Here is a 115,343-nt window from a genome sequence, read left to right as displayed (position 1 = left end):
CCATGCCCTTAAATTGAGGAAAAAAGAGACGGTTTTCGTTGAAATACCCAGTGCAAGCCATGGTATTGCCAATAGACCGAGTAATTTAATCACGAAGATTGCCCATACATTGGCCTGGTTTGATAAATATAAAAGTGCTGATAAAAATTAAATGGCAAAACAAGGAAGTCTTTTTTGGAACCTTATTATCGTACTGACGGTCATAGTCTGTTTTATGGCATTTCTTATGCATTATAAGAATTGGACCAAAATAGAGGACGATCAAATCAAGATCCTATCGGGATTCTATTATAAGAAGTTGAAATATTCCGAAATGGATAGTGTGCTTTGGGTAGATAAGATTCCCCCAATGGAGCGGTTGAATGGCTTTTCGGCCTTTGAAAAAGAAAAGGGTATTTTTAGGGAGTTCAAGGATTCCCTTACCAATGAAAAAGTGAATGTTTATGTCGACAACTTTTCCGACCGGAAAATCAAAATAGTGTATAAGGATTCTGCCAAACTTTATCTTAATTACAAGGACAGCTTAGAAACGATACGATTATTCGATGTATTAAAAAGCAAGGTTCAGTCTGCTGATTTAAACACAAAAAAATAAAAAACCCGAAGAATTTATCTTCAGGTTTTTTTATTGGGATTAATTTAAGAAAAGATCATCGAATTGTGTTAAAAAGAGCTCAAATGGAAATAATAATATAACGATTACGTTAATTATAAATAGTATATTTATGTTATATAGTAAATCGTTGAAAATACTTCAATATGTAATAACCTAGTGTGAATCTAAATTTTGGGCGTATGAAAAATCGTTTATTAAAATTGTTTCTCTGTTTATTTGGAATGGTATATGGGTTGAATGCCCAAAACAGTGTTAATGTTGATGGACGATTACAGCCAATATTGAATGAATTCTTAGAACAGTGTAATTTGTACCATATTGATTACCACTCAAAACTATTTCAGTTGCAAGGAATCGATATTGTAAATAATCTACCCTTGGAAGAACATAATACCGTTTTGGGAATGGTCTCTCGGGATAATTCTGGGAATATCGATAACATTTATATCAGTTGGGCCGCTTTGTTGGATAATGAGATTCTCAAAGTAGTTGCATTCCATGAATTTGCACACCATTTCTTAGATTATAAACACACCTGTAACGATTGCAATGAAATCATGGCAGAAACCAATACCAGTTATTTCAATATTGCCCGTAATTGGGATGAACAGGTGCAGCAACTTTTTATGACCTCGCCGGTTTATATGTCACTTCAGAAAGATGGTTCCATATCCCCGACGCATTCTTTTTAGTAAGAATGTTTGGGAAGAAAACCATCACTTCAATAGGTTTATATATCTTAGGACCAAAATAGGAATAATGGTTCTATTAGCTCAAGTTATTGGTTCTTTGTTAGGTTTGTTAGCGGTTGTTTTTGGTGCTTTTGGTGCCCATGCACTAAAAAAATCATTGAACAACGATCAATTAAAAAGTTTCGAGACAGGTGTAAAATACCAAATGTACCATGCTATTCTATTGTTGGTATTAAGTTTTAACCTGAATCTTGATACGAATGTTCAACGATATATGATCTACTGTTTTATCTTCGGGATCTTATTGTTTTCTTTTAGTATTTATTTGTTGGTCATAGGAAAATCCAAAGGAAAGAACATGGCGTTTATCGGCCCTGTAACTCCCTTGGGAGGTCTGCTTTTGGTTATAGGTTGGGGGCTGTTGTTCTATAACTTCATCGTCAATCTTGTTTAATGGCTATTTGGCAATTTCTTCTTCAGAGGTAAATTCCCTAATAGCCTTGTTGGGTTCAATGATGGAATAACCTTGCCAAAATTCAGGATTATAGTTGGGCATATAGGTAGGTAGAATGTCATTTTTTTCTTTGAATGCCTCGTAAGTGGATTTGCTTATAGGTTTTGAATCGAATACGATCAGTTCTCGTTTATTGGTGCCGATCGTACCCATATCCAATTTTACGAAAAGCTCATTTTGCTTGTTTCGACCCTTTACATGTTTGTTTTTCTCTATGATTTTGAGCGGTCTTCGTATACCTACATTAGTGCCCTCTTCTTGTTCCAGAAACCGTAAATCGTATTTGTCGTTGGTTGATTTTGCGAAAATCATTTTACCCTTGTTTAGATATTGGTTCATACTTATGCCCAATAAATTGAATTTCTTTAATGATTTTACGTTTTCATAATCCAGGCGTACAATGGCAAAATCGTCAGAATTTACGTAAAGTGTTCCTTGGTAATCCGCCGAACCTTTGGGGGTAAATCCCAAGATGTAGACCGCATCTTCACCCATATAGGTAAACTCTTTTAAGGTGTAATCGTATTTTCTTGACTTACTGATGAAGTTCAGCGGTGAGTCGTCCAGATAAAAGAGGTCATTCATCATGTCCACAATACTGTTCTTGCGATATTTTGCGAAATTGGTCTTACGGTCAATCTCCCTTTTTTTCTTTTCTTCCAATTCTTTTTCCAAGGCGACTTGATTGGTTGAATCGATATCCGATTCGAATATTTCGTCAAAATCCTCTCCCTTGATCTTAGTGCCGAACAATCCTGATTTTATCTTGAAATAGGAATCTCTTTTAATGTTCGATTTTATGATCTCGTTGAACTTCTCTTCTAATTTTTCATAATCCAGTTCTTTACTTTTGTCATATAGTTCGGATGCTTTTATGATATCCATTTTCTGGTTATCTTCCTCTGTATTGCCATAAAGGTCACAAAGTATCTCTGTGTAATAGCTAGATTTTTTCGGCACGGTGTTCAAGACACTGTCCAAGAATTTTTTGTTGAGTTCCTTGATCGTGGATTTTACGAAGGTGTAATCAGTCTTATTGAAATTCTGAAAGTACGAATCCCTGAAGAACATCCTTTTTTGACTAAGGTCGGTGTTGTAATTCTTGTCTAGATTCTCTTCTATCAAATCTATGATTTCATCTGTGGAATAGTTTTTATTGGAAACGATTACGGGATTTAGTTCAATGGCTTTCGGACTTAAGTAAACTACGTTCTCCGAGAATTCTTTCAATGGCTTTCCGATTGATGCATAACCGATACATGAAATGAAAAGTGAATCGGTTTCCGAAACAGTACTATCTAAAAGAAAGCTGAATCTACCTTCCTCATTAGTGATTACGCCTTTTTTGTTCAATTGTACCGTGGCGTAGGGGATAGGTTCTTGAGTAACGGAATCCAATACTCGGGAGGTAAGGGTTTGACTTTGTACGGTGCTACAAACAACGGTGAGCAATGCGGCGATTAGCCACAAAATAATTTTGTCCATGGATGATTGTTGATTAGTTGAAAACAAACTAACACATACTTGAATTAATGTGCGTTCATTTTTTATTTTCTTTATGACATATTTAGCTTTTTATTATGAGCTACGGCCCAAGATTGTTTAAAAAAATGTCAATTATTTTTATTTACCTATTTATGGACTATTTCGTCTCATAATATATCATAAGTGACCTATGGGAATTATGATCACATATTTAAAATTGTCCTTATAAAAGCAAGACGACCTTGCAGATAAATAGTTACCGGTTTTGTTAAGAAAATTAAATGGGCAGGATAGAAAAGAGTAGTTCCTATGGTTTAATGGCAACCGCAACCATCTTCCCCACAAACTTTTTTTGGACTTTTTTTAGAAGAAAACAACGAATTTGGCAATAAGAACTTACCCACCATATAAACTATGGCCAATGCAACGATGATATAAACGACTATTTGTTGAAACAGTTCCATGTTATTTCAATATTTGATAGGCGATCAATGCTACAATATAAGCAAATAGAGTCATAAAAACCAATTGTGCCAAAGGCCATTTCCATGAATTGGTTTCGCGTTTTACGATGGCCAATGTACTCATGCACTGCATGGCGAAGGCGTAAAAAAGTAGTAAGGATATTCCCGAGGCCAAATTGAACAACGGTTTATTGGTGTTCGCATTCATTTCAGCTGACATGCGGTTTTTTATAGTGTCTTCCTCATCGCTTCCAACGCTGTAAATGGTGGCCAAGGTGCTAACGAATACCTCCCTCGCAGCGAATGAAGTGATCAAGGCAATGCCTATTTTCCAATCATAACCCAAGGGTTTAACCATGGGCTCAATGGCCTTACCCATGTTTCCGATATAGGAATTCTCCAATTTATAGCTTGCTATTTCCTGATGTTTGGCCTTTTCGAACAATTCTTTCTGATAGCTTTTTATAGAATCGGTAACCTGTGCAGGGCCTATTTTATATACATTTTTTGCAATGCTATCGTTAAGGGCAATTTCGTATACGGCAATATCGTTCGCGATATTTTCTTGATTGAATGCTGACAGGCCTTCGTCCTGTATCCTTTTTTCAATGATCGATTCTGCATTTTCATACTTGTCGGTAAATCCGTTAGAGCCCAAAAACCATAGAATGATAGATATGGCCAGAATAATTTTACCTGCCCCAAATACAAAGCTTTTTGTTTTTTCCCATACCGTATATATTACGTTTTTCAACAAAGGGAGTTTGTAATTGGGCATTTCCATAACGAAAAAAGTGCGGCTTTTGATCTTCAACACTTTATTCAGGAGCATCGCTGAAATTATCGCGCCGCCGAATCCTATTAAATACAAAAGCATTAAGGTCATGGCTTGGTATCCTAACCCTAAAAAGCGACCTTCGGGAATGACCAATGCTATGATGATAAGATAAACAGGAAGCCGTGCAGAACACGTAGTAAAGGGAGTGACCAAGATGGTTATTAGTCGTTCTTTCCAATTTTCGATGGTCCTTGTTGCCATTACGGCAGGTATGGCACATGCCGTACCCGAAATTAATGGGACAACACTCTTACCGCTTAAACCGAATGGTCGCATTACACGGTCCATCAGGAAAACGACCCTACTCATATATCCGGATTCTTCCAGGAGTGAAATGAACAAAAACAGGAATGCGATCTGAGGAATGAATATGACGATTCCACCGATTCCCGAAAGGATGCCTTCAGCTATGAGATCGGTCAGCATTCCAGGGGGTAATGATGTCTTTACCCATTCACTGGCCGCTGCGAAAGATTCATCAATAAAATCCATCGGAATACTGCTCCAGTCATAGATCGCTTGGAAAATCGTCATTAAAATAACCAAGAAAATCAGGTAGCCGAATATTTTATGCGTCAATATTTTATCAAGAGTGGCCTTAATTCCTTTGGCAGCATTGATATCGACTTTATAAGTCTCTTTTAAAATGGAATTGATGAATTGATACCTTTTTATGGTCTCTTTTTGTTGTAGCCTCTTAAGTTCAGATTTTGATTTGGTATTGAATGATGAAGCATCTTTCACCAGATTTTTTTCCAAAGGCATAAAGTTCACGTCTTGCGTGATAACGAGCCAAAGCTTGTATAGGTCTTCCTTGGGGAATGTTTCCTGCAAACTTTTAAAATACTCTGGGGCGATTACCGTTGTATCCACATTTGGTGCAATCGATAGGTTCTTATAGTCGGCTATCAACTCTTTTAACCTTTCTATGCCTATTTTCTTTCGGGTGCTTACCAAGGCAATTTTGGTATCCAACTTTTTTTCCAGTAGTTCAATATCCACTGAAATTCCCTTGCGAGCCATTCTATCTGCCATGTTTATGACCAGAATGGTTGGTATTTTCAGGTCCTTGATTTGTGTAAACAGTAACAGATTCCGTTTTAGGTTTTCAACGTCGGAAATAACAATGGCCAAATCAGGATGGTCCTTGTCATTTTTGTTCAAAAGCAATTCAACGGCAACACTTTCGTCGAGAGAGGTTGTATTAAGACTATACGTTCCCGGAAGGTCTATTATATGGGCTTTTACACCTCGTGGTAGTTTGCAGATCCCTTCTTTTTTCTCAACGGTTATCCCGGGGTAATTGCCTACTTTCTGGTTCAATCCGGTCAATTGGTTGAAAACCGAGGTTTTACCTGTGTTGGGATTGCCGATTAGAGCAACATTTATTTGCTTACTCATATGCTTGGGATATCTTCAATAAGATCCAACTCAATCTTAAGTGCCATGGAACGCCGTATCGCTATATGGGAGCCATTGACATTGATATATAAAGGATCTTTAAATGGTGCCACTTGCACCAATTCAACTTCATTACCCGGCAAGCATCCCAGTTCGAGCAATTTAATGGGCAAAAGATCATCCGGAAATTCCCTGATGACTCCTTTCTGCCCGCGCTTGAGATGTGCAATGCTTGTACTCAATTTTTATTTAGAATGATTATAAGTAAGAGCAAAAGTAAAGGAAAAAAGTGAATTAGAGCGCCAAAGTCGATGTAAATCTTCCAAGATTTTATTTTGAGTAAGAGGCTTTCAATAGCCTAAGATCATCCATTAATCTATCGATGTCCTCTGTTTTCGTACCATCATAAAAACCGCGGATCCTACGTTCCTTGTCGACTAATATGAAGTTTTCGGTATGGATCATATCAAACGGGCCACCATCCCCATCGGTCTTAACGGCCAAATATGATTTTCGTGCCAGTTCATAAATCTGTTTTTTATCACCAGTGACCAAATTCCATTTAGTATCATCAACCCCTTTTTCCATAGCGTATTTCTTTAATTGGGCAACGGAATCGATTACAGGGGTTACCGAGTGCGAAAGAAGAAGAACATCATCGTCTTCTTTGATTAATTCCTGTATACCGGCCATATTCTTTGTCATGATAGGGCAAATGGTGGGACAGGTGGTAAAGAAAAAATCGGCAATATAGATTTTACCTTCATAATCTTTTTGGGTAATGGTCTTTCCATTTTGATTGGTTAACGAGAAGTCCGCCACGGTGTGGTATTTCTTTACATGCTGCAAAGTGCTGTCAACAAGTTCTGGATTAACCATTGTAGGCTGGTAAATGGTCAACGTTTTTTTGGGTTGAAGGGCTTTGTAGAAGAGCACCATAATGATGATCGATATGATCGAAAACACAATGGCAAAGAGTTTGTATTTACCGAAAAAGGAACGCATGATTTTTTTTTCAAAGGTACATTAGTCTACTGCGGTTATCAAATATTGGGGGTGTCGATGCTGCTAAATATTTCACAAAATGGAAGTAGCTCTAACAGTTTCTTTTTGTAAGACCTTGTAAAAGCGTACTTTTGTGCGATCAATTTTAGAAATAATAAATGAGTCCGATAGTAATACAAATTATTCAATTCTTTTTAAGTCTGTCCCTTTTAATAGTGCTCCACGAGCTAGGACATTTTATTCCAGCAAAGATTTTTAAGACCAGGGTTGAAAAATTCTATCTCTTTTTCGATATTAAATTTTCACTTTTCAAGAAAAAAATCGGGGAAACCGTTTACGGTATCGGCTGGTTGCCTCTTGGGGGGTATGTGAAGATTGCCGGTATGATTGATGAGAGTATGGATACCGAAGCTATGAAAGAAGAACCCAAAGAATGGGAGTTTCGAAGCAAACCGGCCTGGCAGCGTTTGATCATTATGTTGGGTGGGGTTACGGTAAACTTTATTTTGGCCGTAATTATCTACGTGGGACTCGCTTTTGCCTATGGCGATGAATATGTACCTGCAGATAGTTTAAAAGATGGGTTTTTAGTGACCGAAAAATCCCTTGGTGATAAATTAGGTGTGCAAACCGGGGATAAGATCATTGCTGTAGATGGTAACAAGATAGAGGCCTTTAGGAATATATTGCCCGAAATCGTTTATGGTGAGACCATGACCGTTGTGCGGGATGGGGATACTTTTGAACAGGAAATACCTGTTGATTTTATCGCTACCCTGTCAGAGGACAAGGAAAAAGTACGTTTTTTAAGTTATAGGTTGCCTTTTATCATTAAGGATGTTGCAGAAGGTTCGTTGAATAAAGATGTTGGTTTCCAGGCTTTCGATGAGGTTATAAAGGTAAACGGTACAGCAGTATCTTATGTAGATCAGGTAAAACCCATTTTAGAGGCTAATAAAGGTAAGGAGGTCGTGGTAACCGTAAAAAGGCAAGGTGGTGATCTTGTTGATTTGAACACAAAGGTGAGCGATGAGGCAACCATTGGGGTTCATATTGGCGGATTGACCATGGAGGACTATGCGGAAAGGGGTTATTTTGATATAAAAACGAGGAAATATTCCTTTTTGGAGTCGATTCCAGCAGGAGTTGACAAAGGTGTCTCAACCTTGAGTACCTATATAAAGGGTATGAAGAAAATATTCAATCCGGATACGGGGGCTTATAAAGAAGTTGGTGGCTTTGCAGCCATTGGTGGTTTGTTCCCCGAAAGTTGGAACTGGCCTGTCTTTTGGAACACAACGGCATTTATTTCCATTATATTGGCCTTTATGAACATTCTACCTATACCTGCATTGGATGGTGGCCATGTAGCCTTTTTACTCTATGAGATGGTTACGGGAAGAAAACCGAGCGACAAATTTTTAGAATATGCCCAGATGATCGGGTTCTTTATATTAATAGCACTATTGCTTTTTGCAAATGGTAACGATGTTTATAAATGGTTATTTAAATAGAATATTTATTTAATAAAAGTATCCATTATTTAGGGGTATACTTTCCATTAAGAAACGGATGTTCAAATTGCCTACAAGGGTTTGGAAAACCAATTAACAATAATTTAAGATTACCCCCTTCTTTTTATTGAGTATTGTTAATAAATGAAGCAATATTATCTATTGTTGAATTAACATTTTCCCACACAACTTATATCGTAAATAATTTAAGAAAAGTTTGATTAATTACTAGCTTAGAGTGTTAATCAAACTAAAATATTTATGAGAAAAAGAACTATTCTATTCTTTCTTGTTTTTTTAAATGCCATTGCATCATTTGTTATGGCGCAGGAAATGATGGTCTCGGGTACTGTAGTTGATGGTGCCGGAAATGTATTGCCTGGGGTAAATATTCAGGTAAAAGGAACACAGCGAGGTGCTTCGGCCGATTTTGACGGCAAATTTCAGATTGCGGCCTCTAAGGGTGAGATTCTGGTTTTTTCCTATTTAGGATTTACCAGCAAGGAAATCGAGGTGACAGGGAATCGATTGGACGTTACGTTGGAAGAGGACACTAATGAACTGGACGAAGTTGTGGTAACGGCTTTTGGTGTAGAAAAAAAGGAAAAGTCCTTGGGCTATTCCGTGACCAAGGTAAATACAGAGGATGTTATTTTAGCTGGTCAGGTAAGTGCCGTTGAGGCTTTGCAAGGCCGTGTTGCGGGTGTGCAGATCAACCGGGCTTCGGGTTCGGCCGGTGGAGGTGTTGATATTTTGGTTAGGGGAATTTCTTCCATTAATCCTGGGAGAAATAACCAGCCGTTGATTATTGTAGATGGTTTAGCAATCAACAACGATAATATATCGGGGAATGTGTTGCCAAGTGCAGGTTCTAATGCACCAAGTAGTTCTGAGCAATTTGCTTTTTCCAGTAGGTCGGGCGACATAAACCCTGAGGATATCGAAAGTTATAATGTGCTTAAAGGTGCAGCGGCAACCGCCCTTTATGGTGTTAGGGCTGCAAACGGCGCAATTATCATTACCACTAAAAAAGGGAAGTTCGGCAAGGCAAGGATTAATGTTACCATGAACACCACCTTTAGAAATGTGACCAAAGTACCGGAATTACAGACAAAATATAGGGAAGGTTATCTTGGTTCACCCAGAGTGCTTTATACACCAGATACGGAAACGGGTTATACCTTAACCGGTAGCAGCACACCATTCTATTCTTTTGGCCCTGAATACTCAGTTGATACTTTTCAATATGATGATGATACCGTATTGGATTTGAGCAATGATAAATTCCATGATATTTTTGATGATTTGTTCTCTACAGGAATCAATACTCAAGTGAACTTTAACATCAGTGGTGCAGATGATAAGTTCGATTACTTCTTTTCAGTAGGAAACAGTAGCGATCAGAGTATTGTACCAAACTCGGATTATGACAAGTTATCCTTCAGGTTTAAGGGAGGATATAAGGTAACCGACAATTTCAAGATAAGTTCATCGGTACAATTCACGAATTCCGGAGGGCGTAGGGCGAATGGTGGTGACAAGTCGATTATAAGTTCTTTGGCTTATTATTCACCAACGTTTGACATGAATGATTATAAAAATGCTGATGGCACTCAACGTAATTACACGCCTTGGATCGATAACCCCCGTTATTTTGCCGAAGTTAGTGCCTTGACAGATGATGTGAATAGATGGATCGGTAATGTTACCTTTAATTGGAGCCCTTTGGAGTGGCTTAATTTTTCCTATCAAGCACAAATAGACAATTACTCTGACCATCGTAATCGTTTTGTTCCACCTGAATTGGATACAGGCTCTCAGGTTGGTGGTTTTATAGTAAATGAAAACATACTTTTTACAGGTATTGAATCTAATTTTTTGGCAACTATGACCAAGGATTGGAGCGAAGATTTCAACACCACATTTTCTTTGGGTAATCAAATCTCGGATACCAAAAGCAACTATGACCGTATGTATGGTGAAAATTTGAATATTGCGCATTATAATGATATTAGTAATGCTACCATTTTGGATAATTCAAATAGTGTCACCCAAGTTCGTAACGTTGGTTTGTTCGGAGAATTGAAGTTAGAGTATTTAGATAAGTTGTTCGTGACATTTACCGGAAGAAATGACTGGGTGTCCACACTTCCCCAAGAAGACCGTTCGTTCTTTTACCCATCGGTAAGTGGTGCCTATTTGTTTTCTGAGGATATAGCTTCGGAAAGTACCATTTTATCCTTTGGTAAATTAAGGGCTTCATGGGCAGAAGTAGGTAAAGGACCTGGTTTTGGTGATAGTGGGCACTATTTCGTAGCCGATGGGGATTTTCCTTTTGATGGTGTAGGGGGGTTTAGGTCAAGTACCAGTACGGGCTTGAACCTTGTTCCTGAACGAACAAGGACATGGGAAGTTGGTACGGATCTCAGGTTTTTCAAAAACAGGTTGCGGTTCGATTATTCTTACTTCACCTCAAAGGTCAATAACCAGATATTCGATGTGAATATGGCCTATTCAACAGGTTTGTCCTCGGTCACAAGAAATGCAGGGGACTATAAAAATTGGGGGCACGAACTTTTAGTAAGTGGTGATGTTGTGAAAACCGATGACCTAAATGTGGAATTGGTCTATAATTTCTCAACAACCGAAGGGGAGGTAATTGATTTACCCGATGATGTAGAAAGTGTGACTTTTGCCAGTGATGGGGCTCCTGAATTGTACCTTAGGGTCAAGGAGGGAGATAAAATGGGATCCCTTTATGGATACAATTGGACCTATGTTGACGGGGAGCTTTTTATTAATTCCGAGGGCTATCCAGAGATAGATGATAGTGAAGGTTATGTTATCGTCGGGAACGCATTACCTGATTTTATAATGTCTCTGGGCACTAATATCAAATGGAAAAATTTAGGACTCAATTTCTTAATTGAATGGAAGGAAGGAGGGGATAAATACAGTTGGGCAAGACGAAACATGATTCGTAACGGCACAAGTAAAGTTACAGAATATAGAAATATAGACGATTATGTATTCGATGGGGTTATGGAAGACCCTAATTCCCCTGGTACCTATGTTCCCAATACAACACCGACCGCATATGGTTTGGATGAAAGTTATTACAGAAGCTGGACATATTTTACAGGTGCTGCGGAAAACTACCTGCAAGATGCGTCATGGGTAAAGTTAAGGAGTATAGGACTTAGTTATGACTTTACACAATTATTTGGGAAAAAGGATCTTTTCGATAATTTGGTGTTTAGTGTCAGTGCCAATAATATATTGTTATGGACCCCTTATGATGGTTACGACCCAGAAGGAAGTGCATATAGCGCAGGAAGTAACATTTATGGATTCTCAGGTAAAGGGATTCCTTTGACCGAAAGCTATTCCATGGGTCTAAAAATTGGTTTTTAATAAAAAATTTGAAGTAATGAGAAATGTAATTAAAAATATATTTATTGGAACCTTGCTTTTTGGTTTTATAGCCTGTAGCGACGATTATTTTGATGTGAACACACCTTCGGCATCGGTTAACGTTGATGATTTGGGTATGAGCGATCTTTTAGGTCCTGTTATACATAGTACCCTTTATACGCAATACTACGCCGAAACCGTGGCAGGAAATTATACACAGTATTTTGGAGGGTATGGTTATGCCGCGGCGGGATTCTCTGAAATGTCCTCTGCATGGAGTGAGATTTATCTTTATATTTTGCCCAACACAGAGGCAATTAAGGAGAAGGCGGAAGAAAGTGGGGCCATACATTATGGAGCCGTAGCGGAGATTCTTGAGGCCATAAATATCAGTTTGGCTGCCGATATGTGGGACAACATACCTTATTCTGAAGCTACGGATGGAACCGAGAATCCATATCCCGATTTTGATACCCAGGAACAAGTATATGCATCTGCTATAACTTTGTTGGATAGCGCCATCTCTTCACTTCAGTCTGAAGATAACTCAAATATCTCTGTCGGTAATGAGGACTTGATTTATGGAGGGGATATTGACCAATGGTTGAAAGCTGCATTTACCATTAAGGCGAGGTTACAATTACATTTGATGGCAAAGGGGATTTATTCAGCAACAGACGTGTTGGGTACTATTGAAAATGGTTTTACTTCCGTAGATGATGATTTTCAGATGGACTTTCCAAGTGAAGAGTTGAACCCATGGTATTCCAATAACGTTCTCACTAGGAACACGGGTAACTACTATAGGGCTCCCAATGATCAAATTGTAAGTATGATGAATGGTACTAGCTACCCTTTTGAAAGTGGTTTGGTAGATATTGACCCGCGTTTGCCCATTATGTTTCAAAATGATGGTGCTGAAGGTGATCCCTGGAGGGGTTTTGTTAATGGTGGAGAAGGGGAATCCTCTGATGGGGAAGATGCCAATACGTTTTTTAAAGATGGCGGGTATTTCACCAATGCTACATCTCCTTTGGCACTTATAACTTATGCAGAGGCCATGTTCATTAAGGCCGAGGCTGCTTTCTTGGCCAATGGGGGTAATGAAACCAGTGTTGGGGCGAATATCACGGCTTATGAGGCATATATTGAGGGAATAACGGCAAGTATGGAGAAATTGAGCGCGGACGGATCAGATTATATGGCGGATAGCGCAGTGGATGTTGGAGTCAATAACTTAATGCTGAACCATATTATGAAAGAAAAGTATATTGCCAATTATTTAAATGTTGAAACGTATAATGATTTTAGACGATATAATTTTTCTAGTGATGTTTTTAAAGATTTAGCATTACGTTTAGAAGGAGAGGGTGATGATTCCGAATATACAGGTCTATGGTATAGAAGGGCCGTTTATCCGGATTCTGAACAGAACTCCAATGAAGATGTTGTAAACGCTAATTGGCAAGAACCTACGGTAGATGTTTGGTGGGCCCAATAATTGGTAAAATATGTGTATTTAAATCGGGGGCCATAATCCCCCGATTTTTTAATTCAGTTTTTTTTTAATCGCAAAACAGTTTTTGTTTGGCGTATTTGAAAAAAGCATTTATATTTGCACCCGCTTTAGGTAATAAAACAATGTAAATTCCTCCTTAGCTCAGTTGGTTAGAGCATCTGACTGTTAATCAGAGGGTCCTTGGTTCGAGCCCAAGAGGAGGAGCATAAAAATAAAAAGCCTTTCGAGAAATCGAAAGGCTTTTTTGTTTTGTATGGATACAACAATTTAATTTTCTTCGGTTTTGGTGAGAACCATTGACAAAAACAATTAATTTTTCTTATTTATTGATTTATAGGCATTTGAATGTTGTGTGTGTTCATTTCCGTTCGCAGAACCTACTCATCAAGAGTTTGCGAGGTATGAAATATTCATGGCTTTTAGATGATAATCACCGGAGTATTTTGAATAGGATAAGTTGCTAATTGAAGAAAACAAGATGTGTTTAAAAGTCTATAAAAACCCTTCCAATGGTTTAACTTTGTTACACTAACCATTCCTATTCATTAACAATATGCAAAATCTATTCGAAGAGCAAAAACGACTAAAAGAACACTATTCAAAAGACAAAGATTGGCTTAAGTGGGGTCCTTATCTAAGTGAACGCCAATGGGGAACTGTGCGGGAAGATTATAGTTCACACGGTGATGCGTGGAATTATCTGCCACACGATCATGCTAGAAGCAGAACCTATCGTTGGGGTGAAGATGGTATTGCCGGAATCTCCGATCGTTATTGCAACATCTGTTTTGGGATAACCCTTTGGAACGGGAATGATCCTATACTAAAAGAACGTTTGTTCGGTCTTTCAGGACCTCGGGGCAACCATGGAGAGGACGTTAAGGAGCTTTATTACTATTTAGAGAACACGCCTTCACATTCGTACATGAAACACCTGTACAAATATCCTCAGAACCGGTTTCCTTATTCAAAACTAGTTGAGGAAAATAGAATACGGGGTAAGGCCGAGCATGAATATGAGCTTCTTGATACAGGTATTTTCGATAACAATGAATATTTTGATGTCGTTACCGAATATGCAAAGGACGATGCGGAAGATTTACTTATTAAAATATCGATTAGCAATAGAGGACCTAAAGAAGCACCGGTGTATCTGCTTCCTACTTTGTGGATACGCAATTTTTGGAGCTTTATTGATATGGAGGAAAAACCGATAATCAAAAAGGTTAAGGGGTCATCTTCCGTTTCCATAAGGCATCCCTATGTAGGGGATTATAGATTATATTTTGAAGAACCTTCAAAACTTTTGTTCACTGAAAATGAAACGAATCGTAAAAGGATTTTTGGTGAGGAAAATGACCATCCTTTTAAAAAAGACCTTTTTCATGATGCGGTAATCAAAAATGATTATTCGCTGGCGGAGAAGCGGCGTGAAGGAACAAAATTTTCACCACTCTATGAACTAAGCCTGAAAGCGGGAGAAACCCGGGTCATAAAACTAAGATTAACAAAGGAGCCCGAATCTGCACCTTTTGACAAAGGTTTTGAAGCTGTTTTCTCGAAAAGGAAAGAAGAATCCCAAGAGTTTTTGAATGAGGTGACCCGAAAATCATCCAAAGAACAGCGGGAAATTCAAAAACAGGCCTTTGCCGGACTTCTTTGGACCAAGCAGTACTATAATTACGAAGTAGAGAAATGGTTAAATACCGATTCGGAAGATAATCCCGTACCTGAACGAACCAATGGGCGCAACAGTAATTGGAAAACTTTAAGAACCCATGATATCCTTTCCATGCCAGACGCTTGGGAATATCCTTGGTTCGCAGCTTGGGATTCGGCCTTTCATTGTGTCTCTTTCGCCATGATAGATCCTGAATTCGCAAAGAAACAGTTGCTACTGTTTACCAAAGAATGGTTTATGGCGCCTAATGGTCAGATACCTGCCTATGAATGGAATTTCAGTGATGTGAATCCGCCGGTACAGGCATGGGCGGCCATTCATATTTACCAAATCGAGGAACGGGACACCGGTAAAGGGGATCTGAAATTCTTAAAGCGAATGTTCAATAAGCTGGCCCTTAATTTTACTTGGTGGATAAACCGTGTGGACAGGTTCGATAAGAATATTTTTGAAGGAGGGTTTTTAGGCTTGGATAATATTGGGGTTTTTGATCGAAGTGGTGGAATCCCGGGAGGCGGTATTTTAGAACAGGTAGATGGCACTTCGTGGATGGCCCTTTATTGTCTTAATATGTTGGAAATTGCCCTGGAAATTGCCATTGAAGATGATACTTTCGAGGATATGGCCATTAAATACTTTGGTCACTTTGTGTTTATCGCAGAGGCTTTGAACAAGTTGCGGGAAGGTTCCTCAGGCTCATGGGATGAGAATGAAGGATTTTTCTATGATACGTTGATTTTGCCCGATGGGCGATCGGTACCCATTAAGGTTCGTTCCATTTCGGGCTTGTTATCCCTAGCGGCAGTACTTAATATTCGAAAAGAAACCTTGGATAAATTACCCCGTTTTCGTGCAAGTATGGAGTGGTTTCGTAAATACCGAAAGGAAAACGCCAAATACCAGGTTATCGAGGATTATGCCAACGATAAAGATGTTTTACTTTCCTTGGTACCCAAAAAGCGTATGGATATTTTGATTAGAAGTATGCTGAACGAATCAGAATTTTTGGGAAGCCATGGTATACGTTCTTTATCCAAAGGGCACGAAAAACCCTATAATATTGAAATTAATGGGACCAATTACGGCATTAGCTATGAACCGGCCGAATCCCAAACGAATCTCTTCGGTGGCAACTCTAACTGGAGAGGGCCTATTTGGATGCCAATGAACTATTTGTTCATTGGTACTTTAAAGGAATATCATAATTATTTTGAAGATGATCTAAAGTTTCAATTTCCATCAGGAAGTGGTAATTATTTGAATTTAAAGGAAATAGGGTTTGAAATTAGCAAAAGGTTGATTGGGATGTTTGAAAAGGATAAAGAAGGTAATCGACCTATTCATGCGTTGGATAAAGAAAAATACAAAGACGAACATTTTAAGGACCTTATTCTTTTTTACGAATATTTTGATGGTAATAATGGCCGTGGCGTCGGTGCTTCCCATCAAACAGGTTGGACCGCATTGGTAGCTAATCTTATCGAAGAGATAAATCGTTCAAAAAAGTGATTTCATCGCTACTTTGTTTTTCATGACAGATATGGAATTTTAAAGGTTTATGTGGAATAATGTATTAATTCATGGTTTCTAGGTAATCGTTTCTCTTTTAAAATGCTTTTAGCTTTATTTTTAGGATTATTCAATCGGAAAGGGAAAAAGAATACAACACATTAAATCGGTTCTAAAAAGGGACGAAGTTTCCTATGTTATTGTATTACTTAAAATTAGTTTATCCTGAAAATCATTTCTGTCCTCAATGTTTAAAATCTTCATTACTTAAGTGATTCTTAACTTAAAAATTAGGGTTATCTTGCACAGTAATTAAAACCAATTTAATCGATTGCACAATGAACAAATCAACCAATTCAACCTATCTATTTGCCATAACCATGGTAGCCACTTTAGGAGGGCTACTTTTTGGTTATGATACAGCCGTAATCTCAGGAACCGTAAGCTCATTAGACCATTTTTTCGTAATGCCGTTCGGCTTGGATGAAATTTCTGCCAATTCCCGATTGGGTATGGTAGTATCAAGCGCCTTGATGGGTTGCGTCATAGGAGGTATTTCAGGGGGGGTCATCAGTAAAACCTTAGGGCGTAAAAAAGGTTTGATCTTGGCAGCCGTTCTTTTTCTTTTTTCAGCCTTGGGCTCTGCAATGCCCGAAATGTTCTTAAAACCTATTGGCGAAGGGGATCATACCTTTATTTATATTTTCGTGGTATATCGTATTATAGGCGGTATTGGCGTGGGCTTGGCATCGATGCTTTCTCCTTTATATATTGCAGAAATAGCCCCGGCCAATATAAGGGGTAAGTTGGTATCCTTGAACCAATTCGCCATTATTTTCGGTATGTTGGTGGTATATTTTGTGAATTACTATATAGCAAGTCAAGGTGATGATTCTTGGTTGAATACTATAGGGTGGCGTTGGATGTTCGCTTCAGAGACCATTCCTGCTACACTCTTTCTTGTATTATTGTTCTTTGTACCTGATACCCCAAGATCATTGGTGCTGAAATCGAAACCAGAAAAAGCATTATCGGTTTTAACCAAAGTAAATGGGGCAGAAACCGCGCAAAAAATTCTTAAAGAGATTCAGGGTACGGTAGAACACCGTTCCGGAAAATTGTTTTCGTTCGGGATAACGGTCATCGTTATCGGAGTGCTACTTTCGGTATTTCAACAATTCGTCGGTATTAATGTCGTATTGTATTATGCGCCCGAAATATTCAAGAATATGGGTTCCGGTACAGATACGGCTTTGTTACAGACCATTATTGTAGGGGCGGTCAATTTATTGTTTACCGTCTTGGCCATTATGACTGTAGATAAATATGGTAGAAAACCTTTGATGATCATCGGGGCATTGGGTATGGCATTATCCATGTTCGGTCTTGGCACCGTATTCTTTTCGGAAACCGTTGGAATAATTGCATTGATCTGTATGTTGGTCTATGTGGCAAGTTTTGCGATGAGCTGGGGTCCTGTTACTTGGGTGTTACTATCAGAGATTTTTCCAAATAAAATTAGGGGTAGGGCATTGGCCGTTGCCGTAGCTGCACAATGGATATCCAACTACTTGGTATCATGGACATTCCCTATGATGGACAAAAACAGTTTTCTTTTAGAAAAATTCAATCATGGCTTTGCATATTGGATTTACGGTGTCATGGGAATCCTTGCGATGATTTTAGTTTGGAAGTTCGTTCCCGAAACCAAAGGAAAAACCCTTGAGGAAATGGAAGGGGTATGGAAAAAATAATAAACGAGAATGTTCTTTCTTGATTATCGAATAAATCATGAATGATTTTCTGTCAAGCGTATTCGCATTTGTTCAGGAATTCATTTTCTAAAGACATAAAATTAAATGGCACAGTGGATTTACACTGTGCCATTTATTCTTTCAATTCATAAGTAACAACTATTTTTTATTCTGTTGCTCTCTGATCGAATCCTTTTCTATATCGAATGTGTTGGTTTCTATATTGATGTTCCCAGTAGGGTTGGTAGGATTACTTTGTTCTACTTTGCGTTTAAATTTTCTTTTATCTTTAAATACTCCCATATATTATTTTATGATTTACTGCAAAATCGGATAAGAATCCTTGTTGCAAAAATGATTGATTCTTGGTTTCGACTATCAGAATTTTAATTGTCGTCGGTTGCATCATCGATTTCATCTCCGATTTCCTCCGCACCCTCTTCAATTCCGTCTCCCACTTCTTCAATGCCTTCTTCAACTTTTTCCTTTGCTGATTTATCTTCCCTACAACCAACAAAAGTTGATAACGATAGTGTAAAAAAAGAGGCTACTATAAAATAAACTAATGATTTTCTCATGTTTTTTGAGTTTTTAATGTTAATCTGAATGTTTTGATTGTTTATGAAAAGGTCAAATAGGCCAATTGATTATGACTACACCTTTTTTCTTCCGGTCAGTAATGAGATTACTAGTAGTACTAGAAAAATAAAGAAAAGCACCTTTGCTATTCCTGCAGCACCGGCTGCTATTCCACCAAATCCGAATATTGCGGCGATAATCGCCAAAATTATAAAAGTAACTGTCCAACGTAACATAGAGTTTGTTTTAAGGGTTGTTGTTATGTTGATGCTTTATCAACTTAATAATGTAAAGGTCTTTAAATACGTTGATTTCTTTTGATGTAATCCATTTGATTTTTAACGCATTACGTTTTAGGTTAAAAATTTAGTCAGCTCGCTTTTATATGTTTATGGATGACCGAATCTATTTTATTTAACTTATGAAAAACATTTAAGGCTATACTTATTTCCCGGTACTGCTCTAAGCCTCATTTAAAATTTTGTTAATGCGTAATAAAGGGATGCAGTTCTAGCAATAAAATATTATTTAAGTAAAAAAGGTGGTTAAAGTACTGTAAAATAGTTGTTTGGGTAAAAAATTATCAATTATGTCATATCATGAATGCAACAACTTTTATATCAATTGCTTCAATATTTCTATTCATGAGAGTAGTATATATTTACATTTGATAGAATATTTTAACATAAAATTAATAATCTGATTATTCAAGTAGTAGGGAATTCGGATTTTGATAAATTCAGGCTTGCATCAGGTTATCGATTTTATGTTGATTTCATATTGTTCTAGAAAAATTAAATTAACTTAAATTATTGATTATTATGAACAACCAACTAAGTTACAGATGGTTTTTTAAACGAAAAAAACCACTGTTTTTTTTACTGACCTTCTTATTTACATTTACCGTTTCCGCTCAGGAAATCTCAGTTTCAGGATCAGTCACAGATCTAAACGGACCTTTACCTGGTGTTAGTATTGTGGTTCAGGGTACATCTATTGGTGTGGCTACCGATTTTGATGGTAATTACTCTTTAGGGAATGTACCATCGAACGGGACTTTGGTATTTAGTTATATCGGTTACCTTACCAAAAATGTACCAGTAAATGGTAACAGCTCGATTAATGTACAATTAGAAGAAGATCTACAGGCCTTGGATGAAGTAGTTGTCGTAGGTTATGGTACCCAAAGTAGAGCAGAAGTTACCGGGGCGATTACAACAATTGATTCTGATGAGATCACAGCTGTCCCTGTTGCAACAGCCGACCAAGCCCTTCAGGGTAGGGCAGCCGGTGTATCGGTTATTAATACAGGTTCTCCAGGAGCGGCACCGGTAGTGCGAATCAGAGGTTTGGGAACCATGAATGACAACAATCCACTATTTGTTATCGATGGTGTCATATCAAGTGGCTTGGGAAATTTAAATCCAAATGACATTGAGTCGATAAACGTTCTTAAAGATGCCTCCACAACTGCCATTTATGGTTCGTTAGGTTCCAATGGTGTTGTTATGGTGACTACCAAAAAAGGAAAGAAATCAGAAAAGGTAAATATTACCTTGGATGCTTATACAGGGGTACAATACACCAATAGTAGATATGACGTTCTAAATACTGAACAATATTTGCAATATCTTGATGAGGCGTTTGATTTTGTGCCAACCTCTCCATTATCTTCTTCAGCAAATGACACCGATTGGCAAGATGCAATTTTTAGGACTGGTGTAATGCAAAATGTCGATTTAGGTTTTTCCGGAGGTGGTGAAAATAGTGACTATAGGTTTTCAGCTGGATATTTGGAACAGGAAGGAGCTATAATCGAAACCGGTTATGAAAGGTTTTCTTTTAGGGCCAATAGTAATTTCACCTTAGGTAAGTTCAAGTTCGGTGAGACAATGTCAATCACGTTTAGCGAACAAAATCCTGAAAGGAATTTAGGAGACCGATCTTTATTGGAGCATGCAATTAAAAGTGCGCCGTATTTACCAATTTACAATGCAAATAATCTAGGAGGTTTTCAAGGTCCGAATAGCGATGCCGATGGCCAAGATGCGGAGAACCCTGTTCGCCTTCAAACATTGGGTTATGCTGAAAATCTTTCAACTAACATTCTAGGTAGTTTATATGGAGAGTTAGAGCTTATGAAAGGGTTGAAATTCAAATCTCAAGTAGGTCTGGAATATATAGTTTCAAATTATAACGAATTTACGCCATCCTACAATGATGATAGTATTGGTGCTACCAACAGTTCAGGTTTTGCCAGTATTACCAAGAATACGGGTAAAAGAAAGAATATTACCTTAACTAATAGTTTAAATTATAGTACAACTTTCAATGATTTGCATAATTTGGAAGTATTGGTACTAGCCGAAAAACAGGATACCGATACTGATTATCTAAATACCAGTAGTCAAAATGATATATCAGATGAAGTTGATCAGGTTTCAAACTCAAGTGCAAGTTTAGCTTCAACCACATATGAGTATAAACGAATCGGCTATTTGGGTAGGGTAAACTATAATTATGACCAAAGGTACATATTAGCTGTCTCTCTAAGACAGGATGCTTCTTCTAGGTTTGGAGAGGATAATAGATGGGGTACTTTCCCTTCAGTTGCAGCAGGTTGGAATGTCGCAAGAGAGAATTTCATGAAAAACACCAATTTCAATACTTTTAAATTAAGAGGAAGTTGGGGTGTGACAGGTAATGATAGAATCGGTGATTATGAATACAGTGCAACGCTTTTATCGGATTTTTATTATCCAATAAATGGGTCTTTGGCCGTCGGGACTACGGCTAGTGGTTTGGCAAATTCAGATTTAAAATGGGAGGAGACGACCATGCTAAATATAGGATTGGATCTTGCAATGTTCGAGAATAAGTTTACCGCTTCTTTAGAGTATTTTAATAATAAGAGTGATGATCTTTTGATGAGTAGAACATTACCACCTTCTTTAGGTATTCACTCTGGAACCATTACTGAGAATGTTGGTTCAGTTGAAACCAATGGTTTTGAATTGAGTTTGGGATATAATGATTTTGAAGGAGACTTTACATGGTCAGCCAATGTGAATTTAGGTATCAGTAGTAACGAAGTTAAATCACTTGGGTCCACAGAATCTTTGGAAGGTGCCGTTTTTGAAGGTAATAATATATCAAGGGTCTCAGTTGGGGAGCCTTTATTCTATTTTTATGGTTTAGAGTCTGACGGTATTTATCAAACCCAGGCAGAAGTTGATGCGGTGTTTACGGCGGATCCCTCCCAAACAACGGTTCAACCTGGGGATATTCGCTATATAGATCAAAATGGTGATGGTACAATTACATCAGATGATAGGGTGAAAATAGGAACTCCATACCCAGATATAACTTACGGTGTGAATTTAAGTGCTGGGTATAAAAATTGGGATTTAAATGCTTTTATTACCGGTGTTGCTGGAGGTGACCTTTATAATACCAATATTTATGATTTGGAAGGAATGCCAAGACCTTTTAATGCGGGAACTGGAGTTTTAGATAGATGGACAGGAGCTGGAACATCCAACTCAGTTCCTAGAGCTGGAGGAGCACCACAGAACTTATCTATTTCAGATCGTTTTGTTGAGGATGGTTCCTACACACGTTTAAAGAATATTACGCTCGGGTATACTCTTAATTCAGAAGCTATAAGTGATTATATTTCTAAACTTAGGATTTATATAAGTGGACAAAATTTAATTACCATAACGGACTATTCCGGATTGGATCCTGAAGTTGGGAATCCGTTGACCACTCAAAACGGTGATAGTTTTGAATTAGGTGTTGACAGGGGAAATTATCCTCAACCTAAATCTGTTTTATTAGGAGTAAACGTAACATTTTAAAAAAATAACATGAAAAAGTTTAATATTATCATAGTATTGATTGCTTCATTTGTCTTCACTTTATCGTGTAATGAGGATGAATTGGAATTAGTCAACCCAAATGAATTGTCCCCAGAGACATATTTCAAGAACGAAGCACAAGTTCAATCTGCAGTAAATGCTGTGTATTCGAATATGCAGACCAGAGGTCTTTGGAGTCGCCATATGTTCTTTATGATGGATAATATGGCCCAGGAAAATGGCGGTAACACGCAATTGGAGGCAGATAAGAAACAATACCTTGACTTCTCTTTTGACTCTAGTCATGGAGGTATAAAGGCTTACTGGGACAGTTGTTTTAGAGGTATTAACAAAGCCAATTTCGTAATTGGCAATGAAGAGGCCATTAACGAGATTTCAGAATCTTTATTAAGTTCTACAAGGAAAGCGAAGTTTATAGGAGAAGCCAAATTTATGAGGGGTTTCTTTTATTTCTTATTGGTCACTAGATTTGGTGATGTACCATTAATCACTGTTATACCGGAAGATGGAACAGGTTTTCCTAAAAGTTCAAAAGAAGATGTTTATCAACAGATAATAACCGATTTGACCGAAGCATCAGCTGTTTTACTTGATAAAGGAACTGAAGATGCCGGTAGGGCTACCAAAGGAGCAGCTTATGCATTATTAGGTAAGGTGTATTTGTTTCTTGAAGAATATGACTTGGCCCTGGCAGAATTCAATAAACTAAGTGGTTATTCATTGGAGGATAATTATTTTGACAATTTCAAAGAAGAGACTGAACATGGGAATGAATCTATTTTTGAGATAGAATATGATGACGATTTAGGCTTTAGTGCGCAATGGAACTCAGATGTATCTGGTCAAGGGCTTAATGAGGCAACATTTAGAGGTCAAGAATATGGATTTAACGATTGGTTCAATGTATTTCCATCAGATGATCTATTGAATGAATATGAGTCCGGTGATATTAGGTATGAGCAGTCGTTCTATGTCAACGGAGATACTTTCGGCCCTGATGGTTCCATGGTAGTAGACGCATTTCCTAGTAACGGCGGTGGTAATGCAGGTTGGTCAAAATATCAAAACTATTACAAAGACGCTAATGAAGACCAAACTTCAGGAATCAATTTTAAATATTTAAGATATGCAGATGTATTGCTGATGATGGCCGAGTGCGAGAGTTTGAGACCTGGAGGTAGCCAAGATGTTGCCGCTGGTTATATTGATCAAGTTCGCGTAAGGGCTGGTTTGGGTAGTATTGGAACAGGACTTTCCCAAGATGAGTTGTTCGATGCTTTAGTACACGAACGTAAAGTTGAACTTGCAGGTGAGCAAGTACGGTTCAATGATATTATTCGATGGGGAAATGCTGCCACCGAATTGTCTGGTTCAAATTTCCAATCTGGTAAACATGAGCTATTGCCTATTCCTATCATTGAGATTACGACCAATGAAAATTTGACCGAGGCGGATCAGAATCCAGGTTATTAAGACAGTAAGTTTTTAAAAATTTGTTGAGTTAGTTTAATTTAAAGACAGCGTGTTTTATACACGCTGTCTTTTTGTGTTATTAAGGCATGTTAAAGCCTATATGCTAAACTTATAATATAATTTGAAACATCATCAGAACCATCATGCTTTTACCTTTAGGTGGTGTTTAAAATACCGGGATACGGTACTACATGAATTAATTGGGTCTTACTTCTGTGGGGAGAATGCCGAAATGGGCTTTAAAGCATTTCGTAAAATAAGAAGGTGAGGAGAAGCCTACTTTAAAGCCTACCTCACTAATAGACTCACTACCACTCTCGAGCATATGTTTGGCTTTTTCCAGACGTATTTCCCGAATGAATTCATTTGCAGTAATGCCCGTCATGGCTTTTATTTTACGATATAATTGACTTCGACTTAGGTGCATATCCTCCGCTAATTGTTCAACATTCAAATGTGAATCTTCCAAGTTCTCATTGATATAATTCAGTACCTTATTAATAAATGATCTGTCTATGGATGTTGTTTTTTCAGGGAGTTGAATATTCTCAATGTCATTAAAGAACCGACTCATGAAATTTTGGCGGTTTTCGATCAATCTGTTTAGGTATGATTTTAAAACTTTCATTTCAAACGGTTTGTTCAGATATACGTCGGCCCCGGAATCGATTCCTTTTACCCTATCATCACCCATTGCTTTGGCAGAAAGTATCAAAACCGGGATATGACTTGTTTTAATGTCTTGTTTTATGGTAGAGCAGAATGCTATTCCGTCCATTTCAGGCATAATTATATCAGTAACTATTATATCGGGAATTATATTCGTGGCAAGTTCAACTCCTTTTTTGCCATTTTCCGCTTCAATTACCGTGTATTCTGAATTGAGTTCCTCTTTTATGTAGTTTCTAAGTTCCGGATTGTCCTCTACCAAAAGTATGGTTCTTTTAGGTTGTACGGATTCAACCCTATTACCCATAGACTGTATTGCTTTCTTTGGCCTTATACCTAATTCATTGTCCAGATGTGTAATATCTTTAGGGCTATATTTGCCGTTTACCGTCATTAATTCAGATGGATTAAAATGATCTTTACCAAAAGGCAGGTAAATTTTAAATTTGGTTCCTTGCCCTTCTTCACTTTCAACTTCAATTTTACCTTTGTGTAGATGTATAAAACTTTGCACAACTTCAAGGCCTATGCCAGTTCCAGACCCTCCGTAATATTTTTGTCCCATTTTTTTGGATCGATAAAAACGTTCAAATATTCGGTTGATTTCCTCTTTTTTTATGCCCAAACCTGTATCTTCTATGATTATTTCCAAAGCTGTAAATTTTTTGGTTTCATGCAATAGGGGTAAGGAAACAGGGGTTTTACTACAATGGACACCAATGGTAATTACACCATTCTCATGAGTGGCCTTGAATGCATTTGACAATAGATTGAAAATTATTTTTTCCAACATTTCAGGATCCCCCCATATTCTATTGTTCATGCCATCTGTTTCCAAATCGAATAAAATATTCTTTGTGGCAATTTCATCTTGGAAGTGACTTGCCACTTCCTTTATAAACGGAAGCATTTCAATTTCTGAAGCTTTGGGCTCTATATTGGTCAAATGTATTTTTCTGAAGTCCATTAGTTCATCGATCAGGCGAATAAGCCTATTGGTGTTTTTCAGCATTATTCTATGCTTTTCCTTAATAGTATCGTCAAATTGGTACTTATTGTTTTCCACAATGTCCCTAAGAGGGTTCAGTATAAGGGTCAAAGGGGTTCTGAACTCATGAGATATGTTGGTGAAAAATTGAATTTTCTTCTCGTTAAGAATTTCCTCTTGTTGTCTCTTATCCCTTTCAAATTTTATGAGTCTTTTGGTTTGGAGTCTTTGGTCTATGAATCTCGTAATCATATACCCGGATAAAAGAATTAAAATGAGATAGGATAACATAGCAGTATTGGATTTCCACCAAGGTGGAAGAACGGTTATTCCCATGGTTAGCGGGGTTTCATTCCATAAACCATCATTATTTGAACCTTTTAACTTGAAAGTATATTCTCCTGGTGAAAGATTGGTATAAGTGGCACTTCGGGAATTACCTACATAATTCCAATCGGTTTCCAAGCCCTCAAGATAATAAGCATATTGATTGTTCTGTGGTCGGGTATAATTGATTCCCGCAAATTCCAAGGTAAATACAGATGCTTTATGGTCTAATATAAGATGGTCTGTTTCTGAAACGATTTTTTTCAAAGGGGAGTTTACACTGCTTGGGGTTACCGATTTGTTGAAAATCTTTAGGTCGGTAAAGCATAACTTTGGCGGGTTTGTATTTATTAAGATGTTATTGGGGTCAAAGTAATTTATACCTTCGTAACTACCAAAAAACAGGTAGCCATCGGCATTCTTGTAAACCGAATTATAATTAAAATCATTTGCCAACAAGCCATCATCAACGGTGAAATTCGTGAAGATTCCCGTAGACCTATCCAATTTTGTAAGCCCATTTGCCCCCCCAAGCCATATATTTCCATTGTTATCCTCAATTATAGAGGCTACGGTTTCTTGTGTTAACCCTTTTGATTCATCAAACCGTACAAATATTTCCGATATAGGGTCGTATTTGTATAAACCACCCCCATCGGTCCCTATCCAAATGTTGTTCTTGCTATCTTCAAATATTGATAAAATAATAGGGGAGTTCATGCTTCCTACCTTGTTGAACATCTTTTGGGTCATTGATTCTACCGAATAGCCGTTTATTTGGTCTCCTATTACCTTGTAAAGTCCACTTGTTGTGCCTAACCAGATAGTATCACTGTTGTCAACCAATACGATACGGATATTACTTTCTCCGATCATAACTTCGTTAAAAGGCTTGTCGCTTATTGGACTGAATTTTCTTGTTTTGGTGTTGTATAGATGTAAGCCTCTGAAAAATGTTCCTATATAAATGTCGCCTTTATCGCTCTCACTAAAACTCATGATTCTATTGGAGGTCAACCCTCCATCTGTATTGTCGATGTTGTAATTAACAAAAGACTTACTGTTTTTGGGCAGAAAATAGATTCCTGAACTCCATGTCCCTACCCATATATTGTTTTTACTATCCCTAAAAATGGTTTGGACATCTGAACTGCCTAGTCCGGTTATATGGCCGTTATTTTTATCGGAAAGATGAATGAAATTCTTTTCAATAGGGTCGTAAATATCCACACCGCCCCCATCCATGGCCACCCATATCTTGTTATGGTCACCTTCGACGATACCTGTAACCGAAGTGGATTTTAAAGAATTAGTAAGGTTTGTTGAACTTTCAATGTCCATGAATTTGTCATCATACTTATCATATACCCCTACACCCTTATTGTAATACCCTATCCAAATTCGATCTTGATTATCAACGAAAAGAGACCATATTGAATTGGATTTTATAGAGCTTTTGTTGAATTTATCATATCTATAATTGTAGATTACCTCTCCGTTTGATTTTAATGCGAAAAGGCCGTCATTTTCCGTGCCACATAAAACGTTGCCATCTGGAGCTTGGATCAGGGTCAATATTCTTTTGTCTGTAATCTTGAATTTTTCAAAAATCGTTTTGCCATCAGATCCTTTGGAGATTTTTATGAGGCCATTGGAAAAGGTTCCGACCCATAAGTTCCCGGAACTGTCCTTGAATAAAGATTCGATACTTTGTGTAATTTGGGTTAGGCCATTCAATGTTTCAAAATTCGCCAATTCAATGTAATTATTTTGGTCTTTGTAGGAGAAAAGCCCTCTACTGGTTGCTATGAGCATTTTATCTTTCGAGTAGGAAATAATACTGTTGATGACTAAATCAGATGCTTTATAACCACCCTTGATCGGTAGTTCTTGGGTCTCTGAGGTTTTAATGTTCAATCTAAGGAAACCATGTTCATTGGTGCCGATCAACAATTCTCCTTTGCTGTTTTCGTTGATTGCATAAATGGGGATATTCGCGAAAGCATGTTGATCTTGATTTAGGCCTACTTCTTTAAACCTGTCGAGTATGGGGTCATATAAGTTCAATCCGTGTAATGTTCCTACCCATAAATTATCTGATGTGTCCTTATACATTGAATAAACCAAAGAACTATTTAAGGTATTGGGATTGGTTGCAACATGTTTATAGGTCTTGTATTCCATGCCGTTATATTTGTAAAGACCTACACCATTGGTTCCCATCCATATAATACCTTGGTTGTCTTGAAGAATGCTTGTTACGGCCCTTTGCGTTGCTCCTTTATCAAAGTTCACAAAAGTGTATTGGCCTTCGGTCGATTGGGAATACGAAATCATTGATGATAACGTCAGAATAATGACTTTTAATAAAGAATGGGAAAACTTCATAAACTAGCAGTGGTTTTTCACATTGGTACTTTGCCTTTAAAATTCGGGCATTATAAGTCAATATAGAATCTTTTTGCTAAATAGTTCCCATGAATATGGGTCTTTTTATTTTAAAACCTATACTAAAGGATAAGATGTGTTTTTATTAAGATCACACCTTGAACATTACTTGTAAAAAGAAGAGGTTGTTCAGATAACTTACGCTTGAAATTTTTGATTAATGGGTTTTTCCTAAAAAGACGTATAGGGCAAGTACATGTTCTACGTTCATATTATAAACCATTACAATGCAACATAAACTTAACCTAAGGTTTAACGTAAGCTAACCCTGCCATGGCTGTTATTCGGTATTTTTGTTTGGCCTCTTTTCGGAGGAGACGTTCTTTGTATGAGTTAGTTTAGTTTAAAGCTGGTGGCAACATTGGCTTTTTTTATGTTCATATTTTTCATTTATTTAGTCTCATTGATCGACCAAAAAACCGGAATACCATATGCCGGAGTTCTTAATGGTCCTTTTTTGGGTTTCAAAATCGATATGGACAAGTCCAAATCGGGGATAATACCCTTCTGCCCACTCAAAATTATCGGTAAAGGTCCATACAAAGTATCCATCAATGGCCAATCCTTCTTTCTTGGCCCTATATACTTCTTTAAGGTATTCTTTAAGGTAAGATTGTCTACGCTTATCATCTACGGTATTATTTATAAGGGTATCTTCAAATGCCGCACCATTTTCTGTGACGATCAATTTTTTTATGCCTTTGTACGCATTGAATTGTGCTATCATAGCGTGTATGCTTTTGGGGTACACCTCCCAATCCATTAGGGTGGTGTGGACATTCCGTTTGGGGGCACTTACAAGTTTTGACCTAATATAGGGCACGGTAAAACTGTGTTTTACGACTTCACGGGTATAGTTTTGAATACCGATAAAGTCATAATCGAATATTAGGTTTTTGCAATCCTCTGGTTTATGGTACTTTTCCAAACGACGTAGTATTTTCAGATCTTTGACAGGATAACCCATTCCCAAACTAGGTTCTATGAACAAACGATTCAATAGAGCATCTGCTTTCTTAGCCGCTTTTATGTCTCTTCTTTTTGTGGAATAAGGAGTAATTTGGGAGCATGAGAAGGTAGTGCCTATAATTGCATTTTCTACGGTTTCACGTAGAATCTTGCCTCCCAGGGCTTGGCATAAAGCCGCATGGTGAACGGCAGGCAAGAAATTCTTTAAGCCCTTTTTCCCTGGCGCATGGGCACCAAGAAAATATCCGGCTCCCGTGAATACCATGGGTTCGTTCAATACGATCCAGTTTTTTACCCGATCCCCGAATAACCGGCCGCAATGCCTTACATAGGTTTCGAACCAATTTAGGATTTCCCTGTTGGTCCATCCGCCTTTTTCTTCCAAGGCTTGGGGAAGATCCCAATGATAAAGGGTTACCCATGGTGTAATGCCACATTCTAGACAAAGATCTATGACACGGTTGTAAAAATCGATTCCAGCGGTATTTAATTTGCCTTGACCTTTCGGTATCAATCTTGACCATGCCAGCGAAAATCTAAAATGGGGAATGTTCATGGACTTCATCAAAAGAATGTCCGTTTTATATCTATTGTAGAAGTCGCAAGCGATTTGGCCGTTTTGGCCTTCATGAATATTTTTATAGTCCATAGTGAAGCGATCCCAGATAGACTCACCCTTATCGTCACTATTGTACGCACCTTCAATTTGATAGGCAGCTGTAGATACCCCCCAAATAAAATCGGGACCGAAATCGGACGATTTTAACCCAAAACCCGACTCAGATGAAAAAGATGGTCCCAAATCTAATAATTCATTTGGCCTACAGAAGCTTCTTGAAGGATCTGGTCAACAATATCCGCTGTCATATCTGGATAGTATATGTGGGTTCTATGGTCTGTTTCTATCCAATTGGCCAACGTTTCCAGATGTTTCGTTTTTAAGGATTTCAAAACCGGGACCTGCATTTCTTTAAGTGCCGATGCGTTGCATTTCTGTTCATATTGTCCTTTCATCGGAATTACCATCAATTTCTTTTCCAAGTGTAAGGCCTCGGCTGGAGTTTCAAATCCGGCACCGCATAAAACCCCCTTGCAATTGGCCATACTGTTTATGAATGCTTCGTTTTTTATTTTACGTACCGATATGTTCTTGTAAAAGAAGTCGATATCGGTATGTTTGGAAAAAACCTCCCATTTAACCCTTTTCAATTTAGAAAGTACCTTTAATATTTTATCATCGCTATAAGAGGGGAGGTATACCGTGTAATGGTCACCTACAGATCTTGTTGAATTCCTAACCTCCTGCCTAACGATCGGGGTGAAGATATTATCCGCATAGGACTTAAAATGTAAACCGTAAGATTGGGTCGTAGGGGCATATTTTTTCAAGATCATTTTGCCTAAAAGGTCGTTTTTTTCCGGTTTCGGTGCATTTGGCGATATAACACCTGCTTGATGGCTAAAGCCTACACACTTTTTATTTTTTAATTTACAGGCCCATGCCGATATGGGTTCAAAATCATTAATGATCAAATCGTAATCGGCAACCGGAATACTTTTGATTTCTTTTTGAAGGTTGGAAGAGTTTGTTTTGAGATAGGTTCGCCACATATCAACACCCCCCTTTTTGCCAAATATGAAACTTAAACCCTTTAGTCGATATTTTATAGGGTAAGGTATTTGAACATCAGCTTGGGTACCACTGACCAAAATATCCAGGTCACGGGTTTTTTTATGCAGTAGGGGTATAATGTCCCTGGCCCGGCTTAAATGTCCATTACCGGTGCCTTGTATGGCGTATAATATCTTCATTAAGGTCTTACTTCTTTGATTTTAGGTTGCTACTAGACACTGTAATGGTTTGGAACTCTTGCATCAAACGTTCGAAAAGTTCGTTTTTCTCCAATAATTCGGTAGGATCAAAAACCTCCATATCCCGGGAATGTATGGCAATATCATCATCGTATTTGTATAAATTCCAACTGCCGTTAGTGAATTCAAGTGCTGTTAGGTTTTCTATCCAGTCCCCTGAATTTAAGTACATCACAGAACCTTTGGTAGATGTGACCTTTCGGATTACCGGTTGGTGTATATGGCCGCATATGACGTAATCGAATTCTTTCTCTATCGCAATATCGGCCGCGGTCTGCTCAAAGTCACTGATGAACTTGATGGCCGATTTTACCCCGTTTTTTATTTTTTTGGACATGGAAACAGGACCTTTGCCCAATTTTTTGGAGATGAAATTAAACGCACTGTTCAGAAGGATCAAAAAGTCATAACCCATGGCCCCCAATTTGGCTATCCATTTGGAATGTTGCATGGTAACATCGAACACATCACCATGAAATATCCAAGCTTTTTTGCCATCAACGTTGAGCAGTTCCTTATTTGAAATGCTGAAAGATCCCATTTTAAAACCTGCGAATTTCCGAAGCATTTCATCATGGTTTCCGGTAATGTATTGTACTTTTATTCCCTTGGCAACCCATTCTAAAAGCAATTTGATGATTTTCATATGCGACTTGGGCCAGTACCTCTTGCTAAACTGCCAAATGTCAACAATATCCCCGTTTAATATGACTCGTTTGGGTTTGATCGACTTTAAATATTTCAGGAGTTCTTTGGCATGGCAGCCATAGGTGCCAAGATGAACATCGGAAATGACCACAATATCAACAGGTCTTTTTTTCATGCTTATAGGGTCTGATTGGTTTGTTGGTATTTTTCACCTTTAGGGGTGAACCATATGTGACTAAACGATCAAGAAGAACATCGATTAGTAAAGATGTAAGTGAAACTGAAATAATTTTCATAACCAGGGCTTCAGCTATACCAAAGGTTTCGAATAATTTTCGATACTTCTGTAAAGCCCTTTTTAAAGTTAGGTTAAGCAAAGTTTAACAATATATTTTTTACGTCTTTTTTTATAACCTTCCCTTAACCTGAAAAAATTCGTTTTCAATGTAATATTCATGAATATTATAAAAGAAAATATTTTGGGGTTATACCAGATGAAATTGATATACAATTTATAAATATATGAGGATACGACCACAGTATGATCTTATTGTAGTAGGAGGTGGGATTCTGGGGACATTTCATGCTTATCACGCGCTCGAAAAAGGTTTGAAAGTGGCCTTGGTTGAAAAAGATGATACTCCGCAAGGGGCAACGGTATGTAATTATGGCCAAGTGTTACCTTCGGGAATGAACAGCAAGTGGCAACTTTTTGGAAGGGAGAGTTTAAGGATATACAAAGAGATACAACAACAGTTCAATATTACAGTACGGAAAGAAGGAAGCGTGTATTTTGCATCTACCCCTGAAGAGGAACAACTACTTGTAGAGCTGAACAGGATAAATAGGAATAACGATTACCCTTCTGTTTTGTTGACTAAATCGGAATGTCTGGATAATTATCCTGGATTGTGCAAGGAATATGTTACATCCGGACTTTTTTTCCCTGAGGAGATAATGGTTGAGCCCCGATTAATGGTAAATAGGTTACATGATTATCTAAAGGCCGCCGGATTGGTCATTTTTGCCAATTGCAATGTGATAGACTGCGATATCTTGTCTAACGGAATTGAAATACAATGTTCAAACAATAAATCCTTGTCAGCGGCCAAGGTTGTCATTTGTAATGGCACGGATTTTAAGACCTTATACCCGACTTTGTTCAATGAAAGTGATCTTGTGGTTTCAAAGCTACAGATGATGCAGACCAAACCACAACCAAACTATAAATTACAGGGTTCAGTTCTTACCGGTCAATCGATACGTACATATGCAGCATTTCATGAATGTCCTTCGTATGCTGCTATAAAAGCCAAAGAGAAAGAAAATTCCATTAAGGACAAATGGGGGGTACAAATCAGTTTTAAACAAGGTTCGGACGGTTCTGTTATCCTTGGTAATTCTCACGAATCCGCAGATATATCCAAGGTCAATAGATTGGGAATGGATTTGAATGTGGATATTGATAATTTTATTATTGAGGAAGCTAAAAAAATACTTGACCTTCCAACCTATGAAATACAGCGACGGTGGTACGGACTTTATTCCCATTGTAAAACGGCTGATGTTTACAGGGAAACGATAGGCGAAAACATACACATTGTTACTGGGATCGGGAAAAAAGGCTTAACCGGTAGTCCAGGTTTTGCAAAGGTGAATATTCACCAAATATTCAATCTTTAGCTGCATTCAAGGCCGCAAAAGCAAGGTTTTTTTCGATTAAATATGGCTTTGTTTCCAAAAGTGCCGACTTCTTGGCATGCATGTTGTATACAATTTCCCAAAGGAAACAACCTGAAAATGTCCCAAAAAACGGCTATTTTCTTAATAGTAGCGGTACTTTACGGCCATTAATGGTTTGCTTTTGATATATGTGAATTAGAAACCTAAAATATTATATCTTTGAAAACTTGCTCGAAATCACTATATTTCATTGACTTGGGATTAATTACCCCACTTTGGAGTGAAGTTGAATGAACTCGGGTAGAAAGTAAATTCAATTGCCAATAAAAACATCAAAACCTTCTAAATAAAACCTAAATGTCAAAGAATCAAAAGGCTGTAATTAAATTACACGGAAACCAAGACCCAGACTCAAAGATCGAGGCAATCAAAAATCTTATATTCGGTGAGAGTATTGAAGCTTATGATGCTGAATTCGAAGCTTTAAAAGAAGATATACTCAATAAGAAAAAGGTGTTAGAGGATTTAATCGAGGAAGTTGGGTCCGATTTGAGAAAATCAATCGACGATGTTTCGACAGATGTTAATATCAGGATTACCGACTTGGAAAAAAGTTTGGAAACCAAGATGGAAGATTTGGAGGAAAAAAGTATAGCCAAGGACACACTTGGTAAATTGCTCATAGAATTGGGTGAAAAAGTCAGTAGTAAATAATACGCCCCAACGGCAATTCGAATGAGCGAAAAAGATAGGCTGGAAATTCTTAAGGATATTTTATTCACCGAGGATCGGGAAGATATTGATAAAATCGCCGACCGTATCGAATTGTTGGAGCAAACCTATAACAACAGGGAAAAATTCGCGTCCAGGGTCAATCCCATTGTGGAAAGGCAAATAGATGATTTCGCAAAGAACATACCCAACACCCTTGGCCCTGTAATTACCGAAACCTTAAAGAGGGAAATCCACAACCATAAAGATGAGGTTGTCGATGCGTTGTACCCTATTTTAGGTAAAATGGTCAAAAAATATGTTGCTCAAGAAATAAAGGTGCTATCGGAAAAGATAGATAACCAGTTGAGCTTTATATCCGCATGGAAAAGAAGGTTACGATCATTTTTCGGGGGAAGTAAAGAGAAAGAATTACTATTAAATGACTTATCTTCAGAAAAGGTAGAACAGGTTTTGTTGATAGAAAGGGATTCGGGACTGTTAAAAGCAGGTTACTCCAAGACCGAAACTATTGACGAAGAGATGATCTCCGGAATGCTGACTGCGATTAAATCTTTTGTTGAGGATGCTTTTAACCAGAAAAACCAGGAACTGGAACTTATCGAATACGAGTTATATAATATTCACATACAAAGTTTCGTGAACTATTACGTTGCCGTAGTAATTTCCGGCTCTTATAGTTTAAAGACAAAAGACAAAGTGCAGGATATCATTTTTGATTTTTACCATAATTTCATGGAAATGAACCTCGATTTGATTTATACGAGTCGTCATCTTGAACATCCTGCAGATACAATAAGTACAAAACTCATAGAAAAAAAGCTCGCAGAATATTTTGGCAATGCAAAAATCTAAGAAAATAGTAATACTGGGTCATTTCGGTGTTGGTAAAACATCATTGATCCGCAGATTTGTAGAAGATAGTTTTTCAGATAAATACAAGGTAACAATAGGTGTTCATATCACTAAAAAAGTTGTTGAGGTAAATGCTGATGAATCGGTTTCATTGATAATTTGGGACCTTGAAGGTACAGATGAGGTACAGATGATCAGGCAGGCCTATTTATTGGGCACGCACGGGGTAGTCTTCGTTTTTGATGTTAGTAGACCATCTACCTTCCAAAATTTAAATAGGGATTTAGAAATTGTTGCCCAGAAAACCCCCGACACACCTTTGATCGTCGTGGGCAACAAAAAAGATCTGGTAATCAATGATGAACTGCAAATTCTCCTTAAGGACAATGGTATAAAAGCGGATTATCTCACCAGTGCAAAAACAGGGGACAGTGTAAATGAAATGTTCACCCATTTAGCAACGTTATTGAATGACCTCTCTTAAGCAGTACAAAGAACAATACATTAATCAGAACATACAATTTGTCCTTATCGATCAAGAAGGGACGATCCTTGAAAGTGATCAGACATTCTTAAAACTGAACTTAGGGGATTATATCTATGAATTACATCCTTTTTTCGCTACATATTCGGCTTTTTTAGATATTTCTGACGAAACGATGACCTATAATTGCGTTCATCTGGAGTTTAATGAAAAAGAGTTCATTACCGATGTAAAAATGATGAAGAAGGGGAAGCTGGTCCTTCTCGTTATTTATAACCTTACCGGGCATTATAACTCGTATCAACAGATTGCACAGGCAAGGAACGAATCTATAATCAATTCGGAATTGGTTGTTCTAAAGAATTTGGAACTGGAAGAAAGGGAACGGTTTAAAAATGCTTTTATCCGTAATTTCAGTCACGAATTAAGAAATCCGTTAACGAGTATAATTTCAATTACCAAACTACTTGAAGGTAGTAAATTGAATAACGAGCAAAGCCAAATGGTCGATTTTCTGAAAGAATCGAATACCAATCTAAAATTATTGCTCGATGACATCATGAGTATAAGCATGATCGCTTCCGGTAAATTACAGTTACGGAACAAGATATTCAGTCTTATTAGTTTGCTAGAGCTAATCGATTTTACCTACCGGTCAAAAACCAATGGGGGTGCCATTCGTTTTAAAATGGATTATGATAAGAAAATCCCTGAATTTATAGAAGGTGATCGTTTAAGGGTATTCCAGGTTCTTACGAATTTACTTGACAATGCCCTGAAATTTACCGAAGAAGGTACGATAACCCTGAATGTATCGCTTAACCAAAAAAGGGCGAATAAAGTTAGCTTGCGGTTCGAGGTTTCCGATACCGGTGTGGGGATACCTTCAGAAAAGACAAATGCCATATTTGAGAGCTTTATCCAATTAGAATCCGAGGGTAAAAAGGAAGGGGCAGGTTTGGGACTTTCAATCGTAAAGGGGTTGGTCGGTTTAATGGGAAGTGAGGTCCATGTAAAATCCGAACTGGGCAAAGGCACCACTTTTTATTTTGATATTACACTTACATATGCTTTAGATCTTGCATCAAAACCGATAGATAGGGCCAAAAAGAAGAATTCGGACATAAGTAAGTTGAAGGCAGATAAAAAATATAAGGTTTTACTGGTTGAGGATGATGAACGAACACAAATGGTATTGTTCAAAACACTTATGGACACCAATTTCTTTTATATTGATTTGGTCAATGACGGGGCGCTGGTTTTCGAGACCGTGATCAACAATTCCTATGACATCATTCTTATGGATGTTGACCTTCCCAATGTTTCTGGGGATCAAATAACCAAATTAATACGTGAATTCCCTTTTAAGAACATTAAAAAAATCCCGATTATCGGGGTTACAGCCAATGTTTTCGAGGAAAGCATTGAGGATTATTTATCATTGGGAATGAATGCCGTTGTAACAAAACCATTCGATTTTGATGAACTCCTTAACACCATGGTCAAGTTTCTTAAGTAAGAAGCACCATACTAGATCAATCAGGGGTATTTTTCTTTGCTGATTCTACTTATATTAAGTAAAAAAGTAAGAAAATACCTATAAAAGTGTATTACGTCGAATAAAACATACTGTTTATCGACAAATAATTCTCTTCACTCTTTTCTTCAATTTAAGATTAAACACTTGTTTAGATTTGTGTGTAATTAGAATTCAAGGAGAACGATTCTACAGTTATCGAACACATATGAACACATCTATTTTAGTAGAACTATTTTTTGGAATCAGTGTAATTGTCTTTTTAACGACACTATACATTATTCTACCGACTAAATTGCTGAAACGCAAAATAATGATAAAATCTAAAGTTGGTCAGAACAATCTGAATAGGATTATCAGAATGGAAAAGTGAAAATCTAAGGATGGCCGAAAGGTAAAACCTAAAAGACCATCCCAAAAATATTAAGGGATAGAATGCTATACTAACACTAACCGTTTTATCCGTTTAAATCCATTGGAATTTTAATTGGTTTTTCCAATGGACTGAAAAAACCAACCAGGGTTTTGATAGTAATTAAAGTAATTTAGGTTTTAATTAGTTGGTTGGTTTAAAAGACCCTGCTTGCAGGGTCTTTTTTTAATAGAATAAAAGACCCGTAGGGTCAACAACGTTGAATGGACAAAATACAATGCACAATGCCTAATCAGGGAAAATGGAACGATCTTTTAACGTTAAGGAATAATTATTTAAAGGATTCGGGAATTAAGAAGAGCACAAATAGGGGTCAAGAAATAAAACGCGCTGGGCATGATGAGGAATTGTTTGTTGGATCGGCTTTTATTGGCGATGTGCTAAAATTTGAATTGCAAGAAATGCGTAACGAGAATCAGTTGAAAAGAATGGGCTTTGCAATTGAGGAAGAGTAAAATTGCTATGAAAAGAAAAGAGAATGGTTATGGGTTATTAATTCTGTTCAGTATAATGATCATGCTACAGATTCTTAACAACATATTGTAAACGGTTAAAAGTCAATGAAAAAGAAAAAAGGACTGACAAGGACAAAAATTATAATCATAGGATATATCATATAGGCTAAATCCAATTTTTGGACAAGCGTGGTTCAAATCCATGATGTAAGATAATGAGGGTTGTGTTTGTTACGTTCCCCCAGGGATAATTCGAAAGTGATTTCGGTTATCCCTTTTTTTATATACTGTATTCTAATTTAGTATTTTTGGTTTAAAGAACCTTATCCATGAAATATCTAACCTTGCTGGCAGTGTTGATCATAGCCTCCTCCTGCACATCCGGAAATAAAGATAACCTAGAAGTAAAAGCCCCGGAAATTTCGAAACATAAATCACCCGAGGGGTACGATCCCGAAAAACGGCTTGAAGAATTAGGTCTGCAATTGCAGGAGATTTCAGCACCTTTGGCTAATTATGTCCATGCCGTTCGTGCTGGGAACCTTGTTTTTTTAGCCGGTAAAGGGCCAAAAAATGAAGTAGGGGAGACAATCATTGGTAAATTGGGAGATGAGTATAATGTAGATCAGGGTTACGCTGCGGCAAAATCCGTAGGTATACAGCAATTATCCGTACTTAAATCTGAATTGGGGAACCTGAATAAGATAAAACGTATTGTACAGGTCACGGGTATGGTCAATGCAGTACCTGAATTTAAAGATCATTCAAAAGTGATCAATGGGTATTCGGATCTAATGGTAGATGTTTTTGGTGATAGGGGTAAGCACGCAAGAGCTGCCGTTGGTATGGGTTCATTACCAAATAATATGGCTGTTGAAATTGAAATGGTCGTTGAAGTATTTGAAGATTGATCGTCATGGCCAAAACAAAACTTGTTTTAATTGGGTTTCTTTTAAGTTCATATTTCGTATTGGCCCAAAAAGGATATCAACTTATTGAGGATTTACCCTATTATAGTATGTCAACGCAGGCAACCGATGCCTATTTAAAAGAGCGCTGTAAGTTAGACGTTTATTTTCCTAAGGACACCACGAACGTCCCTACAATAGTTTGGTTTCATGGTGGTGGACTTGAATTTGGCTCCAAACATATACCAGAAGGTTTATTAAAGAAAGGGGTAATTGTCGTAGCTGTCAACTACAGGTTGCACCCCAAGGTTAAAAACCCCGTTTATATTGAAGATGCGGCGGCGGCTGTCGCATGGGTGGTAAAGAACATAAAGAGATATAATGGCGATGCTTCCAAGGTATTCGTAAGCGGACATTCGGCTGGGGGATATTTGGCGAGTATGATTGCCTTGGACAAACATTATTTAGCAAAATATCAAGTTGATGCCGATAGTTTGGCCGGGATAATCCCTTTCAGCGGTCATACCATAACCCACTTTACGATTCGTAAAGAAAGGGGAATAGAAGGCACACAACCCATTGTTGATGCTTTCGCTCCGCTGTACCATGTACGTAAAGATGCCCCTCCTTTTTTGTTGATAACAGGAAACCGGGAGTTGGAACTATTGGGAAGATACGAGGAAAATGCCTATTTCTATAGAATGATGAAGATTGTAGAACATCCTGATATTGAGTTGATGGAGTTGGATGGGTATGCCCATGATATGGTTTATCCGGCAATACCATTATTACTGAATTTTGTAGAAAAACAAAGGAATTGAAAAGGGAGGTAAAGTGTATTTATTTTAAGTAGCCTCGGCAAGAATCGAACTTGCATCTAAAGTTTAGGAAACTTCTATTCTATCCATTGAACTACGAGGCCCTTGAAATAAGAAGGCAAAAATAAAGTATTTTGGAATAATTAGGTACTTCAAACAAGATTTTTTGAGAAGCATTCAACTGAAAGATAGCTAGGATTATTTTTTCCTCCTCATCCATATTTCATACATAGGCTCCCCTTTGCTATTATTTCCTTGGTGATGCCAGTCATCTCCCATGATTTTATACCCAAAGGAAAGTTCTGCCCCGACCCGAGAATCATCTTTGGAGAAAAAGGCTATATTTTCTTGATAAACCCCGTCTTTAGAGGAGAAAGAGCCACCACCGGTTCCGTGGAATTTCATGGTGTCGGTATTGTATGCAATCCATTGGAACCTTCCGTCCAATAAGAATTTCAATGTTTTTCGGGCTTTGCTGTCCCCTCTTCGCTCTTGTCCCTGGTCTGGCCCACGAATACCGAACAACCATTGCCCATCTAAATCCTGGTTTATTTTTGCAGCATGTTTAAATTGCAATTTGGATTTCATTTCAAGAATCAATTTATTGCCATTTTTTTCAAAAGGAATACTCAGTTGTTTAATCGAATCTTGTGCATAATTAGAATTAAATTCAAGAAGTACCACTAATTGTTTATCCTCGACCTGATAGAATCCCCCAAGGGTCTTTATAAATTTTGCCGGAGAGTTTTCGTAGATCGAATAGGTAAAATAGTTATCGGATAGTTTTACCTCATGGGAGGTGTTTTTGGCTGTTGAAAAATACACTCCTGATGCGATTTGCGCATAAATAGGAAGTGTAACTGAGCTGACTAAAAAAAATAATAAGCAAAATATCGTATTTATTGTTTTCATGCCACTGGTTTTAATTCTAAATATAAGGATTAATTAGCTATGAGTGAATTGGTTAGGTGTAATTGTGGTTATTAAAATATTTTTTGAAGTATTTTTTTGTAAAAAGCTTGTTTTATATATTTTTTGATTTTATTTGTACCATCAAACTAGGAACGTATTAGTTTGGTATATGGCTTTTAGCTGAACATAATGAATAGTGTTTGTATGTTCGGGACTATGGGAATTAGGAAGTCAAACCCATTGTCAGCCCAGGGATTGGGTAACCGGAATTTAAAGCTTACTTCTGATAAGAACTCTACTATCGTCTGCAGCCAGCACGATTATTTTTTCATTCCTACCACGGCGGAACAATTCGTTATTTGATTTTAAAACATAGGACCGGATTTAAAAGGTTTCGATCTTTTACCAAAATTTTATTGTTTTAATTTTAAATATTCATCTGTTCAATGAACACAAAATATATTGATCTAATCGATCAAACATTTGATTTTCCGCAAGAGGAGTTTTCACTTGATAACGACAACTTGCAATTTCACGGTATTCCTCTGAACCAACTTGTTCAGAAATATGGAAGTCCATTGAAATTCACCTATTTACCCAAAATTTCTGAAAATATAATGCGGGCCAAGAATTGGTTTTCAAAGGCTATCGAAAAGAACGGGTATAAGGGAAAGTACAATTATTGTTATTGTACGAAAAGTTCCCATTTTCAGCACGTGATGCATGAGGCGTTAAAAAATGATATCCATATAGAGACTTCATCGGCCTTTGATATCAATATCATTGAAAACCTAAAGGAAAAGGGTAAAATAAAAGACGATGCATATATTCTTTGTAACGGTTTTAAACGCGAGCAGTACATTGATAATATTGGTCGACTCATAAATTCCGGCCATCGAAATTGCATTCCTATCATAGATAATTATGAAGAGATAGATCTATTGTCAGATGTTGTGGAAGATAATTTCAAGGTAGGTATCCGTATTGCGTCTGAAGAAGAGCCTAAGTTCGAGTTTTATACCTCACGATTGGGAATCGGATATAAGAACATAGTGCCCTTTTATGAAAACCAAATCAAGGACAATGACAAGGTAGAACTTAAAATGCTCCACTTTTTCATTAACACGGGAATCCGTGACAATGCCTATTATTGGAACGAATTGGCCAAGTGCCTAAAGGTGTATGTAAGATTGAAGAAGATTTGCCCTTCTCTTGATAGTCTTAATATTGGCGGTGGGTTCCCAATAAAGAATTCATTGGCCTTCGAGTATGATTATGAGTATATGGTCGATGAGATCATAAACCAGATCAATATTGCCTGTAACGAGGCAGAAGTTGCCGTACCACATATTTTTACGGAATTCGGTAGTTTCACCGTTGGTGAGAGTGGAGGAGCCATTTATGAGATCTTATACCAAAAACAACAGAATGACCGGGAAAAATGGAACATGATAGATTCATCTTTCATTACTACCCTTCCAGATACTTGGGCCATAAATAAAAGATTCATAATGTTACCCATCAATAGATGGAACGATGAATATGAGCGTGTACTTTTGGGCGGACTCACGTGCGATAGTGATGATTATTACAATAGCGAACAGAACAGGAACGCTATTTATTTGCCAAAATACAGTAAAAGCAAACCACTTTATATTGGATTCTTCAATACTGGGGCCTATCAAGATTCTATTGGGGGTGTAGGTGGTTTACAGCATTGCCTTATTCCACAACCCAAACATATCATAATTGATAGGGATGAAAATGGGGAATTGACGACTACCCTTTTCAAACCCCAGCAAAAAGCAGAGCAGATGTTAAGGATACTGGGCTATGATAGTAATAACGAGCCCACATTCTCCCATAACGGCGCACTAAATGAACAAACAATTCCATCTAACGGATAATATAAAAACAAATTAATTTTAAAGAGATGAGTACAACAAAGAATTACGCTGGTATTGCCGACGAATTCGCACAATTGGAAACTTCGAAGGTAGTTTTGATTCCTGTGCCCTATGACGGTACAAGCACTTGGGGAAAAGGGGCCGATAAAGGTCCGGAAGCATTCTTGGATGCTGCTGAAAATATGGAATTGTATGATATTGAAACCGATTCCGAAGTGTATAAACAAGGTGTTCACTTAACAAAACCGGTAACCGAAGACGATTCTCCCGAATCAATGGTAGATGCTGTACACAAAGTGACCAAGGAATATATTAAACGAAATAAATTCGTTACACTTTTTGGAGGGGAACATTCAATTTCAATAGGAAGTATTAGGGCGTTCAATGAATGTTTCGACAATCTGACCGTATTACATATTGATGCCCATGCCGATTTAAGGGAGTCTTATGATGGTTCCCGTTGCAACCATGCATGTGCGGTGCACGAGGCCAGTCAAACAACAAATCTTATCCAGATCGGAATTCGTTCCATGGATGCTATTGAAAAGACCTTCGTGGATGAGGAAAAAACATTTTTCGCACATGATATGGTCAATGATGAATACTGGATGGATAAGGTCATAGACCTAATGACAGAGAATGTGTTCATTACCTTTGATTTGGATGCCTTAGACCCCTCCATTCTTCCATCAACAGGAACACCGGAGCCGGGAGGTTTATTCTGGTACGAGACCTTGGAGTTCTTAAAGCAAGTGTTCGAGGAGAAGAACGTGGTAGGCTTTGATATCGTAGAATTATGCCCCAATGTCCATGATAAATCATCCGATTTTTTGGCCGCTAAGTTGTATTATAAAATGTTAAGCTATAAATTCATGGGCGAAGATGTTGATGATGACTATGATAACACCTATGATGTAAATTATAAATCGGGGAACACCCAATCAAAATTTGAGGATGATGAAGACTAAAGGAGCTATCTCCGATTTTATAGAGAAATATTATTTGCATTTCAATGCTGCGGCTTTGGTCGATGCGGCCAAAGGTTATGAAGCACAATTGCAAAAGGGTTCTAAAATGTTGGTGTCCTTGGCTGGGGCAATGAGTACTGCGGAGTTGGGTAAGATTTTTGCCGAAATGATCCGTCAGGATAAAGTTCAGATCGTTTCTTGCACTGGGGCCAATCTGGAAGAGGATATCATGAACCTGGTTGCACATTCCCATTATAAACGTGTGCCTAACTATAGGGATTTAACACCCCAGGAAGAATGGGATCTGTTGGAAAAAGGACTCAATAGGGTAACCGATACCTGTATTCCGGAGGAAGAGGCGTTTCGACGCTTACAAGAACATATATTTAAGATTTGGAAAGAAGCCGAGGAAAAAGGTGAACGTTATTTGCCTCATGAGTATATGTATAAAATGTTGCTTTCCGGAGTTTTGGAAGAATATTATGAAATAGACCTAAAAGATTCTTGGATGTATGCGGCAGCGGAGAAAAACCTGCCCATTGTTTGTCCGGGATGGGAAGATAGCACCATGGGAAATATTTTTGCTTCCTATGTTTTAAAAGGGGAACTTAAGGCCAGTACCATGAAATCAGGAATAGAATATATGACCTTCTTGGCAGATTGGTATACCGATAATTCAAAGAACGGTATCGGATTCTTCCAGATAGGAGGGGGTATTGCAGGCGATTTCCCAATTTGTGTGGTACCGATGTTGTACCAAGATATGGAGCGCACAGATACGCCGTTCTGGAGTTATTTTTGTCAGATCAGCGATTCGACCACCAGTTATGGGTCATATTCCGGAGCTGTTCCCAATGAGAAGATTACTTGGGGTAAGTTGGATATCGATACCCCTAAATTTATAATAGAAAGTGATGCGACCATAGTGGCGCCTTTAATTTTTGCTTACCTTTTAGACATGTAATTATGGACAAGCACGCACATTTAAAACGAGTAATAGTCGATTTCAAAAAACTTACACCAGAGGTGCTTAAACTTTTGGTAGAAAGGTATCCCGATGGTTATGATGATCGTAATATCATTTCATTTAGAAATGCCAATGGGGAAAGGGTCGAGGCCGTTGAGGTATTGACTGAGGATACCAAGTATTTGGTAAAGATCAGTGCCAAGCTGGAGTATACCATGGAAAATTACGATGAGGATGATTACGATGACTTTGACGATGACGATCCAGAAGGAGTTCCAGATCCGGATTTACCGGAAGATGGTAATGATGATGATTAGGTTCTAAGAATTCATTGAACGGCTAACTTTCGTTTTGTACAACCTATCTTATGATTAAAAGTCTTTATCCCATGCGGATTAAAGGCTAACCCAATCACCTATCCAAAAATGAAAATAAAAGAAATTGAAAATATCGAATTAAAGTTCCTGGATCTTGATGATTACAAGGAACTTAAGGAAGCTATGTTGTCTTCCTATACCAATATGCCCGGGTCCTATTGGAAAGAGGAACAACTTCGGTTATTGATCGACAAGTTTCCTGAAGGCCAGGTTGTCATAAAAATCAACGGCCATTTGGCCGGTTGTGCCTTATCGATTATTGTTGATTATGACAAGTACGAAGATGACCACACTTATAAGGAGATTACGGGCAACTATACTTTCAATACCCATACTGATGATGGAGATGTATTATATGGTATCGATGTTTTCATAAAACCTGAGTTCCGTGGTTTACGATTAGGTCGAAGATTATATGACTACCGCAAGGAACTTTGTGAGAAATTGAATTTGAAGAGCATTGTTTTTGGGGGAAGAATGCCCAATTTCCATAAATATGCCGAGAAACTTACCCCCAAGGAATATATTGCAAAGGTCAGATTGAAAGAAATTCAGGATCCCGTTCTTAATTTTCAGATCAGTAATGATTTTCACCCTGCAAAAGTGATGAAGGGTTATTTAGAAGGGGATGAAGCATCCAATGAGTTTGCCATTTTAATGGAGTGGGACAATATCTATTACCATAAACCTTCAAAGAAAGCAGCAACGAAGAAAACCATTATTCGGTTGGGCTTGATCCAATGGCAAATGAGACCCTATAAAGATTTGGAGGCTTTGTTGCAACAGGCAGAATACTTTATTGATGCCGTATCGGGATACCGTTCCGATTTTGCTATGATGCCCGAATTTTTCAATGCACCGCTTATGGCCGATCATAACCATTTGTCCACACCGGATGCCATCCGGGAATTGGCCAAACATACAGAGGCCATAGTTCAAAAATTTTCCGAATTTTCTATTTCATATAACATCAATATCATTTCGGGTAGTATGCCAGAAATCGTAGATGGCCGTTTATTGAATGTGGGGTATTTGTGTAGAAGGGATGGCAGTGTGGAGCGCTATGAAAAGATACATGTAACCCCCGATGAGGCAAAGGTATGGGGAATGCAAGGAGGTAATCAGATAAAGGCATTTGATACCGATTGTGGCAAAATCGGTATTTTAATATGCTATGATGTCGAGTTTCCTGAATTGGGCCGTATTTTGGCCGATGAAGGTATGAATATACTGTTCGTTCCATTTTTGACCGATACCCAAAACGGTTATTCAAGGGTTCGTAATTGTGCGCAGGCAAGAGCCATAGAAAATGAGTGTTATGTAGCGATTGCAGGTAGTGTGGGTAATTTACCCAATGTACAGAACATGGATATCCAATTTGCACAATCAATGGTTTTTACACCCTGTGATTTCTCATTTCCTACCAATGGTATAAAGGCGGAAGCTACCCCAAATACCGAAATGATACTTATCGCGGATGTGGACATTGATCTACTAAGGGAACTTAACCAGTTCGGGGCAGTACATAATCTAAAGGATAGAAGAACAGATCTTTATGAATTGAAGAAAAAGTAAACTTTAACCCGTAATAAAGTTCTGGGTTTTGCTTTTTGACATAAAGGTAAAAGACGGGTGTGCATCAAAGTAAATACTTCTAAAAAGTATATCGAATACGAAAAGTTAATAATAAAATAAATTTATGGCGCAGAACGAATTGCGTATTATCGGTAGTGAGGAATGGTGTGTTTTTGATCAATTGGGCATACCGAGTATCAAGGCTAGGGTAGACTCAGGCGCAAAAACCTCATCGCTACAAGCAACCAATATTAAGGTAATCAATAAAGGCGCTCAGGAATGGGTGAAATTTGAGGTAAATCCATTGCAGGAAAACAGGAGTATAACCCTACAATGCGAAGCTAGGTTGGTCGACAGGAGAATGGTCAAAAGTTCCAGTGGAATATCCGAAGAACGTTTGGTCGTGAAGACTCCGGTTACATTGGGGGACGATACCTTTGACATTGAATTGACGCTGGCGAATAGGGATACCATGGAGTTTCGCATGCTTTTGGGTAGGGAGGCTTTAATGGACAGGTATATGGTAAATCCTGCTGAAAGTTATAAAGTGCAGTACTTTACCGATGAAGAAATTGACCTAAAATATCGACCATTTTATAAGCAGAAAACCGGATTGAAAATCGCCCTTCTGGCGAGTAATCCCCAACTTTATAGTAACAAACGTATTATAGAGGCGGCAGAGGCTAGGGGTCATGAAATCGTTTTCCTCAATGTTGAATTGGCCTATATGAAGTTAGATGCGCATTCGCCTGAAATTCGATATAGGGGAGGTAATATTCTAAATGAGTTTGATGCGGTCATTCCACGGATCAAACCATCGGTGACTTTTTATGCGTGTGCTTTAATTCGACAATTCGATAATTTAGGGGTGTATTGCCAGAATACGGCTGAAGCTATTACCCAGTCTAGGGACAAACTTTTCGCATCCCAGTTATTTTCGAAAAATGACATCCATATTCCGATAACGGGTTTTGCAAAATCCCCCATGGATACCAAGGACCTTATTAAAATGGTCAATGGCGCACCGCTCATCATAAAATTATTGGAAAGTACCCAAGGAAAGGGTGTTGTTCTGGCCGAGACCAATAAGGCCGCTGAGAGTGTTATAAATGCCTTTAAAAGCGTGAACACCAATATTTTGGTACAAGAGTTCATCAAGGAGGCCAATGGGCAGGATATCCGTTGTTTCGTTGTTAACGGTAAGGTAGTCGCATCAATGCAGAGACAGGCCGAAAAAGGGGAATTTAGGGCCAATATACATCAAGGCGGAAAAGCATCGATTATCAAAATTACGTCCGAGGAGAAAAAATTGGCCATAAAAGCAGCCAAAGTGCTGAACTTGGCCGTTGCCGGTGTTGATATAATCCGATCGAACAAAGGACCTCTTTTACTAGAGGTGAATTCCTCCCCCGGCCTTGAGGGTATCGAAAATGCCACAGGAAAAGATATCGCCAATGAAATGATCATGGCCATTGAACGAAAGTTGAAATTCAGTATTTAGAATCAAAAAATCGGCTTCTTAGGATTCAGGTAGCCCTAAGAAGCTTTCTATTGTTTGTTTTCTTTCAGATTATAGAGCATTTCCCGGGTAGTTCTTTCCAAGTCGAATTCCGATTGCCAACCCCAATGCATACGAGCCATTGAGTCATCGATGCTGTTAGGCCAGGAATCGGCGATTTCTTGTCTAAAATCGGGCTTGTAATCGATTGTGAATCCAGGAATCTCACGCTTTATGCTTTCTGCTATTTCTTCTGGGCAAAAACTCATTCCGGCAAGATTGTACGAGGATCGTATTTTAATAGAATTAGGATGGCTTTCCATCAACATAAGTGTTGCCCTTATGGCATCATCCATGAACATCATGGGTAGTTTGGTGTCCTTTTTTAAAAAGCAAGTATATGTTTGGGAAGAAAGTGCCTTATGGTATATTTCCACGGCATAATCAGTGGTTCCCCCACCTGGCATCGTTTTATAGCTGATAAGGCCGGGATAACGGATACTACGTACGTCTACCCCGAATTTTTGATGATAATAATTACACCAACGTTCTCCGGATTGCTTACTTATGCCATAAACGGTACTAGGTTCCATAATAGTGTTCTGGGGCGTATCGTCCACAGGGGTATTTGGGCCGAATACCGCAATACTCGATGGCCAAAAAATCTTATCTATTTTTTTCTCCTTTGCCAGGTTCAAGACATTGAAAAGAGAGTTCATGTTCAGGTTCCAGGCGCGCATCGGAAATTTTTCAGCAGTGGCACTCAACATCGCGGCCATTAAATATACCTCGCTGATTTCATAATAGGCAATTACTTCTTCAAGCGCATTATAATCCGTAGCATCCAAAAGTTCAAAAGGTCCCGAATTCATCAAGCTTTCATTGCCTTCACGAATATCACTTGCTATAACGGTGGTCGCTCCGTGTTTTTTCCGAAGTACATAAGTAAGTTCTGTTCCTATTTGTCCACAAGCCCCTAATATTAAGATGGATTTTTGCATTAAAATGTAGTTAAATGAATACTTGGTAAATATAGCTTTTATTAAAATTTGTACATTCGCTCCATGCATAAATTCTTTATTACCCTATTGGTGTTTTTTGTAGCCGTTTCCTGTAAGGAAACCCAAAAAGAGGAAGTGGATCAAGATGCTTCGGGATACGTAATCAGTACCGAAAAATGGCCAAAAAAACGTTCTTTGGATTCCAAGGCCAGTGCCATATTACAAGAATGGCCAGAGTTCATGGCCATGGATGTCAGTTTTGATGCTTTGTACAATGCCGGAAATAGGGATGACCTAAGCCTTACTATCGATAATATTATAGAAGAGCAAAAATTGCTCGAGAAATCTACTTACCCGGAACAGTTCGATACACCGCAGATAAAAAGTAGACAGAAAGTATTCAAAACCTATCTACTAAAGGTAAAGGGTGATCTATATTATTATTTGGACCCAGAGGCATCGGTCAATGAAATGATCGATTCTTATAACATTATGCGCCAACAGTTCAACGCAGTGGTCAACCATACTTTCGATGCCCAATTGATATTGGATGATGAATAGGCCGGTATTGCACTTTGCCTAGATAGAACAAATTAAAAAAGTAACAGCACTACCCACTTATTTTTCAAGCAGCAAAAAATAAGGTGAGAATAAAAGGGTTATTTTTTCTCCTCAGTGGGTTCTGCTTTTCTTGCTTCCAAAGCTTGTTTGCTTAAACTCGCCAAGTTAAAGTTAGGTTCTATTTTCAAGGCTTCATCTATTAAGGCAATGGCCTCATCGATTTTAGCTTTATCCTGATTATAGCTTACAAGTGCCTTTAAATGCAGAAATGCGGCCTTCAATGGAACTTCATAAGGCTGTTGTCTTTCGTAAAAAGCGTATTTCATATCGTCCTTGGCGTTGGCCAATCCGTATTCGATATTGGTGCTTGCCCCGATATTGTCCCCGGTCTGTATTTTAAGATCGGCCAGTTCATAAGCCAGATAAGCATTAGGGGTTCGTTTGTTCAGGATTTCCATTTGTTCCAAAGCCCTTTTAGGCTGGTTGATCGCTTTTAAGGAAATGGCCTTTACTTGTACGGCCAAGTCAGAATCGGAATCGTTTTTTTCGTAACCAATAGTATTAAGCGCTTGCATATGCTGATTGTTATTGGCATAGATATACGCCAGCGTATCTTTTCTTGCTTTTGAAGGGGAAAGAACGTTCAAATGTGTCAACGCATTGGTCATTCCGTTTATATCGGCCTGCATTCTCATTTCTTTGTAAAATGCCTCATAATGTTTTAGAAGTTCGTTATTGGTTTGCGCACTTATCGTAAAACTGATGGCAAATAGGATTACAAAAGCAATCTTTTTCATGGTATTCTATTTTGATAATTAAAGTGTGCTAAGCTATTAAAATTATTGATAGAAATCTGTTAATGAAACCTTTAATTGGGCACAAAAAAAAGCGCCTAAAGGCGCTAGTTCTTTAATCAGTGCTTCATTCTTTCAAGCAGCTGTAAGTTTTACCTCCTTATTGGTAAAAGTACGGAGTAATCCTGCATAAAAACCCATACTTTCGGTGTCTGTGACAATACATGATTTTAGAAAATCCTTTAGATTTTTAAAAAATAGGTTTGCATGTAGAATAGGAAGGGTCATGTTCACTTTTGAAGGTTCATAAAAGGTGTCATCCATTACAATATCCAGGACTATTCGTTTTCTGTGATAGTCGATGGATACATCTGCTGCATTATAATGTTTTTTTAGAAGTGCAACATGTAAGGTTTCGAATTTTTTGGTCGATTGGGGGTTGGCGCAACTTTCGGAAATCAATTTTTCAATCTCCGATTTAATTTTGAGTTTCAATGTTGAATTTTCCATGTCAATCGAATTTTATGGTTTACTTAAAGTTATGCATTTTATCGATAAAACCCCTGTTTAACGAAGGTGTATTAACAAAATATGCCCATAATTGTTGTGAAATGTGTAATTTTTGTGGTGTATTAATTGTAAATTGAAGTAAGAAAAACGTACTTTTTAACAAGAATTAGCCTACTTGAATCTATAATTTTACCTGAAAAACTTGAATTTGGATCATATTTTGGTGAAATAAGTCCTTTTTGATCGGCTAATTGTTGATAGTATTCTTTTTTAGGAGGGTGCAAAGGGTATGCAGCGTTGAAGGTTTCGCCCCACCATTGTTTATTTACAATAGATGTTATGATGCCGATACAATCATTTAAATGAATTAAATTGACAGGGTAATTGCCATTGCGTAAACCTTCTTTACCAGAAAGCATGTTGATAGGATGCCTGTTTTTATCGATTAGGCCCCCAAAACGGATAATGGTGGTTACAATACCAGGTATTCGTCTAAATAAATACTCTGATACCAACAATTGTGCACCAGCCTCCGTAGTTGGATATGGAGGAGTGCACTCCGTAATTTTTCCTTGGTCTTCCCCATAGACCGATGTACTACTGATAAAAATGATTTTCTTGATTTTTGAACTCTCTATGGCAGTTTTAAGATATTTCATTTTATGCACATAGTTTTCGGCATTGGCACCACGTAATTTTGGGGGGATGTTGATAATGAGGATTTCAGTGTTTTCCAATACTTCCCCAATAGGTCCTTCTAGGCCATTTTCGGACAGCTTTATGGTATATGGTACGATCCCTACCTTTTCTAAGTCATTAATTTTATCTTCAGAGGTTGTGGTTCCGTAGACCTTGTAACCTTGCTCAATAAATGTGATGGCCAATGGCAGTCCTAACCATCCACATCCCATAATGGCAACAGACCTATTCATAATAAAGGGTTTTTGTCCATAAAATGGCATCGTTCAATATAAATGGCATAGGGATGTTATTCGTGGGCCGCTCGGGTATCGTGAATTGTGGATTCGTAAGCAAATCGTTAGAGGCTTCATATAAAGTCAATTCCAATGGGGTGTCCTTTGGTAATGTCAATCGAATTTCGGTGTATTCATTATTGCTAATATAATGTGTGACCAATTTGCCATTTTTTCTATGGGTCAAGTAATGTTCGCTTAATTCTATACCATTGACCACGGCTTTTTTAATCTCTACGGTATTCGTAAAGACTTCTAGCCGGTTCACGTTACGTTGTGGTGTTATGCAGAGTTCCAAAACACGTTCGTTCCCAATAAGGGTATCCAAGGTTGTTTCTATCTTGGGTGCGATTATTTCCTTTATCGGCGCATCGGTAACATAGGTAAACCCAGATGAATATTTGCTACTAATGGTTTTGTCGGCTAGTTTTTCGGGAACCTTTTTTGTATCACCTATGTATTGGGATGTCCAATCGGATATCACTTGTTCATAAGTCGCCCATTTTGCATTGTTGCTGTTGGCATCATAAACATATAAAAGGCTGGTCGGTTTGGCATTTTCTTCATTAAAGCCGGAATTTATATGGGCAGATACCATGAAACCCATAAAAAGTAGAAGACCCAATATGCCCAATCGATGCTTGTTCTTGTAAAATCCGAATACCGGTAGAAGCAGATAAAAGGTTAGAGTGGTCAATAGGGTAGTGGCAACCATCATTTTCAATCCCAGTCCAATAGGGAACATTTTTATAAAGGGAGCATAAATGAAGAGGGCGGGTAAGGCTAAGAATACCAGTAAATATGCACTGGGGTTCTTTTGGTTGATAATTACCATGAACGAAACCAATAGGGCATATAGGGGAATAATGAAAAAGCTTGCCCCTGGTAAATATGTACCTACCAATCCACAAATGACCAACCAAATTATAATAGGGGCAACCAAGAGGTTGGGGGTGTTAATATGTTTGAACTTATGATACACCCAAAAACAAATGGCCAAGGAGAAAAGTACAAATGCAGCGATATATGTATGGCCGTTATAGGTGAATCCATGTAAAATATCCGCATACGCCGGATACAACCACTTAAGGACCTTAAAACTGAAATAGCCTACGATGCCATTGATGGTCAAAGTGATCAACATGGGGACAAAGCCTAGTAATGATTGACGCGCATCCAATGTTTTTTTTCGGAAACCATTTACTAATAATACCCCAAAAAACAATAAGGCCAAGGCGAACATGGGCCAAATCCATTCAAAGGGATAGGAAACCATTTTAAAAAAGGGCACGTTGAAATAGACGAGATCGTTCAGGCTCTTTAAGTTATTTAAATCGGCGTCCGCAAAATGATATAACAAAGGCATTAGATAGCTGCCTTGGTGGGCAAGGGTATTCCGGTTCAATCGTTCATAAGAATCACGAACGGTATGATAATCGTAATGATCATCGATAAATGCGAAATTTAATCCTTCGATATCCCCATCTTCCCTAAAAACGGTCAGATCGGTATCATTGGGGAGCATTTTATAAATACTGTAGACCAGGGAATTAGCTACGGGAAATTCTGGATTGGCTTTTATGAATTCACTAATTAATTTTCCATTTCCCCGATTGGTCTCGACCAACATATAACTGGGTCCGCCACTGCCACGTGCCTCAAAATTCAAGGTAAGTCCTACTTCCTTGGCCCAAGGATGCCCGTTTACGAACAGATCGGCACCGTTAAGTCCCAATTCCTCGGCATCTGAGATCAATATAATAATGTCGTTTTTTGGTTGCTTATTGCTGGCCAGAAAGGCGCGTACACCTTCTAATATGGTTGCGACCCCACTACCGGCATCACTGGCTCCCAAAGAGGAATGTGGATTGCTGTCATAGTGGGAAAGTAGTAGAAGGGCCTTTCCTTTCCCGGAACCTTTAATACGGGCCAGTATATTGGTCGCCTTACTTAAATTACCCCAATCCCCTGCTGTATGGCCTTCTTGAATGGTGGTTTCCAAGCCCATTGACTTTAATTCGGAAATAATATAATTGCGTACTGTGGTATGGGCGGGGAAACCCACGGCATGCGGTTCTTTGGACATTTTTTCAACATAGGTCAAGGCCCGGTCGGTAGAGAACTCGGTCAAAGGGGCAGTGGCATCTTCATGATAGGATGGCATGGCCGATTTAAAACTCCAATAAACAGCAAATAGAATGAGTAAAAGGGTAATTACTTTTGTAAATCGCTTCATAATAAATACTTGGACTTTAAAAGTATGAAATAATCGAAAGTTCTTCAGTCATATCGATCACTTTATCCTTTCCGATATTTTTTTCTATCTTTAAAAGGAACCTAAATGACAAGAATATGGCTATCAAAAGTTTTCAAGGAATTAGAAAGACAATAAAAAAAGAGTTTGATGCCCCTATTTTGGTATCGGATTATATGAGCACCAAGTTGGTTACTTTTTCACCGGAGCAATCTATCTTAGAGGTTATGGAACAGTTTGCGTCCCATCATATTTCCGGTGGACCGGTATTGGACGATAATGGTTTTTTGGTTGGAATAATCTCGGAAGCGGATTGTATGAAGCAAATTTCAGAAAGTCGGTATTTTAATCAACCGATTCTCGATAAAAGCGTTGAGAAATATATGTCTAAAGAGGTAGAGACCATACCTCATGATATTTCCATTTTTGATGCAGCGGGTATTTTTGATAAGCATAACCGCAGAAGGTTGCCCGTAATGAAAGACGGACTGGTAGTTGGGCAAATAAGCCGTAAAGATGTGGTTATTGCCGCATTAAAACTTAGCGGACATAATTGGAAGTGATCTATTCCCGTTTAACGATCATATAATAATCGTTATCCAACGGCAAATATCCTAAGTCGTATACAAAGTAGTAAGTAGTGCCTTTTTTGGTGGTATAAAGGTTAGTGATGAATTCGAAATCGAAACCTTTGTTCATCAACCGGGTTCTGGTGGTTTTCGTTTTGCCGTCTTTTAACGGAAAGCTATCCAAAATACGGTAATTCTTACGCAGTCGGTTATTTATATTCCGGATGAGGTTTTTGCTGACTTTGTTGATCTTGTTGTTATAGGCGTTTCTGCAATGGTCAGAGCAGAATTTTTTGTCTATACGCCCCTTGACCTCGGTACCACATTCCAAACATTTTCTCTGCATCTTATTGCTCCCTTTTATAATTGAACTTTACTTCTTTTGAAGATCCATCCTCATCACCAACGACGACATACATGTTTATTTCGTTTTCGCTTATTCTTTCTATGGTGAAATCATCGAAATAAATTTTGTCACCTTCTAACTTAACCAGTTTAAAATCTACGGTTTCATCTTTTTCTTCCCATCCTTTCAACGAACCATGAAAATGTTTCAGTTGTAATATCAAGGTTTCATCGCGCTGTTGAATATGGCCCACTTCGTAGAATTGTACCTTACCCTCGGTTACCAGTTTAAATACGAACATCATGGAATCTCCCAAGGGCGGACTCCATATTTCTTCGGCAATGCCACCAAAGGCTTCTCCTTTCCAATGGCCTGTAACCCAAGAAACATCTTCCAAGGTAGCTTTAGGTGGTATGTCGTTATCAGAAAAAGACATTGTGTTTTGGGCAAAGCAACTTACCGAAAAGCATAGTAAAAGTATAGTGGATAATTTCATACAATAACACTTTAGTTCATAGCAATATACGAAATATCGGTTTACGAACGATTGGTATATTAATCGTCGATTTGAATGTCGTACTTGAACAACAGGCCCTCTAACCCTTCCTTGGAAAAACGTGCCTTTTTTATTTTGTTCTGTTCAGGGTCTATTTTATAATTGTAAGCAGTACTGAAATCGGCCTTTTCCAATATGGTATTGTTAAATACCGCTTTTCCCAAATCACAGGATTGGAATATGGCTTGGGTAAGGTCGGCTTCGGTAAAATCAACATCGATCAATTTGCAATGGTCAAATCTGAATTTGGGCAATTTCATGGTATAGAAAGAGGAGAAATTCAATATACAGTCAGAAAAACTGAAGGACATTATGAATTTGTTGCATTGATTGAATTTGACCCCTAGTATTTTACATTGTGTAAACAGAACATCATTGAAGACCGTTTCGACAACATTGGTGTTGCTCAAATTACATTCGATGAATTCGCATTCAGTAAAATTCTGGTTGTCGAGATAACCATCTGCGAAATTGCAATTACTGAAAATACAGTTTTCGTACTCCCCGGTTTGAAGGCGGTTTTTACTGAAATCCTGCCCTTTGAAAGTTTTATCGGCTATAAAAGGTTTTATCATTGCTTGGCCTTTGATCTGGTTCTAAGTTCAATTTTTATTTTCGGGTTCCTTTTTTTGAGGTCATCAATGAAATCATATTTAAGTTTTGGGGATATGATGACATTTTTACCGTTGTCCAGATTTATTTCCAATCGATCCAACGATGCGGCTGGGGCACTAATAGGATTATGGGTTTCGGTAATCCTTGTTATTTGGCTTATTTCGTAGGATTGTTTCAAAAGAAACCCCGATTTCACTTTCAGTATATTACCGTCAATGGTGTAATAGGTCTGATGGAAAAGGTGGGCAATAAAGGCAGCGGTAAGGGTCATGAATAAAAGTCCGCCCCAACTTTTATCCAATATCAGGTTGTAGGAACTAATAATAAAAACCAAGACAATAACGAGCACTAGGCCTATTCCTATTTTTGATTTATAAACTTTCAACAGTCATCTTTTTTTATTCATTTAGGATTATGGCTGGCAATCCTAAGTCATTATATAATTTGTTATATGCTTCCATTTCATCGTTTACGATGGCATTTCTTTCATTTTCATAAGTCTTCCATTCGGCCATAAGGTCTTTAAGTCGCTCTTTAGCCCCTTGGGTCACTTTAGGTTCCGCAACATCCACATAACTCTTTAGCTCCATAAATTCCGCATTGAGTCGGTTATTGAAATTGATTACATCCTGAAAAGTTTTTTGTTTGGGTTGTATTAATTTCCCTTCCCAGGTTTCAATACGCTCAATTAATGATTTGCCCTTTTCCAATAGTTTTTCGGCCTTATCATTGCCTTTCAGCAACTCGGCGTAACTTTTCAATTGTGCTTTTGCCGATAGCATGGATGTAACCGATTCGTGAATACTTTTTATACCACTTTCAATGTGTCCCAAAACAGTTTGTTGTTCCTCGTAGTTGGCTGTTGTACCTTCTACCTTTGGATTCTTCATTACCGTAACTTCTGTTTCGGATGTCAATCCGTCTACGGTCAGTTTTAATTGGTAGGTGCCTGGACCCACTCGTGATCCTGCATAACTACCGTATACGAAAACCTTGTCTACAGCAGGTAGATTTTCTTTTCTGAAATCCCATGTGAATCTATTGAATCCTTTTTTGGATGGAAGTGTTTCTGGTTTGGATGGGCCACCGGGCCATGATTTAAAATCTTTCGGTTTTTTGTTCGTATAGGTTCTTATGGTTTTGCCTTTGTGCAAAACCTCTAATTTCAAATCCAAACTATCGGCATCGGTATCTAAATAGTAATCGAACGTTACTCCGGATTTAGGGTTTTGTCCAAGTCCAGGAACGGGTTTATCGGTATGCCCACCAAATATCAGGTAAGTATCTTTGGGTTTGAAAATACTGATTTGTTTTTTTGGAGAATCCATATTCTGAATGGGCGCAAGGTCATCTAGAATCCAAAAAGAACGACCGGCTGTGGCGGCTACCAAATCATTATCCTGAATGATCAAATCATTGATTGGAACAATAGGCAAATTCAACTGGAAAGGTTGCCAATTTTGTCCGTCATCCAATGAAATGAACAAACCGGTTTCCGTACCGGCATAGAGCAAACCTTTCTTGCGTTTATCTTCCCGAACCACCCGTACGAACGTATGTTCACCAGTTATACCATTTGTTATATTATACCAAGTGGTTCCGTAATCCGAGGTCTTAAAAATATAAGGTTTAAGGTCCATTTGCTTGTAACGCATCACTACCACGTAGGCTGTACCTGGATCATGTGGTGATACCTCAATACTGTTCACGATTCCCTCTTTTAAATTCGGAGGGGTTACATTGGTCCAATTCAGGCCTCCATCTTTTGTAAGATGTATAAGTCCGTCATCACTACCAGCCCATAGTACCCCTTTTTCATGGGGAGATTCAACCAAGTACATAATGGTATTATAATTTTCACCGCCAGCGGCTTCATTGGTATACGGACCTGAACCAGGCCCTTGTTTAGATTTATCGTTTCGGGTAAGGTCTGGACTGATAATGTCCCAGCTATTTCCGTTATCCATAGATTTGAAAACCACATTTCCCGCATGGTAAATGGTGCTTCTTTTATGTGGGGAACTTATAATAGGGGCATTCCAGTTGTATCGGAATTTAAAATCTTCAGGAGCGTTTCCGAGGGCTAATTCGGGATATTCCTTAATGGGTTTTCCTTCACGAGAAGCCCGAACCCATTTCTCGATGATTCCTTGATAGCAACCTCCGAAAACCACTTCAGGATTATCGGGATCAAAGGCCAAATAGGCACTTTCACAACCAGCGACGGAGTACCAGTCTTTCCAATCGATTCCTTGGTCGTTGGTTCTACTGGCAATCGCAATGGCCGAATTGTCTTGTTGGCCGCCATAAATATTGTAGGGCACTAAATTGTCAGTTATTACGCGGTAGAACTGTGAGGTAGGTTGATATTGCTGGGAACTCCAGGTCTTTCCCCCATTATTCGAAACATTGGCACCGCCATCATTCGAATTGATTATTTTATTGTTATCGGTCGGGTTGATCCAAAGGTCATGGTTGTCCCCGTGAGGTGTTGGTAAAGGTTTAAAACTCTTTCCCCCATCGATGGATTTTGTTACTGGGGCATTGAGTACATATACCAAGTTTTCATCCTGTGGATCCGCAAAAATTTCCATGTAATACCATGATCGGGCAATATTGATTCGATCTTTGTTTACTTGCGTCCATTTTTTACCGGCATCATCAGAGCGATAAACGCCTCCTTTCTCACCTTCGGCCTCAAGGACGGCAAATACGCGTTCAGGATTGGCCCTTGAAACAGAAATTCCTGCTTTACCGAATTCTTTGGGCAATCCTTCTTTCATTTTTTTCCAAGTATCCCCTCCATCGGTTGATTTGTACAAGCCGGAATCTTTTCCTCCAGAGGTTATGGTCCAAGGAAAGCGTTGGTGCTGCCACATGGCCGCATATAGGATCAAAGGGTTCTTCATGTCCATAGATAGAGAAGAAGCTCCTGTGATGTCATTTACGAATAAGATCTTTTCCCAAGTAGTGCCACCATCCATTGAACGGTAAATACCACGATCCGGAGTTGGGCCGTACTGGGCTCCTTGTGCCGCAACAAATAAGATTTCTGGATTGGTCGGGTGAATAATGATGTCGGAGATATGTCGCGTATGGTCTAAACCCATATGTTGCCAAGTTTTACCGGCATCATTAGATTTGTACACGCCATCACCCATAGAGGTCATGACCCCACGGGCGGCATGTTCGCCCATACCGACAACGACTATATTCGGGTTACTTTCGGAAACGGCTATATCGCCAACCGTTCCCGTTTTAAAAAATCCGTCAGAAACGTTCTTCCAAGTAATACCGTCATCAACGGTTTTCCAGACCCCACCACCGGTACTTCCCATGTAATAGGTCATCGGTTGTTTTACAACTCCGGTCGAGGCTACACTTCTGCCCCCACGAAACGGACCTATATTACGCCATTTGAGTCCATGGAACATGGAATCCTGCACGGTGATTACAGGAATCGCTGACTTCTTTTTACGTTTTTGGGATTGTACGGATAATGGAATGATGAGTAAGGCAAGGAGAATTAACTGCAAGGATTTCATACGGTTGGTCTTTAGGTTTTTACTAGTGCCCGGGAGCTACTTCTGAAAGGTAAGAAACCTATAAGAAAAATGCAGGGTTGAAAAAGTGTTTTCTGTTGATTAAACGTAATTATGTTAAGGATATGGCGAAAAAAAACCTTGATCATTGCTAAAACGGATAGCAATCACCAAGGTTCAATGCGATAAATAAGCTTAATTATTTTCTTTGAGATAGTAATCGCGAAGAATATAAAAAGCCTGTTTTTTCATGCCTTGTTCAGAGATTAGGCCTTTTCTATTGAAATCTTCTTGAATTCGTTTTAAAGGTCTTCTTGAGGAGCGGAAATCCATTAAGATCCAAGGGGATAATCCTGACAAAAATTCAATGTTCCGCATCATTTCAATATTGGTCTTATACACATCGGCTTGGTATTCTTCGGTCCACCGTTCATTTTTATTTCCATGTAAGCCATAGAGCGCACCACCGCCAACTTCGCTCATGATCATGGGCTTGTCGTAAGCACTTGCCCATTTTACCGAAGAACATTTTTGCGGTTCGTCAACGTACCAGCCACAATAATGGTTTATCCCGATAACATCCACAGCTTCACCTAATGGATCTTCGATCATTTTGCCGCCTTCTCCCTCACTCTGGGTGTCCAAGGCGGCGGTTATCAATCGTGTATTGTCCAATTTTCTGGCCTCATTGGCAAGGTTACTTAAGAACGAAAGTCGGGCCTCACCCTCAGGGGTTTCATTGGCCACTGACCACATAAGGATCGCTGCCCTGTTCTTGTCACGGGAAATCATTTCCGTTAGTTGGTTTTTTGCATTGGCATACGTATCCATATTGTCGAATAAGATGGTCCAATACACAGGTATTTCCGACCAGATCATAAAGCCCATTTTTTCAGCCTCACGAACCATGGTCTCACTATGGGGATAGTGGGCCAAACGAATATAATTGCACCCTAGTTCCTTGGCCCATTGCAACAATATCCTGCATTCTTCTTTAGAGGTTACCCGACCAGTTTTAAATGGGGCTTCTTCGTGAATACTTATGCCCTTAAGGAAAATTTCCTTCCCGTTTAGTAATATCTTGGATCCTTGGGTAGATACGGTTCTAAAACCGATGGCATCGGTAAGTTTATCGGCCCCTGTTTTTATGGTTACTTCGTAAAGCTTTGGATTTTTCGGCTCCCATAGGGTGGGTTTTGCTTTTATCGAAAAATTCGCCCTTCCGTTTTTAATAACGGATTTCACATTTTTACGTAGTTCGGGAATACTGATTTCCACGTTATCGTCATCCGTGCTATTTTCGACGGTTACCCAACCTTCAATGTTGTTGGTACTGCCTTTTGCCAATTGAATGGAATAATCGCTTATGTGGGTTTTAGGTGTTGAGATCAAATGAACGGATCGGGTAATGCCACCGTAGTTCCACCAATCTTGGTTGACCGTGGGTACATTTTCACGTTTACGTTTATTGTCCACTTTCACGACTACAAAATTATTCCCCTCTTTCAGCTTATCAGTAACCTCAAACTGAAAAGGGGTATAGCCACCTGTATGGGCACCTATTCGTTCTCCATTTAGGTAAACGATTGCTTCGTAATTAACGGCTTCAAAGTAGAGATAGACCAATTCGTTGGTTTTGGCGGTGTAGTCAAAATCTTTTTTATACCATACGGTACCTTCGTAATAATACAGTTTTTCCATTTGGGTGTTCCAGTCTCCTGGTACCATAATCTGGTAACTGGTGTCAAAATCGTATTCTATTAAATCGGAAGGCGATTGCATTTTGGCATTTTTGAAGTACCCATTATCCATGGGTTGTAACCTGTGGTTGTAATAGCCATTCTCCAACGGGTCAATTATGATATCCCACAAGCCGTTCAAAGAAACTTTTTCCCTTGAATCAATATTTTGAAGTAGATCGGCAAATACCTTTTCCTGTGCAAAAAGGGTCGTAAATGAGGAGATAAACAATAGGATGATTAAGCTTTTAATTGGTTTCATGTGCATTTTCAATTTCATTTTTCGGGTTGAATGGAACTTTATCGTGACTGATTTAACTAAATATCCGTTTCATAAGTATCTACCAAGGTTATCACCTTAAGATTGTTTTTAAATGAATCTAAATCGTCGTTTTCATTCTTTTCGATGGAGACGGTTTTTTTGGTGTTCGGTAGCATATCAAAATAATTATCCGAGAAATTGGCATCGGATCCAGTAGATAGAAATACATTCTTGGCCAATTTTCGGGTACTCAAAGTTACTTCAAAACTATCGGTATTTTCCTTTATCGAGAAAGAAAGTTCCGGATTGGGAAAATCGAGGGATTTGTAAGGGGAGAAATAATGTACATTCTCCATTTTCACCTTCTCATCAACGATCAATTCACCCTGTAAAAGTACATTTTTCGAAACTGTTCTGTTGACCAAATCCCTTTTTGGAATTGTAAAATAGGACTGGGACCGGTTGGGTGCCACAACAACCTCTTTTTCCCATTGGTTGATTTCATTACCTTCGAAATCGAGCAGGCGAAGCTTCAATTTTGCATTAAGTGGTTGCAGGGAATCGGACACGATGTGTACCTTTAGACTGTCTGTCTGCTCTTCGAAAGTGACCAAGAAATTTTCAAAAGATTTTTTTGCTTCGTAATGAAGGGCCTTCCATTTACCATAATAATCGATGCTGGACCAAGAGGCTACTGGCCAACAGTCGTTGATCTGCCAGTATAAACTTCCCATACAGCGATCCCTGTTTCTTCTGTGGGCCTCAATGCCAACTTTAATCCCATGGGCCTGTAAAAGATGGCTAACGTATAGGAAACTTTCAAAATCTTTTGGTCGTTTGTAGTGGCGTAGCATATATTCCTCAATGGTCTCATTACCAATGCTTGATCTTTGGTGCGATTTCATAACCTCTGAATAAATGTCATAATCTTCTGGAATGGTGTATTTTTTAACGCTTGACATTTCTGGGAAGGACTGAAATCCGTATTCAGACATAAATCTGGGAATTTCAGTGGTGTATTTTTCGAACGGTTCTTTGCCCCACCACACCATCCAATAATGGGCATCCCCTTTATCCAAGGATTCCGGTTCCCCGAAATCACTTTCAGGGGATGATGGCCAGTAGGCGCGGTTACCATCGAAATTTTGAACCACTTCCGGAAGTATTTTGTGAAAGATATCATCATAGGCCTTCCAAATGGTATCCGAAATTTCGGGAGATTGATTTTCTGCGACCTGATTTTTCCAGCCCCAATTTTCCCAAGCCGAAAGAATCTCGTTATTGCCGCACCAAAGGGCAATTGATGTATGGTTGCGCAGCCTTTTCACATTGTCAATGGCTTCTTGCCTAACATTGTCAAGAAAGTCTTGGTCGCCAGGGAACATGGCACAGGCGAACATAAAATCTTGCCAAACGAGAAGCCCCATTTCGTCGCACATTTGATAAAACTCGTCGTTTTCATAAATACCACCGCCCCAAACGCGGAGCATATTCATATTGGCCTCCTTGGCGGAGGTTAGGATGTGTTCGTAGTTGGATTTTTTTGCACGGGGTAAAAAGGCATCTTGGGGAATGTAATTGGCCCCCTTCATAAATACGGGATGCCCATTTACCTTGAAATAGAATGATGTTCCGTAGGCATCGGGTTCCCTGACCAGTTCTACCGTTCTAAGGCCTATTTGATGTGATTTTCGGTCGATATAGGAGTCAGATATAACTTTAACTTCGATATTGTACAATACTTGGTCACCCATGCCATTGGGCCACCATAATTCCGGATTTTCTATTTTGAAAGGAATATTGAACTTGTTTTTTCCTACCGCTAACGCAACTTCTTGTTTTTTGATTATGGAATCATTGACAAGGATTTCAATTTCCGATTTTTCGTTGATTTCATTGGCACTCAATTCAATTTGAGCCGTTAGGCTGGCACTTTGGGCCAAGGTGTCTTGTTTAATATAAAGGTCATCGATCTTATGGTGGTTCCAACTACGCAGTTTTATAGGTCTCCAAATACCGGAACTGACCAAACGTGGTCCCCAGTCCCAGCCAAAATGGTAACCTGCCTTTCGGGTAAAAATGCTCACTTGTTTATCACCTTCTACCTTACCGATATTTGCAAGGTCATTGTCCGATACGGGAATTTTATAGCCCAAGGCATCGTATTTCTCCAATCCTTTTTTAATTGGCGATTCGAATACGATTCGTAAAACATTATTACCCTCTTTCAATTTCGATTTTACCCCGGCCGAATAGGTACGGAACATATTATCGGTCTTTAAGATCAGTGTGTCGTTCAGGTAAACGGTACTGTAGGTGTCCAAACCTGAAAAATCAAGTTCTATTTCCTGTTTTTCTAGGTTTTCTTTGGTAAGGTTGAAATTTGTTTTGTACTCCCAGTCCTTTTTATCTATCCATTGCAGGTCGTGTTCGTTCAACCGATAATAGGGATCGGGAATTTCCCCGATTTCCATTAGGTCGGTGTGAACGGTTCCTGGAACGGTAGCGCGGTTCCAAAGCGTGTCTTGGGTATTTTTGAAGGTCCAGTTTTGCGCAATTTCAATCTCGGAAACCGATGGATCATTGTCACAACTAGATAGAAAAACAGTTGCCATAATAAAAAATAAAGTTTGAAGTAATCGAGTGGTTTTTAGCATGGTTTTATTTTTTCATAATGTTAAAGGCACGGCCTATTAATCTATAGTTCATCAGAAGGTTCGGCCAAGGAACCTTTCTTAATGGTAGAGCCGTTTTTATTCTGTTTCCCCCAATCTTTAAAGGATAGGTGCCTTTATATCGGAAATTTATTGGGGAACAAAATTTCCTTTGAATTTAAGTCAAACGGGTAGGGCTTTCGTATGCGCTTTAAAGTCTATCAAATTTAAAGGTTGATCGCTTTTAAAACAAGTGTTGTGTATTTACAAATAGGTATTTGACAATATTGTACCAGTGTTTGATTATTGATGCCATATTCACCAATGATAAACGGATTTTTTAAATGAATGGGCAGGATTTTGGATTGGAAACCGAGGCACGGTTTCCTCGATTTATAGAGAAGATGCTTCTGAATATTTGAACCTTATGGATTATACCAAAAGGTTTATAATATAAGGATAATAGATAAGAATGATAGTGACCAAGCAGGAAAGGGCCGCAAAGGTTACCGCTCCGGCCGAAATATCCTTAATGAAGCCTATTTTCGGGTGGTTTTCCAAATGAACGAAATCGGCCAATTTTTCCGCCGTAGTATTCAGGCCTTCTACGCTTAGGACAAGGCCAATTGCCAAAATCTGATTGATCCAATCCTGTTTGGAAATATCGCATACGAATCCCAAGATGATCAATACCACGAAAATAATTAATTGGGCAATGATACTATGTTCTGTTTTTATTAAAAGCAGGGCTCCTTTAAGGGCATAACCGATACTTTTGATTCTTCCATTGATAAATTTCCTCATTGGATGTAGTCCTCACCCAGTAGCTAAGGTTTACTAGGTTATTGTTTTCGCCAAAAATAGGATAAAATGTATTACCCTGTAATTGGGTAAAAGGGATACGGTGTTAAGAGTTCATTAATTTTTTATTTGGCATTACGCTGGTTATGGCCGGTTTTCAATTGCATACTGTATTGTGGTTATAAGAATTAATGAAATCATTTTAAGAATGTTTTTAAGATTAATTAGATTAAAGACGTCTGATTTTGACAATAACAAAGGAAATGTTTTAAAAGTTTTGAAGATTGATCAAAACTTAAAAGCTGTTAAAACCAAGTTTATTATTGAAGTATCTTTGACAATGGATTTAATTGGGTTGTCGACTGCACGCGTAACACTTTTCTAATCAAAAGAATATACCTTTGAATAAGGTCGTTTGGTTTTGATGTTGGGCTTTGGAAACCTAATTTTTTATAATACTTTCTGTTAATAATTCTAACTAAATCATCAATTATGAAGCAATTAATTACAGTAATCGCAGCTGTCTTGGTAAGCACCTTTTCTTATGGGCAGTGGCAATTTTCAGCAAGTTCTGGATATGCCATAGGAAGCGCTGGCATGAAATTGGGAGAACGAGTGAATGCCTCAGAAACAGAAAACTCTTATGGTAGTTACGGTGAAGGGGCCAACGTTCAAGTACGGGGAACCTATTTCTTTAACGAATCGTTTGGAGTGGATTTAGGAGTTGGTTACTTACATGGTACGGATCAAGATGTATCAGTTGTTGATTTACCTAGCACAGAGGTAAATGCAGTGGCCAGGGCCCGTGCTTTCGGAGCTTCAACTTCCATTGTTTATAGATTTACCAATAACATTTATGGTCGTTTTGGGGCTTTATTGAAATTAGGAGGTAAAACCGAAGCCGTGGTGTATCAAAAATCTGTTTTCTCTGAAGAAGAGGCGGCGGCTTTTGGTGTGCCGGAAGGGTCATATTCCGAAACAAATTATAAAGAGGATTATCACGGACATTTTCCTTTAGGCCTCGTAGCCGCACTTGGTTATAAATATGATTTGAATACGAATTGGAGTCTTTTTGTAGAGGCTGAATACTACGGTATCAGTTTAAAAAGAAAAGATTCCGAACTATCTGAATTCAATACTGATATTGTTTTGCCCGATGGTTCTGTTGCCGTGAGCGGTTATTATAATATGGATAATTTACCCGAAGGCGTTAATAGAAAAACGACTTATGAGGATAGTTTGTCGAATACCAATACAGATACCTCTAAAACACTATCACAAAAAGTACCATATTCCTCTTTCGGACTCAATATAGGTATAACCTATAAATTAGGACGTTCTAAAAAAGAATAGAGGGCCTAGGGATTTTCTTTTGATCCTTTAAATAAACGACCCCATCAAAACGTTGGTTTTGATGGGGTTTCTTTTTTAAGGGCTGCGCTGTTCCCTTATTCGTACATAGTGGGTTTTTGGTTATTCTATTTCATGCTCAATTAACTCCAAAATAGCGTTCAGATCTTCCATCAAAGGAGCGTAATGTGCTTTTTCCATAGCACTACTGGTAAGAACGAACATTAAAATATTATTCTCGAACGCCCTGGAATCCAATAACCCGAGATTGCTGACATCCTGCCCGGTTTTTTCGATACCTATTGCTTGGTTTACACCTGTTAGGTCGAATATGACCCGTAAACTGTTGTCATTTGTCCTAAAAATATCAAGTACTTTTTCCCGTTGGATACCGAGTTCGTTTTCTTGTTTGGTTACATCCTCTAAAGTAGATATCCAATTGGTTAATTGTATTCTTAAATCTGGGTTTGAAATGTCTTTTAAACTTCCTGAGCTTATGATTTCGCTTAAAAGGGAGTTGTTGGGGTTAAAGGAAATATCGGAAGAAAAAGTATTGAACAATAATTGTGAAAACTGTGTTTCGGTTGGGGGATGGTTTTTATCGGAGATATATTGCAATAGTTTTTTAGCTCCCTGGAAATTTTCCTTGTTTACCTCGATCAACGCATTTAACTTGAACTTACTGGTCTTGAACTCCTCTTTTAAGCCATTTAAGTACGTCTGTTCTTTTTCCTTGATTACCCGATTTTGATTGCTATTATCTATGGCAAGGGCTATGAGTATCCCAATCACCACAAGAACAATCTCTCCTATTGCATACAACAGATATTTGCTGAATTTGTTTTCAGAAATCAAATTTTGTCTAATTTTCCTAAAGAATTTTATCATTGGTTAGTGGTTTTCGATAATGACTTATCCTAAAATACGGCACAAGTTAATACTTGTTTTAAGTGGTATAATGATGAACCTAATTAGATGTTTTGTACTTTAAAGATAAATGTAATCTAATTTCATTGTATAGATTGATTACATTTTTTGTAGCCCTTTTTGCGTGTTGTAGGCTAACAAAGGGTTTGGTAGAGATAAAATTTATCGTTTAAAATACCGATTACACGCTCAGACAACGCCGTTTTCATAGTAATTGCTCTGCCTGGCCATACTGATTTCAATCTTGTTTCTCTTCAGTGTTTATGTATAGATGTTATGTTGTATTATGCTTTCGGAATAATGAACAAGTGGTTCAATCTCATTTTGTAGCTTTTATTCAGGAAGGGCCATAATTTACAAACAAGGTGGTAGTGCTTGGAAAGTTGCAAGCAAAAAGACACAACCTCCTAGGAAAGCCGGTATTAACTGTATTTTGAAATCGCTGTTGGTAGAATTTATTTTTTAAACAAGAATCCTAAAGGAATATGGAGCCTTTTACTCCAGGCATTTTCACTATGGTTTTCTCCAGGGAAATATTTAGTGATCCAATTATCTTCGTTGTATCCTTTTTCGACCATCAACTGGTCTACTTTTTTTTGGATTTCCGGATATAACTTATCCAATGTTTCATCTCCACAATCAAAATAAATCTTATGGCTTTTAGGATTTGGAAGGTTTTTGTTCAAATACGTAATAAATGCATCTGGTATAGGGTTGTTGTCAAGGGTAAAAGTACCTGGCCAATGCGTTGATAAACAAGCAGCCCCTCCAAATACCTTTGGGTATTCACAAATAGCATACATAGAAATTAAACCTCCCATACTGCTACCCATCACATAGGTGTTTTCTTTGTTAGAATAAACCGAATAGGTTTTGTCAATATACGGTTTTAGCTCTTTAACAATAAACTTAAGATAGTTGTCAGATTGAGGACGGAATGTATTTGTTATTGGAACATGAGAGCTTTTAAGTTGGGCATTTACAGTATCTCTTTGACTATTTGATAATAATTCAAATGGTTTTTGCGGAAAATAATCAGAGTGCCTCGTTTCTCCTCCATTCCAAATGCCAACAACAATAAATTTTTCAATCTTATGTGATTCAAATAATTTGGAAGCCACATCATCTACATTCCATGCTTGTTTGTTCCACGAGCTTTCAGGGTCGAATAGCATTTGTCCATCATGCATGTATAACACAGAATATTTTTTCGATGGTGAATAACCCTCAGGCATCCAAATATCAACATTCCTGGGGGTTATATATTTTGACTCGAAATTCTCAATACGTTCAATCTTACCATGAACGACTTTTGGAAGCGAACTTTGTGCTTTTACAGAAAGAATAAATGACAAGACTATAGTGGTAATTATTAATTTTTTCATCTGTTAGTTGTGTTAAATATGTCTCTTTTTTTTTGATTTATTATTTCCTATTCAGGGCAAAATACCAAAGATTTTGCGGACTTGCTTAAAAGCTTTAAACTTTGGGTGAAGTACCAAAAACCGTATAAACTATCTCCATTTTTGTAACCAGTTTTTATTCGTATACGTGATTCATATAATCTTGATAACGTTTTCCATTTTTTTTATCATTAAGCCGTTTTGTCCATTTTATTAAATTTTCTTTAGGCTCGTTTGTATCTGAAATATTAAATTGTACCAATAGGTTTTTTCCTAATTCTTTTTGAAAGAAACCTTCAGTACGCAGTTTCTCCAAAACTTGAACGCAAGTTTCGAATACTATGTTTCTAAAATTTTCAAAGTCTAATTCTTCTTTGTCGGTTTCTACTGAAAGAGTTTGGCATAGGTCATGGAATTCAGCTTTGGCCCCATTAGAGGTAAACCATTCAACAGGTTCAAATTCATAAAAATCCTTGTATTTAGGATCTTGAGATTGCATTTTCTCTAAATGACTTTTAGTATTTGTAAAAGGGACCAAGGTCATTGCCCCATCATCACTTATTAATGAAAAAGAACAAATATCGGAACCATATTTTTGAATATTTTCTTTAAAACTTTTTTTAACGGCAAATTCAATTTTGCTTTTCAATTCTTCGAAATTAAAATCAGTATTCATAGTTCTTATTAATTGGTTATAACACAGCGTTATTTGCGGTCCACGTTATTTTAAGGAAATATAGTGAAAACGATAAAAAGTTTTAGATGATATTGGCAATAAAACCATGGGTGCCACCGAGTATAGGGGCCAATGAACACCCGTATATTGAGCAACGAACAGGGAATAAATACCTTAAAAACGGTTTTTATGAATCAACTTTTCCAGATTAAAGGCTTTTGCAACGGTTACTATTGATTTACTTTCAGGAATTTCTTTGAGATCTACTAAAAGGATTCCTAGTTCGGAGAGACTATAGTGGTTGTTCAGATCTCAGTTCTGCTTTTCTAAAAATAAAGATACTTCCTTTACTTTTTTATTTCTTGTTCTGAAGCCCCTAAACTATTCAACAGGTTTTCATTCCCGAAGATCTTCTTATTAAAAACCATGCTATGTTTTTTGCTTACGGTAATTTATAAAATCCTTCTTGCGAATAGAGGGGAAATGAGAGCCATAAGACGATAAGGAAGGTAAAGGGTTTCCGCATTTCAAAGTTGTAAATAACGATTGGTATTTGTGATCACACTCACGGAATAGGAATTTATTCCTTCCTGATCCAATATTGGGTCCTACCAAAAAGGGAAACTCCAAGGAAGCCCCTTACTTTCAATTTATTTTTGTTTACCAACTCTAAATAACACTTGTAAATTTTTCCGTTTTCCGGATCTAAAATAGTACCACCATTAAACTCATCATCATCTTTTTTTATGTTTTCAATAATGACCAGGCCACTAATTGGTTTACCTTTTTTTGCTCCTTTACAATTGTCACAAACAGCATTTTTATCGCTCTTGAAACTTTTGACTATTTTGGCGAAGTAGAGATTATCTGTTTTATAAATTTCAATAATCGCTTTTTTCTCCTTGGTTTCATCATCGTAGGTTTCCCATTGTCCAGTAATTGACTGTCCATAGCTTACAAAGCTTAAGGTCATTATACATAGTGTAAATAAATATTTCATGATTATATGAGGGTTTTTTTATTTAGCTTCTTAAGAATTTCAATTTTTACCTAGAACTATTAGGTCCTAAAAATAGAAAAATTAATGTTAGTAATTTGAAAAATACTTTTCGACCATGTCAAATATTACAAAGTTTTAATTGGTATTTGAAGCTATATTCTATTCAATATAGTAGCTTTTTATATAAGGGTTAGGGCCCTAGTGCCCCGAGATCATTGTTATCCTTTAGGGCTGCATAAAAAACAAGTAAAAGACTCCTGTTCATAGTTTTTTTGGCTAATAAATGGCTTTCACAACGATTACCTTTGTTAACTATAGTTCTTTTTCATCCGGTTGGATCCAGTCTGCATTTCGAACAAAAAATAAATATTGGGCATAGTCAGTAGTTGATGTGCCATCTATAATATCATAAGCATCCCAAATAGTTATCAGTTTCTTAACCTTGGTTCCTCTTGTTGAATTTAAATAAGGAGAACCTTTGGCGTCTAATTTAATTAAACTTATGCTGTTTGGGTCAGATACCTTTTTATAGTCTGCTATGCCTTTAATGTACATAAACAATCTACTGTCTTGTGAGTATTTGAATCTTGTAAACTTTTTGCCCTTGTCTTGCATGAACTTTGGCAGTGACCTGCTATCCACTGTTAATTTAGAATCTACATATAAGGCGTTAAGACTAACCATTTTGTTGGCATATGATAATGTGGTGTCTTTTTTTAGTTGTCCAGCAAAAGTATAACTGTATGCTTGTAGTGTATGGGAAAAACCAAATCCGCCATAAACATGCTTATTTCCCCATTGGTTTTGTGCGTATAATCTTTTAAAATTTTGATACATAAATGTATCTCTATTTCTTGTTTTTCGATAATTGGACAAGTTGTAGTTTATATTTTTCAGTAAATCTAAAGTGTTGTTGTCTAAATGGGATTTCTCTTTTTCCAGAATGTTATTAAGTTTGTTCATAGACCAAGAAATCAAAGAGTCCTTATCACTATATATCTCTTCATGGTATTTTCCAGGAAGTTTTTCCTTTAATAATCTTTGAACCAGTTCAAAATCTGCGATTCTGTCAATACCTACAAGGTTAAACTTTTTGTTTTTAGGAAGTTGAGAGTAATATCTCCTCATTTTCACCCATTTAGTTCTATGTTGTTCTGAAATTCTGCCGATATAAACCGGCCATTCTTTTAGAATTTTTGTCAATTCGATTTCATCTGAACCTCTTATATATTGTTGAAGATAATAGCCTTGAGCGATATCCATTTCGGCTAAATAGGTGTCGATATGTATTGTTTCATTAAGCTGGGTGAATAATGCCAGATCAATTCTTGGCGATGTCTCCACCTCGTGTACTTCGCCAACTAAAAAGAGGTTTTTTGCATAAAAATTATCATCAAGTGAATTAAATTGGAGTGAATCCGTCATTTTAATGACTTCCGTATGTTCTTTTAAATAGTTGATATATTTACTGGAAGAGCAACTTGCTATAAATGTTATTGAAATTGCTAGGATAAAAAGTGTACGAGTTTTCATTTGCTTGTTTTTTAAGTTCCCAACAAATAGAGGACATAAAAACAAGTTCAAAAAAAGAGTGTGATTAACTTGAGGTTTTTGGGCTAATTCTGAAGTTTTTGGGCTAGTTCCGAAGTTCTTGGGACGAATTTGAAAGCCTTTTATTCAAGGCTTTAAAGTAAACTTGAGAAATTGGAATGGTTTCATCCGTAGTGCTAATTCTTATGAAACGCTTTCTAGCATTCCCTTCTACAGATTCGAGATAATCGAGGTTTACTAAATAAGAACGATGTACTTGCCATGCTTTGGGCAATTGTTTCATGATATTCGATAGTGTATTGCGCAATGTTTCTTGTTGCATTCCATTTTCCGTATTGTAGTACACGTCTACATAGTTTTGCTGTGCTTTTGCGAAAATAAAATCTGCTTCAAAAATTGTTAAGGTTTCAGATTTATTGTTCCCGACAATAGTTATAGTTTTGGCTTTTTCTGTATTTTCTTTTTCATATATGGGAATTTCTATAACACCATATTTAGAACGCAAGTAAAGCCATAAAGGAACTGCAATAGGTGTGAATGGCAATCCGAAAGATATTATAAAACTCTTAATTGATTCGAAAGTGAATGAATGCAGGCCACTAACTACAAAGAAGTGATAAAAAAAAGAAAAAATAAATATCATAAAAAGTGTTGCGATGATATATATGCACTCATTTATGATAAACCAGCGGTTTGTTTGAATTTTGTAAATAAAATTTTCGATAGGGTGAACAAGCATCAGGGGACTTATGATGCAAAGTGCATAACCTGAAAGAATTAAATATTTATATGAAAAATTATTGCTATTATCAAAAGGTTCTAAGGTCATTAACAAAACCGGAACTAATGTACCTAACAATAATGCAATCAAAAAAGTATGTTTCCAATTTTTGGTATATGCAATTGTTTTGTTAAATGAAATCATTGTTTTTTATGTATGAAAAACAAATATAAAATGTTTCTATTCTATACGCATGTAAATTATGCCCAATCGTTGGTGTATGATTTCGTTGCGTGATTCATTAACTAATGCAGGATAAATAGTAAACCATTTTTAGCTAGAGTTTTGTGATTCGCAGGCGACTTACACTACCAGATTGAAGAAATCAGCTTCCTTAAATTCACTCGTAATTATGGCAGATAATTCATCTTTAATTATATTAATAAAACTAAATTTATCAGTTTCAATATTTCGAATAACAACTGGAGAAAAACTTAAATGCTCACAAAAATCAAATCCAGAGGATGGTTTTAACGGTTGTAAGTAATCATTAGATAGTGCTGCTATAAAAAATTCAAATTGAGCATCTTCTTTAGGTTGAACGTCCAATCGCTCTAATTTGACAACATTCTTACTTGACGTCAGGTATTCATCCCCTTGGTAAATTATTTTCACATATTTATAACCTTTACAAGTATCGTCTGATTTATTTCCATTATAATATTGGAGTGACCTTCCGATTGTTTTAATGAAAACACCTGTCTTATTAATCTATACAGGGTTAAGGTCTTTGTCAAAAAGTAGTATAGTGTCTCCAATTAAAATGGCACTTTCGTTTTCTGATTCAAAAATGAAAGAAATTCCCTTCAGGTCAGGGATGGAATCTTTTTGTTGACCAAAAGACATTATTGATATTAAAAAGAGAAAGACTGTAAGTTTGGTATGCATTTTTATCGTTTTTAAAAATTTTCAATCAATTCAAGGATTTTTTCAATTTTTGTTAGTTCTATTTGGTGTTTTTCGTCAAATTTACTTTTGTATTTCCCCACAGCCTTAAATTGACTAAAGAAATTTTTAAATTCATTAATGTTTTCAAAACTATTTTTTTTAATAAAGTCGTCAAAATCATTTTTAGTGATCAATGCTAAATCTTCAAAATGGTCATTTCTAGTATCTTCAAATTCGCTTTCATTAAAAACATTATACACCCAATAATAATTCTTGTTCATTAATATTCTCAAATCATCATAGAAAGAAATCAAATCAGGGTGAAATTCAATTTCCTCTATATCCTCTGGTTTATTCTGGGGAGGAGGAGGTGGTGGTGGGGTTTTAATTCTTTCATGTAGCCATATGTTAATATTTGTACTATCGGTAATCTTAAAATAAACGTCAGTTAGTCTATCTAGGGTTTTAGGTAAATTATCTAGTCCAGTTGAGTCGTAAGAAATGTAAATCAATATTTTATCTGGTCTATCACTTAACATCGGGTTTTCCCCATTGTTTTCTATTTCTCTCCTTAAAATACTTGTTAAACTGTCTAAAGGATATAAATCATCGTAATACTTGCCAATTGAGTCGTTATGTATTTTAATTGTATTTTTTTGCTTAATTAGAATACATAAATATTGCTCCCAACAAGGATTTTGGAAGTATATTGTTTTTATTATTTTGTCAGTTTTAAGGGTTATTTTAGGTAAGCTGTCCTTACAGGCGATTTCTTCAGTTTTATTTAAAAGATCTCGAAAACTTCCAAATTCGCTCAGCTCCATTGCCAATCCCAAGCTATCATTTTGGCCTTTTAATTTTCCGAAATCTATTGCGGTTAACTGCTCTTTGTTTTCAGCCTGTTCAAAATCCCGACAACTTAGAGTCACCAAAATAAATGAAACAACAAATGATATTTTGAGATTAACTTTCATTTTTCCAAAATGTTCTACAACTTTTTTTGTTCTTAGTAACTAAAATTCTTACAAAAAATTGAGAAAAGCAAGTATTCCGGTAACTATATACTTGTTTACACTTAAAAGGAAAGTTTTGTTTCGGATATTATGATTTCTGGAATAATTAACAATTAATCAACAAAATTTTAGAATAGTGTAAGAGTTTTCTACTTTTACTTTTATGAAAAATTTCTTGCTACTATTTATACTTATTTCAACAACTATTAACTCACAATCTCTTAGCAGAAAGAAAATCAATAAAATTAAAGAAACAGTAGTAAAAATAAATATAAATGGTACAACATGGGGAACTGGTTTTTTAGTTTCAGAAGATGGTGTGATTGCTAGTTGTTTTCATGTCATTGAAAACGGAGGAGCATTATATAGAAATGAAAATACTAAAGAAATCGATTCAATTAGTAATGAAATTTACATAGAATTTGAGAATAAAGACACTTTAAAAGTTTCTGTAGTAGAGGATTTTTTATATGACGATTACTGGACAGAACGTGGCATATCCGAAGATTTTATACTACTCGCCCCTGTTGAAAAACAAAATAAAAAATATGACTATTTAAGAATAGGTGATTGGAAAGACATTAATGAAGGTGATATTGTCTATACATCAGGATATCCATTAAGTGTTGAGGAAAGAATAACAGCAATCGGCACTTTTTCAACAAAATACAAAAGAAAAGTGAAAAGGGATAATACTGGGAATGATTCCATTTATAGAATAGATGCTGGACATCTAGATTTAACAATAAACAATGGTAATTCAGGAGGCCCGTTAATTAAATTGAATAAATGGCCTAAAAAAGATATGGTTGTAGGTCTCATAAGTTTTAAACTTCTTCCAAAGACAGCTAAAACCTATTCGGATAACGCCTCGTATTATGACAAAAGACTTAAAACGTTGGATTATTCAAAAAACAATGATCTAAAAAATATAGAGATTTCTCTTAGGGCGTTGTATAATAATGCAAATACAACTTCGTATGGCGTGAGTGGAGCTGTTTCTATTGACGGTTTGAAAGAGAGACTATTCCAGTCGAATCCTGAGAAATAATTATTTTAGACTTCGGAGATAATTTTTCTTTTTTAAAATTATCCTTAGTTACGACTTTCATATTTTTTGTCTGGTTCGTTGTAGCGCAACCAACAAAAATAGACAACATAAATAAAATTATTAAAACCCTCATAAGTCATCAATTAATTATAGGCGAATATAACAAACAAGCTAATTAATATACGAAAAATGTTGCATAGATCGATCAAATGCGTGTTAAATCGCTTAAAGTTGATGTTTTAACTAATTAGAAAAATTAAAAAATAATTAAATAGAATTTAATTACACTAAATATTAGGTTTAGTGTAATTAAAGTATTATATTAGCTGTATAATAATACAGTTATGATCAACCAAGACTTTAATTCAATTTTAGAACTTATACAAGCCTTTCCTGACCAACAATCTTGTATTGACCATTTAGAGCAATTAAGATGGAATGGTAACGTCGTAAGTCCATTTGATGCCGATTCTAAGGTTTATAATTGCAAGGGGAACAAATATAAATGTAAGAACACTGGAAAATATTTCAACGTAAAAACCAACACTATTTTTGATAACACTAAAATTGACCTCCAAAAGTGGTTTTTGGCTATATGGTTGGTTACTTCTCATAAAAAAGGGATTTCATCTTTACAATTAGGTAGAGATTTGAATATTACACAAAAATCAGCTTGGTTTATGTTGTCTCGAATCCGTCAATGCTTTGGATTAGATAAAGACACTAAACTTGATAACGAGGTTGAAGCTGATGAAACTTTCGTAGGGGGTAAAAACAAGAATAGACATTCTAACAAGAAGATACATGGAACTACAGATGATAAAGCACCTGTTTTAGGCATAGTAGAGCGTAATGGGAAGGTAATCGCTAAAAAAATACCTAATACTACTTACGAAACATTATCTACTGAAATTCTTAAGAATGTAAATGAAACAGCTAAATTATATACTGATGAATATACTTCTTACGCTAGATTAAAAAGAGTTTACGACCACCACACTGTTAAGCATCATCAACACCAATACGTTAATGGAAGGGTTCACACGAATACCATAGAGGGCTTTTGGTCACTTCTAAAAAGAGGTATCTTTGGTATATATCATTTTACTTCCAAAAAACATTTGCAACTTTATGTTGACGAGTTTGTATTCCGCTACAATTCAAGAACTTCTAGCGAATCAATGAGATTTAATTTACTTTTAACTAACATTGAAAATAGAATCACTTATAACAAATTAATCAATGGCTAAAAAATTGAAAGCAACACACGAGGGCGTTTTAAATATCGGTGAATCTACCCTTGATGTGGCAGTATTAGACAACGGACAACGGATAATTACTCAAAGTGCGGTTTTTAAAGCATTAGACCGTCCCGTTAGAGGAAACCCAAGGTTGATCGGTATCCCTGTTTTTATGGATGCAAAGAACCTTCAACCCTTTATAAATAAGGACTTAGAGGGTGTGATCAGTAAGGTTGAATATTTAGATAAGAAGGGAAAGATTCAAGAGGGTTATGATGCTAATATTTTACCTCTTGTAAGTGATCTATATCTAAGAGCGAGGGAAGCGGGAGTTATAATACAACCAAACCAACAAGCTACAGCGCAAAGAGCAGAAATACTTGTCAGGTCGTTGGCTAAGATTGGTATCATGGCCCTTGTTGATGAAGCCACAGGATATCAATATGATAGGGAAAGGCAGGAACTACAAAAAATACTTAAGCTATATATTTCGGAAGAGTTATTGCCATGGCAAAAAACTTTTCCTGATGAATTTTATATTCAAATATTTAGACTTAATGGATGGGAGTATAGTTCAGAAATGATAAAAAAACGACCAGGTGTTGTAGGTCATTGGACTAATCAATTAATTTACAATCAACTACCTAATGATGTTTTAAAAAATCTAAAAGGGAAAACCCCAAAAAGTGAAGCAGGAAACTATACGGCAAGATTCTTTCAAAGTCTAACGCCAGACATAGGTAATGCTCATTTACAAAATCAATTGGTATCTGTTGTTACGCTAATGAAAATATCCAAGAACTGGAATGATTTTATGGAAAAGTTTAATCAATTATACGGTCAAACACAAATTGATTTCCCAGATGGAAATGCAGAAGAAGAATTATCAGATTTTAACCAAAAACTAAAAAGAGGATTAGATTGGAATCCGAAAGATAATAAATAGCATCGGTTTCAGCCGTTTAGTCAGGGTATTTCCTTAAGAAAGCGAACATTGACAATGCGTTACGCTCATTGAAATTACAAACATATCTTGAGAGGTTTTAAACCAGTAGCTCTGCATATCCGTGTCGGTGGGTATGTAACCTAGAAGAGATTAATAGTTGTAAAAAAATACAGGATATAATATCTGAAACAAAACTTTCCTTTTAAGTGTAAACAAGTATATAGTTACCAGTATTCCAGTAGAAAAGCGCGATGTAAACAATTACAAACGACAACAAACGAATACAAACGAAAGTAAGTGGTTCATAACCGAATATTAAGGGTTGGCCATCCTAGGTTTGCAGTGTCGGGTCAAAGTGGCTCGATAGTATTAACTGTTTAACACGTAAAATCAGAAATTATGAACGCACTTAGAAACAAAGTACAGTTGATTGGAAACCTAGGGAATGATCCCGAAATCGTAAACTTGGATGGGGGTAGCAAATTGGCGAAATTCTCAATCGCTACCAATGAGACCTACAAAAATGCAAAAGGGGAAAAGGTAACCGATACCCAATGGCACAATGTGGTCGCCTGGGGAAAAACCGCCGAAATCGTAGAGAATTTTTTAATGAAAGGCAATGAAGTGGCCGTGGAAGGGAAATTGACACATCGCTCCTATGAAACCAAAGAAGGGGAAAAACGATACATCACCGAAATACGATGTAACGAATTACTTATGTTGGGCAATAAATAACCGATAATAAGAAAAGCCCCGCAATTGAGCGGGGCTTTTATATATCTTTTTTTATGGTGAGTTTCGTTAAGCTACTTTTTGCAAGAGATCAAAACACGGACACTTTTTACAGCGTTTCGATGCCTTCTTTTTGTATTTGTCGCAACACTTGGTCTTTAAGGCAACGGAAGAATGTGCAAAAGCAAATTTCTTTTGTTTCTTCTTGAGTTTTTTCAACTCCTTTTTTTTCGCTTTTTTCTTTTTGCCCATGTATATGCATATAGCAGACAAGGCAAATGTACTATTTTAATTAAATCTAAATAAGGTTTATGTGTTAAATCTTATTCCAGCATATCATTGGCCGCACTATTGGCGGTAATCTGCTGTACATCCCTATCAAAAAGATAAAGTCCGCCCTTATCATTGCCGATGAGGTTTATTTTATCTAAGATGGTCCTCGCCAACGCTTCTTCCTCGATTTGTTCTGCTACATACCATTGTAAAAAGTTATGGGTGGCATAATCCTTTTCTTCAAGGGTTATGTGTACCAGGTCATTAATACTCTTTGATACGAATATCTCATGCTCCAATAGTTCAACGAACATCTTTTGAAAGGTTCCGAATTCCAATTTTGGGGCCTTTAAGGCAGATACCTTGGCATGGCCACCGCGCTCGTTCACGAATTTCACCAATTTAAGCATATGCATGCGTTCTTCGTCTGACTGGGCGTACATAAAAGTGGCGATACCCTCAAGACCTTTGGTCTCGGCCCATGAGGCCATTGATAAATATACTTGGGATGATTCCGCTTCTATCTGTATTTGTTTATTGAGTGCTTTATCTAATTTTTCCGATAACATGATCTTATTTTTTTATAACGAATATAAAATTACATATTTTAAGGGGAAACATGGTACCACTTTAGCGTTTCTATAGGATTAAAACCTTGCGATGACCCCTATTTGTCCCGGGGCAAAAGTCAGGTTCCAACTTACAAGCTTGTTTTGGTCGTTATATTTTTCATCGTATTTGGAGTCCAAATAACGATCTATGGCCTCTACCGTAAATATGCTCATGGCAACACTTAAACCAACATCGCTCAACCAATGCTGACCGTCCCAAACACGGGAAATCCCAGGAATTATTCCTACGGTATATATACCGGCTTTCACCCATGGGTTTTTAAATTGTTTACCGATTACATAGGCATTGGTGAAGGCCATCATTGCATGTCCCGAAGGAAAAGAGTGGTAGTTTCTACTCGCATTGAAGGGGTCGAAAGTGTCTTTTGATTGTCCACTTATGGGCCGCGCCCTGCCGGCCAATGATTTCATGATCTGTTGTAACAACCCTGTTGCCGATGCCGAGGAAATTAAAAGCACCCCGGTTCGTCTCAATTTCTCGTTTTTGGTAAATAGCCCTGTAAAATATACCCCTGCGGTTACCGTATAGTTATTTTCCGGATTTCCTATAAACTCTCCATAATGACGAATAAAACTCGGGACGTTATCCCTGCGATCCCTTAAAAATTTAGAGGTGTGGTCGTCAAAAAGGTATAAAAATCCAGTGCCACCCGCTACGGCCCCCATAGTCTGCCATTGTTTTCCTTTCCAATGTAAGGGTCGGGTGTACGCATAACCGATGCCGGTGAACATATTGCCCGCATCATAGGTCAACATTTGCCAAGTTGTTTTGGCGGGTTGGTCGTTAAGGCCTTGGCCTTTTGAGACCAATGAAACTAATATGAGGGCCAAGGTTATAATATTTTTCATAGACTAAGATTTGGCTGTTTATAAAGTTATGTTATTGATGTAAGGCCAATTGAATACGTTTACGTGGTACATCTACCTCAAGTACTTTTACAATGATCTGTTGGTGTAAATGCACGTGTTCGTTCACATCCTTGACAAAGGAATCAGAAAGGTTGGAAATATGGATGAGACCACTTTCCTTAATTCCGATATCAACAAAACACCCAAAATTGGTAATGTTGTTCACGATACCCGGAAGTAATTGCCCGGCCTGTAGATCGGTAATAGACCTTATGTTTTGGTTAAAGGTGAATACCTTGGCTTTTTCACGGGTATCCAATCCTGGTTTTTCCAATTCCTTAATGATATCCTTTAAGGTAAATAGCCCGATATTTTCCGTACAATAGGCATTCAGGTCAATACTCTGCAGTAGTTGTTTGTTCCCGATCAAGTCCGATACACTTTTGCCCAGGTCCTTGGCCATTTTTTCTACGATGCCATAACTTTCAGGATGAACGGCGGAATCATCCAACGGATTTTTTGCTTGTTTAATGCGAAGGAAGGCGGCACCTTGTTCAAAGGCCTTACCTCCCAAACGGGGTACTTTTTTAATGGCCGTCCTACTTGTGAACGCACCTTGTTCGTTTCTGTAGGCTACGATATTTTCCGCTAGTTTTGGGCCAATGCCCGAAACGTAGCTTAAAAGGGGTACACTCGCGGTATTGATATTTACCCCGACCGAATTCACGCAACTCTCGACAACGGTGTCCAACGAGGTTTTTAATTTGTTCTGGTCCACATCGTGCTGGTATTGCCCAACACCGATCGATTTTGCATCTATTTTCACCAATTCGGCCAAAGGATCGGATAATCTTCTACCTATCGAAACCGCTCCACGTACGGTAACATCATAATTGGGAAATTCGTCCCGGGCGATCTTTGAGGCCGAATAAATGGATGCTCCCGCTTCACTGACCACGAACACCTCGATAGGGTTTCTGAACTGGATCCGTTTTATGAGTTGTTCGGTTTCCCGCGATGCCGTACCGTTACCGATAGCAATGGCTTCTATCTTATAGGCATCGGCCAAGGAACTTATTTTCTTAATAGCCCCTTTACTGTCATTTTGGGGCGCGTGCGGATAAATGGTCTCGTTGTGCTCCAAATCGCCCTGTGCGCTAAGGCAAACCACTTTACAGCCCGTTCTGAAACCTGGGTCTATGGCCAAAATACGTTTTTCGCCCAAGGGAGATCCCAGCAATAACTGTTTCAAATTTTTTGAAAACACCTGAATGGCCGATTCATCGGCTTTTTCTTTTGCCTTTTTTAAGGTTTCGTTGGATAAGGATGGAAACAACAAGCGCTTAAAAGCATCCTGAGCGGCCAATTTTATATGTGACGTGCATGAGTTGTTGCTTTTTAAGATCCGGTCTTCGATTTTTTGAAGGGCACGTTCATTGTCTATCTCGATTTTCACCCGAATGAAACCTTCGTTTTCAGCTCTTAGGATAGCTAAAAGGCGGTGCGACGGACACCGGCTCAGTGATTCGCTCCAGTCAAAATAATCACGGAACTTTTGTGCTTTTTCATCCTCCTTTTTGGTAGCTATCACTTTGGTGGTCAACTGGGCGAACTTTTCCAACTGGTACCGAATCTGGTTTCTGATGTCGGTGCGTTCATTGATCCATTCAGCGATAATGTGCCGGGCACCCTCAAGGGCTTCATCTTCATTTAGTACTGTATCACCCAAAAACCGTGAAGCTTCATATTCAATTTCATCACTTCGCTGGGCCATGATGATCTTGGCCAAAGGTTCCAGACCGTTCTTACGTGCCGTTTCGGCCTTGGTCTTTTTAGATTTTTTAAAGGGCAGGTAAATATCTTCCAAAGTAATCAGGTCACCTGCCGATTTTATTTTAGCGCTAAGGTCGGTCGTCAGTACATCTTGCTCTTCCAAAGCTTTGATGATGGTCGCCTTACGTTTTTCCAAGGCCTCATATTGGGCTTTGTACGTAACGATATCACCAATCTGTACTTCGTCTAAATTGCCCGTTTTTTCTTTTCTGTAGCGCGAAATAAAAGGTACCGTGCAATCTTGGTCTAAAAGCTCAACCGTATTATGGACTCCTTTTTCAGGAAGACCTGTATGCTTTACGATGTAGGGGATAAGTTGCATTTGTCTTTTTGGTATTAGAATATAGATGTCCGGTCAAGGGCAATCGAGATCCAGATCTTAGTCTGTAGGTTTAAAGCCATAATCCGGAATATTTCCGAACACTGCCGAAATTTGTAATAGGTCGTTTTCATCAATGGCATTATAGGGTATGTTTTTGATCAAAGACACTTCGCCCTATCTTAAAAGCATAACCAGAAACCTTTCTTTTTTGAAGGGGTTTAATTAATCGTTAAACCATTCCCGACATTATCCTCATCAGGATTTACAAAGACCAATTTGCCGTCAGCATTCTCGGTCATAAGTATCATGCCCTCACTTTCAACGCCGCGGAGCGCCCTTGGTGCCAGATTCACCAAAACAGTAACCTTTTTACCTACGATTTCCTCAGGGGTAAAACTTTCAGCGATTCCTGAAACGATTGTTCGGGTGTCTAAACCTGTATCAACTTTAAGAACCAATAGTTTTTTGGCCTTCGGCATTTTTTCAGCTTCCACAATGGTGCCCACCCTCATATCCAATTTTGAGAAATCGTCGAAGGTTATGGTGTCTTTCTGTGGTTCAACTTCCTTGTTCATTTGCTCATTTGATTTTTTAGTAGCTTCCAACTTATCCAATTGTGCTTGTATTTCCTGATCTTCTACTTTACGGAACAATAATTCCGCTTTGTTGATTTGATGATCGGCGGGTAAAAGTACCTCCTTGGTTTCCATCTCTGTCCATGAGGTATCTACTCCACTCGATCCAACGGCAAGTATGTTTTTCAATTTTTCCGAAGTAAAAGGTAAGAACGGTTCGCTCAATACTGCCAAACCTGTTGCTATTTGTAGGGCTACGAACATAATGGTCTTTACCCGTTCACCATCTTGTTTTATTACTTTCCATGGCTCTTCATCGGCCAAGTATTTATTACCCAAACGTGCCAAGTTCATCAACTCTTGACTGGCTTCCCTAAATCGGTATCTTTCTATGGAGGTCGAAATGATCTCAGGATATTTTTTCATCGCTTCCAAGGTCTCTTTATCAACCTGTGAAAATTCATTAGGGGTCGGAACTTTTCCATCGTAATACTTATGCGTAAGAACAACAACACGGTTAATGAAGTTTCCTAAGATGGCGACAAGTTCATTGTTGTTTCTGGCCTGAAAGTCTTTCCAAGTAAAATCATTGTCCTTCGTTTCAGGGGCATTGGCCGTTAAGGTGTAGCGTAGCACATCTTGCATATCGGGGAATTCTTCCAAATATTCATGTAACCAAACCGCCCAGTTTTTAGAGGTGGATAGCTTATTGCCCTCCAAATTCAAGAACTCATTGGCAGGTACGTTATCCGGTAGAATATAATCCCCATGTGCTTTAAGGATACTAGGGAATATAATGCAATGGAACACGATATTGTCCTTACCTATAAAGTGTAATAATTTGGTGTTTTCATCTTTCCAGTAGGGTTCCCAATCCTTGCCTTCGCGCTCTGCCCATTCTTTGGTAGATGAAATATACCCGATAGGGGCATCGAACCAAACATAAAGTACTTTGCCTTCACCTCCTTTTACGGGTACGGGAATACCCCAATCCAGATCACGTGTTACGGCCCTAGGTTTCAATCCGTCATCGATCCAAGATTTACACTGCCCGTAAACGTTCGGTTTCCAATCTTTTTTATGTCCTTCAAGAATCCATTCCTTCAGAAAATCCTCATACCTATCCAATGGTAAAAACCAATGTTTGGTTTCCTTCAGGGTAGGCACGGCACCGGTAATGGTAGACTTTGGGTTGATCAAATCGGTTGCGTTCAAGGTAGAGCCGCAATTTTCACATTGGTCGCCATAAGCCTCTTCATGGCCACATTTCGGACATGTGCCCACAACAAAACGGTCGGCCAAGAACTGTTTGGCTTCCTCGTCATATAATTGGGCCGTGGTCTCTTCTATAAAGTCACCTTGCTCGTAGAGTTTAACGAAAAATTCAGATGCGGTTTTGTGGTGCACTTCGGCCGAAGTCCTGGAATAATTGTCAAAGGAGATTCCGAAATCGGCAAATGATTTTTTAATGATAGCGTGGTATTTGTCGATAACATCCTTTGGGGTAATACCTTCTTTCTTCGCCTTCATTGAAATGGCCACCCCATGTTCGTCACTGCCACAAACAAAAGCCACGTCTTTACCCATTAAACGTTGGTACCTGGCGTAAATGTCCGCTGGCACATAAACACCGGCCAAATGACCAATATGTATAGGGCCATTGGTATAAGGCAATGCTGCCGTAATCGTATATCTTGCTGGGGTTTTTGCGTTATCTGTCATCAACTATCGGAATTAAACCGCAAAAATACAGATTTTGGTGGGAGAATTATCTATTCTCACGTAATTGTATGCTTTAACAAGGGTATAGGTGAGGGTGTTTTTTAAATGGAAAAGCATTTAAAAATGAAAAGGCCCTATTCATATAGAAGTAGGGCCCTTTACAAGAAGTGGGGTTTGTTTAAGCTACCATTACGGATTTGCTCATTTTTTGATTCTGCACGTTAATGCGGTAAATATATTTTCCGGTGGATAAATGATTGGGCATTCTTTCCCTGATATTTATTTCCGTGGAACCTTCGAACATCATCTCATTGAAAACGGTGCCTACATTTTGTCCTAGAATATTATATAACTGTATATCTACATGGGCGCTAAAAGGCATTTCCAAGTAAATATGCGGTGTGCTATCCGTGGGGTAATAGGGCTTATGTACTATGGCATCCAATAATACGGGGTCAAAAGGTGTTTCCGAAACAGGGTCGGTGGGTTCCGTTGTTGGTAAAGTAGGATCCTCATCGCTGTATGCGATATCCGGGAAATCAACACCACTACAGTTGAATCCAAGATTTACAGGGGCATAAGGGTGGTTTAATAAATGCTGTTCAACCAAAGGTATGTCAACGCACATCCATTCGGCCAAAACTGTAGCATACAGATCCCTGAAATCCATTGTATATTCCAAGTTGCCCCGTCCATCAGGATTATCAAGGGTCGGGTGGTCCCCAACAAAGGCGCTACCGTTCAACCCTGAACCAAAGAATAGGGTGGGTGCGGCCTTACCGTGGTCGGTACCATTTGAGCCATTTTCGAATATACGTCTTCCGAACTCTGAGAAAGTCATACTCAAAACCTTTTCGTCTTGCTGGGTAAAAGCAATATCATCGTAGAAATTGTCTATGGCCACTGATAAATTGGTCATTAAACGTTCATGGGTCAAAGGCTGGTTACCATGGGTGTCAAAACCGCCCATTGATATCATATATACCTTGGTGCCCAAGTTACCTTTTATCAATCTTGCCAAAATGGCCAATTGTTTGGCGAAAGCGTTGTCCTGGTACTCTACTTGGTTTTGGCCAGCCATATATGCATCATGTATTATTCCTGCATATTCATTGGTTACATTCGAGACACCTCTTAAAAATCTTATTTGATCGGAATACATACATTGATCGAAAAGGGCATCATCAACCGAAAATTGAAGACCGGTTTCCGCTATCTGTTGTAATTGGTCAACGTTATTGGTTACAAAGGCGTAGTTGGTCTCTTCCCCTTCAAAAACAAGACTACCATAGTTTCCTACCTGCAATGCGGCAGGGCCATCGGTTGGTCTACTTCCGGGAAAATCGGATAGATAATCGGGATATAAGTGCTCAAAATGCCTACCCATCCAACCGGTGTCCTCACCAGAGAACCCCGTAGTTGTTATATCTGTATTTCCAAAGATATCAGTCCCGGTAAAGTGGGAAAGACTCTGACCTTGGTAGCCTACTCCGTGTACGGCTTTAAATTGGCCGTCTCCCCACATGGGTTCCAACGATTTCATATAGGAGGGTACTCCGAAATCATCGGTAAGTTTCAATACCTTACTTTCAGGGATATAAATATTGGGTCTTGCGTTGGCGTAAGAATCGTATTGGTTGATCGGTATTACGGTACTAAGTCCGTCATTACCACCGTTCAACCTAATGAGAATAAGGATGTTATCGGTTTCTGCAGCCGCTATGGCTGAGGTTAATGGAGATGGGGCGGAGGCTGTTAACATTTGAGATCCTAACAGCATTGAACCAGATCCGGCTATTCCCAAAGCCTGTAAAAAGGAACGTCTGCTCCAGGCTTTATGTTCTTGGTCATGGCCCTCATGTTCTAAGCCTTTAAAAGGGGTTTTATCGTGAGTGTCACACATAGTCGTAGGTTTATTTTAGTTGAAATTCTGGTTGTCTTGATAGATGGCGTAAAAGCAAATAAACTTGGTTGGGTGCTGCGGCCCACATTGCTAAGGTCCATATCTCTTCATTTCCGCCTTCATAGTATGTTTCATCGATATCACTTCTGAATACGTCGTATGCTATTTGGTAATCAGCTTCGGTAAACAACCCTTTGGGAAGTACATGGTCTATTATTGGCCTTGAAATAGCATCTGGATTGTTACTGGTCATACCTATACTGCCTACAATGGCCATTCCAAATGCCCTGAATTGTTCCGATTCGGCTTGATAAAGACCATCGATGATGGCTTCCATCGTAAGCCAACGACCGATCATAAAATTGGTATTGATCCAAGTTCTATTGCGTTGCCATCCTTCAACCTCAACTGGGTTGAACAATGTTTGTCCCAATAGATCACTATAATTGATCATACTTGCTATAGTAGTATCTGAATATGAAAAACTGGTTTCATTCAGAAAGTTCAGATACACATCGAACGGACTTTTTATGATTACCCCAATGGCTTCATCATCAAAAAAGTGTTGGCTTTTAAAGAGTTGGGATAAGACCGGTGCGATTTCATAATCGTTTGCCATGAACGTTGCGGCCATGCCGTCGATGATAACTTGGGCATTGTTCATTTCATCCCTGGAGTCAGGATGCACGAAGAACTCATAAAGCTTTCGGCAAATGAAATCGGACAATTGGGCGCCGCGTTGTTCAAAAAGGATATCAATTACATCGTCGTAACCCCAATTCCCGGTTTGTCCGAAAATGGTCTTGTTGTCCGTATTGAATTTGGTAGGATCGAAAGTTACGGGTTCACAGCCAATTTCACCACGTTCAACATAGCCGGTAAGTGCTTTGGCCGTTTCGATTATATCTTCCTCCGTATATCCGTTACCATCACCTAATGCGAAAAGTTCGTACAATTCCCTTGCATAGTTCTCATTCGGGTTGTTACCGTTGTTATACACACCATCTAAATAATAGAGCATGGCCTCGGTCAATCCGATTTCACTAACGAAGGTCTTGAAATTCCCGATTGAATTGCGTTGTAAGCAATTTATATAGTAGTATAAAAATGAGCTGCAATCGTATACTGAGAGTTGTGTTACAAAATGGTTGCTCCAAAAGAAACTTAATCGGTCCCTTAGGTTGTTGTTGAGCATGGCATTGGTGTAGGTCAAACTCCATTCATCTATTTGGGCCCTACGTAATTGGCCAGCAGCATCGTCATCAGCGGGGTAGTTGCTGTTGTTCCAATCTGCCCATGTCGGTGCAGGGGTCGGTGCCATGTTAATGGCTTGGTTAACAAGTGAGTCTACCAAAGCACCGGCCGTTTGTCCAACGGCTTGATCAATAGTCTCGACCGAGGCACTAAACCCAAGTCTTCTGTACAAATGCGCTACCCTGAATTTATCCAAGGGAGTTGTGTACGGCGCTAATGTAGAGGTGTTACAATTAACGAAGTATTCCATAGTAATTTTAGGCTTTAAGAACGTTCATGTGCGTAGGGGGCAAATTCTTAACGGCTAAACAAATTGGATATTATGTAAATCCAAGTATTTTCGTTGTTATGCATTTCAAATAACGGTGATAAGTTCCAAAAAGACGACCAAAGACTAATATTTTCGATGAAATGCATATTTTTTAATAAAAACATCAATAAAGTATGGGAAAACACAATGAATTTGGAAAAGAAGGGGAACAGATAGCGGTAGATTTCTTGATAAAAAACGGCTATAGCATCAAATATAGGAACTATAGGTATCTAAAGGCCGAAATTGATATTATAGCCCAAAAGGATGAAATTTTGGCGATAGTTGAGGTCCGTTCCAGAAGTAGCGATTTTATTGAAAATATTGCCGAAACCATTACAAAAAAGAAAATAGACCTACTGGTAATGGCAGCCGACCACTATGTTACAGAACAGGATTCTGATGTTGAAGTCCGTTTTGATGTGATTACGATCTTAAAGAATAAAAAGGTATTCGAGATAGATCATTTGGAAAGTGCTTTTTACCATTTTTAAATTTGTTTTCCCACAATTTGTTTTATATGTAACAATATGTTATATTTGTAGGAATAAATTTGATTATGAAAACAATTTCGTCCGTAGTTGAAGAGTATATTAAGAAGAAGCCATTCTTGCAAAGTGCTTTGGCACAGGGTATTATAAACTTAACATCCCTTTCAAGAATCATTAAGCCGGAAATTGAGGAACAATTGGGAAAAGACGTTCGGAACGGCGCCATTGTAATGGCCTTGAAAAGATTGTCAGACGATTTGGAATTCAGGGCGACGCATAAGATCATCAAGGTATTAAAGAATATCGGGGAAATCACCGTACGTTCATCCTTGACCGATTATACCTTTTTGGCATCTGATACCATTCTTACCCAGCAGGCGAAATTGTTGGAAGAAATTCACTCTAACCAAGATGTATTTTATACGTCTTCCAGAGGGGTGAACGAAATCAATATTGTCATCAGCAATATGATGGATGCCACTGTAGAAACCCTTTTTAAAACAGAAAGATGTACCCAAAAGGCGAACAACCTATCTTCAATAACGGTTAAGCTGCCTGCGGAGAACGTTTCGGTTCCGGGAATCTATTATTTTATTTTTCAACGCTTGGCTTGGGAGGGTATCGTGCTTTATGAGGTAATATCCACAACGAACGAATTTACCATTATCGTAAACGATAATCAGGTAGATATCGCCTTTAAAACCATTAAGGACCTTAAGACCTTATAGGATTTCATTTGTTTTCCAAGAATTCAACAACGTCTTTATCCGTTTCCGGTTTAGCGATGATACGCTTGTCCTTGTCCAATACAAAATAGGTAGGCGTCTGTTGAATATTATAGATTTTGGCATATGCACTTTCCCATTTTCCCAGTGCAATAGCATGATTAAAGTTGGGTAAATGGGCTGTTTCCACGGTCCAATTTTCAGTTTCGTTCTCAAGACCCACCGCAATTACTTTCACGGTATCGAAGTCTTTCAGTTTTTTATGTAATGCGGGCAGCTCTTTTAAGCAATGGCTGCAGGTACTGCTCCAAAAAACAAGGATATAATTTTCAGCTCCTTTCAATGTACTTAGGGAATAGGAATCCTTGTCTTTTTCCCATTTAATATTAGGGGCGATCGCACCCAAACGAAGTCTATTGTGAACTTCTATTTGGCCTATTATTTTCTTGCCGTCATTGTTATTCGCTAATTTTTTTAAATAGGTATGGTAAATAAAATCCGATGTTAAGTTGTATCCACTGGCGGCCGCTTGGGTCCATAAACTATAAAAAAGGTGCATTTTGTACGAATCCCCGATATTGGCCAGTTTATCATTTACCGTTGTGATATTGGCATTCATGACCTCTTCTTTTTCTTTATCGGTCATTGCCTTTAAAGGCAGGGCGGTAAAGGTGTAATTCAATAATTTATCGGTCAGGAACCCTGAAGCCTGCAGCACGGTGTCATCAAATTGCAAGGCATCAAAATAGTGTTTTTTCTTGCCTTCTACATAGGCATTAACCGTTGGAATGTCTTTGGGGACAAAAGGTTTGTTACTGGTTATGAAATGATGGGCCATGGTGCCTACCGATCGCTTTTCATAAGACTCCTGGACGGTTTGGAGTTCCTTTGTAAGTGTTTTAAAATCTTTTTCGTTCGAGTTTCCACTGGTATAATAGTGCGTGATCTGTTGTTCAAGATCCGTAATTTCCTTGAAATAGGTATTGAAAAGTATATTTTCTTTGGAATTGAAGAACGAAACCCCATTGGTTTCATCAAATGCCAAGGTTATGTCTTCCTTTCCGTTATAGATGACATCAAAATAGAATTGCTCTTGGGGTACGGCATAGACCAACCGATACGTCCCTGCCGTCGCGTTTTCGGGAATCTTTAATTCAAAAACTCCATTTTTAATGGCGGTATCCACGACATAGCTTTGGGTTCCCGGTTTTAAACGATAAGCGATCAGCCATTTATAATCCTTTGCGGGGGAAAATGTTCCGGAAATGGTGTGTTGGGCGTTTATTTGAAAGCCAATGAAAATGGCTATGATTAAAAGTAGTTTCTTCATAATTCGTGTAAAATCAAAAATCAGTCCAAAATACGAATTTAGGATGTAGTAGGTATGATTATAGGTTTCAGAAATTTTAATTCTTAATGATTTCCTCCGTTTGGTGCATAACAGGAGGTTGGCAGCAATCCAACGAATTTCCTATTTCAATGGAGGAAGATCCATGTACTTTGATCGTCGATTTTATAAAATCGGATTCTTCGGCCATGTAAATGTTATCCACATATTTTTGAGGGTTACGGTCAATGTATGGAAACCATGTACTGTGCACTTGGATCATGATGCGATGTCCTTTCTTAAAAGTATGGAGAACATCCTGCAATCTAAAGTTGACATCAGTTGGTTCATTGGGGACAAAAGGTTCGGGTTTGTCGAAACCGTTTCTGAACCTGCCCCTGAAAACTTCGGATCGCACTAATTGCTGATAACCGCCCATTACGATATTTTCTGGGTTGTGCTCATAATTTGGATGGTCGTTAGGGTATACATCGATTAGTTTTACGATAAAGTCGGCATCCGTACCGCTCATTGACACCTTGAGTTTTGAAAGTATCTCACCGGCAAGGACTATGTCTTCGGTAAGAATATCGGTTTCAAAAGTCAGGACATCGGGTCTTCGGGATGCATTCCGTTGATCATCTGACATGAATCGTCTTGGGGTAAAGGTGAGACCCTCGGTCTGTGAAGTATAGGGTACGGGCTTCATGGGGTCGCTTACATACTCAAAAATGGCTTCGGCGTTGGTAGGCTCATTGATCGATAACTGTCCTTTTTTACCAAAATACAATGTAATGGGGTCTATTTCTTTTGGAGGCCATGCGTCAAAGGTCTTCCATTTTTTAACCCCCGTATCGAACATATAGGCTTCGGGCAGTGGATGGGTTTCTTCACCTTTTAAATAATGGGCAAAGAACTTTCTTTCTATCTCTTTTTGGTAAAATGTGGAAATACTGTCACCGAAATAAATATGGTTGTGTATGGTCTTCCCGTTTTCCCTGGCCCATCCACCATGGGCCCATGGACCCATTACTATCGTATTATTGGCTTTTGGACTCGTTGCTTCAATGGTTTTGTATATGTTCAGTGGTCCATAAAGATCTTCGGCATCGAACCACCCACCTACGGTCAATACAGCAGGTTTAATATTGTTCAAATGGGGCAGGATACTTCTTTTTTGCCAAAATTCATCATAATTGGGATGTTCCACAATTTGTTTCCAAAAGAAATTATCATAATGGTATTTTTCGGTAATATTTTCCAAGGGGCCCAATCGCAAGTGAAAATCATAACCGTCGGCTGGCGGATTATCATAAAACCGTTTTATTTTATCTATATACCAAGGTTGTCTTGTAAGGCTGTCTTTCTGATAGCCGAAAACCGCAAATGCGGCCGTGTAACTTTGTAAGTATGCGCCTTGATGGTGAAAATCGTCAAAGAAAAAATCGGCAATGGGCGCTTGTGGTGAAGACGCTTTAAGGGCTGGGTGGGCATCAGGTAAGGCTGCCGTAGCATAATGTCCCGGATATGATATACCGTATATACCGACTTTGCCATTATTGCCCTCAATGTTTTTGATCATCCAATCTATAGTATCCCAAGTATCCGAACTTTCGTCAATTTCGTTTTTGTTTTTTCGGTTATTGCCCGGAATGTTCGGCCTCATGTTGTCAAAGGTGCCGTCTGACATGTATCGCCCCCGTACATCTTGGAAAACAAGAATGTAGCCATCATGTAATAAAAATTCGGAAGGATAGGACTTCACCTTGTAATCGGTAAATTTAGAGGCGTTGTAACACGTTCGGTTCATCAATATCGGTGCTTTTCCTGAACTGTTTTTCGGGGTATAGACCACAGTGAAAAGCTTTGCGCCATCACGCATGGGAATACGGTATTCTTTAAGATCGTAGTTTTGGCGTAGATAAAGGGAATCACTGTCTTGTGCAAAGGTTGCTCCAAGAGAGAAAACCATGGCAAGGGCAAAAAGATATTTTAACATGTTGTAGTGCTTATTAGGCCAGAAAGATAAACATTTTTGGTTATTGCCAAGTGCCTGTGGCAAGGCTTTTTCATTATGTTTTGTAAGTGAATTCATCTGTTGTTGCGGGTAGGCAACCTTGGTAACGAAAATAGGAAGGCAAATTTTAAGTTCTTGTTCTACGCCTTCTTTGTTTTCACTTCTTGTTCCATGTCGATAAAGGAGTAGATGTCAGCTATTAAATCCGATTCTTTTTTATGTACAAATCCGTCAGAAATCGCAATCTCCTCTAGTATGGTCATTAATATCTTTTTTTTATCCATGGTCATTGAACGTAAAATCAATTTAGCCTGTTCTTCGGAGATATTCCGTGCCTGTAAGATAAAATTACTATCGAACTCTATGCGGTGCATCAATTCACCCATGGCGTTCAATTCGCCCTTGTGAACGGTTCCGTCAGCAATAATTACGGCATCTACAGTTTGTACTATGGCCAATTTTTCGGCCAAAGAGAAGTTGGTAATGGTTGTACTCATAATTCTAATTGTGGGTTAGAAAACGGATAATATACATATTTAATCATAAATGTACCGTATATCATATGCTTTCGCTTTATTATGCTTTAAGGTTTTGAAAAGGGGCCAACGCTCTCAAGGCTTTTTCGGCAGAAGTTATCTTATCAAAGGTCAATAGTAAACGTAGTCCGTTACGGGTTTCCTTTTCTTTCAATTTACATAGGTTGGCATTCGATTGTACAAATTGTAGAACCTGGGTGAATTTTGCGCTTTGATAAAATGCCGATTGTTGGTCAGAGATGAAATAACCGATCAATCTACCTTTTTTCATTACCACTTTTTCAAGACCAATGCTATTGGCTATCCATTTTATACGAACGGAATTCAATAGGTCTACGACCTGCGTGGGCAATTCACCAAAACGATCTATCAACTCCGATTCGAATTTCTGTAAGGCTTCCTCTTCCTTGATCGAGTTGAGTTCGGTATACAGGTTCAATCTTTCCGTAACATTGTTGATGTAATCATCGGGGAACAACAGTTCAAAATCAGAATCGATCTGGGTGTCTTTTACGAAAACCTTCTCATGGTGGCCCTCTACCTCATCATATAATTCCTTGAACTCATTTTCCTTGAGTTCATCAATAGCTTCGGCCATTATTTTTTGGTAGGCATCAAAGCCTATTTCATTGATGAATCCACTTTGTTCACCACCCAAAATATCCCCGGCACCGCGAATTTCCAAATCTTTCATGGCAATGTTGAAACCACTTCCCAATTCGGTAAATTGTTCCAAGGCCTGTATTCTTTTTTGGGCTTCGGAAGTCATGACCTCGTAGGGTGGCGTAATAAAATAGCAAAACGCCTTTTTATTGCTTCGTCCTACACGACCGCGCATTTGATGTAAATCGCTCAACCCGAAATTATTTGCGTTATTGATGAAAATGGTATTTGCGTTTGTAACATCAAGGCCACTTTCTACAATCGTTGTGGATACCAGGACATCAAATTCCCCGTTCATAAAGGCAAGCATCAAAGTCTCCAGCTTTTTACCGTCCATCTGCCCATGGCCTATACCGATTTTGGCATCGGGAACCAGACGTTGGATCATGCCCGCGACTTCTTTGATGTTTTCTATCCGGTTATGAATAAAAAAGACCTGACCCCCACGCTGGATCTCGTAAGTGACCGCATCGCGAATGGTCTCTTCCCCAAAACGGATAACATGGCTCTCAATAGGGTAGCGGTTGGGTGGCGGTGTATTTATGACCGATAGATCACGGGCCGCCATTAAGCTAAATTGGAGGGTTCTCGGAATGGGAGTTGCGGTTAAGGTAAGCACATCTACATTCTCTTTGATCGATTTTAATTTGTCCTTTACCGAAACCCCGAATTTTTGTTCCTCGTCAACAATCAATAAACCAAGATCCTTGAATTTTACATTTTTGTTCACCAATTGGTGGGTCCCGATAATGATATCCACTTTCCCGTTTTCCAATTTTTCCAAAGTTTCGCGTTTTTCTTTGGCCGTCCTGAATCTGTTCAGGTAATCTACGGTAACTGGCATTTCTTTCAACCGTTCGGAAAAGGTCTTATGATGCTGAAAGGCCAAAATGGTCGTTGGTACCAAAACGGCCACTTGTTTGCCATTATCAACGGCCTTAAAGGCGGCACGAATAGCGACTTCGGTTTTTCCAAAGCCAACATCACCACAAACGAGGCGGTCCATGGGGCGTTCGCTCTCCATGTCTTTTTTAATGTCTTCGGTCGCTTTACTTTGGTCGGGCGTATCCTCATAAATAAAAGAAGCCTCGAGTTCCAATTGCATATAGCTGTCAGGAGCATATTGGAATCCTTTTTGTAGTCTTCTTTTCGCATACACTTGAATAAGGTCGAATGCGATTTTCTTTACCCTCGACTTGGTCTTTTGTTTTAATTTTTTCCAGGCTGCGGAACCTAACTTGAAGATTTTCGGAGCCGCCCCATCCTTACCATTGAATTTTGAGATTTTATGAAGGGAGTGTATACTTACATACAGAATGTCCCTATCCCCGTACATAAGTTTGATCGCTTCTTGTTTTTTGCCTTCGACATCTATTTTCTGGAGCCCCCCGAACTTGCCGATTCCATGGTCAATATGGGTCACATAATCACCAATGTCGAGTTTGTTGAGTTCTTTTAGGGTAATCGCCTGTTTTTTGGAGCGACCGTTTTTTAAATGGAATTTATGGTAACGTTCAAAAATCTGATGATCCGTATAACAGACCAATTTTAGGTCGTCATCTATAAAACCTTCGAAAATCGGAAAAACCACTGTGGTGTATTTAATATCGTGGTCTACTTCATCGAAAATATCGTGAAAACGTTTGGCTTGTTGTTCCGATGCGCAAAAAATGTAATTGGTGTATCCTTTTTCGCTGTTCTGGTTCAGGTTGTCAATCAACAAATCGAACTTTTTGTTGAAAGAAGGTTGTGGCTTGGTTTTGAAAACTATTTCCTGTACGTTGGCTTTGTGCAGAGGGTCAATAAATCCACTCATTTCAACTAGGCCGTACTCCCGTAACTGGATTTTGAGCTGTTTTGAATTTACGAAAAGCTCTTCGGGCAAGGCGTGTTTTATTTCTTTGGATAGTTTTGTGAAGGACTCTTCCGCCTTTACGAAAAAGCTATCCAAACGATCATAGATCAGCTCTAGGTTTTTGGTAAGAACCAAGGTTTTGGGTGAAATATATTTTAAGAAGCTCTCCCGTGTCTCGTTCAGGAATTTATTCTCAACATTGGGGATTATGGTTATTTTGTTCACCTTTTCGGTAGACAATTGCGTTTCAATGTCAAACGTTCGGATGCTATCCACTTCGTCCCCAAAGAACTCGATACGATATGGTTGGTCATGGGAAAAGGAAAAGACATCGACAATACCTCCGCGAACCGAAAATTCACCCGGTTCGGTCACAAAATCCACTCTTTTAAATTGATATTCAAAAAGTACCTCGTTCAGAAAATCCAGGGATAGGGAGTCATCTATTTTGATTTTCAAGGTGTTTTTGTCCAACTCTTTCCGGGTTACTACTTTTTCGAAAAGGGCATCGGGATAGGTGACGATGACCGCCGGTTTTTTCCTTGAATTGATTCGGTTCAAGACTTCTGCCCTCAGTAGTACATTCGCATTATCGGTTTCTTCGATTTGGTAAGGTCTACGATAACTGCCTGGGTAGAACAACACATCTTTTTCACCTATAAGCAACTCAAGATCGTTCAAGTAATAGGCGGCCTCTTCTTTGTCGTTGAAGACCAATAAGAAAGGTCTGTCCGAATTTTTGAAAACATTCGAAACGACAAACGATAGTGAGGAGCCCGTAAGTCCTTTTAGGCTTGTCCTGAAAGGATTTGAAGGGTCTGGCTTTTCAGATTTGGAAATAGCAGCCTGCAGTTTCCGAATTTGTGGAGACTGTTCAAAGAGCTGTTGGATCGTAGTTTGGGTCAACCGCTTATATTTTTAGAACCCCTGTTGTAAACTTGTTGCAAAGCAGAACAGGTAATTGTATCAACCTACATTTTAGTGAGGTTGTTTTATTTTATAAGGTGCAAATATAGGGGGAAGGCGATTGTTGCCCAAAATAAGGGTTAGATTTTTATGACCACGCCATCTGCAAGGGCAAAGATCTCATCCTTTTTTTGGGGTTTTAAGGTGTGGGTACCTGTGAATTCGCCAAAAGCGGGAAGTATCATTTGGTCTCGTTTCTTGAAAAAACAAGGTAAGCGCAACGTTTGTTTTCCGATTCCGCTGATTTTTACCGAAGGATGTACATGCCCGCAAAAGTTGAAAAATCTTTCACGTATTTCCGGGTGGTGCGTTAAAAGAAAATCGTCGATGATGTGTTCATCAAATACTTCAATACCCAGCGCTTCATATTTTGAGTCGGAAATAACGTCATGGTTTCCGTTGATCAATGTTATTTTGGCTGTTGTTCGTGAGGTCCAATCTTCAAAATGCCTCCATTCGTAGTTCAAATGGGAATGGAACAGATCTCCTAAGAAAATGATCCTTTCAGGATTAAAATACGCACTTACCGCATCCATCATATTAAAATTGGCGTTTATGGCTTGTTGTGGAACAGCTGCACCGAATTTTCTAAAATGACTGATCTTGCCTAAATGTACATCACTGATCATCAAAATGGATTTTTCGCCCCAATACAAGGATCCTGATGGGTGTAGGGTGAAGCGCTGTTCGCATATCTCGATTTCTTGGGTCACCGGCTATTTTTTTAAAAGTTTTGCAGTCATTCTTTGTATGCGGTCAGCTAATTTTTCACTGGATAGCTTTTCCCTTAACCTATCGGTAATTAAAGGAAATGAAAATGGGGTAGGTTGTGAACAGTGCTTCCATATGATTTTTTGTTGGTTGATGCGTTCAAGGGCCATTCGTAAACGACCTTCCTCCAGTTGGTGTTCAAAGGTTTCGGTAAAAGCTTGCTGGTATAAAAGATTATCTGCTTCATAATCCTTGAAAACATCAAAAAACAATTGAGAACTGCTTTGTAAATGTTTCATTTTGATACCTTTTTCAGGATAACCGGTAAACACCAATCCGCTGATGACGGCAATATCGCGGAATTTACGTTTTGCCATTTCGGTTGAATTCAGGCTTTTCTGAAGATCATCGAACATATATGCTGTGGTAAATAGGTCATTATCGAGAATTTCCTGAATGTCCAATTGTTGGTCGGAAAGCAGTTCAAAACCGTAATCATTGAAGGCCAATGAAAAGGTAATCGGGGACAATAGGCTTATGCGGTAACTTAACAAACTACCCATGGCCTCATGTACGGCCCGTCCTTCAAACGGGTAAAAAATATGATGGTGGCCATCATTGGTCTTAAAGGTTTCGATCAAGAATTCATCGGGTTTGGGAACAATGCTTTCCTCACGCTGTTTGTTGAATATGGTCTTTAAGGACCTGATTTCAATCGATTGTTTGTTTTCGGGTAGCGAGGCCGAATACAATTCGTTTCTCAGTAAATCTGACATCTGTGCGGAGAAAGACATTCTACCGCCCATCCAAGCAGGGACTTTTGTTGATTTTTTATTGGAATTGCGAACGTGGACCTGCATTTGTTTTATACGAATGAACTCAAGGTTTCTTCCGGCAAAGGTAAATACATCCCCGGCTTTTAATTTCGATATGAAAAATTCCTCTATGGTACCGATATACCCGCCCTTTTGATAGCGTACCGTTAAATTGGCATCGCCGACAATCGTTCCGATCTGAAAACGGTGTCGCATGGCAATGCCTCTATGATTCACTTTGAACAGACCGTCTTCTTCTAGTTCTACTTTCTTGAATTCATCATAGGACTGTAAACTCTGGCTCCCTAAGACCAAATAATTTAGGATCCATTGCCATTGCTCCAAGGTTATGGCCTGAAAGCAGAAGGTGTTCTTTATTTCTTTTAGGATGGCACCAGGATAAAAACCGTCAGATACGGCCAGGGTGGTAAGGTATTGTATCAAGACATCAAAACTGTTCAGATAAGGAATGCGATCCTCAACGGCCATCTTTTTAACAGCTTGTTGCAAAGCCGAGGCCTCGACCAGTTCCAAGGCATGTGTTGGCAAAAAGTAAATGACACTTTCTTTCCCAGGTCTGTGGCCACTGCGACCTGCCCGTTGTAAAAAACGGGAAATACCCTTTGTTCCACCAATTTGAACAACGGTTTCAACAGGGGCAAAATCAACACCGAGATCTAAACTCGACGTACAAACCACGGCCTTTAAACTTTCGTTACGAATAGCCTGTTCAACCCATTGTCGCGTCTCTTTGTTGATACTGCCATGGTGCATGGCAATTTCACCGGCAAGTTCAGGGTGTTTTTCGAGAATGTTCTGAAACCATATCTCACATTGACTGCGGGTATTTGTGAACAATAATGTAGTCTTGCTATTATTGATGATCGGGATTGTAGTGTCCAATAAACGAAGTCCCAAGTGCCCACGCCAAGGAAATGTCTCCATTTTAGCAGGTATAATGCTTTTGACGGTTATTTTCTTTGAAATGTTTGCTTTGATCAGGACAGAATTATCGAATGCATATGAGTTAGGACCCAACAATACTTGCCTGGCCTGTTCCAGGTTACCTATGGTCGCAGAAATTCCCCAAATACGCATGTTGGTGGAAATTGACTTTAATCGGGATAGCCCCAACTCGGTTTGCACCCCTCTTTTTGTACCAAGAAGTTCGTGCCATTCATCGATAATGGCCGCCGAGCAGTTTTTGAATATCTTCTGATATCCTTTTGTGGCCAATAATAACTGAAGGCTTTCGGGCGTGGTAATTAGCAAATCGGGCATATTTCTTTTTTGTTTCGCCCTTTCGCTGGCACTGGTGTCCCCAGAGCGGATACCCACTGTTAAACCTGTTTCCAGATCTTTGGCAACCCGTTCAGCGGATTGTTTAATCTCATGGGAAAGGGCCCGTAACGGTGTGATCCAAATAGCCTTTAACCCCTTTTTATGTTTGGTTTTGTAATCGGGATTGCTCTTTATATAGTTTAAGATGATCGGGAACCATAAGGCATAGGTCTTTCCACTACCCGTTGGTGCATTCAGTAATCCGTGTTTATCTTGAAGAAAAGCCTTCCATGTTTGTCTTTGAAAAGCAAAAGGTGTCCAATTTTGCTGGTCAAACCAGTTTTCTGCAATGGTGTAAAGTTCGTCTCTTGTCATTGATCGGTCTAGCTTTCAAAGCGGAATGCGTATGATAAAATAATCATTTGTAGACTAAAATATCACTTTTAAAAATATATATTTGTTGAAATTAAACGAAGTACACATGACTATTTTAGATTTATACAATCATAGTGAGAAACGTAGAAATTTGGCGCATTTTGCAGCAATAGCCTCTTTGGCAGCTGTTGACGGGGATGTAAATCCGCATGAAATGAAGTTATTGGAAAGCTTTGCGCATAAACTGGATATCACTGAGGCTGAGTTTAAAGAGGTGATGAAAAAATCGAATAAATACCCTATCGATCCCCAGAATAGTTCGGAAAAAAGGTTAGAACGTTTGTTCGATCTTTTTAAAATGATATTTGCCGATAATGATGTGGATGATGATGAAATGGTATTGTTGAAAAAGTATGCTATAGGATTGGGTTACCCCAGCGAAAAGGCAGATAAGATCATAGCAAAATCCATTGCCATTTTTTCGGGAAGGATAGATTTTGATGATTATCTGTACTTGATCAATAAATAAACAGCCCCTTTTGCATTTCAACAAAAGAGACTGATTATATCTTATTTGTATTTATCCAAAAACTCCTGAAGTTTAATTACCATATTTTTACTTCCACAAAAGAAAGGTACGCGTTGATGTAGTTCTGTGGGTTCAATATCCAGAATCCTTGTTCTGCCTCCAATTGCAAGTCCGTTGGCCTGTTCCGCTATAAATGCCATTGGGTTGCATTCGTACAGTAACCGTAGTTTACCATTTTCGGTAATACTACTCTTAGGGTACATATAAATACCACCTTTGATCATGTTTCTATGGAAATCTGAAACAAGGGAGCCAATATATCGGGAAGTATAAGGGCGGTCTCCTTCTTCTTGCTGACAGTATTTAATGTAATCTTTAACACCTTGAAGAAAATGTATGTAATTACCCTCGTTTACGGAATAGATCTTTCCGTCTTCGGGAAACTGCATATCAGGGTGCGATAGGTAAAAGGTGCCTATGGCAGGATTTAAGGTAAATCCGTTTACACCATCCCCGGTTGTATATACCAACATGGTCGAAGTACCGTAAACAATATAGCCCGCCGCGACTTGTTTGTTTCCAGGTTGTAGAAAATCCTCGATTTTTACAGGGGTCCCTACGGGGGTTACCCTTCTGTATATAGAAAATATCGTTCCTACCGAAACATTCACATCAATATTGGAAGAACCATCCAAAGGATCTATGAGAACAACATATTTGTTTTGGTGATTCTCGTCTTGGCTGTTTATACTTATGAAATCGTCTTCTTCTTCCGAAGCGATACCACATACTATTTCCCTGTTCTTTAAGGTTTGTATGAATATGTCATTGGCAAGTACATCCAATTTCTGTTGGTCTTCCCCTTGAATATTCGTTTCCCCCGCTGCACCAAGGATATCTATTAAACCAGCTTTATTCACCTCATGGTTTACCACTTTCGCCGCTAATCGAATAGCATTGAACAGTCTTGAAAGTTCCCCTGAGGTGTATTGGAACGAAGATTGGTTTTCTATTATGAATTCTCCTAATGTTTTGTGTTTTTGGCCTAGCATAGATATTTTGTGTGATTTATTTACAAATATCGTAGAATTTGTGAAACTACAAGGTTTTCGGCCGTATAAGATTGTGTAAATTTATAACTTTGTGTTTTATTTGTAACAATTATGGGATATACGATTAGAGATGCCGTAGTAGGCGATATGTCAGAAGTGCATGCACTTATTAAGGAGTTGGCCAGTTTTGAAAAAGAAGCCAATGCCGTAGAGGTCACGGTAGATGATTTGGTACGTGACGGTTTTGGGGAGAATGTTCTATTCCATTGTTTTGTTGCGGAGGAAGATTCGAGAATAGTCGGTTTGGCGTTGATCTATAACCGATATTCAACTTGGAAAGGGCCCATAATACATTTAGAGGACCTAGTGGTGGCAGAAACAATGCGCGGTACAGGCTTGGGTACGGCACTTTTAGATGCCGTGGTGTCCTATGCCGCAAAAAAGGGTGCTAAACGTATTAATTGGGAGGTACTCGATTGGAATGAGCCGGCCATTGCCTTTTACGAAAAAAAAGGGGCAAAGGTAATGCGCGACTGGGATGTGGTACAATTAGATGAAAAAGGAATACAGAATTATTTAGATAAGATATGAGAATTTTCAAATTTGGAGGTGCATCGGTTAAAGATGCAGCAGGAGTACAGAACCTTGTAAAGGTCTTAAAGGAAGTAGGTCATGAAAATACCTTATTAGTGGTTTCGGCCATGGGTAAGACCACGAATGCCATGGAAAAGGTGGTGAACTTTTATTTTGATGATAAAAACGCCCTGAGTTCTGCCGTTCATGAAGTAATAGCATACCATAATGAAATTTTGTTAGAACTTTTCAAAACTGATAATCATCCTGTTTTTGAAAAAGTAAAGGTGTTGTTCGATGAAGTTCAGGGATTCCTGGTCTGGAACAAATCACCCAATTACAATTTTGTTTATGACCAAGTTGTAGGTTATGGCGAATTGGTTTCTACCACGATTTTGAGTGCTTATTTGAATGAAGAGGGAATTCAAAATTCTTGGTTGGATGTGCGCGACTTTATCAAGACCAACAATAATTATCGTGATGCTTTGGTCAATTGGGAAAAGACGCAAGCAAAAATAGCGGAAGGTGTAGATAAGAACAAGTTCTATATTACCCAAGGCTTTTTAGGAAGTGATGATAATAATTTTACGACTACCTTGGGTAGGGAAGGTTCTGATTATACAGCGGCCATTTTTGCCTATTGTCTCAATGCAAAATCCGTAACCATCTGGAAAGATGTTCCAGGTGTTCTGAATGCGGATCCGCGATATTTTGATAATGCGCAGTTATTGAACCAGATATCTTACAGGGAAGCAATAGAGTTGGCTTTTTACGGGGCATCGGTTATTCACCCTAAAACTTTACAGCCTTTACAGCGAAAAGAAATTCCATTGTTGGTCAAATCCTTTATTGACCCCAAGGGAGCCGGTACAACCGTTGGAAAAGGAACGGCACTTGAGCCCCAGGTACCATGCTACATAATGAAAAAAGGTCAGGTTTTGATGCGACTTTCGTCCTTGGATTTTTCATTTATTGTTGAAGACAATATTAGTGCTCTCTTTAAAATGTTGCATGATCATAAGATGAAGGTAGACCTTATCCAAAACTCCGCTATCAGTTTTTCAGTATGTGTTGATAATAGGTTTGGACGACTTCAGGAATTATTGGATTTATTGAAAAGTAGGTTCAAGGTCGTATGCTACGAAGGGGTTTCGTTATACACCGTAAGACATTTTGATAATGACGCTATCAAAACATTGCAAAACGGTAAGGAAATTTTACTCGAACAGCGGTCAAATGAAACAGTACAGTTGGTGGTGAAATAGAAAAAATGATTGGTTTTCCAGACTGTTAAAATACTACTTCCAGTAGGGATTTTACTATATTTATGCTTCCTAAATGAAAAAGCTAATGGGTTTAGTAACCGCAAAGGAAGTAGCCAAGGCGATCAATCTTGATAAATATGGGTTTTTTGGTACTTTCATGGGGTGGGTCCTAATGAAAATCACAAGGATTTCCGGAATAAACAGGTTTTATAAGAAGCATGAACATCTTGAGGGAATGGCCTTTTTGGATGCTATATTAAGGCATTACGAAATTGACTTTGAAATACCGGAAGAAGATTTTAAACGATTGCCCAAGGAAGGGGCTTATATCACCATATCCAACCATCCGTTGGGTGGTATTGATGGGGTGTTATTGCTAAAGTTGTTGGTAGCCCATAGAGATGATTTCAAGATAATAGCTAATTTCTTATTGAATAGGATAGAGCCTATATCCCCATACATTCTGCCTGTTAATCCTTTTGAAAACCACAAAGACGCACAAAGTAGCATTGCAGGTTTCAAGAGTGCTATGGCCCATTTGGGAGAGGGGCATCCCCTTGGTATTTTTCCGGCAGGGGAGGTCTCTACATATAAAGATGACAAACTAATTGTTGATAAACCGTGGGAAGAAGCGGCACTTAAATTGATTCGGAAGGCGAACGTTCCCGTTGTCCCTATTTATTTTCATGCAAGAAATAGCAAGTTCTTCTACAGGTTGTCCAAAATAAGTGATGTGTTTAGAACGGCTAAATTGCCTTCAGAAATATATTCCCAAAGAAATAGGCCCATAAAAGTCAGAATTGGCCAACCGATATCGGTTGACATGCAGAATGAACAGAATACCTTGGAAGAGTTCACCGATCTTCTTCGAAGAAAAACGTATTTGCTCTCCAATGCATATGAAAAAGAGCGGTTGATCGATCAGATACCCACTTCCTTAAAGATTCCTAAAGCTCCCAAAAAAATTGCTTCGGCCGTACGCACGGAGGTCATACAGGAGGAGATCGAAAATCTTCGCGAAAAGGATTGTCGATTGTTGCAGAGTAAAAACTATGAGGTCTTTTTGGCAGCCGCCAATGATATGCCTTATATCTTAAAGGAAATAGGACGACAACGAGAAGTTACTTTTAGGGCAATTGGTGAGGGCACCAACAACTCAATCGATTTGGACAAATTTGATGAATATTACCATCACCTTTTCCTTTGGGATGATACCGATAAAGAAATCGTTGGGGCCTACCGAATGGGAATGGGATCCGAAATTTATAAAAGGCACGGTATAGATGGGTTTTATTTGCAGGATCTCTTTCGTTTTGAGCCCGAACTGCATGGTATGATGAGCCGATCCATAGAAATGGGAAGGGCATATATTACCAAAAAATACCAGCAAAAACCCATGCCTTTGTTTTTGTTATGGAAAGGGATCGTACATACGACTTTACGATATCCGGAGCATAAGTATTTGATCGGTGGGGTAAGTATAAGTAACCAATTCTCTAACTTTTCCAAGTCGTTGATGATCGAGTTTATGAAAAGTAATTATTGGGATCCTTATGTGGCCCAATATATAAGCCCCAAAAAGGAGTTCAAGGTAAAACTCAAAGATGCGGATAAGGAATTTATTTTTGATGAAACCAAAGCCGACCTTAATAAGTTCGATCGTATGATCAATGAAGTGGAGCCAGGTAATTTAAGGCTTCCCGTTTTGATCAAGAAATATATAAAGCAAAATGCAAAGGTGGTGGCTTTTAACGTTGACCCACTTTTTAACAATTCAGTTGACGGCCTAATGTACATTCGAATCGCGGACCTACCGGAAAGCACCGTTAAGCCGGTTATGGAAGAATTTCAGGCGGAACTTGAAAGAAAGTTCACGGAGAATCAACAAAACAATGGGGATTAATGCAATTCGCGTAGGATGAATTTTTGGCAATACTCCTTTATTTCATCCCTGACTTTTACGTACAGTTTGTGTTTTTCTTCTGCACTACCATCAAATTTGGATGGATCCATAAAATTATGGTGCAAACGTTTCGCTTTTTTGGAAGGAATGTAAGGACAGTTTTCATTCGTGTGATCACAGACCGTAATTATGAAATCGAAATCTATATCTAGATATTCATCTATATGGTTCGATGTGTGATCAGAAATATCAATACCATCTTCGGCCATAATGGCAATGGCAGCTGAATTGATACCATGTACCTCAATACCTGCACTGTACACTTGTGCAAAGCCATTATTTAACTTTTCAAGATAACCATGCGCCATTTGGCTTCTGCATGAATTACCCGTACACATGACTAGAATATTTTGCATCTTTCCAGACTATTCGTGTTACTGTTCATATACACCCAAAATGGAAAAAAAGGAAAGGGTTAAATCAAATTCCGACAGATTTACTCCTGCGTTCAAATAAAAGGTTGTCTTTCCAAATACCATTGAGTTGCCCTACTTTTTCACGTCTTCCTATATAACGAAACCCCGCTTTCTTATGCAAGGCAATACTACTTTCGTTTTCGGGAAAAATGCCGGATTGTAAGGTCCAAAAACCTTTATCTTCACTTTGTGAAATTAGTTTATTTATTAACATACTGCCCACACCATGGCCTTTATATTTTCCACTTACATAAATACTTATCTCAGCCACACCACCATACACACATCTACTTGATACGGGCGATAAGGCAGCCCAACCCATAACGTTACTGTTTTTAACGGCTACAAGCCTACACATGGGTAAATGGGTATTGTTCCAGGATTCATAGGTAGGAATGTTCTTCTCAAAAGTCGCATAGCCAGTGGCTATTCCTTCGGCATAAATCTTCGCTACGGCATTCCAGTCAGATGACTGCATTTCCCGTGTTTTCAAGGTGGCCATCATGTTTCAATCATATTAATACATCGCAATAAAGCGATTGACATTCATGTAAAAAAACCGGCGATAACTTGCCGGTTTTTATAAATTTAGAACCAAGGTTTTTTACCTACTTGGTACGTGTTGTAGAATTCCTCGTCTGATTTGGTTAAATAGATAATACCCTCTATAAGGCCTATTACACTTGGTACCCAAACAAATAACAAACCAATTCCAACGCACGAAAGAACATAAGCTGCAATAGATACACCTAAAAGAATAAAACCTTCTTTTTGGTATCCTAATAAAAATTTATGGACTCCCAATGAGCCTAAAATTATTGCTAATATCCCAACGAGTAATTTTTTGTTTTCACCTCCTGCACCGCTAAATGCTTCTTTAGCACTTTCGGTAAACTCTTTGGCGGTTTCTTTGGCGTCTTCGGCAAAATCACTGGCTTTCTCTTTTGCATCTTCTGCGAATTCCTTTGTAGCTTCTTTGGCGTCTTCGAATTTTTCGTTGGCTTTGTCGCCAAGATCTTTAGCTTTGTCGCCTAAATCTTTGTTCTCATCTGACATAATTCTTGTTTTATGGTGGTTTTACTAAGGTTAAATGTAACGATTATTTGAACATGATAATAAAATGGGGATAAATTCATGCTGATAAATAAGATAATTTATTCGGACTATAAGGAGTATGGTGAAATAAGGGCCGTGTCTATTCCAAAAATGCCTTGTCAATAGGTTCCCAAAGTTCTAGTTTATTTCCTTCAGGGTCCAGGATCCAGCCGAATTTACCATATTCGTATTCTTCGATTTCCCCGACAATCGTGACTCCTTCTTTTTTTAATTCTTTTAAAAGTTCTACCAAATTCTCTACCCTGAAATTCATCATGAACTGCTTTTGACTGGGTTCAAAATATGGCGTGTCCTCGTTCATAGGGCTCCATTGGGTAGAGCAATCATTACCTTTTTGATCTTTCCACCAAAATGTGCAACCATATTGGTCAGTATTAAGGCCTAAACGGTTTTTGTACCATTCCTTTATCTTATCCGGGTCTTTTGTCTTAAAGAAGAACCCACCTAGACCGGTAACTCTTTTTTTCATGGCTTACGTTTTTTTGTATTTTTTTCATAAAGTGAAATCCAATCTTCCACGCTAATTTTTGAGCAAAGTTCACCGATAAGATCGTACGGAATGGTATCCATATTTTTAAACCGGATGCAACTTTTGCCCATGTCCAATTTGGTTTTCACATATTTTGGATATTCGGTTACGAACCAATCATATAGTGGCTCACTGGCATAAATTCCAGAATGGTAAAGGGCAACAAAGTTTTTCTGGGATGCCACATTTATGAAAGGAAGGGGCAATTCAGGATTACAGTGGTAACCACTGGGGTATAGGTTATGGGGTACTACATAGCCCAACATGCCATAGCTCATTTGTTCGGTGAACCCTTTCGGTAAATTCTCCAAGATGGTTTGCCGTAGCTTTTGAATAACCTCCTTTCGGTCATTGCGTAATTCGTTGATGTATTGTTCTGGTGTTGTTGCTTTCGATTGCATGCTTAAGGAGTATTGGTTTGTTGCTCCTTAAAGTTAGCAAAATCTTTCTTTGATTTTATCTACGATGGTTTGGGCCAGTTTTTCTTTACTTTCCACGGTCCAGCCCGCTACGTGGGGAGAAAAGAGGACATTTTCCGCTTTCATCAAGTATTTAAAGGCTTCAGGTAGGTTTTGGTCATCGAACATATTTTCAAAAGATGATTTTTCATACTCCAAAACATCCAATCCGGCACCTAGAATTTTCCCTGATTTTAAATTACTGACCAAATCCGTGGTGATTACACATTTACCCCTGGCCGTATTCAACAACCAAAACGGTTTTTGAAAAGAGTTGATGAATTCATCATTGATCATGCCAATGGTTTCGGGTGTTTGCGGTACGTGTAAGCTAAGAACGTCCGTTCTTTGTTGAAGCTCCATAATACCGACTTGACGAGCGTTTTCATCGCCTACACCTCCGACGATATCAAAACAGATTACTTCTACATCGAATCCTTGGAGTTTTTTGGCAAAGGCCTTGCCCATATTGCCGTAACCGATAATCCCCACGGTTTTGCCATCTAGTTCAATACCCCGATTCCCTTCCCGGTCCCATTGGCCGTTCCTGACTTCTTTGTCCGCTTTGTTCAGTTTATTGAAAAGTGACAAGAGCATTCCAAGTGTATGTTCCCCAACGGCATTTCGATTGCCTTCCGGGGCCGATGCCAAAAAGATACCATTTGCCTTTGCGTGGTCAACATCGATATTCTCAAGGCCTGCCCCAACGCGCCCGATAAACTTAAGATTGGTTGCTTTGTCCAGGAATGAAGCGTCAATAGTTAATCTACTTCGAATGATAATACCATCATAGAGGTGTATTTTTTTCTCAATTTCTTTTTTGTTGGAAGTGTAATCCTCATCGTTAGTAAATCCCAGTTGAGCCAATTGCTCTATCATTAAGGGATGGTTGGTGTCCAGGTGTAAGATTCTCATTAGTCAAATATATAAAGTACTTATATTATAAAGGATGTGCGACATCCCTTTGTTCGTTTTTAATTATAGGGTTGTTTAATGAACTCGCAGCAACAATGTATTAAATTTTTGGATAATCTGTCTGTGTTTTTTCATCGTGCACGGATCCCGTATGGGCAGTGGTACATTTTTCAAAAAGTAAAATATGTACTTCTTCATTGTTTTTGGTCATGGGATTGTGTTCCACGCCCTTGGGTACAACAATAACCTCGCCTTCATTGACTTCAACTGTCTTATCTCGAAATTGCATGTACATTGTACCTTTTGTGACTTGAAAAAGTTCATCCTCATTTTCATGGGCATGCCAGACGAATTCCCCTTGAATTTTAGCCAAAAGCACTCGCATGTTGTCTACAACTGCTATTTCATGGGGATGCCATTGTGCTTTGAATTCGGCATATTTTTCTTTTAGGTTTATGGCCTTCATACTGTTGTGGTCTTTTTAATTTCTAAATTAGCAGTAATGTACCGATTAAATTCCCAAAAGTATCTTGGCAATGGAGAAGTAAATCAAGATACCGAAGATGTCATTACTAGTTGTAATAAAGGGACCTGTGGCGATTGCGGGGTCTATACCTCTTTTGTCAAGAAAAAGGGGGATGAAGGTTCCTATGAGTCCGGCAACGATGATAACGACCACTAGTGATATGGAAATGGCCAATGCCGTTAAAAAGTCTCCTTTATAGATCCATGTGAATATCAATAAGACACCTGCTAAGATTAAGCCGTTCAAAGTGGCTAAAAGCATTTCCTTTATCAAACGGTTACCTACACCACCTTTTAAATCATCATTGGCAAGACCTTGAACGATAATCGCACTTGATTGTACACCAACATTACCGGCCATGGCCGCAATAAGAGGGGTGAAGAAGAACAATATGGCATGTTTACTGATCATATCCTCAAATCCGCCCATGATTGCTGCTGCCCCAACGCCACCCACTAAGCCTAGGAAGAGCCATGGAAGGCGGGCCCGTGTAAGGTCCCAGATGCTATCATCCGCCTCAACATCCTGGGAAATACCTGCTGCCATTTGGTAATCCCTTTCCGCTTCTTCACGTATAACATCCACAATATCATCGATCGTGATTCTGCCTACCAAACGGCCCATTTCATCTACTACGGGAATGGCCTCCAAATCATACTTTGACATTATTTTGGCGACTTCTTCAGGCTTTTCATTAACGTTTACAGAATCTACCTTGGGAATATATACATCACTGATGTGGCTTCTTGTTGAGGTTGTCAATAAATCTTTTAATGACAATCTACCTTTAAGCTTATCGTCATCATCAACTACGTAAATGGAGTGTACCCGGGTTACATTTTCGGCCTGGGCACGCATTTCTTTTACACAAGTAAGCACATTCCAACTTTCACGAACTTTCACAAGCTCTTTGGCCATGAGTCCACCAGCGGAATTCTCATCATAACGTAATAGATCTACAATATCTTTGGCATGGTCCCTATCCTCGATTTTGGAGATTACCTCATTTACGATTTCCTTTGGGAGTTCCCCAATGATATCGGCAGCATCATCGGTATCCAATTCTTCCAACTCCCCGGCGATCTCTTTTGCGGATAGGTTATTCAGGATTGCTTCACGAATGTCCTCGTCGAGCTCGGTTAGTACGTCGGAGGTTTTGTCACTATCAAGAAGTTTGATAAGATAAGTGGCCTGCCCATCATTCAGTTCATTGATGATCTCTGCGATATCGGCATAATGCACTTCTTCCAACATGGTTTCCAGTGTGGAATTCTGTTGGTTCTCTATCAGTTGTCCTATTTCCGATAGGAGCTCTTCTGTGAGTTTAAACGGTGTCATTCGCTATCTTCTTTGCAAGCCCTATAAAGTCGGCCACAGCCAATTGTTCAGGACGTTGGTCAAAGATAGTATCTTCTTTGAGAATATTGGAAAGCTCAAAGGTTTTTAAGCTATTTCGAAGAGTTTTTCTTCGTTGGTTAAAGGCTGTTTTGACTATTCTGAAGAACAATTTTTCATCACAATCGAGGTCATGGTTTTCTTTTCTGGTCAATCTTAAAACACCGGAGAGTACTTTTGGTGGGGGATCGAAAACTTCTGGGGATACGGTAAAGAGGTATTCCGCATTATAATAGGCTTGGGTGAAAACGGATAGTATTCCATAGGTCTTATTGCCTTCTTTGGCGCAGATCCGTTCGGCCACTTCTTTTTGGAACATTCCCGTGAATTCTGGAATCTGATGACGCCATTCGAGCATTTTAAATACGATCTGGGTCGAAATGTTGTAAGGGAAATTACCCGTAATCGCAAAGGGCTCCGATCCAAAAAGAGTTGATAGATCATATTTTAAGAAATCTGCCTCGAGTACTTTGAACGAATTGTTGTTTCCCAAGATTTCAGGATGTTCAAGCGGGAAATTCTGATTGAGGTACACAATGGATTCCGAATCCAAATCCATTGCCACAAGGTCTATTTCATTTTGTAAAAGATATTTTGTCAACACTCCGGTTCCCGGGCCTATTTCGAGCACGTTCCGATATCCGTCAAGAGTAAGTGTATCGGCAATTTGTTTGGCAATATCCTCATCTTTCAAAAAATGTTGACCTAAATGTTTCTTGGCTTTTACGGGGCCGTTGTCCTTTCGATATTTAGAATCCTTTTTATATGGTTTCGATCCTTTTTTCTTTTTTTTGACCATAGTATCAGTGCTCGCTTATAACTTCTAGTTCTGTTCGGAAAGAGACGAATTTATTGGAAAACAACTTTGATGCTTCCTGTCTTAGGGTTGGGGCGTGATCTTGATAATATGACTGTAGCGTTTCTTTGTCGACCGCAGTGAACTGAACCGAATAGGTAACTCCCCCCATTTCTTCTTCAATCAATACTTTGCACATTTTTGCAGAAAGGAATTTTCCTGTGGCCAAGACATCGGGAATGTGTGTTTCTTTCATCCAGGCAAGCCATTGGTCGTGGATAGATTCTTCAATATTGGTAGTAACGTTGTATATGTACATTTTTTTCTGATTCATTTTAAGCTCACAATCGATGATCACATTCATTATTATAGTGTTATCATTGTAGCTGATTGGGATTAATTTATACTGTCTCCCCGAAGCATCCTAAAGTTCTTCCTTGCTTGCGGAAAATAATAACTGTCTTGATAATTGTAAATGATCTTTTCGTATTGGGCCTTAGCTTTTTCGGGTTCGTTCAATACATTTCGATATAATTCCCCCAATGCAAAAAAAGCATCATCGGCCAGGATGTCGTTCGTATAGAATTCCGTTATTTTTTGATAATTGAATTTTGCCGCTTCATAATCCTTTATACTTTCTAGAAGCTGTCCTTGTTTAAGTAGTGCTTCGTCCTCTATCTTTTCACCTTTATGGTTTAAAAGAATGTCATTTAATGTGGAAATGGCTTCTTGGGTTTTGTTTTGATAAGCCAATAGATCGGCACGGGCATATTTTTTCAAGGCTGTTTTTGTTGAGTCTTCCAAAGAATTGTCCGCGATAAGTAGGCTCAATTGCATGGCATCGTTCGCGATCAATTGTGAGGTGGAGCTACGAAGGACTTTCAATTGGGTAAGGGCCCAATCAAAATCACCTTTATAGAAACTGGTTTGGGCTACTTTGAATCGTGCATTTTGACCTAACACATCGTTTTTTAAACTTTTTTGTACTTGGGAAAAATAGATAAGTGCCTGATTGAATTTTTTGTCAAAAACCAGAATATCTCCCAAGGCCAATTTAACATAGGCTTTTCCCCGTGCGTTCAATGGAAGTTTCAGGCAGTTTTTCAAAATATCGATGGCAGGTTCTGGATTGTTCTTTTTGAAAGTCAGGAAATTGGCATAGGCAATTTGAAGTTGCAAGGTCTGGCCTTTATATCCGTGCGTAGCGATAAGGGTTTTGAATTGTTCGTCAATGCTATTCAGTTTTCTTTGATCCAAATCCATCATTTCAATATCTATCAAATTCAATTGGGCATTTAAACGGGCGATTTCATCCGTAGATTTTTCGGCGATATATTCGAAAATGGATCGTGCAGTTTCAATTTCATTATCGTTTAAGGCCAGGTTCCCGAGATTGTCCAGACGTTGAACGGTACTGCCTTCCATTCGTTTAAAAATAGCCTTCTCTTGTCTAAACGCACTATTGTACTGTTTCTGTTGAACGAACAACCAACTTAAAAGATCGTTCCAGAGCAAGTCAGGGTCTTGTTGGGCATGCTGTAACAATACTTTTTTAAGTTTGATGTTGTTTTCGTTTTCCGGGTCCGAAGAGATAAAATCATCGATACTCCGCAGTACGTTAGATTTTGACGTCTTCCCGTTCATGAGCAAATTCATGTAAGAATTGTACATTTTGTCTATATTGCCTTGCTCCCCATAAATGCGCGCCATTTGGTAGTTGTAGTCCAATTTTGGATTTAGCTCCATTGATTTTTTATAGGCACTTAAGGCATAGTCCAATAAGGAATAACTCTGGAATCGAAGCGCTATGCTGTACCCGTAGTTGGGATTTTCCTCAATACCGGCAAGTGCTTTGTCATAATACTCCGAAGCCTTTTCCGTGTTATTTTGTAAGGTATGGTTATGTCCCAACTCTATAAGGAAAACGGGGTATGTGTTGCCTTTCTTTATTTTTTCGAGTAGAAATGCTTCCGCTTCGGAATAACGCTCCAATTGTTGGTAACAAGCAACCAGTCCTTCGGAATAATCACTTCTGCGTGGATTTTTCTCCACCAATTTTTCATAGAAGACCACAGCCTTATCAAAAGCACCATCATTAAAATACTGCTTGGCCAAAAAATCATCTTGGGCCAAGGCCATTTGTGAGCAGCATAGAGCAATGAATATTAGGAATACCCTCAAAAGCACGTTTTTCCCAAAGATACGCAGAAACGAATAAGCCAATGTTAAGGTTTACAAAAAACCGGATCAGTCTATTATATCAAAACCACAATAGGGAACCAGTACATCCGGTATTTTTATGCCTTCCGGAGTTTGGTAGTTTTCTAAAATGCCTGCCAAAACCCTTGGTAATGCCAATGAGCTGCCATTCAAGGTGTGCGCCAATTGGGTCTTCCCATTTTCGTCCTTATACCTAAGTTTTAGTCGATTGGCCTGGAAGGCTTCAAAGTTGGATACGGAACTGATCTCTAACCAACGGTCCTGTGCCGTAGAGAAAACCTCAAAATCGTAAGTAAGTGCAGAAGTAAAACCAAGGTCCCCACCACAAAGACGTAAAATTCTATAGGGTAATTGTAAGTCCTTTAATATGGTCTTTACATGTGCTACCATTCCATCTAAGGCCTTATAAGAATTTGTGGGGTGTTCAATACGGACTATTTCTACCTTATCGAATTGATGAAGGCGGTTAAGCCCACGTACATGGGCGCCATAACTTCCTGCCTCTCTTCTAAAGCAAGGCGTATAACCGGTTAAGCAAATAGGAAAGTCGTTTTCATTGATGATAACATCCCTGAATATATTGGTAACGGGTACTTCCGCCGTAGGAATCAAATAAAGGTCATCGGCACCTACATGGTACATTTGTCCTTCTTTGTCGGGTAACTGGCCCGTACCGTAACCCGATGCTTCGTTCACAAGAAGAGGTACCTGCATTTCAGTGTAGCCGGCTTCTGTATTCTTGTCCAAGAAATATGCGATTAAAGCACGTTGTAGTCTAGCCCCTTTACCTTTGTACACCGGAAAACCTGCTCCGGTAATCTTTACACCAAGTTCAAAATCAATGATGTCGTATTTTTTGGCAAGTTCCCAATGTGGTAATGCGTTCGGGTCTAAAGTTGGGATATCCCCTTCTTTGAAAATTTCCTCATTATCATCCTCTGAATTACCGGCGGGAACAAGGTCGTTGGGTATGTTCGGAATTTGATACAGTACATCTTGCAATTCCTTTGCGGCAGTATTCAGTTCTTCACTTAGACGTTTGGAATCTT

100 protein-coding genes and 2 tRNA genes (2 of these 102 cut by a window edge) are annotated in these 115,343 nt (G+C 38.4%); 40 read left to right on the top strand and 62 right to left on the bottom strand.

Going from position 1 to position 115,343, the window contains the following annotated elements:
- The 4 genes from R3X28_RS00970 to R3X28_RS00955 all read left to right on the top strand — a co-directional run.
- Nucleotides 1–151: the end of a S9 family peptidase gene (locus R3X28_RS00970; RefSeq protein WP_317661739.1), read on the top strand. It extends 1,892 nt beyond the left edge of the window; only the last 151 of its 2,043 coding nucleotides appear in the window; its start codon lies off the left edge, out of view; its stop codon occupies nucleotides 149–151.
- Entirely contained in the window at nucleotides 152–595 is a 444-nt protein-coding gene (locus R3X28_RS00965) for a hypothetical protein (RefSeq protein ID WP_317661737.1), read from the top strand.
- Between the two features lie 200 nt (nucleotides 596–795).
- Nucleotides 796–1,308, top strand: coding sequence for a hypothetical protein (locus R3X28_RS00960; protein ID WP_317661735.1), 513 nt, complete (start codon nucleotides 796–798; stop codon nucleotides 1,306–1,308).
- Between the two features lie 67 nt (nucleotides 1,309–1,375).
- Entirely contained in the window at nucleotides 1,376–1,762 is a 387-nt protein-coding gene (locus tag R3X28_RS00955; protein WP_317661733.1) for a DUF423 domain-containing protein, read from the top strand.
- A gap of 3 nt (nucleotides 1,763–1,765) precedes the next feature.
- Here the strand turns inward: R3X28_RS00955 and R3X28_RS00950 are convergent, their stop codons facing one another.
- The 5 genes from R3X28_RS00950 to R3X28_RS00930 all read right to left on the bottom strand — a co-directional run bounded on the left by R3X28_RS00950 (nucleotide 1,766) and on the right by R3X28_RS00930 (nucleotide 7,015).
- Entirely contained in the window at nucleotides 1,766–3,307 is a 1,542-nt protein-coding gene (locus R3X28_RS00950) for a carboxypeptidase-like regulatory domain-containing protein (RefSeq protein ID WP_317661731.1), read from the bottom strand.
- A gap of 314 nt (nucleotides 3,308–3,621) precedes the next feature.
- Complete coding sequence (locus tag R3X28_RS00945; protein WP_282055567.1) at nucleotides 3,622–3,771, bottom strand: hypothetical protein; 150 nt, start codon at nucleotides 3,769–3,771, stop codon at nucleotides 3,622–3,624.
- A gap of 1 nt (nucleotide 3,772) precedes the next feature.
- Complete coding sequence (feoB, locus tag R3X28_RS00940) at nucleotides 3,773–6,010, bottom strand: ferrous iron transport protein B (protein WP_317661728.1); 2,238 nt, start codon at nucleotides 6,008–6,010, stop codon at nucleotides 3,773–3,775.
- Nucleotides 6,007–6,252 carry a ferrous iron transport protein A gene (locus tag R3X28_RS00935; protein WP_282055565.1) on the bottom strand — a complete coding sequence of 82 codons (246 nt, stop codon included), beginning with the start codon at nucleotides 6,250–6,252 and terminating at the stop codon, nucleotides 6,007–6,009. The genes feoB and R3X28_RS00935 overlap by 4 nt, the downstream gene beginning before the upstream one ends.
- 88 nt (nucleotides 6,253–6,340) lie before the next feature.
- On the bottom strand, nucleotides 6,341–7,015 hold the full coding sequence (locus tag R3X28_RS00930; protein ID WP_317661725.1) for an SCO family protein: 675 nt from the start codon (nucleotides 7,013–7,015) through the stop codon (nucleotides 6,341–6,343).
- Between the two features lie 158 nt (nucleotides 7,016–7,173).
- Between R3X28_RS00930 and rseP the strand changes: the two genes are divergently transcribed.
- The 6 genes from rseP to xylE all read left to right on the top strand — a co-directional run bounded on the left by rseP (nucleotide 7,174) and on the right by xylE (nucleotide 18,406).
- Nucleotides 7,174–8,529 carry an RIP metalloprotease RseP gene (gene rseP / locus R3X28_RS00925; RefSeq protein WP_317661723.1) on the top strand — a complete coding sequence of 452 codons (1,356 nt, stop codon included), beginning with the start codon at nucleotides 7,174–7,176 and terminating at the stop codon, nucleotides 8,527–8,529.
- Nucleotides 8,530–8,790: 261 nt separating this feature from the next.
- Nucleotides 8,791–11,943 (top strand): SusC/RagA family TonB-linked outer membrane protein, encoded by a 3,153-nt coding sequence (locus R3X28_RS00920; RefSeq protein ID WP_317661721.1) that lies wholly within the window; start codon nucleotides 8,791–8,793, stop codon nucleotides 11,941–11,943.
- A 16-nt stretch (nucleotides 11,944–11,959) separates the two neighbouring features.
- Nucleotides 11,960–13,444: a SusD/RagB family nutrient-binding outer membrane lipoprotein gene (locus R3X28_RS00915; RefSeq protein ID WP_317661719.1), complete on the top strand. Its 1,485-nt coding sequence runs from the start codon at nucleotides 11,960–11,962 to the stop codon at nucleotides 13,442–13,444.
- 148 nt (nucleotides 13,445–13,592) lie between these two features.
- Nucleotides 13,593–13,666 (top strand) — tRNA-Asn (locus R3X28_RS00910).
- Nucleotides 13,667–14,015: 349 nt separating this feature from the next.
- Nucleotides 14,016–16,652 carry an MGH1-like glycoside hydrolase domain-containing protein gene (locus R3X28_RS00905; protein ID WP_317661717.1) on the top strand — a complete coding sequence of 879 codons (2,637 nt, stop codon included), beginning with the start codon at nucleotides 14,016–14,018 and terminating at the stop codon, nucleotides 16,650–16,652.
- Between the two features lie 338 nt (nucleotides 16,653–16,990).
- Entirely contained in the window at nucleotides 16,991–18,406 is a 1,416-nt protein-coding gene (gene xylE, locus R3X28_RS00900) for a D-xylose transporter XylE (protein ID WP_317661715.1), read from the top strand.
- Nucleotides 18,407–18,565: 159 nt separating this feature from the next.
- Here the strand turns inward: xylE and R3X28_RS00895 are convergent, their stop codons facing one another.
- From R3X28_RS00895 to R3X28_RS00885, 3 genes are all read right to left on the bottom strand, one after another.
- Complete coding sequence (locus R3X28_RS00895) at nucleotides 18,566–18,709, bottom strand: hypothetical protein (protein ID WP_179955065.1); 144 nt, start codon at nucleotides 18,707–18,709, stop codon at nucleotides 18,566–18,568.
- 83 nt (nucleotides 18,710–18,792) lie between these two features.
- The gene (locus R3X28_RS00890; protein ID WP_154365673.1) at nucleotides 18,793–18,984 is read right to left on the bottom strand and encodes a hypothetical protein; all 192 of its coding nucleotides are present in this window, start codon (nucleotides 18,982–18,984) and stop codon (nucleotides 18,793–18,795) included.
- Nucleotides 18,985–19,059: 75 nt separating this feature from the next.
- Nucleotides 19,060–19,221: a DUF1328 family protein gene (locus tag R3X28_RS00885; RefSeq protein WP_154365671.1), complete on the bottom strand. Its 162-nt coding sequence runs from the start codon at nucleotides 19,219–19,221 to the stop codon at nucleotides 19,060–19,062.
- A 585-nt stretch (nucleotides 19,222–19,806) separates the two neighbouring features.
- Here R3X28_RS00885 and R3X28_RS00880 point away from each other — a divergent pair.
- Together R3X28_RS00880 and R3X28_RS00875 are read left to right on the top strand one after the other, a co-directional pair.
- Nucleotides 19,807–22,845, top strand: a complete 3,039-nt coding sequence (locus R3X28_RS00880) for a TonB-dependent receptor (protein ID WP_317661708.1) — start codon at nucleotides 19,807–19,809, stop codon at nucleotides 22,843–22,845.
- Nucleotides 22,846–22,854: 9 nt separating this feature from the next.
- Complete coding sequence (locus R3X28_RS00875) at nucleotides 22,855–24,339, top strand: RagB/SusD family nutrient uptake outer membrane protein (protein ID WP_317661706.1); 1,485 nt, start codon at nucleotides 22,855–22,857, stop codon at nucleotides 24,337–24,339.
- Between the two features lie 196 nt (nucleotides 24,340–24,535).
- Here R3X28_RS00875 and R3X28_RS00870 read toward each other — a convergent pair whose 3' ends face one another.
- From R3X28_RS00870 to R3X28_RS00855, 4 genes are all read right to left on the bottom strand, one after another.
- A complete protein-coding gene (locus R3X28_RS00870) occupies nucleotides 24,536–28,711 on the bottom strand; it encodes a two-component regulator propeller domain-containing protein (protein ID WP_317661704.1) in 4,176 nt (1,391 codons plus the stop codon).
- Between the two features lie 460 nt (nucleotides 28,712–29,171).
- Complete coding sequence (locus tag R3X28_RS00865) at nucleotides 29,172–30,542, bottom strand: GH1 family beta-glucosidase (protein WP_317661702.1); 1,371 nt, start codon at nucleotides 30,540–30,542, stop codon at nucleotides 29,172–29,174.
- 2 nt (nucleotides 30,543–30,544) lie between these two features.
- Complete coding sequence (locus tag R3X28_RS00860) at nucleotides 30,545–31,552, bottom strand: glycosyltransferase family protein (RefSeq protein ID WP_317661700.1); 1,008 nt, start codon at nucleotides 31,550–31,552, stop codon at nucleotides 30,545–30,547.
- Between the two features lie 7 nt (nucleotides 31,553–31,559).
- Nucleotides 31,560–32,435, bottom strand: a complete 876-nt coding sequence (locus tag R3X28_RS00855; protein WP_317661698.1) for a UDP-2,3-diacylglucosamine diphosphatase — start codon at nucleotides 32,433–32,435, stop codon at nucleotides 31,560–31,562.
- Between the two features lie 353 nt (nucleotides 32,436–32,788).
- Between R3X28_RS00855 and R3X28_RS00850 the strand changes: the two genes are divergently transcribed.
- The 8 genes from R3X28_RS00850 (at nucleotide 32,789) to R3X28_RS00815 (ending at nucleotide 40,168) form a co-directional block, all read left to right on the top strand.
- Nucleotides 32,789–33,943: a TIGR03364 family FAD-dependent oxidoreductase gene (locus R3X28_RS00850; RefSeq protein WP_317663037.1), complete on the top strand. Its 1,155-nt coding sequence runs from the start codon at nucleotides 32,789–32,791 to the stop codon at nucleotides 33,941–33,943.
- A 357-nt stretch (nucleotides 33,944–34,300) separates the two neighbouring features.
- Nucleotides 34,301–34,657 (top strand): fructose 1,6-bisphosphatase, encoded by a 357-nt coding sequence (locus R3X28_RS00845; protein WP_154365661.1) that lies wholly within the window; start codon nucleotides 34,301–34,303, stop codon nucleotides 34,655–34,657.
- A 21-nt stretch (nucleotides 34,658–34,678) separates the two neighbouring features.
- Nucleotides 34,679–35,530: a cell envelope biogenesis protein OmpA gene (locus R3X28_RS00840; protein ID WP_154365659.1), complete on the top strand. Its 852-nt coding sequence runs from the start codon at nucleotides 34,679–34,681 to the stop codon at nucleotides 35,528–35,530.
- Nucleotides 35,517–36,014: a Rab family GTPase gene (locus R3X28_RS00835; protein ID WP_154365656.1), complete on the top strand. Its 498-nt coding sequence runs from the start codon at nucleotides 35,517–35,519 to the stop codon at nucleotides 36,012–36,014. The genes R3X28_RS00840 and R3X28_RS00835 overlap by 14 nt, the downstream gene beginning before the upstream one ends.
- Nucleotides 36,001–37,533, top strand: a complete 1,533-nt coding sequence (locus R3X28_RS00830) for a hybrid sensor histidine kinase/response regulator (protein WP_282055554.1) — start codon at nucleotides 36,001–36,003, stop codon at nucleotides 37,531–37,533. The genes R3X28_RS00835 and R3X28_RS00830 overlap by 14 nt, the downstream gene beginning before the upstream one ends.
- Before the next feature lie 675 nt (nucleotides 37,534–38,208).
- The gene (locus R3X28_RS00825) at nucleotides 38,209–38,439 is read left to right on the top strand and encodes a hypothetical protein (RefSeq protein ID WP_317661691.1); all 231 of its coding nucleotides are present in this window, start codon (nucleotides 38,209–38,211) and stop codon (nucleotides 38,437–38,439) included.
- A gap of 329 nt (nucleotides 38,440–38,768) precedes the next feature.
- Nucleotides 38,769–39,350, top strand: coding sequence for a RidA family protein (locus R3X28_RS00820; RefSeq protein WP_317661690.1), 582 nt, complete (start codon nucleotides 38,769–38,771; stop codon nucleotides 39,348–39,350).
- A gap of 5 nt (nucleotides 39,351–39,355) precedes the next feature.
- Complete coding sequence (locus R3X28_RS00815) at nucleotides 39,356–40,168, top strand: alpha/beta hydrolase (protein ID WP_317661689.1); 813 nt, start codon at nucleotides 39,356–39,358, stop codon at nucleotides 40,166–40,168.
- Between the two features lie 29 nt (nucleotides 40,169–40,197).
- Here the strand turns inward: R3X28_RS00815 and R3X28_RS00810 are convergent.
- Together R3X28_RS00810 and R3X28_RS00805 are read right to left on the bottom strand one after the other, a co-directional pair.
- Nucleotides 40,198–40,269, bottom strand: a tRNA-Arg gene (locus tag R3X28_RS00810).
- Between the two features lie 94 nt (nucleotides 40,270–40,363).
- On the bottom strand, nucleotides 40,364–41,077 hold the full coding sequence (locus R3X28_RS00805; RefSeq protein ID WP_317661688.1) for a hypothetical protein: 714 nt from the start codon (nucleotides 41,075–41,077) through the stop codon (nucleotides 40,364–40,366).
- Between the two features lie 446 nt (nucleotides 41,078–41,523).
- Here R3X28_RS00805 and R3X28_RS00800 point away from each other — a divergent pair, with 446 nt between their 5' ends.
- From R3X28_RS00800 to rimK, 6 genes are all read left to right on the top strand, one after another.
- Nucleotides 41,524–42,984, top strand: coding sequence for an arginine decarboxylase (locus R3X28_RS00800; protein ID WP_317661687.1), 1,461 nt, complete (start codon nucleotides 41,524–41,526; stop codon nucleotides 42,982–42,984).
- 26 nt (nucleotides 42,985–43,010) lie between these two features.
- Complete coding sequence (gene speB, locus R3X28_RS00795) at nucleotides 43,011–43,952, top strand: agmatinase (protein ID WP_317661686.1); 942 nt, start codon at nucleotides 43,011–43,013, stop codon at nucleotides 43,950–43,952.
- Nucleotides 43,942–44,916 (top strand): deoxyhypusine synthase family protein, encoded by a 975-nt coding sequence (locus R3X28_RS00790; protein ID WP_282055629.1) that lies wholly within the window; start codon nucleotides 43,942–43,944, stop codon nucleotides 44,914–44,916. The genes speB and R3X28_RS00790 overlap by 11 nt, the downstream gene beginning before the upstream one ends.
- A gap of 2 nt (nucleotides 44,917–44,918) precedes the next feature.
- Nucleotides 44,919–45,236 (top strand): hypothetical protein, encoded by a 318-nt coding sequence (locus R3X28_RS00785; protein WP_154365640.1) that lies wholly within the window; start codon nucleotides 44,919–44,921, stop codon nucleotides 45,234–45,236.
- 108 nt (nucleotides 45,237–45,344) lie between these two features.
- Nucleotides 45,345–46,871 carry a bifunctional GNAT family N-acetyltransferase/carbon-nitrogen hydrolase family protein gene (locus tag R3X28_RS00780; protein WP_282055546.1) on the top strand — a complete coding sequence of 509 codons (1,527 nt, stop codon included), beginning with the start codon at nucleotides 45,345–45,347 and terminating at the stop codon, nucleotides 46,869–46,871.
- A gap of 124 nt (nucleotides 46,872–46,995) precedes the next feature.
- The gene (rimK, locus tag R3X28_RS00775) at nucleotides 46,996–48,372 is read left to right on the top strand and encodes a 30S ribosomal protein S6--L-glutamate ligase (RefSeq protein ID WP_282055545.1); all 1,377 of its coding nucleotides are present in this window, start codon (nucleotides 46,996–46,998) and stop codon (nucleotides 48,370–48,372) included.
- Nucleotides 48,373–48,419: 47 nt separating this feature from the next.
- Here the strand turns inward: rimK and R3X28_RS00770 are convergent, their stop codons facing one another.
- Complete coding sequence (locus R3X28_RS00770; RefSeq protein WP_317661683.1) at nucleotides 48,420–49,370, bottom strand: NAD-dependent epimerase/dehydratase family protein; 951 nt, start codon at nucleotides 49,368–49,370, stop codon at nucleotides 48,420–48,422.
- A gap of 63 nt (nucleotides 49,371–49,433) precedes the next feature.
- Between R3X28_RS00770 and R3X28_RS00765 the strand changes: the two genes are divergently transcribed.
- Nucleotides 49,434–49,931, top strand: coding sequence for a hypothetical protein (locus R3X28_RS00765; protein ID WP_154365633.1), 498 nt, complete (start codon nucleotides 49,434–49,436; stop codon nucleotides 49,929–49,931).
- Between the two features lie 98 nt (nucleotides 49,932–50,029).
- On the opposite strand, the gene R3X28_RS00760 is transcribed toward R3X28_RS00765, so the two are convergent.
- The 4 genes from R3X28_RS00760 to R3X28_RS00745 all read right to left on the bottom strand — a co-directional run bounded on the left by R3X28_RS00760 (nucleotide 50,030) and on the right by R3X28_RS00745 (nucleotide 54,445).
- Nucleotides 50,030–50,728, bottom strand: a complete 699-nt coding sequence (locus tag R3X28_RS00760; RefSeq protein ID WP_154365630.1) for a hypothetical protein — start codon at nucleotides 50,726–50,728, stop codon at nucleotides 50,030–50,032.
- Nucleotides 50,729–50,860: 132 nt separating this feature from the next.
- Nucleotides 50,861–51,235 carry a hypothetical protein gene (locus R3X28_RS00755; RefSeq protein WP_317661681.1) on the bottom strand — a complete coding sequence of 125 codons (375 nt, stop codon included), beginning with the start codon at nucleotides 51,233–51,235 and terminating at the stop codon, nucleotides 50,861–50,863.
- A gap of 122 nt (nucleotides 51,236–51,357) precedes the next feature.
- Nucleotides 51,358–52,167, bottom strand: coding sequence for an SDR family NAD(P)-dependent oxidoreductase (locus R3X28_RS00750; protein WP_317661679.1), 810 nt, complete (start codon nucleotides 52,165–52,167; stop codon nucleotides 51,358–51,360).
- Nucleotides 52,160–54,445 (bottom strand): M28 family peptidase, encoded by a 2,286-nt coding sequence (locus R3X28_RS00745; protein ID WP_317661677.1) that lies wholly within the window; start codon nucleotides 54,443–54,445, stop codon nucleotides 52,160–52,162. Before R3X28_RS00745 ends, R3X28_RS00750 begins: the two co-directional genes overlap by 8 nt.
- Before the next feature lie 116 nt (nucleotides 54,446–54,561).
- Between R3X28_RS00745 and R3X28_RS00740 the strand changes: the two genes are divergently transcribed.
- Nucleotides 54,562–55,026, top strand: coding sequence for a CBS domain-containing protein (locus R3X28_RS00740; RefSeq protein ID WP_154365621.1), 465 nt, complete (start codon nucleotides 54,562–54,564; stop codon nucleotides 55,024–55,026).
- A 1-nt stretch (nucleotide 55,027) separates the two neighbouring features.
- Here R3X28_RS00740 and R3X28_RS00735 read toward each other — a convergent pair whose 3' ends face one another.
- The 8 genes from R3X28_RS00735 to R3X28_RS00700 all read right to left on the bottom strand — a co-directional run bounded on the left by R3X28_RS00735 (nucleotide 55,028) and on the right by R3X28_RS00700 (nucleotide 65,550).
- Complete coding sequence (locus tag R3X28_RS00735) at nucleotides 55,028–55,378, bottom strand: hypothetical protein (RefSeq protein ID WP_154365619.1); 351 nt, start codon at nucleotides 55,376–55,378, stop codon at nucleotides 55,028–55,030.
- Between the two features lies 1 nt (nucleotide 55,379).
- On the bottom strand, nucleotides 55,380–55,874 hold the full coding sequence (locus R3X28_RS00730; protein ID WP_154365617.1) for a DUF6265 family protein: 495 nt from the start codon (nucleotides 55,872–55,874) through the stop codon (nucleotides 55,380–55,382).
- A gap of 59 nt (nucleotides 55,875–55,933) precedes the next feature.
- Nucleotides 55,934–56,509, bottom strand: a complete 576-nt coding sequence (locus tag R3X28_RS00725) for a pentapeptide repeat-containing protein (RefSeq protein ID WP_154365615.1) — start codon at nucleotides 56,507–56,509, stop codon at nucleotides 55,934–55,936.
- A complete protein-coding gene (locus R3X28_RS00720; protein WP_154365613.1) occupies nucleotides 56,506–56,934 on the bottom strand; it encodes a PH domain-containing protein in 429 nt (142 codons plus the stop codon). The genes R3X28_RS00725 and R3X28_RS00720 overlap by 4 nt, the downstream gene beginning before the upstream one ends.
- 13 nt (nucleotides 56,935–56,947) lie before the next feature.
- Entirely contained in the window at nucleotides 56,948–60,094 is a 3,147-nt protein-coding gene (locus tag R3X28_RS00715) for a VPS10 domain-containing protein (RefSeq protein WP_317661668.1), read from the bottom strand.
- Nucleotides 60,095–60,286: 192 nt separating this feature from the next.
- The gene (locus R3X28_RS00710; protein WP_282055531.1) at nucleotides 60,287–62,092 is read right to left on the bottom strand and encodes a glycoside hydrolase family 2 protein; all 1,806 of its coding nucleotides are present in this window, start codon (nucleotides 62,090–62,092) and stop codon (nucleotides 60,287–60,289) included.
- 56 nt (nucleotides 62,093–62,148) lie between these two features.
- Nucleotides 62,149–64,707: a beta-mannosidase gene (locus R3X28_RS00705; RefSeq protein WP_317661666.1), complete on the bottom strand. Its 2,559-nt coding sequence runs from the start codon at nucleotides 64,705–64,707 to the stop codon at nucleotides 62,149–62,151.
- 471 nt (nucleotides 64,708–65,178) lie between these two features.
- Nucleotides 65,179–65,550, bottom strand: a complete 372-nt coding sequence (locus R3X28_RS00700; protein ID WP_317661665.1) for a diacylglycerol kinase family protein — start codon at nucleotides 65,548–65,550, stop codon at nucleotides 65,179–65,181.
- A gap of 489 nt (nucleotides 65,551–66,039) precedes the next feature.
- On the opposite strand from R3X28_RS00700, the gene R3X28_RS00695 reads away from it, so the two are divergent.
- Complete coding sequence (locus tag R3X28_RS00695) at nucleotides 66,040–66,900, top strand: outer membrane beta-barrel protein (protein ID WP_317661664.1); 861 nt, start codon at nucleotides 66,040–66,042, stop codon at nucleotides 66,898–66,900.
- Nucleotides 66,901–67,020: 120 nt separating this feature from the next.
- Here the strand turns inward: R3X28_RS00695 and R3X28_RS00690 are convergent, their stop codons facing one another.
- The 4 genes from R3X28_RS00690 to R3X28_RS00680 all read right to left on the bottom strand — a co-directional run bounded on the left by R3X28_RS00690 (nucleotide 67,021) and on the right by R3X28_RS00680 (nucleotide 69,903).
- On the bottom strand, nucleotides 67,021–67,785 hold the full coding sequence (locus R3X28_RS00690; RefSeq protein ID WP_317661662.1) for a DUF6090 family protein: 765 nt from the start codon (nucleotides 67,783–67,785) through the stop codon (nucleotides 67,021–67,023).
- Nucleotides 67,786–67,864: 79 nt separating this feature from the next.
- Nucleotides 67,865–67,981 (bottom strand): IS3 family transposase, encoded by a 117-nt coding sequence (locus R3X28_RS19355; RefSeq protein WP_411556591.1) that lies wholly within the window; start codon nucleotides 67,979–67,981, stop codon nucleotides 67,865–67,867.
- Between the two features lie 298 nt (nucleotides 67,982–68,279).
- Complete coding sequence (locus tag R3X28_RS00685; protein ID WP_317661660.1) at nucleotides 68,280–69,209, bottom strand: alpha/beta hydrolase; 930 nt, start codon at nucleotides 69,207–69,209, stop codon at nucleotides 68,280–68,282.
- A 154-nt stretch (nucleotides 69,210–69,363) separates the two neighbouring features.
- Nucleotides 69,364–69,903: a DUF4303 domain-containing protein gene (locus tag R3X28_RS00680; protein WP_317661658.1), complete on the bottom strand. Its 540-nt coding sequence runs from the start codon at nucleotides 69,901–69,903 to the stop codon at nucleotides 69,364–69,366.
- A gap of 86 nt (nucleotides 69,904–69,989) precedes the next feature.
- Here R3X28_RS00680 and R3X28_RS00675 point away from each other — a divergent pair, with 86 nt between their 5' ends.
- Nucleotides 69,990–70,115, top strand: coding sequence for a hypothetical protein (locus R3X28_RS00675; RefSeq protein ID WP_317661657.1), 126 nt, complete (start codon nucleotides 69,990–69,992; stop codon nucleotides 70,113–70,115).
- 368 nt (nucleotides 70,116–70,483) lie between these two features.
- On the opposite strand, the gene R3X28_RS00670 is transcribed toward R3X28_RS00675, so the two are convergent.
- The 6 genes from R3X28_RS00670 to R3X28_RS00645 all read right to left on the bottom strand — a co-directional run bounded on the left by R3X28_RS00670 (nucleotide 70,484) and on the right by R3X28_RS00645 (nucleotide 75,097).
- A complete protein-coding gene (locus R3X28_RS00670; RefSeq protein WP_317661656.1) occupies nucleotides 70,484–70,903 on the bottom strand; it encodes a DUF2147 domain-containing protein in 420 nt (139 codons plus the stop codon).
- A 312-nt stretch (nucleotides 70,904–71,215) separates the two neighbouring features.
- Entirely contained in the window at nucleotides 71,216–72,436 is a 1,221-nt protein-coding gene (locus R3X28_RS00665) for a hypothetical protein (RefSeq protein WP_317661654.1), read from the bottom strand.
- Between the two features lie 103 nt (nucleotides 72,437–72,539).
- Entirely contained in the window at nucleotides 72,540–73,379 is an 840-nt protein-coding gene (locus R3X28_RS00660; RefSeq protein ID WP_317661653.1) for a LytTR family DNA-binding domain-containing protein, read from the bottom strand.
- A gap of 159 nt (nucleotides 73,380–73,538) precedes the next feature.
- Nucleotides 73,539–73,850 carry a hypothetical protein gene (locus R3X28_RS00655; protein ID WP_317661652.1) on the bottom strand — a complete coding sequence of 104 codons (312 nt, stop codon included), beginning with the start codon at nucleotides 73,848–73,850 and terminating at the stop codon, nucleotides 73,539–73,541.
- Between the two features lie 96 nt (nucleotides 73,851–73,946).
- On the bottom strand, nucleotides 73,947–74,123 hold the full coding sequence (locus R3X28_RS00650; protein WP_317661650.1) for a hypothetical protein: 177 nt from the start codon (nucleotides 74,121–74,123) through the stop codon (nucleotides 73,947–73,949).
- Between the two features lie 11 nt (nucleotides 74,124–74,134).
- Nucleotides 74,135–75,097 (bottom strand): hypothetical protein, encoded by a 963-nt coding sequence (locus tag R3X28_RS00645; RefSeq protein ID WP_317661649.1) that lies wholly within the window; start codon nucleotides 75,095–75,097, stop codon nucleotides 74,135–74,137.
- Nucleotides 75,098–75,299: 202 nt separating this feature from the next.
- On the opposite strand from R3X28_RS00645, the gene R3X28_RS00640 reads away from it, so the two are divergent.
- The 4 genes from R3X28_RS00640 (at nucleotide 75,300) to R3X28_RS00625 (ending at nucleotide 79,109) form a co-directional block, all read left to right on the top strand.
- Nucleotides 75,300–76,187, top strand: a complete 888-nt coding sequence (locus R3X28_RS00640; RefSeq protein ID WP_317661648.1) for a serine protease — start codon at nucleotides 75,300–75,302, stop codon at nucleotides 76,185–76,187.
- Nucleotides 76,188–76,531: 344 nt separating this feature from the next.
- Nucleotides 76,532–77,437: an IS1595 family transposase gene (locus R3X28_RS00635; protein WP_317661646.1), complete on the top strand. Its 906-nt coding sequence runs from the start codon at nucleotides 76,532–76,534 to the stop codon at nucleotides 77,435–77,437.
- Nucleotides 77,430–78,374: a P63C domain-containing protein gene (locus R3X28_RS00630; RefSeq protein ID WP_317661644.1), complete on the top strand. Its 945-nt coding sequence runs from the start codon at nucleotides 77,430–77,432 to the stop codon at nucleotides 78,372–78,374. The genes R3X28_RS00635 and R3X28_RS00630 overlap by 8 nt, the downstream gene beginning before the upstream one ends.
- A 399-nt stretch (nucleotides 78,375–78,773) precedes the next feature.
- On the top strand, nucleotides 78,774–79,109 hold the full coding sequence (locus R3X28_RS00625; RefSeq protein WP_317661642.1) for a single-stranded DNA-binding protein: 336 nt from the start codon (nucleotides 78,774–78,776) through the stop codon (nucleotides 79,107–79,109).
- Between the two features lie 320 nt (nucleotides 79,110–79,429).
- On the opposite strand, the gene R3X28_RS00620 is transcribed toward R3X28_RS00625, so the two are convergent.
- The 6 genes from R3X28_RS00620 to R3X28_RS00595 form a co-directional block, all read right to left on the bottom strand.
- Complete coding sequence (locus R3X28_RS00620; RefSeq protein ID WP_154364704.1) at nucleotides 79,430–79,948, bottom strand: ferritin; 519 nt, start codon at nucleotides 79,946–79,948, stop codon at nucleotides 79,430–79,432.
- A gap of 78 nt (nucleotides 79,949–80,026) precedes the next feature.
- Complete coding sequence (locus R3X28_RS00615; RefSeq protein WP_317661639.1) at nucleotides 80,027–80,860, bottom strand: phosphatase PAP2 family protein; 834 nt, start codon at nucleotides 80,858–80,860, stop codon at nucleotides 80,027–80,029.
- Between the two features lie 31 nt (nucleotides 80,861–80,891).
- Nucleotides 80,892–83,015: a Tex family protein gene (locus R3X28_RS00610; protein WP_317661637.1), complete on the bottom strand. Its 2,124-nt coding sequence runs from the start codon at nucleotides 83,013–83,015 to the stop codon at nucleotides 80,892–80,894.
- A 218-nt stretch (nucleotides 83,016–83,233) separates the two neighbouring features.
- The gene (metG, locus tag R3X28_RS00605; protein ID WP_317661635.1) at nucleotides 83,234–85,312 is read right to left on the bottom strand and encodes a methionine--tRNA ligase; all 2,079 of its coding nucleotides are present in this window, start codon (nucleotides 85,310–85,312) and stop codon (nucleotides 83,234–83,236) included.
- 178 nt (nucleotides 85,313–85,490) lie between these two features.
- Nucleotides 85,491–87,215: a DUF1501 domain-containing protein gene (locus R3X28_RS00600; protein WP_317661633.1), complete on the bottom strand. Its 1,725-nt coding sequence runs from the start codon at nucleotides 87,213–87,215 to the stop codon at nucleotides 85,491–85,493.
- A 10-nt stretch (nucleotides 87,216–87,225) separates the two neighbouring features.
- Nucleotides 87,226–88,719, bottom strand: coding sequence for a DUF1800 domain-containing protein (locus tag R3X28_RS00595; protein ID WP_282055510.1), 1,494 nt, complete (start codon nucleotides 88,717–88,719; stop codon nucleotides 87,226–87,228).
- 194 nt (nucleotides 88,720–88,913) lie between these two features.
- Here R3X28_RS00595 and R3X28_RS00590 point away from each other — a divergent pair, with 194 nt between their 5' ends.
- Entirely contained in the window at nucleotides 88,914–89,273 is a 360-nt protein-coding gene (locus R3X28_RS00590; protein ID WP_154364692.1) for a YraN family protein, read from the top strand.
- A 65-nt stretch (nucleotides 89,274–89,338) separates the two neighbouring features.
- Nucleotides 89,339–89,998, top strand: a complete 660-nt coding sequence (locus tag R3X28_RS00585; protein ID WP_154364690.1) for an aspartate kinase — start codon at nucleotides 89,339–89,341, stop codon at nucleotides 89,996–89,998.
- A gap of 4 nt (nucleotides 89,999–90,002) precedes the next feature.
- Here R3X28_RS00585 and R3X28_RS00580 read toward each other — a convergent pair whose 3' ends face one another.
- The 6 genes from R3X28_RS00580 to R3X28_RS00555 form a co-directional block, all read right to left on the bottom strand.
- A complete protein-coding gene (locus R3X28_RS00580) occupies nucleotides 90,003–91,325 on the bottom strand; it encodes a TlpA disulfide reductase family protein (protein ID WP_317661628.1) in 1,323 nt (440 codons plus the stop codon).
- 76 nt (nucleotides 91,326–91,401) lie between these two features.
- Nucleotides 91,402–93,321 (bottom strand): CocE/NonD family hydrolase, encoded by a 1,920-nt coding sequence (locus R3X28_RS00575; protein ID WP_317661626.1) that lies wholly within the window; start codon nucleotides 93,319–93,321, stop codon nucleotides 91,402–91,404.
- A gap of 158 nt (nucleotides 93,322–93,479) precedes the next feature.
- The gene (locus R3X28_RS00570; RefSeq protein WP_154364684.1) at nucleotides 93,480–93,836 is read right to left on the bottom strand and encodes a TerB family tellurite resistance protein; all 357 of its coding nucleotides are present in this window, start codon (nucleotides 93,834–93,836) and stop codon (nucleotides 93,480–93,482) included.
- Between the two features lie 79 nt (nucleotides 93,837–93,915).
- Complete coding sequence (gene mfd, locus R3X28_RS00565) at nucleotides 93,916–97,299, bottom strand: transcription-repair coupling factor (RefSeq protein ID WP_154364681.1); 3,384 nt, start codon at nucleotides 97,297–97,299, stop codon at nucleotides 93,916–93,918.
- A gap of 140 nt (nucleotides 97,300–97,439) precedes the next feature.
- Nucleotides 97,440–98,072, bottom strand: a complete 633-nt coding sequence (pdeM, locus tag R3X28_RS00560; protein WP_317661623.1) for a ligase-associated DNA damage response endonuclease PdeM — start codon at nucleotides 98,070–98,072, stop codon at nucleotides 97,440–97,442.
- Between the two features lie 3 nt (nucleotides 98,073–98,075).
- Nucleotides 98,076–100,541 carry a ligase-associated DNA damage response DEXH box helicase gene (locus R3X28_RS00555; RefSeq protein ID WP_317661622.1) on the bottom strand — a complete coding sequence of 822 codons (2,466 nt, stop codon included), beginning with the start codon at nucleotides 100,539–100,541 and terminating at the stop codon, nucleotides 98,076–98,078.
- A gap of 106 nt (nucleotides 100,542–100,647) precedes the next feature.
- Between R3X28_RS00555 and R3X28_RS00550 the strand changes: the two genes are divergently transcribed.
- Nucleotides 100,648–101,070: a TerB family tellurite resistance protein gene (locus R3X28_RS00550; protein WP_154364677.1), complete on the top strand. Its 423-nt coding sequence runs from the start codon at nucleotides 100,648–100,650 to the stop codon at nucleotides 101,068–101,070.
- Nucleotides 101,071–101,111: 41 nt separating this feature from the next.
- Here the strand turns inward: R3X28_RS00550 and fbp are convergent, their stop codons facing one another.
- Nucleotides 101,112–102,122, bottom strand: coding sequence for a class 1 fructose-bisphosphatase (gene fbp / locus R3X28_RS00545; protein ID WP_154364675.1), 1,011 nt, complete (start codon nucleotides 102,120–102,122; stop codon nucleotides 101,112–101,114).
- 111 nt (nucleotides 102,123–102,233) lie between these two features.
- On the opposite strand from fbp, the gene R3X28_RS00540 reads away from it, so the two are divergent.
- From R3X28_RS00540 to R3X28_RS00530, 3 genes are all read left to right on the top strand, one after another.
- On the top strand, nucleotides 102,234–102,713 hold the full coding sequence (locus R3X28_RS00540; RefSeq protein WP_317661619.1) for a GNAT family N-acetyltransferase: 480 nt from the start codon (nucleotides 102,234–102,236) through the stop codon (nucleotides 102,711–102,713).
- The gene (locus tag R3X28_RS00535; protein WP_317661617.1) at nucleotides 102,710–103,960 is read left to right on the top strand and encodes an aspartate kinase; all 1,251 of its coding nucleotides are present in this window, start codon (nucleotides 102,710–102,712) and stop codon (nucleotides 103,958–103,960) included. Before R3X28_RS00540 ends, R3X28_RS00535 begins: the two co-directional genes overlap by 4 nt.
- Before the next feature lie 85 nt (nucleotides 103,961–104,045).
- Complete coding sequence (locus tag R3X28_RS00530) at nucleotides 104,046–105,863, top strand: lysophospholipid acyltransferase family protein (protein ID WP_282055501.1); 1,818 nt, start codon at nucleotides 104,046–104,048, stop codon at nucleotides 105,861–105,863.
- Here R3X28_RS00530 and R3X28_RS00525 read toward each other — a convergent pair.
- The 12 genes from R3X28_RS00525 to serS form a co-directional block, all read right to left on the bottom strand.
- Nucleotides 105,860–106,279: an arsenate reductase ArsC gene (locus tag R3X28_RS00525; RefSeq protein ID WP_282055500.1), complete on the bottom strand. Its 420-nt coding sequence runs from the start codon at nucleotides 106,277–106,279 to the stop codon at nucleotides 105,860–105,862. The genes R3X28_RS00530 and R3X28_RS00525 overlap by 4 nt on opposite strands.
- Nucleotides 106,280–106,343: 64 nt before the next feature.
- Nucleotides 106,344–106,844, bottom strand: coding sequence for a GNAT family N-acetyltransferase (locus R3X28_RS00520; RefSeq protein ID WP_317661614.1), 501 nt, complete (start codon nucleotides 106,842–106,844; stop codon nucleotides 106,344–106,346).
- Between the two features lie 83 nt (nucleotides 106,845–106,927).
- The gene (locus tag R3X28_RS00515; protein ID WP_154364665.1) at nucleotides 106,928–107,395 is read right to left on the bottom strand and encodes a TM2 domain-containing protein; all 468 of its coding nucleotides are present in this window, start codon (nucleotides 107,393–107,395) and stop codon (nucleotides 106,928–106,930) included.
- A gap of 139 nt (nucleotides 107,396–107,534) precedes the next feature.
- The gene (locus tag R3X28_RS00510; RefSeq protein ID WP_154364663.1) at nucleotides 107,535–107,924 is read right to left on the bottom strand and encodes a VOC family protein; all 390 of its coding nucleotides are present in this window, start codon (nucleotides 107,922–107,924) and stop codon (nucleotides 107,535–107,537) included.
- Nucleotides 107,921–108,385: a DUF1801 domain-containing protein gene (locus R3X28_RS00505; RefSeq protein WP_317661610.1), complete on the bottom strand. Its 465-nt coding sequence runs from the start codon at nucleotides 108,383–108,385 to the stop codon at nucleotides 107,921–107,923. The genes R3X28_RS00510 and R3X28_RS00505 overlap by 4 nt, the downstream gene beginning before the upstream one ends.
- 33 nt (nucleotides 108,386–108,418) lie before the next feature.
- Nucleotides 108,419–109,357 carry a 2-hydroxyacid dehydrogenase gene (locus R3X28_RS00500; RefSeq protein ID WP_317661608.1) on the bottom strand — a complete coding sequence of 313 codons (939 nt, stop codon included), beginning with the start codon at nucleotides 109,355–109,357 and terminating at the stop codon, nucleotides 108,419–108,421.
- A 100-nt stretch (nucleotides 109,358–109,457) separates the two neighbouring features.
- Nucleotides 109,458–109,823 (bottom strand): cupin domain-containing protein, encoded by a 366-nt coding sequence (locus R3X28_RS00495; RefSeq protein WP_317661606.1) that lies wholly within the window; start codon nucleotides 109,821–109,823, stop codon nucleotides 109,458–109,460.
- A gap of 45 nt (nucleotides 109,824–109,868) precedes the next feature.
- Nucleotides 109,869–111,221 carry a magnesium transporter gene (gene mgtE, locus R3X28_RS00490; RefSeq protein WP_154364654.1) on the bottom strand — a complete coding sequence of 451 codons (1,353 nt, stop codon included), beginning with the start codon at nucleotides 111,219–111,221 and terminating at the stop codon, nucleotides 109,869–109,871.
- Nucleotides 111,208–112,077 carry a 16S rRNA (adenine(1518)-N(6)/adenine(1519)-N(6))-dimethyltransferase RsmA gene (gene rsmA, locus R3X28_RS00485; RefSeq protein WP_317661603.1) on the bottom strand — a complete coding sequence of 290 codons (870 nt, stop codon included), beginning with the start codon at nucleotides 112,075–112,077 and terminating at the stop codon, nucleotides 111,208–111,210. Before rsmA ends, mgtE begins: the two co-directional genes overlap by 14 nt.
- A gap of 4 nt (nucleotides 112,078–112,081) precedes the next feature.
- Nucleotides 112,082–112,393: a DUF4286 family protein gene (locus R3X28_RS00480; RefSeq protein WP_154364764.1), complete on the bottom strand. Its 312-nt coding sequence runs from the start codon at nucleotides 112,391–112,393 to the stop codon at nucleotides 112,082–112,084.
- A gap of 77 nt (nucleotides 112,394–112,470) precedes the next feature.
- The gene (locus R3X28_RS00475) at nucleotides 112,471–114,213 is read right to left on the bottom strand and encodes a tetratricopeptide repeat protein (protein WP_317663033.1); all 1,743 of its coding nucleotides are present in this window, start codon (nucleotides 114,211–114,213) and stop codon (nucleotides 112,471–112,473) included.
- A gap of 108 nt (nucleotides 114,214–114,321) precedes the next feature.
- Nucleotides 114,322–115,343 carry the 3' portion of a serine--tRNA ligase gene (gene serS, locus R3X28_RS00470; protein WP_317661601.1) on the bottom strand. The gene runs 250 nt beyond the window's last position, so only the last 1,022 of its 1,272 coding nucleotides appear in the window; its start codon lies beyond the right edge, outside the window; the stop codon is at nucleotides 114,322–114,324.

The sequence above is a fragment of the Maribacter sp. TH_r10 genome (assembly GCF_033101095.1).
GTDB classification, from domain to species: domain Bacteria; phylum Bacteroidota; class Bacteroidia; order Flavobacteriales; family Flavobacteriaceae; genus Maribacter_A; species Maribacter_A luteus.
The sequence above is the reverse complement of the archived record's forward strand: the minus strand, read 5'-3'. Positions and strand labels throughout refer to the sequence as shown.

Coding starts and splice junctions, on each gene's coding strand:
- R3X28_RS00665 (WP_317661654.1), bottom strand. CDS start 72,436: ATGAAAACTCGTACACTTTTTATCCTAGCAATTTCAATAACATTTATA.
- R3X28_RS00695 (WP_317661664.1), top strand. CDS start 66,040: ATGAAGCAATTAATTACAGTAATCGCAGCTGTCTTGGTAAGCACCTTT.
- R3X28_RS00525 (WP_282055500.1), bottom strand. CDS start 106,279: ATGCAAAATATTCTAGTCATGTGTACGGGTAATTCATGCAGAAGCCAA.
- mgtE (WP_154364654.1), bottom strand. CDS start 111,221: ATGACACCGTTTAAACTCACAGAAGAGCTCCTATCGGAAATAGGACAA.
- R3X28_RS00600 (WP_317661633.1), bottom strand. CDS start 87,215: ATGTGTGACACTCACGATAAAACCCCTTTTAAAGGCTTAGAACATGAG.
- R3X28_RS00800 (WP_317661687.1), top strand. CDS start 41,524: ATGAACACAAAATATATTGATCTAATCGATCAAACATTTGATTTTCCG.
- R3X28_RS00885 (WP_154365671.1), bottom strand. CDS start 19,221: ATGTTACGTTGGACAGTTACTTTTATAATTTTGGCGATTATCGCCGCA.
- R3X28_RS00630 (WP_317661644.1), top strand. CDS start 77,430: ATGGCTAAAAAATTGAAAGCAACACACGAGGGCGTTTTAAATATCGGT.
- R3X28_RS00915 (WP_317661719.1), top strand. CDS start 11,960: ATGAGAAATGTAATTAAAAATATATTTATTGGAACCTTGCTTTTTGGT.
- R3X28_RS00575 (WP_317661626.1), bottom strand. CDS start 93,321: ATGTTAAAATATCTTTTTGCCCTTGCCATGGTTTTCTCTCTTGGAGCA.
- R3X28_RS00895 (WP_179955065.1), bottom strand. CDS start 18,709: ATGGGAGTATTTAAAGATAAAAGAAAATTTAAACGCAAAGTAGAACAA.
- R3X28_RS00675 (WP_317661657.1), top strand. CDS start 69,990: ATGATATTGGCAATAAAACCATGGGTGCCACCGAGTATAGGGGCCAAT.
- R3X28_RS00960 (WP_317661735.1), top strand. CDS start 796: ATGAAAAATCGTTTATTAAAATTGTTTCTCTGTTTATTTGGAATGGTA.
- metG (WP_317661635.1), bottom strand. CDS start 85,312: ATGACAGATAACGCAAAAACCCCAGCAAGATATACGATTACGGCAGCA.
- R3X28_RS00680 (WP_317661658.1), bottom strand. CDS start 69,903: ATGAATACTGATTTTAATTTCGAAGAATTGAAAAGCAAAATTGAATTT.
- R3X28_RS00520 (WP_317661614.1), bottom strand. CDS start 106,844: ATGATGGCCACCTTGAAAACACGGGAAATGCAGTCATCTGACTGGAAT.
- R3X28_RS00780 (WP_282055546.1), top strand. CDS start 45,345: ATGAAAATAAAAGAAATTGAAAATATCGAATTAAAGTTCCTGGATCTT.
- R3X28_RS00580 (WP_317661628.1), bottom strand. CDS start 91,325: ATGAAGAAACTACTTTTAATCATAGCCATTTTCATTGGCTTTCAAATA.
- R3X28_RS00555 (WP_317661622.1), bottom strand. CDS start 100,541: ATGACAAGAGACGAACTTTACACCATTGCAGAAAACTGGTTTGACCAG.
- R3X28_RS00875 (WP_317661706.1), top strand. CDS start 22,855: ATGAAAAAGTTTAATATTATCATAGTATTGATTGCTTCATTTGTCTTC.
- R3X28_RS00965 (WP_317661737.1), top strand. CDS start 152: ATGGCAAAACAAGGAAGTCTTTTTTGGAACCTTATTATCGTACTGACG.
- R3X28_RS00615 (WP_317661639.1), bottom strand. CDS start 80,860: ATGAAAAATATTATAACCTTGGCCCTCATATTAGTTTCATTGGTCTCA.
- R3X28_RS00585 (WP_154364690.1), top strand. CDS start 89,339: ATGAAAACAATTTCGTCCGTAGTTGAAGAGTATATTAAGAAGAAGCCA.
- feoB (WP_317661728.1), bottom strand. CDS start 6,010: ATGAGTAAGCAAATAAATGTTGCTCTAATCGGCAATCCCAACACAGGT.
- R3X28_RS00480 (WP_154364764.1), bottom strand. CDS start 112,393: ATGTACATATACAACGTTACTACCAATATTGAAGAATCTATCCACGAC.
- R3X28_RS00765 (WP_154365633.1), top strand. CDS start 49,434: ATGCATAAATTCTTTATTACCCTATTGGTGTTTTTTGTAGCCGTTTCC.
- R3X28_RS00610 (WP_317661637.1), bottom strand. CDS start 83,015: ATGCAACTTATCCCCTACATCGTAAAGCATACAGGTCTTCCTGAAAAA.
- fbp (WP_154364675.1), bottom strand. CDS start 102,122: ATGCTAGGCCAAAAACACAAAACATTAGGAGAATTCATAATAGAAAAC.
- R3X28_RS00685 (WP_317661660.1), bottom strand. CDS start 69,209: ATGAAAAAATTAATAATTACCACTATAGTCTTGTCATTTATTCTTTCT.
- R3X28_RS00840 (WP_154365659.1), top strand. CDS start 34,679: ATGAGCGAAAAAGATAGGCTGGAAATTCTTAAGGATATTTTATTCACC.
- R3X28_RS00725 (WP_154365615.1), bottom strand. CDS start 56,509: ATGATAAAACCTTTTATAGCCGATAAAACTTTCAAAGGGCAGGATTTC.
- R3X28_RS00930 (WP_317661725.1), bottom strand. CDS start 7,015: ATGCGTTCCTTTTTCGGTAAATACAAACTCTTTGCCATTGTGTTTTCG.
- R3X28_RS00760 (WP_154365630.1), bottom strand. CDS start 50,728: ATGAAAAAGATTGCTTTTGTAATCCTATTTGCCATCAGTTTTACGATA.
- R3X28_RS00770 (WP_317661683.1), bottom strand. CDS start 49,370: ATGCAAAAATCCATCTTAATATTAGGGGCTTGTGGACAAATAGGAACA.
- rseP (WP_317661723.1), top strand. CDS start 7,174: ATGAGTCCGATAGTAATACAAATTATTCAATTCTTTTTAAGTCTGTCC.
- R3X28_RS00785 (WP_154365640.1), top strand. CDS start 44,919: ATGGACAAGCACGCACATTTAAAACGAGTAATAGTCGATTTCAAAAAA.
- R3X28_RS00500 (WP_317661608.1), bottom strand. CDS start 109,357: ATGAGAATCTTACACCTGGACACCAACCATCCCTTAATGATAGAGCAA.
- R3X28_RS00690 (WP_317661662.1), bottom strand. CDS start 67,785: ATGATAAAATTCTTTAGGAAAATTAGACAAAATTTGATTTCTGAAAAC.
- R3X28_RS00515 (WP_154364665.1), bottom strand. CDS start 107,395: ATGTCAGATGAGAACAAAGATTTAGGCGACAAAGCTAAAGATCTTGGC.
- R3X28_RS00805 (WP_317661688.1), bottom strand. CDS start 41,077: ATGAAAACAATAAATACGATATTTTGCTTATTATTTTTTTTAGTCAGC.
- R3X28_RS00495 (WP_317661606.1), bottom strand. CDS start 109,823: ATGAAGGCCATAAACCTAAAAGAAAAATATGCCGAATTCAAAGCACAA.
- R3X28_RS00830 (WP_282055554.1), top strand. CDS start 36,001: ATGACCTCTCTTAAGCAGTACAAAGAACAATACATTAATCAGAACATA.
- R3X28_RS00920 (WP_317661721.1), top strand. CDS start 8,791: ATGAGAAAAAGAACTATTCTATTCTTTCTTGTTTTTTTAAATGCCATT.
- R3X28_RS00715 (WP_317661668.1), bottom strand. CDS start 60,094: ATGAAATCCTTGCAGTTAATTCTCCTTGCCTTACTCATCATTCCATTA.
- R3X28_RS00505 (WP_317661610.1), bottom strand. CDS start 108,385: ATGCAATCGAAAGCAACAACACCAGAACAATACATCAACGAATTACGC.
- xylE (WP_317661715.1), top strand. CDS start 16,991: ATGAACAAATCAACCAATTCAACCTATCTATTTGCCATAACCATGGTA.
- R3X28_RS00635 (WP_317661646.1), top strand. CDS start 76,532: ATGATCAACCAAGACTTTAATTCAATTTTAGAACTTATACAAGCCTTT.
- R3X28_RS00790 (WP_282055629.1), top strand. CDS start 43,942: ATGAAGACTAAAGGAGCTATCTCCGATTTTATAGAGAAATATTATTTG.
- R3X28_RS00530 (WP_282055501.1), top strand. CDS start 104,046: ATGGGTTTAGTAACCGCAAAGGAAGTAGCCAAGGCGATCAATCTTGAT.
- R3X28_RS00740 (WP_154365621.1), top strand. CDS start 54,562: ATGGCTATCAAAAGTTTTCAAGGAATTAGAAAGACAATAAAAAAAGAG.
- R3X28_RS00835 (WP_154365656.1), top strand. CDS start 35,517: ATGCAAAAATCTAAGAAAATAGTAATACTGGGTCATTTCGGTGTTGGT.
- R3X28_RS00730 (WP_154365617.1), bottom strand. CDS start 55,874: ATGAAATTATCCACTATACTTTTACTATGCTTTTCGGTAAGTTGCTTT.
- R3X28_RS00855 (WP_317661698.1), bottom strand. CDS start 32,435: ATGAAAAAAAGACCTGTTGATATTGTGGTCATTTCCGATGTTCATCTT.
- R3X28_RS00745 (WP_317661677.1), bottom strand. CDS start 54,445: ATGAAGCGATTTACAAAAGTAATTACCCTTTTACTCATTCTATTTGCT.
- R3X28_RS00870 (WP_317661704.1), bottom strand. CDS start 28,711: ATGAAGTTTTCCCATTCTTTATTAAAAGTCATTATTCTGACGTTATCA.
- R3X28_RS00620 (WP_154364704.1), bottom strand. CDS start 79,948: ATGTTATCGGAAAAATTAGATAAAGCACTCAATAAACAAATACAGATA.
- R3X28_RS00860 (WP_317661700.1), bottom strand. CDS start 31,552: ATGAAGATATTATACGCCATACAAGGCACCGGTAATGGACATTTAAGC.
- R3X28_RS00890 (WP_154365673.1), bottom strand. CDS start 18,984: ATGAGAAAATCATTAGTTTATTTTATAGTAGCCTCTTTTTTTACACTA.
- R3X28_RS00710 (WP_282055531.1), bottom strand. CDS start 62,092: ATGAAACCAATTAAAAGCTTAATCATCCTATTGTTTATCTCCTCATTT.
- R3X28_RS00645 (WP_317661649.1), bottom strand. CDS start 75,097: ATGAAAGTTAATCTCAAAATATCATTTGTTGTTTCATTTATTTTGGTG.
- R3X28_RS00880 (WP_317661708.1), top strand. CDS start 19,807: ATGAACAACCAACTAAGTTACAGATGGTTTTTTAAACGAAAAAAACCA.
- R3X28_RS00945 (WP_282055567.1), bottom strand. CDS start 3,771: ATGGAACTGTTTCAACAAATAGTCGTTTATATCATCGTTGCATTGGCC.
- rsmA (WP_317661603.1), bottom strand. CDS start 112,077: ATGGTCAAAAAAAAGAAAAAAGGATCGAAACCATATAAAAAGGATTCT.
- R3X28_RS00660 (WP_317661653.1), bottom strand. CDS start 73,379: ATGATTTCATTTAACAAAACAATTGCATATACCAAAAATTGGAAACAT.
- R3X28_RS00820 (WP_317661690.1), top strand. CDS start 38,769: ATGAAATATCTAACCTTGCTGGCAGTGTTGATCATAGCCTCCTCCTGC.
- R3X28_RS00815 (WP_317661689.1), top strand. CDS start 39,356: ATGGCCAAAACAAAACTTGTTTTAATTGGGTTTCTTTTAAGTTCATAT.
- R3X28_RS00670 (WP_317661656.1), bottom strand. CDS start 70,903: ATGAAATATTTATTTACACTATGTATAATGACCTTAAGCTTTGTAAGC.
- R3X28_RS00845 (WP_154365661.1), top strand. CDS start 34,301: ATGTCAAAGAATCAAAAGGCTGTAATTAAATTACACGGAAACCAAGAC.
- R3X28_RS00700 (WP_317661665.1), bottom strand. CDS start 65,550: ATGAGGAAATTTATCAATGGAAGAATCAAAAGTATCGGTTATGCCCTT.
- R3X28_RS00625 (WP_317661642.1), top strand. CDS start 78,774: ATGAACGCACTTAGAAACAAAGTACAGTTGATTGGAAACCTAGGGAAT.
- R3X28_RS00570 (WP_154364684.1), bottom strand. CDS start 93,836: ATGAGTACAACCATTACCAACTTCTCTTTGGCCGAAAAATTGGCCATA.
- rimK (WP_282055545.1), top strand. CDS start 46,996: ATGGCGCAGAACGAATTGCGTATTATCGGTAGTGAGGAATGGTGTGTT.
- R3X28_RS00640 (WP_317661648.1), top strand. CDS start 75,300: ATGAAAAATTTCTTGCTACTATTTATACTTATTTCAACAACTATTAAC.
- R3X28_RS00955 (WP_317661733.1), top strand. CDS start 1,376: ATGGTTCTATTAGCTCAAGTTATTGGTTCTTTGTTAGGTTTGTTAGCG.
- R3X28_RS00510 (WP_154364663.1), bottom strand. CDS start 107,924: ATGAAAAAAAGAGTTACCGGTCTAGGTGGGTTCTTCTTTAAGACAAAA.
- R3X28_RS00705 (WP_317661666.1), bottom strand. CDS start 64,707: ATGGCAACTGTTTTTCTATCTAGTTGTGACAATGATCCATCGGTTTCC.
- R3X28_RS00755 (WP_317661681.1), bottom strand. CDS start 51,235: ATGGAAAATTCAACATTGAAACTCAAAATTAAATCGGAGATTGAAAAA.
- R3X28_RS00475 (WP_317663033.1), bottom strand. CDS start 114,213: ATGGCCTTGGCCCAAGATGATTTTTTGGCCAAGCAGTATTTTAATGAT.
- R3X28_RS00750 (WP_317661679.1), bottom strand. CDS start 52,167: ATGAATAGGTCTGTTGCCATTATGGGATGTGGATGGTTAGGACTGCCA.
- R3X28_RS00535 (WP_317661617.1), top strand. CDS start 102,710: ATGAGAATTTTCAAATTTGGAGGTGCATCGGTTAAAGATGCAGCAGGA.
- R3X28_RS00550 (WP_154364677.1), top strand. CDS start 100,648: ATGACTATTTTAGATTTATACAATCATAGTGAGAAACGTAGAAATTTG.
- R3X28_RS00950 (WP_317661731.1), bottom strand. CDS start 3,307: ATGGACAAAATTATTTTGTGGCTAATCGCCGCATTGCTCACCGTTGTT.
- R3X28_RS00825 (WP_317661691.1), top strand. CDS start 38,209: ATGCCTAATCAGGGAAAATGGAACGATCTTTTAACGTTAAGGAATAAT.
- R3X28_RS00540 (WP_317661619.1), top strand. CDS start 102,234: ATGGGATATACGATTAGAGATGCCGTAGTAGGCGATATGTCAGAAGTG.
- R3X28_RS00905 (WP_317661717.1), top strand. CDS start 14,016: ATGCAAAATCTATTCGAAGAGCAAAAACGACTAAAAGAACACTATTCA.
- R3X28_RS00590 (WP_154364692.1), top strand. CDS start 88,914: ATGGGAAAACACAATGAATTTGGAAAAGAAGGGGAACAGATAGCGGTA.
- R3X28_RS00735 (WP_154365619.1), bottom strand. CDS start 55,378: ATGCAGAGAAAATGTTTGGAATGTGGTACCGAGGTCAAGGGGCGTATA.
- R3X28_RS00595 (WP_282055510.1), bottom strand. CDS start 88,719: ATGGAATACTTCGTTAATTGTAACACCTCTACATTAGCGCCGTACACA.
- speB (WP_317661686.1), top strand. CDS start 43,011: ATGAGTACAACAAAGAATTACGCTGGTATTGCCGACGAATTCGCACAA.
- R3X28_RS00650 (WP_317661650.1), bottom strand. CDS start 74,123: ATGCATACCAAACTTACAGTCTTTCTCTTTTTAATATCAATAATGTCT.